The 115343-nt window shown below is 40.4% G+C and carries 88 protein-coding genes, 1 tRNA gene and 1 pseudogene; 49 read left to right on the forward strand and 41 right to left on the reverse strand.

What is annotated here, in order from left to right; genetic code table 11:
- Positions 1-63 precede the first annotated feature (63 nt).
- Positions 64-576 (forward strand): potassium channel family protein, encoded by a 513-nt coding sequence (locus SYJ56_RS01975; RefSeq protein ID WP_323831889.1) that lies wholly within the window; start codon positions 64-66, stop codon positions 574-576.
- A gap of 1 nt (position 577) precedes the next feature.
- Positions 578-1564 (forward strand): bestrophin family protein, encoded by a 987-nt coding sequence (locus tag SYJ56_RS01980; protein ID WP_323831891.1) that lies wholly within the window; start codon positions 578-580, stop codon positions 1562-1564.
- Between the two features lie 333 nt (positions 1565-1897).
- On the opposite strand, the gene SYJ56_RS01985 is transcribed toward SYJ56_RS01980, so the two are convergent.
- Positions 1898-2089 (reverse strand): helix-turn-helix transcriptional regulator, encoded by a 192-nt coding sequence (locus tag SYJ56_RS01985; protein ID WP_323831893.1) that lies wholly within the window; start codon positions 2087-2089, stop codon positions 1898-1900.
- A complete protein-coding gene (locus tag SYJ56_RS01990; protein WP_323831895.1) occupies positions 2086-2499 on the reverse strand; it encodes a hypothetical protein in 414 nt (137 codons plus the stop codon). Before SYJ56_RS01990 ends, SYJ56_RS01985 begins: the two co-directional genes overlap by 4 nt.
- 594 nt (positions 2500-3093) lie before the next feature.
- Between SYJ56_RS01990 and SYJ56_RS01995 the strand changes: the two genes are divergently transcribed.
- Positions 3094-4134 (forward strand): hypothetical protein, encoded by a 1041-nt coding sequence (locus SYJ56_RS01995; RefSeq protein ID WP_323831897.1) that lies wholly within the window; start codon positions 3094-3096, stop codon positions 4132-4134.
- Between the two features lie 26 nt (positions 4135-4160).
- Here the strand turns inward: SYJ56_RS01995 and SYJ56_RS02000 are convergent, their stop codons facing one another.
- From SYJ56_RS02000 to SYJ56_RS02010, 3 genes are read right to left on the reverse strand one after another with little or no spacing between them, the layout of a single operon-like run.
- Positions 4161-5249 carry a PKD domain-containing protein gene (locus SYJ56_RS02000; RefSeq protein ID WP_323831899.1) on the reverse strand — a complete coding sequence of 363 codons (1089 nt, stop codon included), beginning with the start codon at positions 5247-5249 and terminating at the stop codon, positions 4161-4163.
- Positions 5250-5282: 33 nt separating this feature from the next.
- On the reverse strand, positions 5283-6272 hold the full coding sequence (locus tag SYJ56_RS02005) for a hypothetical protein (RefSeq protein ID WP_323831900.1): 990 nt from the start codon (positions 6270-6272) through the stop codon (positions 5283-5285).
- Complete coding sequence (locus SYJ56_RS02010; protein ID WP_323831903.1) at positions 6269-7471, reverse strand: toll/interleukin-1 receptor domain-containing protein; 1203 nt, start codon at positions 7469-7471, stop codon at positions 6269-6271. The genes SYJ56_RS02005 and SYJ56_RS02010 overlap by 4 nt, the downstream gene beginning before the upstream one ends.
- Positions 7472-8126: 655 nt before the next feature.
- Here SYJ56_RS02010 and SYJ56_RS02015 point away from each other — a divergent pair.
- The 7 genes from SYJ56_RS02015 to SYJ56_RS02045 all read left to right on the forward strand — a co-directional run bounded on the left by SYJ56_RS02015 (position 8127) and on the right by SYJ56_RS02045 (position 20026).
- Positions 8127-9968, forward strand: coding sequence for a hypothetical protein (locus SYJ56_RS02015; protein WP_323831905.1), 1842 nt, complete (start codon positions 8127-8129; stop codon positions 9966-9968).
- Between the two features lie 320 nt (positions 9969-10288).
- Positions 10289-10780 carry a potassium channel family protein gene (locus SYJ56_RS02020; protein WP_323831907.1) on the forward strand — a complete coding sequence of 164 codons (492 nt, stop codon included), beginning with the start codon at positions 10289-10291 and terminating at the stop codon, positions 10778-10780.
- Between the two features lie 262 nt (positions 10781-11042).
- On the forward strand, positions 11043-11738 hold the full coding sequence (locus SYJ56_RS02025; protein WP_323831909.1) for an ABC transporter ATP-binding protein: 696 nt from the start codon (positions 11043-11045) through the stop codon (positions 11736-11738).
- A gap of 4 nt (positions 11739-11742) precedes the next feature.
- Positions 11743-14247 (forward strand): TonB-dependent receptor, encoded by a 2505-nt coding sequence (locus SYJ56_RS02030; protein ID WP_323831910.1) that lies wholly within the window; start codon positions 11743-11745, stop codon positions 14245-14247.
- Positions 14248-14255: 8 nt separating this feature from the next.
- Entirely contained in the window at positions 14256-15701 is a 1446-nt protein-coding gene (locus SYJ56_RS02035) for an ABC transporter permease (RefSeq protein WP_323831912.1), read from the forward strand.
- A gap of 3 nt (positions 15702-15704) precedes the next feature.
- Positions 15705-17051, forward strand: coding sequence for a DUF3526 domain-containing protein (locus SYJ56_RS02040; RefSeq protein ID WP_323831914.1), 1347 nt, complete (start codon positions 15705-15707; stop codon positions 17049-17051).
- Between the two features lie 608 nt (positions 17052-17659).
- Entirely contained in the window at positions 17660-20026 is a 2367-nt protein-coding gene (locus SYJ56_RS02045) for a GAF domain-containing protein (protein ID WP_323831916.1), read from the forward strand.
- On the opposite strand, the gene SYJ56_RS02050 is transcribed toward SYJ56_RS02045, so the two are convergent.
- The gene (locus SYJ56_RS02050) at positions 19994-23641 is read right to left on the reverse strand and encodes a BamA/TamA family outer membrane protein (protein WP_323831918.1); all 3648 of its coding nucleotides are present in this window, start codon (positions 23639-23641) and stop codon (positions 19994-19996) included. The genes SYJ56_RS02045 and SYJ56_RS02050 overlap by 33 nt on opposite strands.
- Positions 23642-23748: 107 nt before the next feature.
- The gene (locus SYJ56_RS02055) at positions 23749-24606 is read right to left on the reverse strand and encodes an SdiA-regulated domain-containing protein (RefSeq protein ID WP_323831920.1); all 858 of its coding nucleotides are present in this window, start codon (positions 24604-24606) and stop codon (positions 23749-23751) included.
- 59 nt (positions 24607-24665) lie between these two features.
- Between SYJ56_RS02055 and SYJ56_RS02060 the strand changes: the two genes are divergently transcribed.
- On the forward strand, positions 24666-25847 hold the full coding sequence (locus SYJ56_RS02060) for a Pycsar system effector family protein (RefSeq protein WP_323831922.1): 1182 nt from the start codon (positions 24666-24668) through the stop codon (positions 25845-25847).
- 188 nt (positions 25848-26035) lie between these two features.
- Here the strand turns inward: SYJ56_RS02060 and SYJ56_RS02065 are convergent, their stop codons facing one another.
- A complete protein-coding gene (locus SYJ56_RS02065; protein ID WP_323831924.1) occupies positions 26036-26944 on the reverse strand; it encodes a pirin family protein in 909 nt (302 codons plus the stop codon).
- 509 nt (positions 26945-27453) lie between these two features.
- Between SYJ56_RS02065 and SYJ56_RS02070 the strand changes: the two genes are divergently transcribed.
- From SYJ56_RS02070 to SYJ56_RS02120, 11 genes are all read left to right on the forward strand, one after another.
- Entirely contained in the window at positions 27454-28035 is a 582-nt protein-coding gene (locus SYJ56_RS02070) for a Crp/Fnr family transcriptional regulator (protein WP_323831925.1), read from the forward strand.
- A 102-nt stretch (positions 28036-28137) separates the two neighbouring features.
- A complete protein-coding gene (locus SYJ56_RS02075; RefSeq protein WP_323831927.1) occupies positions 28138-28719 on the forward strand; it encodes a Crp/Fnr family transcriptional regulator in 582 nt (193 codons plus the stop codon).
- 132 nt (positions 28720-28851) lie between these two features.
- On the forward strand, positions 28852-29283 hold the full coding sequence (locus tag SYJ56_RS02080; protein ID WP_323831929.1) for a nuclear transport factor 2 family protein: 432 nt from the start codon (positions 28852-28854) through the stop codon (positions 29281-29283).
- Positions 29284-29451: 168 nt separating this feature from the next.
- Positions 29452-29808 (forward strand): DoxX family protein, encoded by a 357-nt coding sequence (locus SYJ56_RS02085; RefSeq protein WP_323831930.1) that lies wholly within the window; start codon positions 29452-29454, stop codon positions 29806-29808.
- Between the two features lie 271 nt (positions 29809-30079).
- Positions 30080-30685 carry an FMN-dependent NADH-azoreductase gene (locus tag SYJ56_RS02090; protein ID WP_323831931.1) on the forward strand — a complete coding sequence of 202 codons (606 nt, stop codon included), beginning with the start codon at positions 30080-30082 and terminating at the stop codon, positions 30683-30685.
- Positions 30686-30728: 43 nt separating this feature from the next.
- Complete coding sequence (locus tag SYJ56_RS02095; protein WP_323831932.1) at positions 30729-32249, forward strand: GMC family oxidoreductase; 1521 nt, start codon at positions 30729-30731, stop codon at positions 32247-32249.
- Positions 32250-32394: 145 nt separating this feature from the next.
- On the forward strand, positions 32395-33519 hold the full coding sequence (locus SYJ56_RS02100) for an alpha/beta hydrolase (protein WP_323831933.1): 1125 nt from the start codon (positions 32395-32397) through the stop codon (positions 33517-33519).
- A gap of 265 nt (positions 33520-33784) precedes the next feature.
- On the forward strand, positions 33785-34531 hold the full coding sequence (locus SYJ56_RS02105; RefSeq protein ID WP_323831934.1) for an SDR family oxidoreductase: 747 nt from the start codon (positions 33785-33787) through the stop codon (positions 34529-34531).
- Positions 34532-34549: 18 nt separating this feature from the next.
- Complete coding sequence (locus SYJ56_RS02110; protein WP_323831935.1) at positions 34550-35563, forward strand: Atu2307/SP_0267 family LLM class monooxygenase; 1014 nt, start codon at positions 34550-34552, stop codon at positions 35561-35563.
- Positions 35564-35890: 327 nt separating this feature from the next.
- Positions 35891-36781, forward strand: coding sequence for an MBL fold metallo-hydrolase (locus tag SYJ56_RS02115; RefSeq protein WP_323831936.1), 891 nt, complete (start codon positions 35891-35893; stop codon positions 36779-36781).
- Between the two features lie 68 nt (positions 36782-36849).
- Positions 36850-37239 carry a nuclear transport factor 2 family protein gene (locus tag SYJ56_RS02120; protein ID WP_323831937.1) on the forward strand — a complete coding sequence of 130 codons (390 nt, stop codon included), beginning with the start codon at positions 36850-36852 and terminating at the stop codon, positions 37237-37239.
- Between the two features lie 328 nt (positions 37240-37567).
- Here SYJ56_RS02120 and SYJ56_RS02125 read toward each other — a convergent pair.
- Both SYJ56_RS02125 and sucC read right to left on the reverse strand, forming a co-directional pair.
- A tRNA-Arg gene (locus SYJ56_RS02125) sits at positions 37568-37641 on the reverse strand.
- Between the two features lie 41 nt (positions 37642-37682).
- Complete coding sequence (gene sucC, locus SYJ56_RS02130; protein WP_323831938.1) at positions 37683-38897, reverse strand: ADP-forming succinate--CoA ligase subunit beta; 1215 nt, start codon at positions 38895-38897, stop codon at positions 37683-37685.
- Positions 38898-39038: 141 nt separating this feature from the next.
- On the opposite strand from sucC, the gene SYJ56_RS02135 reads away from it, so the two are divergent.
- Positions 39039-39686, forward strand: a complete 648-nt coding sequence (locus tag SYJ56_RS02135) for an ABC transporter ATP-binding protein (protein ID WP_323831939.1) — start codon at positions 39039-39041, stop codon at positions 39684-39686.
- Between the two features lie 360 nt (positions 39687-40046).
- On the opposite strand, the gene SYJ56_RS02140 is transcribed toward SYJ56_RS02135, so the two are convergent.
- The gene (locus SYJ56_RS02140; RefSeq protein WP_323831940.1) at positions 40047-40496 is read right to left on the reverse strand and encodes a peroxiredoxin; all 450 of its coding nucleotides are present in this window, start codon (positions 40494-40496) and stop codon (positions 40047-40049) included.
- 144 nt (positions 40497-40640) lie between these two features.
- Here SYJ56_RS02140 and SYJ56_RS02145 point away from each other — a divergent pair, with 144 nt between their 5' ends.
- The 5 genes from SYJ56_RS02145 (at position 40641) to SYJ56_RS02165 (ending at position 45101) form a co-directional block, all read left to right on the forward strand.
- Positions 40641-41453: a DMT family transporter gene (locus SYJ56_RS02145; RefSeq protein ID WP_323832275.1), complete on the forward strand. Its 813-nt coding sequence runs from the start codon at positions 40641-40643 to the stop codon at positions 41451-41453.
- Positions 41454-41509: 56 nt separating this feature from the next.
- Positions 41510-43006 (forward strand): nicotinate phosphoribosyltransferase, encoded by a 1497-nt coding sequence (locus tag SYJ56_RS02150; protein WP_323831941.1) that lies wholly within the window; start codon positions 41510-41512, stop codon positions 43004-43006.
- Positions 42984-43619 carry a bifunctional nicotinamidase/pyrazinamidase gene (gene pncA / locus SYJ56_RS02155; RefSeq protein ID WP_323831942.1) on the forward strand — a complete coding sequence of 212 codons (636 nt, stop codon included), beginning with the start codon at positions 42984-42986 and terminating at the stop codon, positions 43617-43619. The genes SYJ56_RS02150 and pncA overlap by 23 nt, the downstream gene beginning before the upstream one ends.
- Positions 43620-43621: 2 nt before the next feature.
- Entirely contained in the window at positions 43622-44137 is a 516-nt protein-coding gene (locus SYJ56_RS02160; protein WP_323831943.1) for an acyl-CoA thioesterase, read from the forward strand.
- Positions 44138-44513: 376 nt separating this feature from the next.
- On the forward strand, positions 44514-45101 hold the full coding sequence (locus tag SYJ56_RS02165) for a hypothetical protein (protein ID WP_323831944.1): 588 nt from the start codon (positions 44514-44516) through the stop codon (positions 45099-45101).
- Between the two features lie 152 nt (positions 45102-45253).
- On the opposite strand, the gene SYJ56_RS02170 is transcribed toward SYJ56_RS02165, so the two are convergent.
- Together SYJ56_RS02170 and SYJ56_RS02175 are read right to left on the reverse strand one after the other, a co-directional pair.
- The gene (locus SYJ56_RS02170) at positions 45254-46498 is read right to left on the reverse strand and encodes an ADP-ribosylglycohydrolase family protein (RefSeq protein ID WP_323831945.1); all 1245 of its coding nucleotides are present in this window, start codon (positions 46496-46498) and stop codon (positions 45254-45256) included.
- Positions 46495-47460 (reverse strand): aminoglycoside phosphotransferase, encoded by a 966-nt coding sequence (locus tag SYJ56_RS02175; protein ID WP_323831946.1) that lies wholly within the window; start codon positions 47458-47460, stop codon positions 46495-46497. The genes SYJ56_RS02170 and SYJ56_RS02175 overlap by 4 nt, the downstream gene beginning before the upstream one ends.
- A 464-nt stretch (positions 47461-47924) precedes the next feature.
- Between SYJ56_RS02175 and SYJ56_RS02180 the strand changes: the two genes are divergently transcribed.
- Together SYJ56_RS02180 and SYJ56_RS02185 are read left to right on the forward strand one after the other, a co-directional pair.
- Positions 47925-49082 (forward strand): acyl-CoA dehydrogenase family protein, encoded by a 1158-nt coding sequence (locus SYJ56_RS02180; protein WP_323831948.1) that lies wholly within the window; start codon positions 47925-47927, stop codon positions 49080-49082.
- Positions 49083-49155: 73 nt separating this feature from the next.
- Entirely contained in the window at positions 49156-50838 is a 1683-nt protein-coding gene (locus SYJ56_RS02185; RefSeq protein WP_323831950.1) for an AMP-binding protein, read from the forward strand.
- 220 nt (positions 50839-51058) lie between these two features.
- Here the strand turns inward: SYJ56_RS02185 and SYJ56_RS02190 are convergent, their stop codons facing one another.
- The 5 genes from SYJ56_RS02190 to uxaC all read right to left on the reverse strand — a co-directional run bounded on the left by SYJ56_RS02190 (position 51059) and on the right by uxaC (position 56170).
- Positions 51059-51991, reverse strand: a complete 933-nt coding sequence (locus tag SYJ56_RS02190) for a UDP-glucuronic acid decarboxylase family protein (protein ID WP_323831952.1) — start codon at positions 51989-51991, stop codon at positions 51059-51061.
- 497 nt (positions 51992-52488) lie between these two features.
- Positions 52489-52635 (reverse strand): maltose acetyltransferase domain-containing protein, encoded by a 147-nt coding sequence (locus SYJ56_RS02195; RefSeq protein WP_323831954.1) that lies wholly within the window; start codon positions 52633-52635, stop codon positions 52489-52491.
- Positions 52632-53807, reverse strand: a complete 1176-nt coding sequence (uxuA, locus tag SYJ56_RS02200) for a mannonate dehydratase (protein WP_323831956.1) — start codon at positions 53805-53807, stop codon at positions 52632-52634. The genes SYJ56_RS02195 and uxuA overlap by 4 nt, the downstream gene beginning before the upstream one ends.
- A 102-nt stretch (positions 53808-53909) precedes the next feature.
- Complete coding sequence (locus tag SYJ56_RS02205; RefSeq protein ID WP_323831958.1) at positions 53910-54728, reverse strand: SDR family oxidoreductase; 819 nt, start codon at positions 54726-54728, stop codon at positions 53910-53912.
- Between the two features lie 2 nt (positions 54729-54730).
- The gene (gene uxaC / locus SYJ56_RS02210) at positions 54731-56170 is read right to left on the reverse strand and encodes a glucuronate isomerase (RefSeq protein ID WP_323831960.1); all 1440 of its coding nucleotides are present in this window, start codon (positions 56168-56170) and stop codon (positions 54731-54733) included.
- 175 nt (positions 56171-56345) lie between these two features.
- Here uxaC and SYJ56_RS02215 point away from each other — a divergent pair, with 175 nt between their 5' ends.
- Entirely contained in the window at positions 56346-57368 is a 1023-nt protein-coding gene (locus SYJ56_RS02215; RefSeq protein WP_323831962.1) for a LacI family DNA-binding transcriptional regulator, read from the forward strand.
- Positions 57369-57687: 319 nt separating this feature from the next.
- On the opposite strand, the gene SYJ56_RS02220 is transcribed toward SYJ56_RS02215, so the two are convergent.
- The 6 genes from SYJ56_RS02220 to SYJ56_RS02245 form a co-directional block, all read right to left on the reverse strand.
- Positions 57688-59523, reverse strand: coding sequence for a RagB/SusD family nutrient uptake outer membrane protein (locus SYJ56_RS02220; RefSeq protein WP_323831964.1), 1836 nt, complete (start codon positions 59521-59523; stop codon positions 57688-57690).
- A 17-nt stretch (positions 59524-59540) separates the two neighbouring features.
- A complete protein-coding gene (locus SYJ56_RS02225) occupies positions 59541-62612 on the reverse strand; it encodes a SusC/RagA family TonB-linked outer membrane protein (protein ID WP_323831966.1) in 3072 nt (1023 codons plus the stop codon).
- A gap of 370 nt (positions 62613-62982) precedes the next feature.
- On the reverse strand, positions 62983-64653 hold the full coding sequence (locus tag SYJ56_RS02230) for a RagB/SusD family nutrient uptake outer membrane protein (protein ID WP_323831968.1): 1671 nt from the start codon (positions 64651-64653) through the stop codon (positions 62983-62985).
- Between the two features lie 6 nt (positions 64654-64659).
- Positions 64660-67677, reverse strand: coding sequence for a SusC/RagA family TonB-linked outer membrane protein (locus SYJ56_RS02235; RefSeq protein ID WP_323831970.1), 3018 nt, complete (start codon positions 67675-67677; stop codon positions 64660-64662).
- A 351-nt stretch (positions 67678-68028) separates the two neighbouring features.
- Complete coding sequence (locus tag SYJ56_RS02240) at positions 68029-69378, reverse strand: Gfo/Idh/MocA family protein (RefSeq protein ID WP_323831972.1); 1350 nt, start codon at positions 69376-69378, stop codon at positions 68029-68031.
- 316 nt (positions 69379-69694) lie between these two features.
- Positions 69695-71077 (reverse strand): 3-keto-disaccharide hydrolase, encoded by a 1383-nt coding sequence (locus SYJ56_RS02245; protein ID WP_323831974.1) that lies wholly within the window; start codon positions 71075-71077, stop codon positions 69695-69697.
- Between the two features lie 170 nt (positions 71078-71247).
- On the opposite strand from SYJ56_RS02245, the gene SYJ56_RS02250 reads away from it, so the two are divergent.
- Positions 71248-72426, forward strand: coding sequence for a THUMP domain-containing class I SAM-dependent RNA methyltransferase (locus SYJ56_RS02250; RefSeq protein ID WP_323831976.1), 1179 nt, complete (start codon positions 71248-71250; stop codon positions 72424-72426).
- Positions 72427-72489: 63 nt separating this feature from the next.
- Here the strand turns inward: SYJ56_RS02250 and SYJ56_RS02255 are convergent, their stop codons facing one another.
- The 8 genes from SYJ56_RS02255 to SYJ56_RS02290 all read right to left on the reverse strand — a co-directional run bounded on the left by SYJ56_RS02255 (position 72490) and on the right by SYJ56_RS02290 (position 80505).
- On the reverse strand, positions 72490-74001 hold the full coding sequence (locus SYJ56_RS02255) for a DUF4301 family protein (RefSeq protein WP_323831978.1): 1512 nt from the start codon (positions 73999-74001) through the stop codon (positions 72490-72492).
- Positions 74002-74107: 106 nt separating this feature from the next.
- Positions 74108-74980, reverse strand: a complete 873-nt coding sequence (locus SYJ56_RS02260) for a 5-oxoprolinase subunit C family protein (protein WP_323831980.1) — start codon at positions 74978-74980, stop codon at positions 74108-74110.
- Positions 74977-75672: a 5-oxoprolinase subunit PxpB gene (gene pxpB / locus SYJ56_RS02265; RefSeq protein ID WP_323831982.1), complete on the reverse strand. Its 696-nt coding sequence runs from the start codon at positions 75670-75672 to the stop codon at positions 74977-74979. The genes SYJ56_RS02260 and pxpB overlap by 4 nt, the downstream gene beginning before the upstream one ends.
- Positions 75669-76388 carry a LamB/YcsF family protein gene (locus SYJ56_RS02270; protein ID WP_323831984.1) on the reverse strand — a complete coding sequence of 240 codons (720 nt, stop codon included), beginning with the start codon at positions 76386-76388 and terminating at the stop codon, positions 75669-75671. The genes pxpB and SYJ56_RS02270 overlap by 4 nt, the downstream gene beginning before the upstream one ends.
- A 60-nt stretch (positions 76389-76448) precedes the next feature.
- Positions 76449-76958 carry a YdeI/OmpD-associated family protein gene (locus SYJ56_RS02275; protein WP_323831986.1) on the reverse strand — a complete coding sequence of 170 codons (510 nt, stop codon included), beginning with the start codon at positions 76956-76958 and terminating at the stop codon, positions 76449-76451.
- 109 nt (positions 76959-77067) lie between these two features.
- Positions 77068-78513 (reverse strand): hybrid sensor histidine kinase/response regulator, encoded by a 1446-nt coding sequence (locus SYJ56_RS02280; RefSeq protein WP_323831988.1) that lies wholly within the window; start codon positions 78511-78513, stop codon positions 77068-77070.
- Between the two features lie 8 nt (positions 78514-78521).
- Entirely contained in the window at positions 78522-78965 is a 444-nt protein-coding gene (locus SYJ56_RS02285; protein WP_323831990.1) for a response regulator, read from the reverse strand.
- Between the two features lie 100 nt (positions 78966-79065).
- The gene (locus tag SYJ56_RS02290) at positions 79066-80505 is read right to left on the reverse strand and encodes a sensor histidine kinase (RefSeq protein WP_323831992.1); all 1440 of its coding nucleotides are present in this window, start codon (positions 80503-80505) and stop codon (positions 79066-79068) included.
- A gap of 190 nt (positions 80506-80695) precedes the next feature.
- Here SYJ56_RS02290 and SYJ56_RS02295 point away from each other — a divergent pair, with 190 nt between their 5' ends.
- From SYJ56_RS02295 to SYJ56_RS02315, 5 genes are all read left to right on the forward strand, one after another.
- On the forward strand, positions 80696-80848 hold the full coding sequence (locus SYJ56_RS02295; protein ID WP_323831993.1) for a lmo0937 family membrane protein: 153 nt from the start codon (positions 80696-80698) through the stop codon (positions 80846-80848).
- A 269-nt stretch (positions 80849-81117) separates the two neighbouring features.
- Positions 81118-81369 carry a hypothetical protein gene (locus tag SYJ56_RS02300; protein WP_323831995.1) on the forward strand — a complete coding sequence of 84 codons (252 nt, stop codon included), beginning with the start codon at positions 81118-81120 and terminating at the stop codon, positions 81367-81369.
- 109 nt (positions 81370-81478) lie between these two features.
- Entirely contained in the window at positions 81479-81877 is a 399-nt protein-coding gene (locus tag SYJ56_RS02305) for a response regulator (protein WP_323831998.1), read from the forward strand.
- 22 nt (positions 81878-81899) lie between these two features.
- A complete protein-coding gene (locus tag SYJ56_RS02310) occupies positions 81900-83312 on the forward strand; it encodes a sigma-54-dependent transcriptional regulator (RefSeq protein WP_323832000.1) in 1413 nt (470 codons plus the stop codon).
- A gap of 257 nt (positions 83313-83569) precedes the next feature.
- Positions 83570-84058 carry a Dps family protein gene (locus tag SYJ56_RS02315; protein WP_323832002.1) on the forward strand — a complete coding sequence of 163 codons (489 nt, stop codon included), beginning with the start codon at positions 83570-83572 and terminating at the stop codon, positions 84056-84058.
- An 82-nt stretch (positions 84059-84140) separates the two neighbouring features.
- On the opposite strand, the gene SYJ56_RS02320 is transcribed toward SYJ56_RS02315, so the two are convergent.
- Positions 84141-86939 (reverse strand): TonB-dependent receptor, encoded by a 2799-nt coding sequence (locus tag SYJ56_RS02320; RefSeq protein WP_323832004.1) that lies wholly within the window; start codon positions 86937-86939, stop codon positions 84141-84143.
- A 113-nt stretch (positions 86940-87052) separates the two neighbouring features.
- Here SYJ56_RS02320 and SYJ56_RS02325 point away from each other — a divergent pair, with 113 nt between their 5' ends.
- Together SYJ56_RS02325 and SYJ56_RS02330 are read left to right on the forward strand one after the other, a co-directional pair.
- Positions 87053-87961 (forward strand): sulfite exporter TauE/SafE family protein, encoded by a 909-nt coding sequence (locus SYJ56_RS02325; protein WP_323832006.1) that lies wholly within the window; start codon positions 87053-87055, stop codon positions 87959-87961.
- A gap of 54 nt (positions 87962-88015) precedes the next feature.
- Positions 88016-88438 carry an RrF2 family transcriptional regulator gene (locus SYJ56_RS02330; protein WP_323832008.1) on the forward strand — a complete coding sequence of 141 codons (423 nt, stop codon included), beginning with the start codon at positions 88016-88018 and terminating at the stop codon, positions 88436-88438.
- 147 nt (positions 88439-88585) lie between these two features.
- Here SYJ56_RS02330 and SYJ56_RS02335 read toward each other — a convergent pair whose 3' ends face one another.
- Positions 88586-89614: a sugar phosphate isomerase/epimerase family protein gene (locus tag SYJ56_RS02335; RefSeq protein WP_323832010.1), complete on the reverse strand. Its 1029-nt coding sequence runs from the start codon at positions 89612-89614 to the stop codon at positions 88586-88588.
- Between the two features lie 145 nt (positions 89615-89759).
- Between SYJ56_RS02335 and arfB the strand changes: the two genes are divergently transcribed.
- Positions 89760-90191 (forward strand): alternative ribosome rescue aminoacyl-tRNA hydrolase ArfB, encoded by a 432-nt coding sequence (arfB, locus tag SYJ56_RS02340; protein WP_323832011.1) that lies wholly within the window; start codon positions 89760-89762, stop codon positions 90189-90191.
- A 57-nt stretch (positions 90192-90248) separates the two neighbouring features.
- On the opposite strand, the gene SYJ56_RS02345 is transcribed toward arfB, so the two are convergent.
- The 4 genes from SYJ56_RS02345 to SYJ56_RS02360 all read right to left on the reverse strand — a co-directional run bounded on the left by SYJ56_RS02345 (position 90249) and on the right by SYJ56_RS02360 (position 92864).
- Complete coding sequence (locus SYJ56_RS02345) at positions 90249-90638, reverse strand: hypothetical protein (protein WP_323832013.1); 390 nt, start codon at positions 90636-90638, stop codon at positions 90249-90251.
- A 212-nt stretch (positions 90639-90850) separates the two neighbouring features.
- Positions 90851-91681 carry a PAS domain S-box protein gene (locus SYJ56_RS02350; RefSeq protein ID WP_323832014.1) on the reverse strand — a complete coding sequence of 277 codons (831 nt, stop codon included), beginning with the start codon at positions 91679-91681 and terminating at the stop codon, positions 90851-90853.
- Positions 91682-91787: 106 nt separating this feature from the next.
- Positions 91788-92492: a ribose-5-phosphate isomerase RpiA gene (rpiA, locus tag SYJ56_RS02355; RefSeq protein WP_323832016.1), complete on the reverse strand. Its 705-nt coding sequence runs from the start codon at positions 92490-92492 to the stop codon at positions 91788-91790.
- Positions 92493-92552: 60 nt separating this feature from the next.
- Entirely contained in the window at positions 92553-92864 is a 312-nt protein-coding gene (locus tag SYJ56_RS02360; RefSeq protein ID WP_323832018.1) for a hypothetical protein, read from the reverse strand.
- A 364-nt stretch (positions 92865-93228) separates the two neighbouring features.
- On the opposite strand from SYJ56_RS02360, the gene SYJ56_RS02365 reads away from it, so the two are divergent.
- Both SYJ56_RS02365 and SYJ56_RS02370 read left to right on the forward strand, forming a co-directional pair.
- Positions 93229-94488 carry a protoporphyrinogen/coproporphyrinogen oxidase gene (locus tag SYJ56_RS02365; protein ID WP_323832020.1) on the forward strand — a complete coding sequence of 420 codons (1260 nt, stop codon included), beginning with the start codon at positions 93229-93231 and terminating at the stop codon, positions 94486-94488.
- A gap of 86 nt (positions 94489-94574) precedes the next feature.
- Complete coding sequence (locus SYJ56_RS02370) at positions 94575-94916, forward strand: zinc ribbon domain-containing protein YjdM (RefSeq protein ID WP_323832022.1); 342 nt, start codon at positions 94575-94577, stop codon at positions 94914-94916.
- Between the two features lie 203 nt (positions 94917-95119).
- Here SYJ56_RS02370 and SYJ56_RS02375 read toward each other — a convergent pair whose 3' ends face one another.
- Positions 95120-95845: an NUDIX hydrolase gene (locus tag SYJ56_RS02375; RefSeq protein ID WP_323832024.1), complete on the reverse strand. Its 726-nt coding sequence runs from the start codon at positions 95843-95845 to the stop codon at positions 95120-95122.
- 172 nt (positions 95846-96017) lie between these two features.
- Between SYJ56_RS02375 and SYJ56_RS02380 the strand changes: the two are divergent.
- The 3 genes and pseudogenes from SYJ56_RS02380 to SYJ56_RS02390 form a co-directional block, all read left to right on the forward strand.
- Positions 96018-97560: pseudogene (locus SYJ56_RS02380) on the forward strand (ThuA domain-containing protein); the annotation flags it as partial.
- Positions 97561-98664: 1104 nt separating this feature from the next.
- On the forward strand, positions 98665-99669 hold the full coding sequence (locus tag SYJ56_RS02385) for a hypothetical protein (RefSeq protein ID WP_323832276.1): 1005 nt from the start codon (positions 98665-98667) through the stop codon (positions 99667-99669).
- A 161-nt stretch (positions 99670-99830) separates the two neighbouring features.
- Positions 99831-101954, forward strand: a complete 2124-nt coding sequence (locus SYJ56_RS02390) for a PKD domain-containing protein (RefSeq protein WP_323832025.1) — start codon at positions 99831-99833, stop codon at positions 101952-101954.
- Between the two features lie 42 nt (positions 101955-101996).
- On the opposite strand, the gene SYJ56_RS02395 is transcribed toward SYJ56_RS02390, so the two are convergent.
- Positions 101997-106061, reverse strand: coding sequence for a two-component regulator propeller domain-containing protein (locus SYJ56_RS02395; RefSeq protein WP_323832028.1), 4065 nt, complete (start codon positions 106059-106061; stop codon positions 101997-101999).
- 200 nt (positions 106062-106261) lie between these two features.
- On the opposite strand from SYJ56_RS02395, the gene SYJ56_RS02400 reads away from it, so the two are divergent.
- From SYJ56_RS02400 to SYJ56_RS02415, 4 genes are all read left to right on the forward strand, one after another.
- Positions 106262-109360, forward strand: a complete 3099-nt coding sequence (locus SYJ56_RS02400) for a SusC/RagA family TonB-linked outer membrane protein (protein ID WP_323832030.1) — start codon at positions 106262-106264, stop codon at positions 109358-109360.
- 11 nt (positions 109361-109371) lie between these two features.
- On the forward strand, positions 109372-111069 hold the full coding sequence (locus SYJ56_RS02405; protein ID WP_323832032.1) for a RagB/SusD family nutrient uptake outer membrane protein: 1698 nt from the start codon (positions 109372-109374) through the stop codon (positions 111067-111069).
- Between the two features lie 72 nt (positions 111070-111141).
- A complete protein-coding gene (locus SYJ56_RS02410; RefSeq protein WP_323832034.1) occupies positions 111142-112704 on the forward strand; it encodes a glycoside hydrolase in 1563 nt (520 codons plus the stop codon).
- A 159-nt stretch (positions 112705-112863) separates the two neighbouring features.
- Positions 112864-113454 carry a Crp/Fnr family transcriptional regulator gene (locus tag SYJ56_RS02415; RefSeq protein WP_323832036.1) on the forward strand — a complete coding sequence of 197 codons (591 nt, stop codon included), beginning with the start codon at positions 112864-112866 and terminating at the stop codon, positions 113452-113454.
- A 328-nt stretch (positions 113455-113782) separates the two neighbouring features.
- On the opposite strand, the gene SYJ56_RS02420 is transcribed toward SYJ56_RS02415, so the two are convergent.
- Positions 113783-115147 carry an alkaline phosphatase family protein gene (locus tag SYJ56_RS02420; protein ID WP_323832037.1) on the reverse strand — a complete coding sequence of 455 codons (1365 nt, stop codon included), beginning with the start codon at positions 115145-115147 and terminating at the stop codon, positions 113783-113785.
- Positions 115148-115343: the final 196 nt, after the last annotated feature.

Here is a 115343-nt window from a genome sequence, read left to right on the forward strand (position 1 = left end):
AAATTTGAGGGAAGGCTGAAGCTGGACATCAATACGGAAAATTAATTAATTAGTTCCCTTCCCTTGGGGCACCCCAAGGGAAGGGAAGGACAGAGTTTAGCTAACACTCCCACAATTATCGTCATTGCATTTCCGGTTTTACTTCCATTTTTCAAAAATGTGCCAGAATTTATGTTTCTGCTCAATGTGAGTTATGTTGTTTTCTTCTCATATATATTTTTAGAAGTTTTCAAATTTTTAATCAAGCCTAGTTACATCAATGCCGACATCATTTCGGCAGCTGCTTGTGGGTTGTTCCTACTTATAGAAACGTTTGTTTTTCTTTTTCAAATATGGGTTTACACCGATCAAAATTCATTTAAAGGCATTGACTATTCAAGTCCTGCACACACATTTATTGACTTGGTATACTACTGTTCCATCACTCTGACTACCATTGGTTATGGCGACATAACGCCAAATGCCCACTACACCAAATTAGCAGCGTCACTTATCGGAATTGCAGGTCAGTTTTATTCGGTCGTTTTAGTTGGGATATTAATCAGCAAGTTTACCAATCATTCAAATTCAAAGTAATATGCACACAGGAAGTCATTACAAACTATCCGAATTTTTACAATGGACTAGACGGGATATTTACATCTTAATATTATTAGCTACCATTCCAACGGCTTTATATCAATTATTCGATTTAAAATGGATAGCCATTCCTTGGGTACCGGTTGCTTTAGTCGGTACTGCAGCTGCTTTTATTGTAGGTTTTAAAAATACTCAATCCTATAATCGGCTTTGGGAAGCCAGACAAATCTGGGGTGCTATCGTCAACACGAGCCGGACATGGGGTATGATGAGCAAGGATTTTGTACATGCCGATAAAAATGAAATTGAAGCCCTTTTTTACAGGCATTGTGCTTGGCTTACAGCTTTGCGTTTTCAATTGCGCAAGCCACAATCTTGGGAAAACACCAACAAGAAACACAACATTGAGTATCGCAACTACTATAAAGTGCCAGAATGGGAAGGAAATCTGGATGATGAGCTGAAAAAGTATCTTTCAGAAGATGAGCAAAAATACGTATTGAGTAAGAAAAACAGAGCAACCCAACTAATTGCTTTACAATCTAAACATATTAAATCTTTAAGATCTGATGGAAGAATTGAACACTACGAATATGTAGAATTGGAAAGACGGTTGGCTGATTTATACGACCATCAAGGCAAAGCCGAACGCATCAAGAACTTTCCATATCCAAGACAATTTGCCAGCATAAATATGTTTTTTGTGTGGCTTTTGGTTTTGATGCTGCCCTTTGGCATGCTCAATGAATTTCAAAAATTAGGGGATATTTTTGTTTGGCTTACCATTCCTTTCTCGGTTATCGTTTCTTGGGTTTTTACATCAATGGAAAAAGTAGGTGAAGCTACTGAAAATCCATTTGAAGGTGGTGCAAACGACATTCCTATGGCTGCATTAAGCTGCACTATCGAAATTGACCTGAGAGATATGCTTGACGAAATTAATCTTCCCGAGCCGATTACATCTATAAACAACATCTTAATGTAAAATCATACTACTTTTGAAATGAAGAAAAGAGAGAAACTTGACATCATTCACAAGTGGTGTCCCATAGCGATAACCTCTATTTCAAGTGTTAATAACTTCATAGATTTTGTAGAATAAGTCTTGGACTTTTTTTGTTTTGGGGGACTTTTTAAAAAAAATAAGAAAGTCCTGTTCGCATCAAAGATGTTTAACTTTACTTGGTTTGTGAGCCCATTTTGACACAGTCTCAGAGCGAGAGAACTGGCGGTGAGTGATAGGGGTGCTTATGTCCCTACCTTTCAGCAAGCTCTTTGGCATATATTTCAAAACTCTTAAACCTGCATTCGTTTTTGGTTATTCATGGAGAAAAATATCCTCAATGGGCAATTCAAATAGCCTGGAAATCTTAAATGCAAGTGGTAAACTGGGATCGAATTTCTCTTTTTCAATAGCGTTTATTGTCTGTCGAGAGACCTGAACTTCAATCGCCAGCTCCTCTTGGGTCATGTTCCGTTCTGCACGAAGTACTTTAATCCGATTCTTCATTTGTATCTGATACTACCGACAATAGACGAGATAGAATAAGTTACCCCCATGAGTGCGACCAGGAGAGCTATTTCCGCATTGAAGGATATAACATTTGCTATGTCTAACATAGAATAACTCATGCCGCCAACCACGCCAACTCCTAATGCGATGGCCATTGCATCCATCATAATTTTTCTGTGCATTTCGTCTAATCCATTAATATATTTCCTGTTCATCATGATCATGCCTACGCCAACAAATGTATTGATCAATATAAATAAGAGGGAAATATTGGAATTGTAATCCCAAAGAAATTTCGGGCCAAAAGCTGGTAAGGCCATTGTTAATGCCCAGCCCCCTGTCCAATAAGCCAAGTGCCTCAAGTTCTGTCTTTCAGTAGTGTCGTACTTGTTTGATTTTGTTTCCATAAGTAAAGTTAATTTGATTTTATGTAAAGTTTTATTTACATAAATGTATAATAAATTTCTAAAATGTCAAGTTTCATTTACATTAAATTTATAAAGTATGACCAAGGTTTTCTGTGATTCTAATTGCTGGTATAAAAAATTGCAACGATGTATTTAATGGAAGGAGCGCAACCGGACCATAAAAAGTTGAACTGAACGGGAAAAAGCTACAAGTATCAAAGCCGAATGCAAATACCTGAGTTTGTTTTTTTCTATTAAGTTTTATGAAGTCAAAAAATAGATTTTATCTGACAGTTTTGTACCTCAAGTTCGCTAGGATCTTTTTAACTCCATTAGTACCATCAATTTCTTCACCGCATAAGCGGAGAAGAATAGGTGCAGAGAAGGTGGGAATTTCAACAGAGGAGGGGTAAGTGGTAAATATTCAATACTTGCAATTAATCCAATCAAACCTTTTTCTGCTAGACAATTTTTTAATGGAAGCATTATAATTTTCCTTTCTACTTTATATTTTATTTTTTAACTTAATGATTCTCAAGAGATTGAAAAGGATGTTTCGATAACAATTTAATGTGACTTGTTTTTTTATGTGTAATGAAAACTCGGATCCTGTTCCTTATTGCGGTTTTTATCCTACACCATGAACTTTTTGCTCAGAACGATTCTACGCTTCAAACCATTCAATTCGACCCCAAGCCTTCTCAAATACTTCTTAGCCCTATTCTGTCTGCCAACCTTATCGGAAGTAATCAATGGGAGATCAATATTTTCAATACGCTAACTACAAGGAATATTGAAAATATTCGGATACAAAAAAGGCCCTTTGTAGATCTCTATGATACCACTATCACTCAAAATAGATTTTCTTATATGGAAAATCTCATACAAATCCAGCATGGCATACCAGGTCTTTCACGTCTTAATTTTGGTGTGGACTTCTACTTTTCACACGTGCGTGGAGATAGTGACATAAATAGTTCCCCTTTTCGAGTGTTTGGAAATAACACAGAAACAGGAAGTACCTATAGGGATTTTTCTGCTATAGGACCGAGAATCCGTTGGATACCTTTTCGCAAACTTCCTGAACTTACAGTCCAGGGCTCTGTGGTATTTGGAGTAAATGATTCCATCCGCCAGACATTGTATGGACGGGACCGTACTCAAACACTGACCCAGTTTACTTTTTATCAGCGTTTTAGACCTTGGTTATATGCCTTTGCGCAAACAGATGTTTCAGTTTATCTTAAAAACGACAACTATCGCAATAACACCTTCAGCTTTCCGGTATTTCTGTTCGCCTCTGCAAATATTTGGGGATTACGTTCAAATGCCTACCCCAAGTTATATGCACTCGTGTCCTGGTCATATGCCAGTAGATATGATGATAATATTAGAGGGGAGGATTGGCTTGTCAAGCGATCTTCTGAATCACAGATTGGTGTGGGTTTACTTTCTCAGTGGAATCCTCAGTGGGGAGTTACTCTTTGGACCCAGAAACCCATCAAATACGAATTGGGAAGCGCTTCCAATACAGTTATTCCCAAAAGTTGGTACAGTCTAAGTCTGGGAATTCGATACGTTTGGAGTACAAAATCGAATAAGCAGAAGCAAATCCAACTTCAGAATGATAATTAGTCTATTTGCTATTAACAAAAACAAATTTAGTCGCATTCATCGCTGAAACTGAAACATAGTACCACAAACAAATACTGCCTACCTGTTTGATTGGACGTAAGCAACAAGAAGTTATCTGTAAATATTCCCTGAGTATACAAAAGTGCCTCTTCTGGGAAATCGAAATCCTCAATAGTGATAAATGTGCCCGAAAGCTCGTCATCTTTGAAAGGATGGCCTGTTGGATCGGATTGGGTTCTCTTAATTTCCATTTTTGGAACAGTGGGATCATCGCGGTCGGTAAAATCGTATAGTGGATCCCCATCAAAAGAAACCGGTGAAAGGTAAAATTCTCCATTTACAGTAATTGCTTCCCTAGAAGTTCTTTCAAAATCTTCTGGATCACTACTGTTTATACTAAACAGAAGTTCTACCGTATGTGTGGTGTCGTACACATTCATCACTTTAATAAAATCAAAGGTTGAGGTTGCAAAAGAAATGGGAGTAGTTATTCCACCTGAAGGTATCATTACATTGGGAGCACCCACTGGCAGATCTGTTGGGAAATTTCCAAGTACATCAAATGGTTGTTCCGCAAACTGGATGCTGTTATTCTCCACTCTTAAAGTAACTGTGGTAGCACCAAGTCCAGCGGGAACTTTAGTTGTCAATATAGTAGGTGTACGTTCTTCTATTGTGGCTTTTTGATTATTAAAAAATACTTCTGTTTTATCATTAAATCCTTCCCCTTCAATCAAAACAGGACCTCCAACCGGATTGCTGTTGGGAAAAATTCCTGCAATGGAGACAGGATCTGAAAGAATTAAGACGTTTTTGCTACTGTTGTCTCCTCCGACTGTACCTGTAACAGTCAGAACTACGGTATATTCCCCGCTCTCTAAATATTCATGGGTAGGATTCTGGTCCGTTGATGAGCTACCATCACCAAAGTCCCAGTCATACGAAATGGCATTACTAGATAAGTTGTTGAAAATCAAAGTGCATGGCGCTTGGCAGTTATCATTTTGTACGGAAAAATTGGCCGAAGGTAGGGTGTCATCATCTTTACAACTCCATAATAAATAGAGCATGCAGACCATCATCAGTATAAAAACAGGGATAGATGAAGTTTTCATAATAGTTATATTTAAAAGGGCCGGGAATTTTCATTATATACTTACTATTGATGTTTCTAATAGAGGAAGAACTTCATCTGCTTGATATCTCAGATCTTCTATTTCTTCATGGAGTTTCAGAAGCGCTAGGTTTGTGCTCTTTACCGCCTTTCGCTGTACAATGATCCTTGGTTTATTGCCGTTCCAAGAATCTTTAAGCTTAGATATAAGTTCCTCGTTAAGAGGAAGTATTACCTCTCCATATGTGTTTTCTAGAGCTTGTTTATAAAGCATACTGAGTCTTAGCGATGTATTTTTATCCCAATATTGCTCCACTACCTGCACATAAGAAAGGTGGTTTTCATGCATTTTATTCCGGGCATGATTAAGGATCTCAATCTGACGGTTCAAATTGCGCAGCTCACCTTCTTGAGTGAATGTATTAGAAACATATTTTAAGGTTTCCTCCATATCCAAAATAGCATTTAAAAACTGCAAGTAATTATTTGTTATTTCTGCATAAATGCCTTGCTTTTTATTGGTTATTTCCGAAAACAGAGAGTTGATTTTTAAGTTGATTGTTTCAAGCGAATCTTTAAAAGAAATTTGCTCAGCAAGCATTCTTTTATTTAGACTGTCTGCTAAAGTTTCAAGTTGTTTTTTTTCCTGACTTAGTTGCGCTATTTCAAGTGACAACATCCTGAAGGCAGAGGTTTTGACTAAAAATTCAATTGTTGGATTTTCAATTTCCGGTGAGGGAGCATGAGTCTCACCTCCTCTAGGATATTTGATTTCAATATCCGAGGATGTTAGGATCAAGGTGATGTTTCGGGTTGTTCGGGGAATGATAATAGAAGCAATTCCATTACCATCAGTGGTGCCTGCCCCAATTCCTTTGCCATTTTCAATAATGTTTATTCCCAGGTTTGGAACTTCTTTTTGGGTCTCCTCATCAATTATTCTAATGCTAACCCTATAAGTATCCTGAGCATAGCCAATGTGGATGGTGAATAATGTGATGATGAAAGCGAATATAAGTTTCATAAGGGATCAAGGGTTAGAAACAATTCATTCTTGCTCAACATAATCTCCCTTCGAAATCTCTCCTGACCATTATATATGATGCTTAAAACAGAGAACTCACCTTGTTTTTTTGGTAGAGTTAAATCAAATATTCCATCTACTCCAGTAGTATCTTTTGCCAGTCCGCTATCAAATTCCACGATTGCTCCGGCAATTCTTTTTCCGTTTTCATATACAATCCCACCAATTTGCAGATATTCCACTTCGGGTTGTATATTAAACTTTATTCTCCTGCTCTCCTTAGGTGTATATGCACTTTGTTGAATAATATGATATGATCCGGAAAGCATTTCAAGTTTGACGGTGTCATCAATATATTTTTGAGGAATATTTACAAAATTAACGACCCCATTATCTACTTCACTTATTGAGGAATGGTAATCACCAAGCTGTAACCTCACCTTACCGGGGTCTATCACATCACTGACTCCTTTAGGTCCATAGATTTCAACAGTAAGATAAAACTCTTCCATATTATCTGGTTTATCCGATGTATTCTCTGATCGGTATATACTTATGGCCACGATCAAAACAGTAGCAACTAGGGTAGCAAGCCAGAATTCCAATTTTTTATACCAGATATTTTTATCAGTTGTTCCTGTTGGGCTATTGATGGTTACGTTTCCACCGTGGATCTGATAAACATTGCCACCAACCTTCCAACCTTCTTGCTGGAACAATGCCTTTGCCTCAGCAGCAACCTTTTGGGATGATCCAGCAGGAATCTGACCCAATTTTTCTATGACTTTATTTTGTTGGTCAAGATCCGGTTCTGTGATTTTTGTGAGCTGTTCTTGTAAATAATCCGTGTTTAAAAAAGAAATATAAGAAACGGAATGTATTGCTTGTAAAGATGGAGGTAAAGGCGTTTCATCCAATTGAACGGGAATCAAAACTTTTCTGAGTGCCAAAGCAGTATTCCATTCAAATTCCACAAAATGTGAATTAGCTGCTTCCTTCGACCAAAGCAATACAAAAAGTGAGTGATTGGCTATACCTTCTCCAATAGCTTTTGGCCATTGCTGACCTCCATATATACTTTCCTGATCCCGCCATACAGCTATCCCTTTCTCCAGAAGCAACTGTTGGATTTGCTTTGCTTCGGCAACATTGTTTCTGCTGTAGCTTAGAAATACATTATGGTCAATAAATTCAGTCATATTATGATGAACTAACTAATTCAAAAAAATACAATTAGATACACTAATATTCTGATTATAAGGGTATAACCTTATCTAAATTTAAATATATCAGAAGTTAAATCAAATGAATTTAGATCATATTTATTCTTGCCCTATGATGCTAAAAAATTTCTTAAATGAGAGCATAACGAATAAAATGCTAAGCTCAGAGAAAAATATCATCAGGTTCAAAACAAAAAAATACTGTTCTAGGAAAGGTAATAGAGCGTATTCAGGAGTTAATTCTAGAGAAGAAACTAAAGGTCAGTTGTAGATTAAGAGTCTATGTCTGCCTCGGTACTTGCTTTGTCTTTCGGCTTTATAATGTCTTCGAGAAGCATAGAAATACTTCTTCTTATAAGAACCTATTCCACAGAATTGCGAGGAGTAACTATAAAAAATACCCTGTGCAGGGTATAGAATCTTCAACTATTTCTCTTTTCTTACAATAATCTTTTAAAAGACACCTTTCGTGACCCTGAAAGGATTGGGAACGACCTACCAACTTTTGTTTCATCTCTGGGCTTAAATCCAGGTTCTTTTTATTCAACCAACCATAAATGGTTTGAGCAGTATTTACATCCAAATTGTCTTAAATCACTCATACTGTTGAACTCATTTTATCAAATAAATCATGAAACTTCAGAAAATCTTGGATCGGCTTAGTTCCATAGAAAAGAACTCTTTTATCAAAATTATTGATGGCATAATATCCAAAAGTAAAGAGAAGAGTAGGGAAATAGAGAAAATCCTTGTCCCAGCCAATAAGGGGTTAAAAACTGTAGATAATGAAAACATTTCAAAGATATTTGACCTTACCTCTGATGAATTTACGGACTATATCCAATGTGAATTTCAAGAAGTAAACTCTCAACTCGACATTCTCATCGATATCATTATCCGTGATGGGAATTGTATTATGAGGCAAGATTGGTTTTCACGTCTATACGATGCTGAGATTAAAGCGCTAAATACAAAGATCAAAGCCTTGGCTGTGGATTTTGCAGATGATAAGTCAGAGCTTAGCGCTGAGCGCAAAAGAGATTATAGGATTTACCAAGCTTGCTTATCAACTGCTTTTTTTAATGATGTGGCTAATAACAGAGAGGCGAAAATCACTTCTGATGAACTTTCCATAATTATTACGCTCTCCAAAGAACTTGGGCTGTCTCAGGAGGAAATCAAACTGATTAATTACTCCATCCTTGGGGTAAAAAAAATAGAGATTCAAGAAGTCATTAATAGTCTAAAAAATATAGGAGTCATTTTTTACTCAAAAAAGGAAAACACACTTTTCGTTGCAGATGAAATGGTCCGCGTACTCAGAAAAGTCCGCAAAAAGGAAGTAGCCGACAAGTTTTACAGACGCACACTCAAACTCCTGAGAGAACCTGTCATTAATTCCATAGCCAAGAATCATAATATTGACAGGAAGCTGCCCTACCCAAAGAAAATTGAGGAAATTATAAATGCGGGGGTTTCCTTTACTGAATTACTTTTAAATGATATATATAAAGATGGGATTACACTTACAGAAAAGAAGAAGGTACTGAACGAGCTTTGTGAAAAAGGTCTCCAAATAACTTCTTTGAGAGGCAGTACACTTCAGGAAAAAATAGATAGCCTTATTCAGTACTTTGAGAATGTAGAGAAAGATGAGAAAGTTGGCATTTCCATAGATGGATATGATAAACTTCTGACTGACCTTAATCAATCACTTTCTTTAAATAAAACGCTGAAAGACCATTTTGAACTTCAGGATGAATATGTACTAGAAGCAGACTTTTTATTGGATTACAATATCAAACCACGTGATATCCTTGATTTGATCAATAAGGAGGAGCTCGACAAGTTTAAAAAGGAACATGGTGTCAAGCAACGCGGGGATGATATTCTCAACATTTTGGAGCATTATAAGGATGTGGAAAATCTCTATCTGGAGAATTATGAGAATGTAGGCTATAGAAATTATAATCAGCTGAAAGAAAACGGCATTCAGATACGTGAAAGTGAGCTTGGAGTAAAGTTTGAAGAGCTTACCAAAATCATTTTTCTAGGGTTGGGTTTCAATGTGGATGACAAGTACAGGCAGGAATTAAATACCCAAAAAGACCTTATGGATATCCTGATCAACCTTGGAAATCAGGAAGTCATTATCATAGAGTGCAAGACTAGCAAAGAAAGTGGCTACAATAAGTTCAGTACGGTATCACGGCAACTTAAATCTTATCAGAACATTGCACTGAAAAACAACCTCAGAATTGTCAAAATTCTGCTTGTGGCGCCGGAGTTCAGCGATGATTTTGTCACTGATTGCGAAATGGATGTAGATATGAATCTTTCTCTGTTAACAGCCTCCAGCTTATTGGCGATTTATGAGGCTTTTAAAAATTCCAAGTACATGGCATTTCCACATGTGCTTTTTAGGGATGTAGTCATCAATCAAGAACGGATAGTAAAAGCGCTAAGTAAATAAAATCACCTCCAAACTAAGTATTCAATATAAAAGCTACATCTGGTCACTGCTGATCCCAACTCACTTTCTGGGAAGTCATTGAAAGCAAGAGAAATTGGAGTTAAGGTAATTGCCGAACCCGTTTTTTGGACTATGATAGGCATTCAAATTGATTAAAATATGAACAATAATTTTAGTTTAAAGCTTTCCAATAGGGTTAGGTTTCTGGATGTCTTGGTGATTTTTTTATCCATCTATTTATTGGGAGCTCTTTTGATCGACGTATTTTATGAGCTTCCTTCAGAGACAACATCACTACTACAGATTTTTAACTTTGTAATTTGTTCAGAATTTTTCTTGATTTTTGCATACGTTTTTGCCAAGCTGAGAATAAGCTAAAATTTATGAAGTGGGGATGGATAGACTTAGTTGCCAGTATTCCTATGGTTGATTTTTTAAGGCTTGGTAGATTGGTTAGAGTGATCAGAATATTGAGAATTATCAAGGCCTTCAAAAGTATCAAAGCTTTTATGGATAGTTTCTTTGTGAATAAGGCAGAGGGGACAATGAATTCAGCGTTGATTATAGCTTGTATGATGATCATATTTTCCTCCATTCTCATATTACAGATGGAAAAAGATCCCACAAGCAATATCACTACCGCGGGGGACGCGCTTTGGTGGGCGTTTGTCACTATTACCACTGTGGGGTATGGTGACTTATATCCTGTTACGCTCGAAGGTAGATTGGTGGCAGTTATTTTAATGACTACAGGTGTGGGTTTGTTTGGGACTTTTATCGCATTTGTGGCAAGTTGGTTTGTAAAAGAATGAAGCCTGATAGACCAAATCGTACTATTGATTTCTTTCCCCAATATTTTACTACAAAAATGGAAAAGTATATTGGTCAGCTTGCAGGTGTTGTGCTATCTGGAGGAAGCTCGACATGAAACTGATGACAAATCAAATCACCTTTGATTGTGCCTAATAAATTAGAATATGGATAACATTAATTTTTTATTTGCCACACTGTTGCATTAAGTCTCGGATTATTTCATATTTGCAATCTTGTTGCAATATAACTTAATCATTCACGATGCTTGAAGCCATCAATCTAACCAAGAGCTATGGGACGTTCCAGGCGCTCAAGGGACTAAATCTTAAAATTGAAAAGGGGGAGGTATTTTGTTTACTGGGTCAGAACGGCGCCGGAAAGACAACTACCATAAATATTTTTCTAGGCCTGATCCCGTCGACTACTGGGAAGGCACTGATCAATGGCATTGAAATCAAACCCAACTCCTCTGATTTCAATAAACTGATAGCCTACATCCCGGAAATTGTACAACTCTATGGCAATCTATCTGGGGTAGAGAATTTGGATCTCTTTAGTAGAATGGCAGGGTTTAACTATTCCAGGCAGGAACTGGAGGGGTTTTTAGTCAAATCAGGTCTACAGCGGGAAGTGATTTCCCGACCTTTGTCCACTTACTCCAAAGGGATGCGTCAAAAAGTGGGTATTTCCATCGCACTGTCGAAGCATGCCGAGGTTATTTTTATGGATGAGCCTACTTCGGGACTTGATCCAAAAGCTACTGCGGAATTTACTACGATTTGCAAGGAATTGGCTTCGAATGGCACGTCGATTTTTATGGCCACTCACGATATTTTCAATGCTGTAAATGTGGGAACCAAAATAGGCATCATGAAAGAAGGAGAATTGGTTCACATGGCCACAGCCAAAGATGTCGAGGCCAAGGAATTACAGGAGTTGTATTTGAAAACTATCTAAACACATGAAATTGAAATTTATAGTTTTCTTATTTTTCCCGGCATTCTTATGCTTGCCTGTGACTGCTCAGGTTTTGATTAGCGGTACTGTTCGGACACCCGATAATTCCCTACTTCCCGGAGCTATGGTACAGATCCAACATGATCAGGGAAAAGCCCAGACAATAACGGATTTGAACGGTTACTTTGAACTCTCAGTAGAAGAAGAGAAGACTGTTCAGTTGGAAATAAGATTCCTGGGGTATAAAACTTACCGAACTTCTATAGCTATAGACGGTGGGAGCAGCAAGGATTTGGGAAATATAGTTCTGGCTGATGATGAGCAGCAGCTTCAGACCATTGAAGTGATCGGACGTGCGCAGCGCGATTATACCAGTGATTATTCATTTTCTGCTACCAAAATTGGGATCAAAAACAGGGATTTACCACAGTCTCTATCCGTAGTGACGAAGGAGCTTATTGACGATAGGCAGGCGTACCAGTTGTCAGACGCGGTCAAGATAGTGAGCGGAGTGAGTTCTACGGGATTTTACAATCATTACAACATTCGGGGTATTACCCAGAATGAAGAAGGGCAGATCCTCAATGGAATGCGTACGCATCAGTACTTTTTTCTTCAGCCCATTACGGCAAATATTGAACGGGTGGAAGTACTGAAAGGACCGGCATCAGTGACCTTCTCAAGCGTAGACCCGGGAGGAAGTATCAACATGGTCACCAAGAAACCATTGAAGGATGACAGAAAGGAGATCAGGATGAGTGTCGGGAGCTTTAGTACATTCCGTGGGACATTGGATTTCACAGGACCCGTAAATCAGGAAAAAACTTTGCTCTATCGCTTGAATGTAGGAATGCAGGAAGGAAAATCATTTCGGGATCAGGTCCAGAATGATGCCATCTTAGTCTCTCCCTCTTTTACCTATGTGCCCAATGATCGTACTGCAATAAATGTGGAGATGATCTATAGTGACAATAGAGGTACGCTGGACAGAGGGCAACCCATTTTCGGTGCGGAAGCGGGTGCCACAAATCTAAATAGTACGCCTATAAGCCGTAGTCTAAGTGCAAGCGATGATTTCTTTCGTTCTACTGAGCTGGTATTTATGTCTAATCTCAGCCAGAAGCTGACTGGTTTTGCCAATTTCAATATGGCTTATATGAAGCAAACCTGGACAGAAGATTTGGCTGAGCATCGCACGACAAATGCTTTTGCGGTGGATCTGGATAACAATTCGGTGCCGAGCATGGTAAGTATGCGCTATGTGGAGCGTCAGCAATTTTGGGATACTGATAACCTCAGTGCATATTTTGATGCGGATTTCAACACGGGGAAAGTAAGTCATAAAGTTTTGGTCGGATACGATCTGAGCCGTTGGCACAAGAAAAAAGGAGGAAAACAGAATTCTGCACGTGGATACTTGCGGGCGGATGGTACTGTCTCCAATGGATTTGATCCCACCGTAGCTCAGGATTACCTGACTTACCAGGTCAACGGTATCACGCTTCCGATGCCTAATGTGCCTCACTTTGACCTGAACAATCCTACCTATGAGACACTAAATACAGAGGATTATAACTTCAATTCAATTTTCACTGTCCCGCCTACCTTGACCACCACCAATGGCGCTTATGTACAGTACCAAGCGAAATTCGGTAAGTTTTCTTCCTTGCTTAGTCTAAGGCAGGAATGGTTTGAGGATATCACCAACTACGATATAGCGCAAGAGGCAGGTTTCAAAAATTCTGTGTTGATCCCTAGAATAGGACTCACCTATGGAATCACCAAAGACATCAACGTATATGCAACTTACCTGGAAGGATACCAGCCCCAGTCCAATACCGTATCGCTGATGCCGAGCACAGCCGCATTTTTCTGGGATCCAAATTCTCCCGCGCGATTCAAGCCCCTTACTAGTGATTTGAAGGAAATCGGTGCAAAAGGTGAGTTTCTTGACAGCAGACTTAGTGCTTCTGTTGCACTCTATGAGATCAACCAGGAAAATATTCTGATGAATGCCAATATCCCTGATCATCCTGACTCTTTGGTACAAAGGGGCGCGGATAGAAGCAGAGGGATAGAAGTGGAACTGAACGGCTATATCTCGTCAAACTGGCAAATGAATGCCACATATAGCTACATCAACGCGGAGATTGTCAGGGATGTCGACAATACCTTGAGTGGCAAGCGGAAAGAAAATACACCTACCAACAGTGCGAATATTTGGACCCGGTATAATTTTGCCAACGGATTTCTTAATGATATAGGAGTGGGATTGGGAGTACAATACAGTGGTGACAAGATCCCATGGTATACCAGAGAGTTTACTATACCGGAATACACACTGGTAGATATGGCAATCTACTATGCACCTGAGAAAAGTGATTTTCAGTTGACTTTGAAAGTGAATAACCTAATGGACAAAACCTACTGGGTGGGAGCACAAAACTACCTTAGGCTATTTCCCGGCGCGCCGAGGAATGTAATGTTGACTGCAGCTTACCAATTTTAAATCCAGCCATGAGAAAAGAAACAGTCTTATTGATAGCCAGACATTTTTGGGTGAATACCTTCAAAACTAAAGCTATTTATCCTTTGATGACGGTCATTTTTGGCTTGCTGTGTTTCAGCGCTTATTCGGGATGGACGAATTATGAAAAGCAATCTGAAATCCGAAGCCATTATCAGCATGAGGCACGGGAAAGCTGGGAGTCCAACCCTGACAAACATCCACATCGGATGGCGCATTTTGGCACCTTTGCTTTTAGACAAAAGTATCCGCTGAGCATGTTTGATTCCGGTATTGAGAGTTTTACCGGAAACGCGGTGTTTCTTGAAGCCCACAAGCAAAATTCCGTCAACTTCTCGGAAGCAAGTCTTTCTACAGGTCTTCTGCGGTTTGGAGAGCTTAGTATGGCGATGATACTCCAGACAGTCTTTCCATTGATTATATTTTTTCTGGGTTTTTCGGCTGTTTCCGCAGACAGGGAAAATGGGACGCTGAAGATAATTCTGACGCAGGGAGCTAGGTGGAAGGAAATATTGATGGGAAAAACGCTTGGATTAATGGCATTAGCCCTGCTATGCTTGGCACCGGTAGGACTATTAATGTTGTATTTTCTAATTGCAGAAGGAGGGGACGTGGCAGGCTTATGGCCTAGGTTCTTGGTATTGGGTATGGTTTATGCAATGTTTTTTATGCTTCTGAGCATGGTGACTATCGCAGTTTCCACCACTTCAGGCAAATCCAAAAATGCGCTTATCAAACTACTGGCAATTTGGCTTCTACTGGTCGTATTGCTACCCCGATCCTCGCAGGCGCTGGGAAGTTATTTCTTCCCGTCTCCTTCCAAAGTGGAATTTCAATCTGTCATAGAAGAGGAGGTTATCCAAAAAGGAGATAGCCATAATCCCAATGATCCCTATTTCAAACAGCTAAAGGATTCTGTGTTGAATGTCCATCAGGTATCCTCTGTAGAAGAGCTGCCTTTCAACTATGGGGGATTTGTAATGGCCCAGGGAGAGAAAAACAGTTCTATTATTTATAAAAACCATCTGAAAAAGCTGATGCAGATTTACAAAAAGCAAAACAGTATTTCAGAATTGACCGCGGTGATCAACCCATACATTGCGGTGAAAAACTTGTCGATGGCATTGTCAGGAACAGACTTTGACGCCTATGTAGATTTTCAGGATCAGGCAGAAAAGTATCGATATGAGCTGGCGCAAAAGATGAATAAACTTCAAATGGAGCATATCAGTCCGGCCAAAATCTCCGGTTCGGATGGCAAAGCCCATGTAGTAGGTAAGGAGAATTGGAGTGAAATGCCTGATTTTCACCACCGCTTTTTTTCATTTGGCAAAGCCGTGAAAAATGAGCTGTTATCCTTGATTTCCTTAGTGCTATGGTGCCTGGCCGCTGTACGGTACATCTCTTATCTTTCCAAAAAAGCTAAATCCGTTTAAGTTATGTATCGGTTAATGTTTAAGCAGTTTTTTAGATCAAATGTGGTCATCCTGTGTCTACTCTTGGTCTCGGTGCTGGGGATGACGGGAATTTTGATTGGCAAGCAGTTTCTGGATCGTCAGGAAAGGGCCACTGAGCAGGTCACGCTATACCAACAAGAACATATTGAAAGGAACGTCGGCTTCCACCAAGAGGAATTTGGGTTGTTGATGTATTATTTGAAGTTTGCGCTGATCAATAAGCCTGAAAAAATGGCAGGGCTGTCCATTGGCCAGAGTGATGTAAACCCAGCCATTCAGCATGTCACGATCCGGAATTTGGAAGGCCAGAAATACGATACGGATCTAGTAAACCCCTCAAGCCTGCAGTCCGGTAATCTGGATCTGGGCTTTGTGATCATCTACCTGCTTCCTCTGCTGATTATCGTCTTCACCTTCAACCTCCTTTCGGAAGAGAGAGAAGTGGGTACTTGGCAGCTTGTATCCATACAGTCTAGGTCCAAGCTGAAGTACCTACTGGCCAAGTTGTCCGTAAGACTGCTTGTGATTTTAGTGCTTTTCGTGCTTTTGCTCACAGCTGCAAAGTTGATCTTGGGAATTCCATTGGATGCTGCTCTATTTGCTTTTTTTCTGTTGGGGTTCTGCTACATCATCTTCTGGTTTACTGTTTGTTTTTTGGTGATTGCTTTCCAGAAAAACTCCAGTTTAAACGCATTGGCGATGCTGTCTCTTTGGCTGGTTTTGGCCATACTTCTGCCTGCAGGCATCAATAGCTATGTGAGCAATCAGTATCCCGTACCTGAAGCATTGGCTACCATGATCGAGCAGCGGGACGGTTATCATGAAAAGTGGGATTGTGATAAGCAGGAAACCATGACAGATTTTTATGCACATTATCCACAGTTTGAAGACTACGGTATGCCGGAAGAAAAGGAATTCTCTTGGCTTTGGTACTATGCCATGCAGCAAATGGGGGATGATGAGGCCAGAGAGGAAAGTGAAGCCATGAGAGACAAGCTTGAGCAGCGTGCACTAGTGAGTAGGCGTATTGCCTGGGCTATTCCCACAATGCATGTTCAGCTGGCTTTTAATAAGTTAGCAGGTACAGGTTCTACGAGTCACATGGAATTTTTGGAAAGGACAGATGAATTTCATGAAAAGATGAGGCTTTATTTCTATTCTAGAATTTTTGATAATACCTCAGTGCTTGAGGAGAACTGGGAGAAGTTTGAACCTGAATTTATAAAAAAGGAGAATTCGGTAGAGTGGCTTTGGCTTTTCTTACCGATAATTATCTGTTCAGGTTTGTTGCTTTTCCTTACGTTTTTGAAAGTAATAAAAATTAGATAGTAAAAAATACTTCCTTAATTATTTCAAATCAACTGTTTCTTCATGCAGTGTCCTGCTCTTCAACCCGCATTATGCATTAGCAAATCTACTACGGCTTCAAACCGCCTCAAAATCAGTCGCTATGCTTCACTTTTCGCTCTCACCGTAGCGGTGCTACGACTCGATCTCCAAAGTGACTGATTTCCTTGCAGTTTGAACCCTTCCCGAAAGAATCGGGACAGGCTGCTACGAAGCCTAATGCATAGTCCGGGTTCAATTATCATAGAATTAATAATTCAGATGATTTTTTTGGGGAAGCTTTCACTTTGGCCGTTTTAAGTCACTTCACTAAGTTATTAAAAGTTAGCTTTCTCAGCTAACGGGTGAAAGGAAACTCAACCTTTTACCCAGATTCATTCACTCTCTGCATGGCTGATTTTAAAACTGTCGCATCATAGATCCCCGTGATTCTGGCTGGTAGGCTTGCGATGAAAAGTCAGCGGTTATTTTTTAATATAAAAGTTGAATTTTAAAATGGTGCTGTATGTTTAAATAAAATTCTTAATCTATGTTTAGATAAAATTTCGTAAAACAACTTTCCGCTATTTTTTTAGTAATAATAAATACCTATGGACCTGACTAAAGAAAACCTTGTAAATTCCTTTCTTGATTTTAAACTACTATTTGAGAGATGGGAATCACTTGCAGACAATAATCATCCAAGTATCTGTCTTTACCATGATTATCTAAGCAGGATTAAAAAGTTTCCGGAGTTGTTGGAAAGCAATATTGACCCTTTGGTCTTGAAGACAGATCAGAATAAGTTGGGGTTTGGTTTGATCCTTAGTTCCTTAATACCCTTATCTGGTCAGGACGATAAGATTTTAGCTATATCCAAGCCATTTGACTACAATCCTATCTATGCAACTCCCGCATTTTCCGAACAGTTTTTACAGGAAAATGGATTGATAAAATTGCCTGAGAATCTTGACTATGAGCGTATTTCTTTTGATAAGATGATACACGTTTATGCCAAGATTTTAAGCCAGCTATATGGAATTCAGATGAATCAGTTCCCTCCTATGGTGTTTAAATTTAGAGGTGCTAACGGAGTCAATAGACATTATCAGATTCATTTCAATACGCAATTCGTACATGTTGTCCCAAAAGTGCCACTACCCCAGATACATGACCGCTCTGAATTCTGCAAAATAGATGAACCTTATCAATTCGAACTAGATAGATTGAAGAAATTGCTTCCTCTGGACCTATTTGAATTTCATGGTTTTGTAATAATGGAAGCCAATGATTTAACAGTAGCCCAGAGTGTAGCAACGCTTAATGAAGCTGTCTTAAAGCAAGATGAGGTCAGTTCTGAAGAATTCATGGGGATTGTTGAAGATTCTGTCAAAAGTCTCTTGGATAGAGGGGAATTAAAGGTAGGGCTGGCCGTTCTTCAGAATATTTCAGGAAGGATCATTATGTCCGAAAGCCGTCTTGCTTATAGTTATTTGATTCGTCAATTATTGATATCCGGCAGCGAGGAACCATACCATGCGATCATAGAATTTCTCTCGAAAGTGAATCACCCCGTCTTTTTAAAAGATATTCAGGATAATCCAGATGATTTGCCACTGATTAATCTGATCATTGGCATGGGGCTCCAGGAAATCATTCTTTATCCTCTGCGGCATAATGGGAATCTCGTAGGAGTACTGGAAATCTGTTCCTTTGAAAAAGAGACTTTTGATCCCCTGATGCTTCATACATTGGATCATTTGGCTCCGTCACTCTCGCTAGCGCTACATCGGCAGGCAGAGAATCTGGATTATAAAATTAAGGCAATCATTAGAAAGAATTTTACTGCGATTCATCCTGTAGTTGAATGGAAATTTGATGAAATCGCACTGGATTATGTATTGGATGAAGAATCAGGAAAGAAGCCTGAAATCAAGCCTATTTTGTTCAAGGAGGTATATCCATTGTATGCTGCCGTAGATATCAAAAATTCAAGTGTTGAACGGAATCAGGCAATTCATGATGACTTTGTCATCCAGTTAGATATGGGGAAAGCCATATTGGAACTAGCGGGGAGTTTGCATTACCTCCCTTTGCTTGAAAGTCTTATGGATCAAATCGAGGAATACAAGCGCAGGATAAATCTGATTCTGCTCAGTGAAGAAGAAGTTAGAATCACTGAATTCTTTTATCGTGAGTTAGAACCAACTTTTATACACCTGAGTGAAACATATCAGGATCTAAAACCTAAAGTACAAGCTTATTTTGATGCATTAGACCCTCAACTTCAAATCATAAACCATCACAGAAAGGCATTTGAAAGAAGCCTTCAGCTTATCAACCAGACAATTGGAGCTTTTTTGGATGAGGAAGAGATTAAGGTCCAAAAGATTTTCCCCCATTACTTTGAGAAATTCAAAACCGATGGCCTTGAATACAATATCTACATTGGTCAATCTCTGGTGAAAGATCAGAAGTTTGATATGATTTACCTGAAGAACCTAAGGCTTTGGCAGCTTCAGAGTTTGATAGCCATTGTTAATCTGATAGAGGACAAGAAGCCAGAATTGGAAAATCCGTTGGAAACCACACAGCTAATTCTCGCTCATAGTACGCCTATATCTATCAGTTTCCGCTTGGATGAGCGAAAATTTGATGTGGAGGGCGCCTACAACATCCGCTATGAAATCATGAAAAAGCGTATTGACAAAGCCTTGATATCAGGGACTCAGGAGCGCTTGGTCCAGCCGGGTAAAATAGCCATCGTCTATTCTCAGCAGCGGGAAGTCAAGGAATACCTGGACTTCATCACTTATTTACAGAATAAAGGGCAACTCCAAGATCAAGTCGAGGAACTTGAACTGGAGGAAATGCAGGGCGTTCACGGATTGAAAGCTATTCGGGTAACAGTGACTCCGAAAACCCTTCCTTCAATAGATAGCTCATCAAAATTGATATCCGAAGGTAAAAAAGGGTAAGAACTCTTCCTCATTGAAACCCATAGAGAAGGTTGCTACAAACTGATTTAATGGTGCCAACCAAATGCCACCTCCAAATGCATTGTGCCATTCATCTGATTTTTCATTTTTGACCCAAACTCGGCCAATATCATTGTATGCTAATATTCCTACTGTTGCCGGGAGTAAATAAGTGTTTAGATTGAAAAGGCGGACTCTTACTTCCGTATTATTGTACACCACCGCGTCACCATTAAATCTGTATCTTCTATAGCCCCGAAGATTGTCCAATCCTCCCAGGGTTTGGCCTTGGAAAAATTCATAATTGCCCCAGTTTTTGCCACCTCCAAACCTCGTCGCCCAGACTAACCTGGAAGGATATCGAAATGACCAATACAGTGCAAGTTCTCCATCCACTGTGGTGAAATTCTGGGAGTAATCATTCAATCCCCACATTCTTTTAGCCTGACCTTCAAAATGAAATCCTCTGGTAGGTAGTTCTTTATGGTCTCTTCTGTCAAAAACTAGTTGAGCCGAAAATCCACTGTAAAATTTAGCTTTGTCCAGAACTAGCTGGTTTAAGCCACTTTCCGGGGAAGTAATGAATTTGTTGGTATTATCATCTGGATCAAACCGGAACACCTGATAGTGCGGACCGACTGTCAAGCTTCCACTTTCACCCAATTTTGCTTGTAATCCTCCATATAACTCATACCAATTAAATCTTGCTCTATAGTAATCTATGTCATAAATATCAGTGTTGTACTCAGTATCATTTCCAATTCCAAAGAAGTTGAAAGCAAAGTCAGGCGCCTTTACATCAGCCTTCCAGACTAGATCAAGGTTTCCCAAGACATCCACTGCATGACCCCTGTATTCAATATTGAATGCATTTGATTTAATAGCGTAATTGCCCAAAATGGACTGACGAATAGAAAATGGTTCTTTTTTGAAGCCATGCTTTTCCCATAACACACCGGCTCCTAAGAATATGCCATCATCTTTGTTGATAGCCACTGAAGCCAGAGGCATAAGCTTGTCATACTTGAACTCTTTCCTGTTGTAGCTCAAATAGGAGAGGGAAGGTGCGTACTTGATTTTGGCACTTCCACCTAGTTCAAGCGAATGTTTATCCTTGGGATTTTGGTAAATGAGCGTATTTTTCTTCTTGGTATTCCCTTTATCTTCAAACGATTTCTCCCCATTGCCCGGAATTATCCTCACTTTGATTTTACCTGATCCTTCTCCCTTGAAGCGGAAGGTATCCTCACCTTTTAGTCCATAAAGCCTGACTTCTTCGGTTTCCTCCGGAAGGAAGGTTCGATGGTAAAGTTTCTGTTCCAAATTTCCTGACTTATCAATTTTTCTAACCTCTACTTCAACTTGCCCATCTTTGTGGTACTTTATTTCAAATTCCTCATTTTTATTGGAGCCTACCACATCTACGTTCTTGGAAAGGAATGCGTAATGTTTCAGCATTTCTTGCTTTAGCCAGGTTTTTCGCTGGCGAAGCTTTGCTTGAATTTCTGGAGCATCCTTTGCTGCGACGGTGTCTGGCCAGTCTTTAAATGCCTCAGAGATTGCATGCTCACTCAGTGAGGGAATGATCTTGTCCAACGTTTTTTCCCAATCTTTCCGGTTCAGTTCATTTAGGAAGCTGCGATCAAAATACCTGGGATTGAACATGAAACCAGACACAAAGCGGGGAGGAGCGTAATCAAATCCCTGAAATCGGGGATCAGCCCATTTTCGACTGGCAATTTTTGGAAATATCCCCTGATTTACGAAAAAAGCCTGATCTCTATCCCTAGGCATAGGAGTGAATTCCCATCCTTTTTTTCCTTTTTTCCCTATCCATCTCCACTGATCATCATGGCGATCCCAGTCTGCTATCCATAGGTCAAATATCCGGGCTCTCAGCACATCTTTTTGCATCACCTGGTGATCATTGTCACCATGGATTTTTTTGAGCATTTTGTCAGTGCTGAAAAACTCCACATCTTCAGGAGCGTCTTTTCCCGCAATTTCCCGCTCTTCAAAAAGGTACAAATCATTGCCATAGTCCTTTCTATAAATTCCCAGCAAGGGATCATCAGGCAAATAAACGATGGTGGGATTAGTATGCACTATCCCAACCTCTTCGGCCAGTCTGGCTACAGCCAATGCTGCATAGGGATGTGAGGAAGATATTTGATCCTCGATCACCTGTTTGGCGATTGTCTGACGGAGCTCTGGTGAAAGTGCTTTCTCAGGATATTTGTTAATTGAGCGCATCACATATTCCTTTCCATCTTTATCAGCAAGTCGTAAGGAATGGGTTTGAAGCCCTCCTCCTTTCTGAATGATGGTAAGCCCTGTTTTTGCCCTGGTGAGATCTATTGTTTCAAAAGTGGCAGGAATAGCCCAGGTTTCCCGATAGTTTTTTCCCAAGAAGCGGTAGTAACCTTTTCCGTGCAAGTATTGGGTGGAAATGGGGCGGGTGACCTCTTCCGGTAAGGTTCTATCAAATAATTTTAATTCCGAAATGTTGTCTGCATATGGTTTGACCAACTGCGTTTCGTACAACGGATCTTCCTCAAGCGGATCATAAAAAGTTAACCTTACTTCATGATTATCATAAAAGTCCAGTGCAGCGTAACCTTTCATTGGATAAGTGAACTCAGCTGTATTATGTTTTTTAATATAGGTGTTTTTAGCTCCAGCTCCACTGATAATATAATGTACATTACCCTCTTTTGTATAAGCCAATCCGTGCTCGTGCCCTGCAACTTGTATCACGTTGGGGTGGCTGTCAAATATCTGATCCAAAGCACGGGTCATCGCCTCGTATTTAGGATGGGGAAGATCCTGAATGTTACCAAACCAGCTTCTATATAAGGGATATATGGAACCGATCACCGGTAATGGAATATAAAGTTTAGGCGAGGCTACAGCGAGTGGAAATAGATGATCTTTCCAGCTATAGGCACCATTATGTGGGCCATAAGATCGGAGGGGGTGGTGCATGGCCACAAGAATGGTCTTATCCTGATTTTCCTCAAAGACATATTCCAAAGCAGCCAACACCTCTTCTTCTGATTTGTATTCGCAATCCGAATCAGCACCAGGCTTGTCTTTAAGATGAAGCAACCACTGGCTATCCAACGTGATTAAGATTGTTTCAGAATCCAGTTCGATTACATTCGGACCAGGGCAACCTCCGCTTGGAATCCACTCTACCTTATCTTCAGGGTAATTATCCAGCACATATTCTTCAGCCCGTAACACCGCATTTAGTCCTTCGGATTTCCCCCGGTTCCAGTCGTGGTTTCCTGGCACCATCCAGATTTTCCCAGTGAGGAATTGATATAGATCCAGCTGTGTTTTTAATATCACTTCAGCCTGCTCCCTATGTTCATCTTGATCGGCAGGCATTCCTTCCGGATAAATATTATCACCTAAGTATATGATATGGGTTGGGGTATCACCGTCAATTTGAAGTTTATTCCGAACGTCTTCGACTACTGGATGATGTTCATTTTCCATTTCTCCAGCATCACCTATCAAGTAAACACGAAATTTCCGGGAAGCTTCCTGTTGGGCGAGAAGAAAAGATGAAAGCGAACTGAAAACCAGAAGCAGAATAATTTTTTTCATGTGTTTATAATTGATTTTTATTGGTCACAACTGACTGCCGTCAGGCAGGTGGAATCTCGCATGATTGATAATCATCTCTCTGTGTGACACGTTCGTCATGCTCGATTTCATGGGGTATAGACGAATTTCAGAATATTGGCCTCACCATCTTGTGCTTCATTTGAAATATACATGTTACCATGAGGGTCAAAAGCAAGTCCCTCAGGTTGTTTAAAAAGCCTAGAGTCTAGTCTGAAAACATCTTTTGGAATGAAATCTGAGTCGGTTATCAACAGCCATTTACCGCTGGAAGAAAGAATATAAAACTGTTTCTCAATGGGATGAAACGCCGCTGCCGATGGCTGGATGTCCAAGAGTTCAGCTTTCTTATCTCTGAGTAAAGGCTGTATTTGATCTCTTTTCAAAGTCTTGAATGGAATGGAATCGTAACTTTTATTCATTAAATCAAAACGGAAAATAGAAGCCTGATCCGGACCTATATCCCACTTGCAAACTTTACAAAAAACGAACAAAAATGGTTCTGTTTCAGAAGCAACTATTGCCTCAATATCTCTTTTTTCTTTGATTGGGAAATGGTGCTCGGTGGTGTTTGCGTTTTTGCTGAGTGGAGAGGTGACCTCGTAAAGTGTACCGTTACTTTGTAGCACCCAAGCTACCTCATTCACTACCTCCAGATCTTCGATGTCTTTATTTTTAGAAAATTTCCTTTTCTTCAGAATTTTACCTGTCTCAGTATCAAGTTTATATATAATGGAAGATTCATCTTCTATTGCCCAGAGCTGATCTTCGCCTACCCATTCTATACCAGAAATTTCCTCCATATCATCGGTTAGAATGATTTTTTGGAAGTCCGCAAGGCTATATGCATCTGGAAATGGGATGGTTTTTAATTCTGAAACACTCGGGGCACATTGACTGCTTAGTAGGAGTAATATCAGAAAGACGAATATCTTTGAGAAATGCATCGTTATAAAATTGGAACTAGTTACCTTCAAATAAATTTGCTCAAAATAAGTGAATAGCCGTGGAAACACAACTTGAAAAATTTGAATCCTGGATTAGGAAATTGTTTGAAAACCGCCAAAAACCGGAGGTTTGCTACCATAATTTGGATCATACCTTACAGATAGTAAGCAAGGTTAAAGAGATTGGGGAATATTATAATTTGGGAAAGGATGAGCAGGAAGATTTATTTTTTGCAGGGTGGATGCATGATATCGGTTATTGGGAAGGAAAAGGAGAGGGGCATGAAGCCAGAGGAGCTACAATAGCGGAAGCTTATTTAATTGACTTGGGCATAAGTAAGGATCGGATAGAAAGGATAAAGTCTATTATTATGGCTACAAAGATTCCCCAGAATCCTCAAAATCTGCTGGAAGAGATTATTTGTGATGCCGATCTATTTCACCTGAGCTCTGACAAGTTTTTTGAGCTCACTATATTATTGAAAAAAGAAGTAGAATTTTCCGAATATGGGACTATCCCAACCCTAGATTGGTTAAGGAAGAGCCAACAGTTTATGGAGTCCCACAAATACCATACTTCGTATGCTCAGCAGTATTTACAGCCGGGCAAAGAGAAAAACCTGAAACTCATACAAATGAAAATCAAAGAGGCAGAAGAAAATCCAGATGCGTTCAAGAAAGAAAAGAAAAAGAACAAAAATAAATCGGAGAGAGGGATAGAAACGATGTTTCGGATTACTTCCACAAATCATTTGGAGCTTTCAGCCTTGGCTGATAATAAAGCCAACATCATGATATCGGTCAATTCCATTATCATTTCCATAGTCGTGACCATTCTTATCAGGAAACTTGAGGAGTATCCAAATTACATTATTCCTACTTTTATGCTGTTGGCTACCTGCCTTTCAGCCATGGTCTTTGCTATTCTGGCCACCCGCCCCAAAGTAACGTCTGGTGTGGTGACTAAGGAAGACATTCACAAAAAGCAGGGTAACTTGCTCTACTTTGGAAATTTTCACGAAATGTCGCTTCCCGATTACAAAACAGGCATGCATGCCATGATGGAAGACGGGAATTATCTTTACGATAGCATGATTACTGACATTTATTATTTGGGAAAAGTGCTCTCAAAGAAGTACCTAATGCTCCGAAAGAGTTACAATATTTTTATGTTCGGATTTGTATTATCCGTGATATCATTTCTGATAGCTACCCTTTTCTTTGATCCATTGCAATACTGAGACTGCCGGTGGCCGAAGTTTACAAACGTCAACCTGACTTTAGGGAGCCTCAAATACGTCATGCGGGTTAATTGGGTTTAGTTACAGAAATAAGGAAATATTCCTCTAAGCCCTTCTTTCGTGGATCTGGCAAAGTGGCAATGTGATTTAATCATCGTAAATTTCTCCCTTTTCTTCACATGTTGAAGTTAGGAAAGGGCATTTGGGGGAGGCCCACCGGCAGGTTTTGACTTGTCTTCAGGCAAAGGGACAAATTCTTTGTTATCCGAGGGAGGTAAAAGAATACGCCCCTGCTTCCAGTCTTCCTTAGCCTGCTCAATCCGCTCTTTACGACTGGATACAAAATTCCACCAGATATACCGGTCTCCAAGGTGTTCACCTCCCAGCATCATTAGCGTAGTGTTTTCCTTCGCAATAATCAAAGGATCTACTCCCATGGTAAATACCAGCAGTCTTCCTGCTGTATACGTGACCCCATTCACTTCCACACTGCCTTTCACGAGGTATACTCCTCTTTCGCTGTGTCCTGTAGGGAGTCCAAATCTGGCCCCCTCATTGAGTACGACATGTAAGTAAAACAAGGGAGAGCTTGTCTTGACATGACTGTTCAGTCCATACGCCTCTCCGGCTATTAAGCGCATCCAAACGCCATTGTCGGTAAAAACAGGTAATTCCTCCGCAGTATAATTTTTAAATGAGGGGTCAGTTTCTTCGTCTTTTTCAGGAAGCGCCACCCAAGTTTGAATCATTTCGAGTCCACCCGCAGCGAGTATTGCAGGATCTTCAAAACGTTCGCTATGTGCGATCCCTTTTCCTGCTGTCATCCAATTGACTTCTCCCGGTTTGATCAGTTGCTCCACGCCGAGACTATCTCTGTGCGTTACATTACCTTGAAGGAGATAACTCACCGTGGAAAGTCCGATATGAGGGTGAGGCAACACATCTAAATTGGTGGTGGTAGGAACGCTGACCGGGCCGCCATGATCCATGAAAATAAAAGGACCTACCATTCTCCTTAACTGGAATGGGAGAATGCGTTTCACGGAAAATCCGGGGCTTATGACCGCCTGTCGGGATTCTATTACAATATCAAGCATAATTTATTGATAATTAAAACCAAAGTTAAACACCCGAATTATACCTAAGCAATGATAAATGATAATTAATTTACTGCTTTTACCGATCACGCGTGGCAGTTTTTTCGGTTCTAATCTATCTTCTGAAAGACAAGTATAACTTTGATTGCGCTAGAGGAGACAACTTTCTGAACAAACTTGACAAGCAGCTCCACCACATCAGCCTCACTAATAGTCTATGAAGGAAGAAACGAGGAAAGACGTTGATGATTTTAGTGTTGCTTGCCTACTTTCCTTGTCCGTCTTGAGCCAGTAACATGCGGTGAGCAATACAGAGCCATCCCTGCTAGTGATGTCATTTGAAATTGCCCCAATAATAAGTAATTTAGTGTCGGGCGTTATAGGAATTTATATCTCTGGAAGTAGCGGTTCTGGCTTTTAATGGGTTACTTTTTGGAAGGTTCTCAATGAAAGTAAGGTTAATTCTCCAGTGCTGCGGATTTGGAGCTTAGTTTCTCAACTCATCTCAAATGACTCAACTGTTAAAGTATAATATAAGTAAACACATTACTCTCTCGGACAAAGAGATGGAAGATTTTTGCGGTTTGTTTCAACCAAAAGAAATCAAAAAAAAGGAATTCTTGTTGAGAGAAGGTGAAATGTGCAATTTTGAGGGTTTTGTCACCAAAGGACTTTTTCGGGTATATCATGTCGACCATAAGGGCTTTGAACACGTGCTCTACTTCGCTATTGAAAATTGGTGGATTACAGATATCGACAGCTTCACCAATCAAAAACCTTCCCAACTTTATATTGAAGCATTGGAAGACAGCGAACTCCTAGTGATTTCAAAATTGAATAAAGAACATGCCTACACTAAGTTACCGAACATAGAAAAGCTATTTCGGATAATGACCCAAAAAACACACGTTGCACTGCAAAGAAGAATGATAGATAGTTTGAGCAAAAGAGCTGACGACCGTTATGTGGATTTTATTGAAAAATATCCCCAACTATCACAACGGCTGACCAATCTTCAAATTGCGGCTTATCTAGGTATCAGTCATGAATTTGTGAGTAAAATAAGGAAGAAAATTTCTCTCAGAAATTAAGTTGTCCAATTAGCGTACAGTTTATTTGTAGTGAGTTAACCAAACAAGTAATTAAACAGAGTAATTTTTTCATTTCGATAGTATAATAAATGACTAATTCTAATGCACCAAAAGCTAATAACATATATAAACAAGCGTACTAATTCGGTACTTACAAGTGAAGATGAAGCTTTGATCGAGAAGGCTTTTCAACCCAAAAAACTTAGAAAAAAACAATACTTTTTACAAGTAGGGGATGTGTGTAAGCATACCGGGTTTATTGTAAAGGGAGCAATGCGGCAATATAACGTGGATGATAAGGGAGTAGAACATATTGTAAATCTTTACATTGAAAATTACTGGGCTACTGATCGTGAAAGTTCAATTATGCTTACCCCGTCTGACTATAATATTGATGCATGGGAGGATACCGAACTGCTTATAATTACCCGAGCAGAAATGTTGGATTTGATGACAAAAATTCCTGCTTTAGTAGATATGATTAGGTCTATGGATGAAAGAAATGCCATCGCTTCACAAAGAAGATTAAGCTCTACCATTGGCAGCACGGCAGACAAACGATACCAAGATTTTGCCGACAACCACCCTCAGTTTATCCAGCGGTTTCCGCAACATATTATTGCTTCTTATTTAGGTATTACTAAAGAAACATTAAGCCGGGTAAGAAAACAATTGATGAAATAGCAAAGCTTCAAGAATTATGATAAAAAAAAGTGTTGATAAATATCAACACTTTTTTTTATCATATATCATCGAAGTGAGGAGTCCGTTTGTTACAATTTTGCCTTATCAAATTTATTCGAAAATAAACAGTATATGGAAAATTCAAAAAACACTACGGCCTCTCAACTTCTTCGTCACAGTTTGGATACTTTTCTTGCCAAAGACATGAAAGGCTGGTCAGAATTATGCGCTGAGGATGTAGTTGCCGAATTCCCTTTTGCACCAGAAGGTTCTCAGGCAAGATTTGAGGGCCGGGAGGCGCTCTATGAATATTTGCGTAACTACCCGAGCTTTATAAATGTAAAATCTCTCCCAACTTTGAAAATCTATGGAACGGATGATGCAAATGTTGCCATCGCAGAGTGGAGTGCATCCGGTGTGGTAGTCGCTAGCGGCAATCCATATGAAATGAGCTACGCAACTTTCGTTACTTTCCGTGACGGTCTAATAGTCAACTATCGTGAATATTGGAACCCTCAGGCTTTTCAAAAAGCAATGAGTGGTGGAAGTTTTGCCAGCGAATAATATACACCTATAAGAGCTGTCCAGTGCTGCGTCAAAGTAGCAAACTCAAAAACCGTTGATAAATATCAACGGTTTTTTTTATCATATCTCATCGTTTTCGGGCTGCTCTTAGATGCAATTTTACATCATGAATCAAGGCAAAATCAAATTTTATAACATCCGAAAAAAATGAAAACAAGCAAAATTATTTATTGGATTACAACGGTTATTATCGCAGGGATAATGCTATTCAGTGCTTTCGGATATTTTACCAATCCTGATATGAAAGCAACTTTTGTCCATCTGGGTTTTCCAAATTATTTCAGAATTGAATTAGCGATTCTTAAAGTTTTGGGAGCACTGGTTTTACTGCTTACTATGATTTCAACTAAAATTAAATCATTAGCTTATTTTGGATTTACCCTAACATTTATATCTGCATTTATCGCTCATTTATCCAGTGGAGACCAAATTTCTGTTGCTATAATGCCTCTTGTGTTTTTAGTGATTTTGGGAATATCATATTACTCCCAAGATAAAGAGTAGCCACTTGAAATTGCTATTACAGATACTTTTTACAGGCATGAACTAAATAAACAAGGTGCTTCTTAACATTGGAAACATACTATAGTAGCCTTTAAGGAACGATTTTAACCTAGGAGTAAGGAAATATTCTATTCCAAAAAGAGAAAGAAAACCAACTTATGGTCTATAAATATCCATCGAAGATTTCCTACCAGCCACGGATATAGAAAAGTTATAGGCAACGAAAAAGGCTATACAGATTACCCTAGTTTATAACAATCATTTATTTAAAATGAAAATATTACATATCATATCAAGTCCAAGAGAAGAAGCATCTCAAACTATACAGCTGGGCAAGGCTATCATCAAAAAACTATTGGTCAGACACAAGGAAGCATTCGTAACCGTTCGAAATCTTACTACAGACCCGCTTCCTTATCTTATTGACACCCATATTCAGTCATTCAACACAGTGCCGGGAAACCGTTCATCCACACAATTGGAAGCAATTCGACTTTCAGATAGGTTGCTTGAGGAATTGATAGAATCAGACGTCATTGTCATAGGTGCACCCATGTATAATTTCGGAGTACCTGCCGTCTTAAAAAGTTGGATAGACCATTTAGCGAGAGCAGGGGTAGCATTTAGATACACTGCTGATGGGCCTGTGGGTTTAATCCGGGATAAAAAAATATTTCTTGCTATCGCAACGGGAGGTGTTTACAGCGTAGGCGATTATAAGGCATTGGATTTCATTGAACCTTATTTGCGGACATCTCTTGGATTTTTCGGAATGACAGATATTACCACATTCAGGATCGAAGGAGTTTCGGTTTCTACTCTTAAGGATAACGCCATGGAAGTGGCTCTGGAACAGTTAAGTGTTTTAGATAAATAAGGTCAGTTCACTAATTAGTGTAGTCAATAAAAAACCAAATACTATGGGAAATTCACAAATCCCAACTACTAATTATGATTTTATCATAGTGGGAGGCGGTTCGGCCGGAGCTGTAATGGCATCCCGTCTGAGTGAAAAAAGCAATCAGAATGTCTTATTGGTGGAAGGTGGAAACGCTTACCCCGCATGGGATTACCCCAGTGCTATTTCAAGTGCCAATAATCCCGGTGGAGATGCGGAGCACAACTGGGGATTCCAATCTGAACCGACTGTTTTTGGAAATAAGATAGATCTTCCAAGAGGAAAAGTTTTAGGCGGAAGCTCAGCTATTAACGGTGCAGTTGCTTTGCGTGCCCGTCCGGAAGATTTCAAAAACTGGAATCTTCCGGGTTGGTCCTTTGAAGAAATGCTTCCTTACTTCAAGAAATTGGAGAAAAGTGATTCCGGTGATAAGGAACTTCACGGGTTTGAGGGGCCGCTGCCTGTACGTCAACTCTTGCGATCTGACTTAACATCAGTTCAAAGAGCATTTGTTGATGCAACAGTCAATGTGGGCTACAAGCTCATTGATGATTTTGACGGTGTAGAAGCTAATGGTGTCGGACCTTACCGGATGAATGTGGTAAATGGCGTGCGTGTAAATACAGGAATGGCATATCTCTCAAATTCCGTACGTGAACGCAAAAACCTAACTATCCTATCACAAGCTTTGGTAGACCGTGTATTGTTCAAGGGACAAAAAGCTGTAGGTATTGTGTTGGCTAGTGGAGAAGAATATTTCGCTGAGGAAACGATTCTTTCAGGAGGTACTTATGGAAGTGCGGCTATATTGCTGAGATCGGGAATAGGTCCTAAGGCTGACTTAGAGCAATTGACTATACCGGTGATCGCAGACCTTCCGGTAGGAAAGAATGTGAAAGACCACCCATTTCATTACGCTGCTTATGCATTGCATAAAGAAATGGTGGAAAGCAAGTCACCGCCCATTGCGGCGAAACTATGGACTTCAGCATTCAATAAAGAGGAAGGCGAACTGGATATTCACATCACGGCTACACATCTTTTCCCGGATGAATATAGCCCAACTCTAATGGGATTTGTTCTTGGAGTGGCCGTAACCACACCGCGCTCAAAAGGGAAAATATGGATTGAAACAACGGATCCAAATATCAATCCAAAAGTGGATTTAAATTTTCTTGATGATCAGGAAGATACCGTTAGGATGATTGAAGGAGCAAAACTTGCGAGACGTATCGCAGCAACGTCTCCGTTTTCAGAATTTATCCATTCAGAAATCGCACCGGGTTCATCCGTGGTGACAGACGGGGACTTAGAAGAAGCTATCAAAAAAAATATAGCCAGCTATGCCCATCCGACAAGCAGTGCGCCAATGGGGGCTATAAACTCAAAAGAGGCAGTAGTTGATTTGGAAGGAAGAGTTCATCATGTAGAATCCCTTCGGGTAGTAGATGCTTCCATTTTCCCTGATATTATTTCTGCAGCTACCAATGTGACAACAATCGCTGTTGCAGAACGAATAGCCGATATACTGTTAAAATCTTAAAACTGCCAACTTTCTATATAAACACTTATTATTCAGGTTTTTATAGAGAAAGTAGATATATGGCCTTTACTAATTGAGTTATTAAATTATATGTATATCCGCATTTCTGCCAGTAAAGCAATAAATGATACGGTAGACCCTAGCATTGAGATTACTTCGGTCTCCCGATAGCCATCGGGACGTCATCGGTCTTCCTGCCAGCAAGCCAGAGAAAATGAGGCTACAAGCATCATCCGATAGCTATCGGATGCGGATAATTTTAAATTTTATGAATATGGGACACACTGCATCAAATAAGACAAACGAAGATAGAGTAACTATGGGGTATAACTTAGATCCTGAAATAGGAAAAGCAATGTCTGATTTTCTCGATCAGAACTCTCCGGGACAAATTCCTGAAAAGGGTGATTGGCGAATGCTAAGGGAAAATGTCAATAAATTCTATGCAAACCTTAACCAGTATTTGCCGGCTCATCCAGAGGTCAGCACGAAAGACTTCAGCATCCGCACAACTATTGGAACAGAGATTAATTTACGCTGGTATAGCCCACCGGGAAAAGTGGTTTCAGGTTCAGCATTCGTGTACCTGCACGGTGGCGGTAGAGTGGCAGGCTCATTGGAGTTATACGATCGAATCGTTTCTGATTTCGCCTATCAATCGGGCGTTCCTTTTCTTTCTGTGGATTATAGTCTTTCACCGGAAGTAGACGGAGAGGCTCAAGCTGAAGAGGCATTTAGTGCATTGACTTGGCTGAAAAAACAAGCAGTTGATCTTGAGATTGATGAACACCGTATTGGTATCATGGGAGACAGTGCGGGTGGTGGGATAGCCGCTGCAGTAGCTATTCTTGCGCGTGACCGTGGAATTCAGCTTTCACGTCAATTACTGATTTATCCCATGCTCGATGATCGTAATCTCATTCCTGATGAGCGGTTGATGCCTTTTGCAGTGTGGACTTATGACAACAATTACACGGGATGGAGTGCCTCACTGGGTGATGATAGGGATGCACATGGGGTCTCAGCTGTAGCTGTACCTACCCGCCTGCTTCAATTTGAGGGTTTGGCACCGGCTTTTATTTCAGTAGGAGACTTGGATATTTTCCGCAATGAGAATTTAGCTTATGCAGGTAAGCTGGCAAAAGCAGGTGTCCCGGTTGAGTTTCATTTACATCCGGGAGCTCCACATGGATTTGAATTTATTGCACCTGATGCAGCTGTATCCAAAAGAGCCATGGCTGATTACATACGAGTGATACAAGCTATATAAAGAGAGATATCCAGTAAACATTCAGAATAGTTTCAATAAACAAGTATGAAATAGAGCATGATCCCGTACGTACGGGAGCACACTGGGATGATTATAGTGCATGTGAGATTCCTCCCGATAGCTCCCGATAATTATCGGGACGGGATGACCTTTGAAAAGCAAATTATAAACACATGAAATCGAGCATGACTCAAGAGTCACACACTGGGATGATTATAAGCCTTGCGAGATTCCATGTGACCAAATAAAAACAAATTATAAACACATGAAAGCATCATCAAAAAAAGTGGCATTGGTCACCGGAGCGGCAACAGGAATTGGGCGAGCCATAGCGATACGCTTGGCTCAAGACGGAATCGCAGTAGCCGTAAATTATGTCGGAGACTCAATGCAAGCCGATGAAGTAGTCAATGAAATCAGAGCAGCAGGTGGCACAGCAACCGGATTTCCAGCAGATGTAAGCCAAGTGGTAGCGATAGTCGGACTTTTCAATGACGTAAGCCAAGAATTTGGAGGGATCGATATAGTCGTAGCAAATGCCGGAATAGCAATGATTGGTATTCCTGTTGTTGAAGTTACGGAAGCTGAGTTTGACCGGATTAATGGGGTAAATTATAAAGGAACCTATTTTGTGCTGCAGCAGGCAGCCAAGCACGTCAGAAATGGAGGCCGTATTATTCAAATATCTTCCACAAGTTCACTTTATCCGGCAGCAGGTCTTGGTATTTATGCCCCCAGCAAAGCATCCGGTAGAGTAATTACCGAAATCCTGGCGCAGGAACTCGGTTCCCGTCAAATATCTGTGAATAGTGTTTTCCCCGGCCCTACCAAGACACCTTTAATGGAAAAAGAGGTTTCAAAGGAAGAATTGGAAAGAATCGGCCAAGCAATGAATCTGGGTCGAATGGGGGAACCGGAAGACATTGCGGGGGTAGTGGTATTCCTTGCAGGCCCAGAAGGAGGGTGGATAAACGGACAGCAAATCATTGTAAATGGAGGCGGGAGAATATAACTTTCAATTAAGAAAATAATGGAAATAGGAATAGACAGTTTTGCATCAGGATCCATTCAAAAGGCTGCGGATGGAGCTGATATACTTGAGAAATTGCTGAAAAGGATAGAATATGCTGATCAAGCCGGACTTTCAAGTTTTGGTATTGGGGAGCATCATAGGAGTGAGTTTTTTGATTCGGCACCTGCGGTTATTTTGGCAGCCGCTGCTGCCCGAACCAAGCAGATAAGACTGACTAGTGCAGTTACAGTCTTGAGTGCTGCAGATCCGGTACGGGTTTTTCAGGAATTTGCGACACTTGACCTCATCTCAAAAGGAAGAATAGATTTAGTGGTGGGACGTGGTTCATTTATAGAATCATTCCCTTTGTTCGGATTTGATCTCAATGATTACGATGCACTTTTTATGGAGAAGTTGGAGCTATTAATCCAAATTCAAACCAGTGAAAAGGTAACCTGGTCGGGAAAATTCAGACCTCCTTTAAAGAATCAGGCTATATACCCCAGACTATTTCAGGACCCAATGCCTTTATGGATTGGTGTGGGAGGCACTCCGGCATCATTTGTAAGAGCCGGTAGGTTAGGAATACCTCTGATGATTGCAATAATTGGCGGTGAGCCAAGACGTTTTAGAGGATTGATAGATATGTATAAAGATGCAGGGATAAAGGCAGGGCACGCTCCTGAAAAATTGAAAGTAGGCATACATTGTCTAGGCTATGTAGCTTCCAGCAGAAGTAAGGCATTGGCTGATTATTATCCAGGCTATGCCGAGACGTTTACGCGGATGGGTAGAGAGCGGGGCTGGCCACCGATTACGCCTGCTCATTTCAATTCTCAAGTTGATAAAAATGGAGCACTGATTGTCGGTGAGGCGGAAGAGGTGGCTGAGAAAATCCTGAGATTCAGTGAAGATTTGGGAGGGATTTCCAGATTGACCTTCCAGATGGATAATGCAGGTCTTTCGCATGCACAATTAATGGACTCCATAGAGCTGATAGGAAGTAAGGTAATTACAAGGGTAACTAACTAAAATGAAAAGTAACTTAGAGAAAGTGTCTTAATAGTTGAATTGCTTTAAGATTATCCGCTTTCTTTCCATCACCCAAAAAAGTTGTGGAAGAGAAATACAAGAGCTTGAGTTGAAGTATGGGTTAAGGGAAATAAGAGAATCGAAATACATCGTGTTATGGTGGTCTTCTGAATAGTAACGAAAGAATTTAGCTAGATACTCAGCGCATGTTCGTGGCATGTTTAATTTTTTTGAGCTGTATGTCTGAATTCATTTATTGAACTAGTTCAATGTTTTAGGGCAGTGCGCGGTTCCATCTTTGTATTATCAATTTTAAACAACACGAGAATGAAAAATCTTATTTCAGTATTACTAGTTATAACCTTAAGTTTAGTTTATATGGAGACACAAGCTCAGAGTTTTAAAACTATCGAAGCCGATAAGTTAGAACTGAAAATTTACAACGCATCAGAAAACAGTTTTGGAGTTGCATCGGTCATCGTTTCGGGTAAAACTGATGCGGTTCTGATTGATGCACAATTCACATTGGAAGATGCCGAAAAAGTAGCCCGGGAAATCAAAGAAAGTGGTAAAAAGTTGACCTCCATTTTTGTTTCTCACGGTGATCCTGATTTTTATTTTGGGTTGCAGGTGTTCAAAAACTACTTCCCTGAAGTTACTGCTTATGCATCACCTGCCACAGTGGAGCACATTAAAGCAACAGCGCAGAAAAAATTGGAAGTTTGGGGCGAACGATTGGGTACAAAAATAACTTCCAATGCTATTCTACCCCAAGTGTTAAAAGGAACAAGTATTGATTTGGAAGGCCAGAAATTGGAAATCATGGGTCTGGAAGAATTTCTAAATAAGACATTCGTTTGGATACCTTCTATCAAAGCAGTTGTGGGTGGGATCAATGTGTTCGGAACGACATTCAATCTTTGGATGGCAGATGCCCAAAGTGCTGAAGCCCGTAAAAGTTGGATTATGGTTTTGGACAAAATTGTAGCGTTGAATCCTGAAATCGTGATTCCGGCTCATGCTAACTCAAATTCTCCATTCGATATATCAGCTGTAGCGCATACCAAAAATTACATCCAATTCTACGAAGAAGCATTGAAAACCAATACCACTTCGGAAGCATTGATAGCTGCTTTGAAGGCAGAATATCCAAACCTGACTTTTGAGACCGCCTTGCAGATTGGGGCAAAAGTAAACACGGGAGAAATGAAATGGTAAAATTATCACTACTATGCAGCTTGGCGATGCTTCTTGCATTGTCAAGTTGTATTTCAAACGAAGGAAAAATGACAAATCTTGAAATTATAAAAAGCACTTACGAAGGCAAAACTTCGGAAGAAAATGGCAAGAACTTGGCAAAATATGTGGCGGAAAATATCAGTTGGACTGAAGCCAAAGGTTTTCCTTATGGAGGAACATACATTGGACTGGAAAGTATATCCAACAACGTATTCAGCAGATTAGGCAGCGAATGGATAGATTACAAATTTACACCAGAAGACTATGTGGCAAGTGAGGATAAAGTAGTTGCTTATGGGACCTACACAGGTGCTTATAAAAAAAGCAACAAACCTTTTACGGCCAGAGTTGCTCATATTTGGAAACTCAAACAGGGGAAAATAATCAGCTTTGAGCAATTTGTGGACAGCAAAATGGTAGTTGATGCTACCCAATAAAGACTGATTTTTATTAATTGAGTTTTGACACTAATAGTTTGCCTTTCTTCAGGGAGGATGTATACCCACTTCAAGTGGAGATGGGAGGCAATCCATATGTAAGAGATTTATTAGGGCTAGGCCTTGAGCTGATTTCACCCGATACTAAAAAATAGGTTTTTGCCTAAAAATCAAGATGTTCAATTATAAAACATGTTCACATTTAGGTGTTTATGAAATTATCAATAAGTCTTTTGACCCATTTAAAATAACACAATGTAAAAAGAAGCATTTTTTTTGATCTTTTTTGAAAAAATAAAAGGCTTAAACTATTGTCTAAGCCTTTATGTGCGCTCGGAAGGATTCGAACCCTCAACCCTCAGAGCCGAAATCTGATATTCTATCCAGTTGAACTACGAGCGCAGAAAGTAATGAGAATTGCTCCTCATTACTATAGTTTATTTTTATGCTTCGAGTACAGCCTGTACTTTTTCAGCAGCTTCTTTCAGCGTAATTGCAGATGAAACTTTCAATCCTGATTCGTCAATGATTTTTGCACCTTCAGCAGCATTTGTTCCCTGTAGTCTTACGATGATAGGAACTCTGATGTCTCCGATTGATTTGTAAGCTTCTACTACACCACTTGCGATTCTGTCGCATCTTACGATACCACCGAACACATTGATAAGAATAGCTTTTACATTTGGATCCTGAAGAATGATTCTGAAACCAGCCTCTACAGTAGTAGCATTTGCCCCTCCCCCTACATCTAGGAAGTTAGCAGGTTCGCCACCTACCAATTTGATCATGTCCATAGTTGCCATCGCAAGACCGGCTCCATTCACCATGCAACCTACGTTTCCGTCAAGTTTCACATAGTTCAAGCCTGATTCACCAGCTTCTACTTCCAATGGATCTTCCTCTGCCACATCTCTCAATGCTGCCAATCCTTTTTGTCTATATAGAGCATTGTCATCGATGTTCACTTTAGCATCTACTGCCAAGATCTTATCATCGGACGTTTTCAATACCGGGTTGATTTCAAATTGAGAAGAATCAGTTCCTTCGTAAGCATTGTAAAGGGCAGTGATAAATTTCACCATTTCTTTATGTGCATTACCAGAAAGACCTAATCCAAATGCTACTTTTCTAGCTTGGAAAGGCTGAAGACCAACTTTAGGGTCGATCCACTCTTTCATGATTTTCTCAGGAGAGTTTTCTGCAACTTCCTCGATGTCCATTCCACCTTCGGTAGAGGCCATGATTACATTGCTTCCTGTAGCTCTATCCAATAGAATAGACAGGTAATATTCCTTTGGCTCAGAGGCGCCTGGATAATACACATCCTCAGCGATCAAAACCTTATTTACTACTTTTCCTTCTGGACCAGTCTGGTGAGTTACCAAGGTACCTCCAAGGATATTTTTAGCCTTTTCAGAGACATCTTCCAATTTCTTGGCAAGTACTACTCCGTTAGAACCTGTTTCATTGACTTTGCCTTTTCCACGGCCACCTGCGTGAATCTGAGCTTTGATCACAAACCAGCTAGTACCAGTTTGCTCTTTCAACTTAACGGCTGCTTCATGAGCTGCTTCAGGTGTGTCGGCGACTATACCTTCCTGAATACGAACTCCGTAACCTTTTAATACTTCTTTAGCCTGATATTCGTGAATATTCATCCTTTGGAAATTTTTGCTCGAAGTTAAGCCCTAAGACTCGATAAATCAAACCTGAGTTTTTCCTTTTTCAGGAAAAAAAGCCGTTAATTTCCAATTGAGATAGGCATTTGGCCTATTTTTGAAAGAATAACAAATGTTAGCATGCTGAAAGCCAATGGAATCCATAAATCATATGGAAGCCTACAAGTATTAAAAGGTGTAGATCTAGAAATTTTAACTTCTGAAATTGTTTCCATAGTCGGTTCCTCTGGAGCTGGGAAAAGTACATTACTCCATATTCTCGGGACTTTGGATCAACCGGATCAGGGTACTTTGGAGATGGATGGGAAAAAGCTCCTCAATCTAAAAGGAGATGAGTTGGCCAAATTCCGAAATGAACGGATTGGCTTTATTTTTCAATTTCATAATCTACTTCCTGAATTCACCGCTCAGGAAAATATCATGATTCCAGGATTGATCGGTCAGGCGTCTACCGATTCATTACTCAAGAAATCAGGTGAACTGGCGGAATTGCTTGGCATTTCGCATCGTTTAGATCACAAACCTTCCACACTTTCAGGCGGAGAGCAGCAGAGAGTGGCTGTGGCACGTGCACTGATCAATAGCCCGGCAGTTGTATTTGCTGATGAACCTAGCGGTAATCTGGACACTCAAAATGCTAAAGGTCTCCATGAATTGTTTTTCACACTTCGAAAAGAATTGGGACAAGCTTTCGTCATCGTCACGCATAATGAAGAGCTTGCCGAAATGGCCGACCGGAAAGTAGTGATGCAGGATGGGATGATTTAATAAGATTTTAGACGCTAGTCGCTAGAAATAAGATACTAGACGCTAGACTCAATGATTGTTGAAGGGAAATTGGAGTGAGACAGAAAAATTATTGGGGCAAGTAACCTTCAGACGAGCCAAAACCAAAGATTTTAGAATAGACCTTTTTAGCGCAAGTCTTCAGACTTGTGCCTAGACTTAATGCAGTCTTCAGACTGCTGTTTTGTAAAAAGTAATTGGAAGAAGTCAGGAGACTGCATTTTTAAAAGTCCAAGTCTGAAGACTTGAACTAATTGGTAGTAGGAAAGTTGTCGCGAGAAATAAATAGCGCCTTCGCGCCTCCCGATAGCTATCGGGAGCGGGAGATTTTTCTGGTTTAGCTTACTTCTGCAGCCCCTTCAACATCGCCTCAATATGTCCTTTCGACTCAAACATCTCTGAGAAAACGGCCGCTATCTTGTGGTCTTTATCTATGAGATAAGTAATTCTTTTGGGCATTTTGATAAGGGGTATGAGCGCATCGTAGGACTTGCATACCTCACCAGTGGGATCAGAAAGCAAATCAAATGGAAGCCTATACTCCTTTTTGAACCTTTCGTGCGTCTCTATATCATCCTTGCTGATACCCAATACAGGGATTTCCAGATTGCGGAAAGCTGCAAATTGATCTCTGAATTCACAGGCCTCTGCGGTACATCCTTTGGTGAAATCTTTTGGATAAAAGTAAAGAATGAAGGCTTTGCCTTTCAAATCAGTAGACAAATCGATTGATTTAGCTCCGGTGGATTTGAGATTGAATTCCGGTGCGGTACTTCCTGTTTTTAATGCCATAAACACTAAAACCCAAGTTGCAGATAATGGTTCGCGCAGTAGATGAGATTTTGTAAACTTTTATTGAACTATTAAGCTTACAAATTCCTTAAAAAAACATCACTCTGAAAAGCTACGATTTTGAAGATTAACAGTGTCCAGTCCATGCTTTTGGCTGGAATATTTTTCGCTCTGATGAATGTTTCTGTCAAGTACATTCCGCACATTCCTGCCATAGAAATCATCGTTTTCAGATCTGTATTCTCCTTGATATTTAGCTATTTGGTATTAAAAAAACAAAAGGTAAATGTCTTTGGCAATAATAAGAAATGGCTGATTATCCGTGGTGTAGTTGGATCTATTGGTTTGATTTCCTTCTTCTATACACTTCAAAATATTCCACTGGCAAGTGCTGTTATTATTCAATACCTGTCGCCGATCTTTACCACGATTTTCGGGATATTTCTACTGAGAGAAAAAGTGAAGCCTATACAATTTCTTTTTTTTGCCATTTCTTTTGTAGGCGTGATCGTAATTCAGGGAGTTGACGCAAGGGTAGATACGTTCTGGGCCGTAGTGGGAATTATCTCTGCAATATTCTCTGGCTTGGCGTATAATGTCATTCGCAAACTGAAGAACACGGAGCATCCTCTGGTGATCATATTCTATTTTCCACTGGTGACTTTGCCTTTTGTCCTGATCGTCTCAGCTTTTGGCTGGGTGAATCCTGTAGGCTGGGATTGGGTGATATTGCTTTTTATTGGCATTTGTACCCAGACGGCTCAGTATTTCTTGACGATTGCTTATCAAAATGCAAATGTGTCCAAAGTGGCCAGTCTTACTTACATAGGGATAGTTTACGCATTGATATTTGGTTTTTTCTTTTTCGGAGAAATGTTCAATGCCCTTGCTTATGTGGGAATGGGGCTTGTTTTACTGGGCATTCTACTGAATATGCGGGTGAAGCAAGTTTCGTGAATGAATTGGACAGGAATCTAAAGCAGGTTATTTTTGAATTTAGGTAACTACGAAAAATGAAAATCACCAAAGACTTATACAAGGGATCGTTGGCCCTTCTTACAGATTTTTATCAGCTGACTATGGCTTATGCTTACTGGAAGTCGGGCAAGGCTGAGCAGGAAGCTGTGTTCAATCTTTTCTTTCGCAAGCATCCGTTTCAGGGTGGATTTACAATCGCTGCTGGTTTGGATTATGTAGTGGATTACTGCAAAAATTTCAAATTCAGTGAAGAAGACCTGAGTTATCTAGCTACCATGAAAGGCAAGAATGATCAGGTGTTGTTTGAAAGTGGTTTTTTGGACTACCTCAGAGAAATGAAGTTCAGCTGCGATATCGATGCAGTGGAAGAAGGCACAGTGGTTTTTCCCAATACTCCATTGGTTCGTGTGAAAGGTCCCTTGATCCAATGTCAATTATTGGAGACACCGCTTTTAAATATCATTAATTTCCAAAGCCTGATTGCGACCAAAGCAGCTCGGATCAATTTGTCCGCTCAGGGTGAGCCTATATTGGAATTTGGCCTACGGCGTGCTCAGGGAATTGATGGGGGATTAGCCGCTTCTAGAGCAGCTTATATTGGAGGATGTGCTTCTACAAGCAATGTGATGGCTGGCAAACTGTTTGGAATTCCTGTCTCGGGTACACATGCACATAGCTGGATCATGTCCTTCGAGACAGAGATGGAAGCCTTTGAAGCCTATGCTGATGCTTTTCCTGATCAATCCATTTTCCTGGTTGATACCTATGATACAGTCAATGGAATTAAAAATGCCATCAAAGTTGGCAACGCTTTGCGAAGCAAGGGCAAAGAAATGGTGGGTATCCGAATAGACTCTGGTGACTTGGCCTATTTCAGTAATATCGCCAGAGAGATGCTCGATGAAGCAGGTTTCCCAGACGCTAAAATAGTCGCCTCGAATGATTTGGATGAAAATATAATTACGTCCTTAAAAGGTCAGGAGTCATCTATCAATGTATGGGGAGTCGGCACAAAACTGGTGACGGCTTTTGATCAGCCTGCCCTGGGCGGAGTATATAAGTTATCAGCTATCCGAGATAAAAATGGTGCTTGGGTTCCCAAAATCAAACTTTCTCAGCAGTCCCTGAAAATCAATATCCCAGGCTTGCATACTGTCAAGCGTTTCTTTTCTAAGGGAATGGCAGTTGCAGATATGATTTATCTTGATTCTCAGGAATTAAACCCCAAGGCTGCCTTAATCATAGATCCGAATGATCAAACCAGAAGAAAGCGAATGATGCCAGCTTTTTACCAAGAGGAAATATTGCTGAAGCCAGTCTTCGAGCATGGTAAACTGATTTATAAGCTTCCTACAATTAGTCAGATCAGAGACAGAGTACAAAGTCAACTAAACTCGCTGGATAAAACGCACAAGAGACTGGTGAATCCCCATTTATATCCAATCGGTTTGGAAGAAAATCTACATAATTTGAGAATGGAATTGGTACTGAAAGCTAAACAACTTGACAATGGCAATGAACCTGAAAAATAGTGCATTACTGATTGTGGATGTACAAAATGATTTTCTTCCTGGTGGCGCTTTGGCAGTTAGTAATGGTGATGAGGTCGTACCTGTCATCAATGCCTTGCAGGAGAAATTCAATTTTATTGTTGCCACCCAAGATTTTCACCCTGCGGATCATGGAAGCTTTGCAGCAAGTCATAAGGGAAAAAGTGCGGGAGAGGAAATTAAATTGAATGGTTTACAGCAAAAGCTATGGCCTATCCACTGTGTCCAAGGATCAGAAGGAGCGGAGTTTCATGAGGAGTTGAATCCTATCAAGTGGAAGGCAATTTTTCAAAAAGGCAAAAACCCTGAAGTGGATTCCTATTCTGGTTTCTTTGACAATGCACGCAGGGAAGATACCGGTCTTGGAGATTTTCTTCAAAACGAAGGGATAATGAACGTATATGTCACTGGGCTGGCACAGGACTATTGTATCAAATTCACTGCGTTGGATTCAGTTAGTCTAGGGTTCAAAACTTACCTGATCACCGATGCCACCAAAGCCGTGAACCTTGAGCCTAGAGATGGTGATGAAGCGTTAGAAGAAATGAAAAAAGCAGGAGTGATCCTTATTGAAAGTACAGCTATACTAGATTAATCATGTTTGAATACAATTCAGAAAAGCATTACCCTAAGGAGACCGAAAGCAGGGTCCTGATTAGATTTCAGGATTGTGACCCACTTCGTCACTTGAACAACGCAAAGTATTTCGATTACTTTTTCAATGCCCGGGAAGATCAGGTACCCAAGCTTTACGGGGTAGAAATGATGGATTTTATCAAAAAGTACCAAGCTGCCTGGGTGATATACAATCATAATATTTCCTATGTGAAGCCAGCGATGGTGGGCGAATGGGTTCGCATTAAGAGCCGTATTATCTGGCATAATCACAATACAGTGGTTTTGGAATATTACATGACTGATGATAGTGAGATGCAATTGAAAACTCTCCTGTGGACTACCATGCGCTATGTGACACTGGCAGAAGGGAAATCTACCGATCACACCGGGGCAGTCAATGAATTCCTAACAGCGACTTCGCTGAACTTGGATATTTCTGGTATTCAGATTAAAGATCGCGTAAAATCACTTTCACAAGAGCTTAAAAAGAATTGATATAAATCAAATATTTGTATCTAAGCGAACAAGACCTGTGCATTAGCGTACAGGTTTTTATTTTTTAAAATATTTATTTTCAGGCACTTATAAATTTTTCAAAAATTAATTTTTACTATCATTTGCAATAAAGTGTAACCTGCACTTTTACCGAATTAGTCCGGAACTGTTCGGGTTTAATACAATTTCATAGCAAATCGATCGCTTTCCATACAGACAGGAACAGGTTATTAGTATGATAACCAAATTTTATTTTGTTTGATTGTTAATATTTGCAAATAAGGTAAGGGCCCAAAATGGCATTGAAAGGCCCTTCTGGGACAGTTGGTATATGGTTCGCAACTGGGACAAGCATAACTCTAAACCAACAAATGTTATGAAAACCTTATTCACATTCGCACTAGCAGGACTTTTAGCTACCAGTACATTTGCCTCCAATGATCTAGAAGATTTGAAAGCAAATTCATCCGTTCACACCAGTTTCAAGAGAATCTCAGTACTTCTAAATGGGGGTGTAGGCAAAGCAAAAATTGCCATTTACGATATGAACGGGAAAAAACTTCACTCCCGAATAGTAAAAGCAAGTGAGGACCTACGTGTTCCTTACGATTTGAACAGCCTTCCTTGTGCAGAGTACAAAGTAAAGATTTCCACCGATGAGGAAGAAGTGATCTACACTGTAGAGACAGTTGAGAAAGAGGAGCCAACCCCTGCTATGTTGCCACTGATGGCTTATGGTAAAAAGATTGATAGATATACCGTTAATCTTTTGGTGATAGGATTGGAAGAACCAGGAGTAGACGTCAAAATTAAAAAAGTATCTGATGACAAGGTAATTCATCAAGAAACGGTAGATCAACCAGAAGGCTTCCGAAAAAATTACAGATTGAATGGAGTGCAACCCGAGGATGTTTATTTCGAAGTAACTGACGTAAAAGGTAGAACCCGTATAATATATATTTGAATTCTAAACCAGCCTCTTGTGCAAAGGCCCTAAATTGAATGATTTGGGGCTTTTTTGTTTGCCAAGTTTTTTTTACCACATAGGAGCCACATAGGAAAACATAGATTGATGTATTGGTTTTAATGCTTGAACTCTCTTGAGCATAAAAGCCACTATTTTCTTAGCATGTGCGCTGTTAAGTCATTAGCGATTTGCTCCAGGTCGGTACCAAGTAGCTCTTTATTGACCCGCAGAACTTTCTCTCTTTCCAGTTTTGGCAATTGCTCGAAACCATAAAATGCCCCCAAAATCCCACCTGCTACTGCTGATGTGGTGTCATTATCCCTTCCGAAATTGACTAGGAAAGTAAGCGTACCCATAAATTCAAAGTCTGCATAAATCATGGCCGTTAGTGTTTGAAGCCAAATTTCACCAGAATGGAATGGCATGTCCTGAAGTCGCTGATCCAGCTGGGTAAAAGCAAATTGTAATGCTTTGCTATTTTCTTTAAGTTGATTACCTAAGCTGTCTTGCTTAGCTGCTTCTGCGGAGATCCAGAGTGCATTTTTCAGAATAGAATGGGCTGTTCGACCTACCAATCGACTTTGAAAGTAATGGGCAGGATCCAATCTTAGGGAAGCGAGTAAATCTTCTTTTGTAGCACCTAGTTTCATTCCAGCCGCTGTCATTGCAGCGGATTGGGCGGTTATATCCTTCGCATACCCTAGATCATACAATGAAAGTTTATAAGCCTCCTGATACGCCTTTTCCGGATTTCCTGGAAAATATGAACCAATTGATGGGGCATAGAGTAATCCCGCACAAACCATTTCACCTCCATAGAATTTCCCCAAAGAATCAGCATAGCCTATCAGATTATCTTCAATAAAGGGTTGACTTACTTTAGCCCACTCTTGTAGCCATCCTAACTTTAAGTAAGCCGACTCAAAAGGTTCAGGATCAACTGTTTTTATTTCTTTAAATTCCTTTGTGTAAAGCTCATAAGTAGTGAGAATATGCTTTACAAAATCTTTAGCATTCAATTCATTGCTTTTTTGAGTCAACAAGTAAGTTGAAGCCAACACTTTCCAGCGTGTATCATCTGTGGTGCCACCCGCAGGAAGATTAGCTATCCAAACCCCTTCTGGAGAAACTTCACGAATCATAGAATCCAGGCTTTCTACAAAACCATATTCAAGCTTGATCGCATCCCGTGCCCACATCTCCGTGGGAGCGCCCATCGCGTCACCAATTGCAGATCCCACTAGCATGCCTAAGATTTTGTCATGCAGTTGCTTTTCGGACATACCCAACTCAGGCACTTCCTGATCGGAAAATTGGATAGGAGATGAGGATTCCTTTTTGTTACATGCAGTAATTAGCAGTAGGAAAAGAACAAAAAGACTACAGTTTTTCATTGTGACAAAATAAGTTTTCTGGCTTTTTTAAGAAGTGATTTCTTCTCTTCTAAGGAAAGTGACAAGGGGAGCTGAGCTATGCCTATGAGCCTACGCATGATTTCCATACCTCGATAAGCATTCACCAGGTTAACAGCGTAGCTATGTTTATAAAGTTTCAAAAAGTCCAATTGGCAACTATAATTCATCCTTGCCAAATCAAAATGAGCGAAAAGAACCCCAAGATCAAATTCGTTATCACCCATATAAGAAAACTCGGTGTCGATGATTTTGACTCCATTGTCAGTCTTAAGCCAGGAAGCTGGATAAAAATCTCCGTGCAATAAAGTGGTTCCCTGTGATAAATACCGTTGGCCTAGTAAATCTAGGGCAGATTTTAATTTATTGTCCCTTTTATACTTCAAGCTTATTTCCTGCAAACCTGGCTGAATTAAATCCAAGTCAAATCCATTATCTTCTTTAAATGGAAAGTGGAAAAGGTGCTCATGATTCAGCTTTTTCATTTTTAGGTTGTCAGGGAAATTACTCACTTCTACATTATGCAAAGCATTTAAATACCTGCTAATGGAATGAAAATCACTCATTTCCCATTTATAATCTTTTCCATAAATGTCATTGAAGTCTTTTCCAGCTCCAAGATCATCCATCAGTAGAATGTAATGTTCAGGATTGTAAAGAATCACTCCTGGACTATAGCTGCTGAGTACTTCATCAACTTCTATGAGCTGGTAGTAGCATAGTTCAATCTCAATTCTTTCTATGGGAGCTGGAATTTGTGGGAATTTCCGTACGAATGGTTTGGATTGCTTCAGGATAACTGATCTTAAGTTTGTTTTTATTCTTAATACCAGATTCATATTACTTTCTCCCGCAGGTTCCACTGAAAGAAGCTTTTCATCATCTTTCCAAAGTGGGAGAGCGTGTAGCTTTTTCAGGCTGGAATGTTCGTTTAGATCGATCATAATGTTGTGTTAGGGTATTAATTATCGAAACTATAAATAAGTTTAAACACTAAGGCACCTTTTATAAAAGTTCCAAAATGAGATGGAAAAGGTCTTTTCGAAGACAATTGAAATCGAGCATAACTCGATAATCACTCACCGGGATGACAATAATAATGCGAGATTCCATCTGACCATTGAAAAACAAAAAATAAACAGATGAAATCGAGCATGACGCAAGCGACACACAGAGGGATGATTTTCCACGGTCCGAGATTCCATATGACCTATAAAAATCAAATTATAAACATATGAAATCGAGCATGACTCAAGAGTCACACGGAGGAATGATTATCTATGATGCGAGATTCCATCCCGATTTTCGGGACAGGTAATGGCCTTTAAGAGACAAATTATAATCATATGAAATGGCGGGAATTAAAATCCCTATTTTTGATATGAATTAAACCCATAATATAGACACCATGTTTGGACTACCCCGAACTCTTTACACGGAAGAGCATGATCTCTTCAGAGCCAGTGTAAGAGATTTTATAGCAAAAGAAATAACCCCATATAACGCACAATGGGAAAAAAATAAGATGGTTTCACGGGAAAGTTGGCGTAAACTTGGTGAAAGTGGATTTTTAGGAATACAGGCACCAGAGCGTCTTGGAGGAATGAATATTCAGGATTTTAGGTACAACGCTATTTTTATAGAAGAACTTGGGTTGAGTGGATGCTCAGCTCCGGCAATAGGTTACCCCCTTCACAACGATATTGTAATACCTTATATTTTGCACTTTGGAACTGAACAAGCCCTTGAAAAGTATATTCCCAAGATGGTTTCAGGAGAATACATAGGAGCTGTAGCTATGACAGAACCGGGAGCTGGAAGTGACCTACAGGGCATGCGTACTAGTGCTATTGATCAGGGAGATCATTACTTAGTAAATGGAAGTAAAACTTTCATTACTAATGGGTATTTATCTGATGTAGTAGTGGTTGCAGTGAAAACTGATCCTAAGAAGGGAGCAAAAGGAATTAGCCTCATCTTACTGGATAATTCTATGGTGGGATATACCAAAGGTCTTCCATTTGATAAGGTTGGTCTACACGCGCAAGATACCTGCGAGTTATTTTTTGAAGATGTAAAAGTCCCAAAAGAGAACTTGTTGGGTTTGGAAGGTGAGGGCTTCAAATACCTGATGACCGAGCTGGCTCAGGAGCGCTTGGTAGTGGCACTGGCGGCTGTTGCTTTGGGCGAATATATGCTTGAGGAAACCATTAAATATGTAAAGGAACGAAGGGCATTTAATCAGGCGATATCTGACTTTCAAAATACCCGTTTTAAATTGGCAGAAATGTGTGCGGCACTAGAGCAGGGTAGAATTTATTGCGACCATCTTGTTCTGCTTCACAATGATGGGAATCTGGATTCAGCCATGGCTTCAGCAGCTAAATACAATATGACCGAGTTGCAGTGTAAAGTTGCTGATGAATGTGTGCAGCTACATGGTGGCTATGGATATATGTGGGACTATGGGGTGGCAAGAGCCTATGCGGATGCTAGAGTTCAGCGTATTTATGCAGGTACAAATGAGATTATGAAAGAACTCATCGCAAGAAAAATTTTGAAATAGGAAAGAAAACTTTTGACCTAAGCCAAGATTTTGATTAATTCAACAAATAGTTGCACCCACAATAACTCTTATTATGAAGGATTTTCCCTGGTTTAAGCATTACCCTGATTCTGTACCAAAGGAAGTAGATTGTACCGCCTATGCTAGTGTTGCAGAACTTTTTGAAGAAAGCGTAAAGAAGTATGGTGATTCTGTGGCTTATGAATGCATGGGAAAAACCATGACATTCAATGAGTTAAATAAGTTAAGTAAAAATTTTGCATGCTACTTGACACAGGTTCTGCGCTTGGAAAGGGGAACCCGAGTGGCTATCCAGATGCCCAACACCCTACAATATCCTGTTGCTATGTTTGGGGCGCTTCGGGCTGGAATGATCGTGGTGAATACCAACCCGCTATATACTTCCTCAGAGATGAAGCATCAGTTCAAAGATTCCGGAGCTGAATTAATCATTATAGTAGCCAATTTTGCAGATAACCTAGAGAAAATACTTTCTGAAATTCCAGCTAAACATGTAATTGTGACCGAGTTGGGGGATTTACTCGGTGGACTCAAAGGGACCATAGTCAATCTGGTCGTGAAATACATCAAGAATATGGTACCGGCTTTTTCTATTCCACAGGCTGTTTCCTTTAAATCAGCCTTGGCACAAGGGGCGAATCATACATTTAAATCTGTTAAACTCACTTTGGAGGATACTGCCTTTCTCCAGTATACTGGTGGTACGACAGGTGTATCCAAAGGTGCTGAATTAACACACGGGAATATTGTGGCAAACATGCAGCAGATCTCCGCTTGGATGAAGCCAAAATTGAAAGAACGTGAAGAGATAGTCATTACGGCTTTGCCTCTGTATCACATTTTTGCGCTGACGGTTAATTGTCTTGCTATGCTTAAAATCGGTGCTCACAACCTGTTGATTACCAATCCACGTGACATGCCTGCTTTTTGCAAGGATCTATCCAAAAAGAAATTTACTGTCTTTACTGGGGTCAATACGTTATTTAATGGTTTGCTAAATCAAGAAACATTTAAGTCTCTTGATTTCAGTAAATTAAAAATAGCAGTAGGGGGAGGGATGGCAGTGCAAAAAGCAACTGCTGAAAAATGGATGGCGGTGACAGGAACTCCGTTGGCCGAAGGCTATGGCCTTACCGAAACTTCGCCAGTAGCTTCCTGCAATCCAATCGATGGAACTGAAAGAATTGGTACGATTGGGATTCCACTTCCGAATACCGAGTTTATGGTCATAGATGATGAGGGAAATATTCTTCCAGTCGGTGAGCGTGGAGAAATATGCATCAAAGGTCCGCAAGTAATGAAGGGATATTGGAATAAGCCAAAGGAAACAGCCGAGGTGATGATGGGAGACTGGTTCAAAAGCGGCGATATCGGAGTGATGGACAATGATGGCTTTACAAAGATCGTGGATAGAAAGAAGGAGATGATCCTTGTTTCCGGATTCAATGTATATCCTAATGAAGTGGAAAATGTGATCGCTTCCTATCCAGGAGTACTGGAGGTAGGGGTGATTGGTATATCAGATCCAAAGTCCACTGAGCGTGTTGTGGCTTATTTGGTGGTGAAAGATAAGTCAATCACTAAGGAACAAATCATTGCGCATTGCCATGAATCTCTTACGAATTATAAATGCCCGAAGGAGGTTTATTTCGTAGATGAACTACCTAAGTCAAATGTGGGCAAGATTCTGAGAAGAAAAATCAAGGAAGCACATATGGAGAAGGTGGGGAAATAAAGTTCAGCGTATTCTATTTCTAGTAATCGGACGCAGTTAATGATGGGCGATTTAATCCTCGGGCAGGGTTGATGGGTATTACGGTCTGTGCTATCATACACCTAGTTAATAACTTTTCCTAAGGCTGCTTAAACTTTTGATAAATAGTAGTTTATGTGAGGTGTTTAAATCAAAAAAGCCATCCTGAGATGGCTTTTGTAATGATGATAAAAGGTATGAATCAGATCACCGATTCGAAGTATGCGATAGTTTTAACCAATCCTTCTCTAAGCTGTACAGTAGGCTCCCAGTCCAGTTCTTTTTTTGCCAGGTCAATTAGAGGTTTCCTCTGCATAGGATCATCCTGAGGCAATGGCAAAAAGACCATTTCACTTTTACTGTTTGTCAATTCAATGATTTGCTGGGCAAGTTCAAGCATAGTGAATTCGCCTGGATTTCCGATGTTTACTGGTCCGGTAAATCCATCTCGACTATTCATAAGCCTGTACATTCCCTCTATGTTATCATCTACATAGCAGAAAGACCGGGTTTGCATTCCATCTCCATACATAGTGATATCCTTTCCTTGCAGCGCTTGTACGATGAAATTACTAACTACACGGCCATCATTAGGATGCATTCTTGGTCCAAAGGTATTGAAAATCCTCATGACTTTAATCGCAACTTTATGCTGACGGTAATAATCGAAAAAGAGAGTTTCAGCACATCTCTTTCCTTCATCGTAGCAAGCCCGTGGGCCAAGTGTGTTTACACTTCCTTTGTAGCTTTCTGGTTGAGGATGAACTTCCGGATCTCCGTAAATCTCAGAAGTACTGGCTTGAAGGATTTTGATTTTCAAGCGCTTTGCCAAGCCCAACATATTCATTGCACCGATCACAGACGTTTTAGTGGTCTGCACCGGATCAAACTGATAATGAATAGGAGAAGCAGGACAAGCTAGGTTATAAATTTCATCCACCTCTACATAAAGTGGATGCGTGACATCGTGGCGGAGTAATTCAAAATTCTTATTGTCGAGCAGGTGGTGAATATTTCTTCTATTACCTGTGAAAAAATTATCTACGCAAAGAACTTCATTTCCTTCGTTTAGAAGGCGATCACAAAGGTGGCTACCAAGAAATCCGCCGCCACCACTTACTAATACTCGTTTCATTCACTTTAAACAAAAGGGTTAAAAACACTGGTGGCCAAAAATAAGCAAATGTTTATCAAAATAAAGGAAAAGAAATCAGGGAATGGGATTTGGATGCTAGTTATACTAGATGCTTAATTACTTTGGCAGGATTTCCGAGAATCACCACATCGGTTGAAAAGCTCTTTGTGACAACTGATCCCGCAACAATTACCGTACGCTCACCAATGCATGCTGACATCATGGCAAATCACCGTAGATCTATACATCATCTTCAATAGTGATAGGCTTGCTACATTGTCACAGTTCACCTCGTGTTTTGTGATCTAAAAGGTAGGTCCCGGCATAAAATTGAACATAGAGAGTGACCAGCACCCGATTTCCTAAAGTTACTTTGCAGATGTCAAGAACTACACAATTGAAGTTGAAGAATACATCATCTCCAACTTCAATATTTGATCCGTAGTCGCAGTAAAAGGAGGTTCTATCCAGAATTTTAACCGGTTTTCCTGAAGACTTCAATCTAGAGAAACTCTCGATTCAGTATCCTCTTGATCTGAATTATTGATTTTTACCAGCTTTCGAGCTTTCAAGCGCTCTGATACTAATTGTGCATCGCTGGCTTGGTAGAGGTCGTCGGCAAGCACTTTTCCCTTTTCTGTCATTTCTTTTGACTATAAAGCAGCGCTGCTTCTACACCTCGGATTTCTGCAAGGCCTTTTAATCTGCCAATGGCTGAGTAGCCTGGGTTAGTTTTTTTGCTCAAATCATCCAACATCAGATGACCATGATCCGGCCGCATTGGAAGACTTTTGCCTCGCTTCTGCTGAACTTGAATGAGCTCATCAATCACTGCAACCATTGGTACATTTCCATCCAAATGATTGTCTTCAAAGAAATTACCTTTTTCATCTCTTCTGGTACTACGCAAATGGATGAAGTGAATGTGACTACCAAACTCCTTGACCATAGCTGGAAGATCATTGTCCGCTCTCACTCCAAAAGAACCTGTGCAGAACGTTAAACCATTGTAAGGACTTGGCTGATCTCTTAGAATTCTTCTGGCATCATCTGCTGTACTCATGATGCGAGGAAGTCCGAATAATGAAAATGGAGGGTCATCAGGATGGATAGCGACGCTCACGCCATTTTCTTCAGCCACTGGAACTATTGCATCGAGAAATAGCCTTAAATGATCCGCGAGTTTGGCAGCGTCGATTCCATTATAAGTTGTCAGCATGGTTTTGAATTCTTTCAGGGTATATCCAATCTCTGAACCCGGAAGCCCTTTCAGGATATTATCGAAAATCATTTGATACTTGGTAGGGCTAAGACCTTCGTAGTAAGTTTTGACTTCATCATATTCTTCTTTAGAGTATTCTGATTCTGCGCCAGGTCTTTTTAATATAAATAAATCAAATGCCTGAACAGCTTTCTTCTCATACAGTAATGCTTTGGCACCGTTTGGAAGCTCATACTCTAAATCTGTGCGGGTCCAATCCAGAATAGGCATAAAGTTATAGCATACCGTATATATACCTTCTGCGGCTAGATTCCGAATGGTTTCTTTATAGTTTTCGATTACTTCTAGGTAGTTCCCCGAGCGTGTTTTGATCACTTCATGCACAGGAACAGATTCTACAACTGACCAGGTCAGACCAGCTGCTTCAATGATGTTTTTGCGTTTCTTAATTTCTTCCCTTGACCAAGTTTCTCCATTCGGAATATGGTGAAGGGCTGTTACGATTCCTGTTGCTCCTGACTGGAGTATATCTCTTAGACTAACTGGGTCATTTGGGCCATACCAGCGCATGGTTTGTTCCATTTTATAGGTCATAGTATTGGGATTAATAGTCAATAATCAAAATCAACGTTCAATTTTCAAAAGTCACCCTGAGTGCCCGCCTCCCGGAGGGCAGGTAGTCGAAGGGTAAATTTTTTACACTCCTGAATAGGCTCCAAACCCACCATCTACAGCGACAATAGTTCCTGTCACAAATTCTGATGCATCAGCACAAAGCCAATGTAACGCGCCATTTAAATCTTCAGGTTTACCAAATCTATCCATTGGAGTGTGGCTCATTATCTGATTTCCTCTTTGGGTAAGGCTTCCGTCAGATTCGGTGAGAAGTGCTCTGTTTTGCTCGGTAAGGAAAAATCCTGGAGCAATGGCGTTGACTCTAAAGCCTGGCCCATGTTTGGAGCAAAGCTCAATAGCTAAGAATTTGGTGAGATTGTCAATTGCCGCTTTGGCAGAAGCATATCCTATTACCCGAGTCATTGGTCTAGATGCTGCCATGGAGCTAATGTTTATGATATTTCCTTTTCCATTTTTTAGCATAAGCGGAAAAAGAATCTTGGAAGGAATAGCTGTACCCAAGTAGTTCAGATCCATTACTTTTCGCAAGGCATCCAATTCCAAGTCCTTTAAAGTTTTGTCAGGAGTAATTACCGCTCCTGGCATATTTCCACCCGCCGCATTAATCAGAATATCGATGTAGCCATGCTCATTTTCTATTTCTGAATAGGCTCCTTGAATGCTAGCTTCATCAGTGACATCGCAGATATAACCAAACGCTTTGCCTCCGGCATTTTTTATCTGCTCTACCAAATCTTCCACCTTCGCGGGTGTACGCCCCAAGATCAAGACTTCTGCACCTTCATTAGCTAGGTATAAACTCATAGAACTACCAAGTACTCCAGTGGCTCCGGAAAAGGCTATTTTTTTCCCTTCGAGAGAGAATAGTGAATTACTCATAATTAAACCTGAATGTTTTTTGGACTAAAGTCAAAATATTGTTTTGCATTATTGTAGCAGATATCAGAGATGATACCACCCAGCCATTTTTCATCCCAAGGAAGTTCGCCATTGGCAACATCTTGTCCAAATAGATTGCAAAGCACACGACGGAAATATTCATGGCGTGGAAAGGAAAGGAAGCTACGGGAATCCGTAAGCATTCCTATAAAACAGCTAACCAGACCCATATTTGAAAGTGTATTGATCTGTTTCTCCATACCATCTTTTTGATCCAAATACCACCAGCCTGAACCAAATTGGATTTTGCCTTTTACAGATCCGTCATTGTAGTTGCCTATCATCGTGGCAAAAACCTCATTGTCACAGGGATTGAGGTTGTAGATCACTGTTTTGGTAAGCTGATCATCTGAGTTTAACTCATTGAAAAAGCCAGACATAGCTTTTGCCTGATCAAAATCACCTATAGAGTCATAGCCAGTATCTGGTCCTAGAATTCTAAGGGAGCGTTCATTGGTATTTCGAAGAGCTCCCAGGTGAAATTGCTGTACCCATCCTTTGGCATGGTACATTTTGCAAAGTGCCAGGATAGTGGTGTACTTGAAGAAATTTACTTCTTGTGTGGAAAGTGTTTTTCCTGCCAGCACTTGTGAGAAAATGGAAGCTATAGAATACTCATTTTCGCCAAAAAAGTACAATTGCTCCAGGCCATGATCAGATAGTCTACAGCCACGCTCATGGAAGTATTCTATTCTTTTACTCAATGCCTCCAAAAGTTTCTCGTATGAGGTGATCTCAAATCCAGTAGTTTCTCCCAGATTTGAGACGTAGGCTTTATAGGCAGAAGGGTTTTCTACTGCATAGGATTTATCAGGTCGGAATGCAGGATACATGCCCAAATCATTGCCTTTTTTGTGAAAAGAAATATGCTGATCCAAGGAATCAATCGGGTCATCAGTAGAGCATACAACTTCCACTTTCATTTGTGATAAAAGTCCCTGAGTAGAGTAGGAGTCTTGCTTCAAGACAGTATTGCAGTGCTTGTAAACTTCAGCGGCATTTGATTCGGAAAGTAACTCATCAAATCCAAAGTATCTTTTCAACTCAAGGTGGGACCAGTGGTAAAGGGGATTTCTAAGTGTGTAAGGCAATGTTTTCGCCCAGCTGTTAAATTTCTCCTCGTCTGAGCCATCTCCGGTTATAAATTTCTCATTGATGCCAAAGGTTCGCATTGCCCTCCATTTATAGTGGTCACCTGCAAGCCAGATTTTGGAGATATTTTCAAATTTTTTATTTGCATTGATTTCAGCAGGCGGAAGGTGATTATGATAATCTATAATGGGTAAGTCCTTGGCATACTGATGATAAAGCGTTTTAGCAAAATCATTCTGCAAAAGAAAATCGTCAGATAGGAAGGACGCCTTCGTGGTTGAATAGGGCATTGGTTATTTCGGGTAAAATTCTACAACTTTTTATTAACCTAAAAATACCCTGAATCAGCTTCATTTGAGGAATAAAATGCGGAAACGATTTCGAAATTATGCAAGCGGTATAGACCTATTACGCACAATGATTTGTAAATTGTTCGCAACAATTAACCCAGTTTACCCTATTATCATGGCTTCAGGAATTAGTTTAAAAGAATTGGCAGCTGAATTGAAACTCGCGCCGTCTACTGTGTCAAGAGCTTTAAACGATAGTTACGAAATCTCAGAAGCGACTAAGAAAAAGGTGATTAGCATGGCTGAGAAGCTAAATTATCATGCCAATCCTTTTGCACGGAGTTTACGGGAAAATAAGAGCAAAACTATCGCTGTTATTATCCCAGAACGCATAAACAGCTTTTTTGCGCAGGTAATGGATGGGATCGAAGAAGTTGCACAAGAGCATGGGTATCATTTGTTGATTTATAATACCCATGAGGATGTGGAAAGGGAAAAAAAGATTGTGAATTTACTCTTAAATGGTAGGGCTGATGCGATTGTCATGTCGGTTACCAGTCAAACAAGCGATATTTCACATTTGCAGAAATTACATGATAGGGGACTCCCTGTTGTATTTTTTGATAGAATAAGGTCGGAAATCCCAACAACCAAATTCATCACGAATGATTACGAAAGTGCTTATGAAGGCATTAAGCATCTGATACAACAAGGATGTAAAAAAATAGCTTTGATTACCTTGTGTAAAGATCTATCCATCAGTCAAGAAAGGGAACGTGGCTTTAAGGATGCCATCTTAGATCAGGGTTGGGAACTAGATCCGGCTATGACGGTTTATGGCAGTCATGATGAAGAAAGTAATGTGAATATAATAGAGGAATTACTTAAATCTTCAAATAGACCCGATGGGATTTTGGCATCCGTTGAGAAGCTGGCATTTGCTACCTATCATGCTTTAAAAAGGACAAAACTGAGGATTCCTTCAGACTTGAAATTGATTAGTTTTTCCAATACTTCGATTGCAGGCTTGATGAACCCATCTCTTACTACGATCACTCAGCCAGCTTTTGCTATTGGAAATGAATGCGCACAATTACTGATCAAGAAATTAACCAAGCCAGCCCATTATCATCTGATAGATCAAGTGATTACTATTCCATCTAAGATTACGATTAGGGAAACTACACGGGGAGAATAGTAGAGAAATAAAGTGAGTTTAGAATACTGCTTCGATTCTCTAAGCAGTATTTTTTTGTAAAATGGATTTTTGTTTCCCGCTGATATCCAGAACATAAAGACCGCTGTGAATTACTAATTTAGGACTGTTTTGTCTATCCTTTACAATTCACTTCAGAAAGCTACACTCTCTTAGTTTAGGAAAGTTGTATTCACAATTACCCTCAAAAAGTGGAATTAAAAAACGGAGGCCAGTAGTTAAAACTGGCCTCCGTTGATTGTTTTTCCCTTATGCTAAGTTCCAAATTGCTTCGTCATTCAACAAAGGAGTTGGACCTTGATTATTCCTCTGTTTCGATAGTCGTCAGAGGAGGAATGTTTGTTTCAAACCCATAGTAACCTTCATTTTGGTTAAGATGACCCTTGGTATTTGAATTGATCGCATTCTGAGGAATTGGCCATAACACATGGTAAGGGCTTAGTGTATAGGTATCACCATGTCTGGTAAATACGCCCTTGTTGTAGTAGTCAGTTACTTCCATAATTCTATCGTAGTAGAAATTATTTTGTGAGAAGTCAGCTTCACTATAACTCTTGCCATTGTAAGCGGCTTTTCCAGTCATAGCAAAGATTCTTGCTATTCTAGTCAATTCAGTTTTTCGTGGCTCTTCATAGTATAGCTCTCTTGCTCTTTCGTCCAGAACAGTGCCAATATTGATATCTGCAGCAGTGTAAGGAGCAGCACCTGCTCTTGTTCTTACTGTATTGATATCCTCAGCTGCACCAGCAAGGTCTCCTAGCCAAACTTTAGCTTCAGCCCTTAACAAGTAGGATTCTGCTAGTCTAAAAATGTACCAGTCTGTATTTCCCCCTTGTGGTTGATTTCGGTTTGGATCAGGCACGTACAGTTTGTAATGCGGCCAAGAGAACCAGCTTCTAATCGTATCCACTACAATTACTACTCCATTGGCATTTTTGAATTCAAGATTTTCGCCATAATAAGAGTCATTACCATTGATACCTGGATTGTTATACACAAGATCAGTCATATTCATCCAGTTTCCAGGAGCATGTCTCAAATCATTTTCATCATCCCATATCATACTCTGATGATACCAAGTTCCTCTTAACCTACCGATTCCCCGGCCAAATTCTGTTACTTGATCGATTGCTATCCCGGCTTGATCCGAGGTGCCTTTGTTTCCGGCTGGAGTGTTGATATTCGATCCCCAAAAAGGAACAGCATTTCGCATGGTGATTATACCACCTGAGTTTCCGTCAGTGTCAATCCTATCCATTACTAGAAGAATTGCCTCAGTGTTCGAAACAGGAGACTTATTTTCTGGTCTGTGCAGATCCCAAACCACATTTTTACTAGCGTCGCCCGCATCTACACCAAACCTTTCAGTCATAAGTGCATAGGGTCCATTATCGATTAATCTATTTGCTACATCAAGTGCATCTTGGAATTCACCAAGGGCAAGGTTGATTTTGATCAAAAGATGCTGAAGTGCTCCTTTAGGTACTCTTCCTCGATCCATTACTTCAGGTATCCATTCTTCTCCCCACTCCAGATCTTCTTTCATCTTTTTAAGAATCACAGTACGTTCTGTAGAGTAGAAATCGAGTTTTGGTTCGGTGATTTCTTCCAAAATCAATGGAATATCACCGAATTGCTGTGTTAGTCTGTAATAGCGTAGCGATCTATGGAAATAGGCCGTAGCTAGGAGGTGGTTTCTTTCTGCATCAGATTCATAATCTTGTGGTTCATCAATTCTAGACACTACGGTGTTTGCGTATTTTACACCTTTGTAGCCTTCATACCAGTACCATCCGATTCTGTTAGTATTGACAGAGTTTAGGTTTGCATCTGGTGTGATCAACAGGTTCATATCCTGTGCAGGACCAGATTTATCCGTAGTTCCTTCTATGGCTACTTCTGAGAAAATGTGTTCAGTAAGAATAGGAGAACCATCACCTGTGTATTCATGTCGCATATTACGTTCACAGGCAACCAAAGCGGCCCATAATCCATTAGCTTCGTTATAGGTATTTTCTGGAGAATAGAATGATAGAGGTTGTGGCTCTAACCAATCTTCATTACATCCAGAAGTGACTGCTATAATCAATCCTGTCAAAAGGACCTTTATTGTGTTTATGTTACTTCTTAAGTTCATGTTAATTTTTTTTAGGCTTACAAAGTGACGTCAATTCCAAGTGTGAAATATCTTGGGATAGGGCCAGAGTTTTCGGGATCCCAGAAGTCCCACTGAGGAGCATAGTATCCAACGTTTCTAATGTTGCCGTACACACGTAGGTTGGTGATTTTGGCTTTTTCAACCAACTGCTTAGGGAAATTATATCCCATAGAGATATTCTCTAGCCGGATAAAAGATCTTTTTCGGTAAATATTATAACCACCTGCACTGCCCTCACTTGAATACAGTCTAGCCCATTCATTGTTTGGGTTTTCTTCAGTCCAGTAAGGCGTCTTATAAGAGCTTGTTCTATCTAAGAAGCCGTCTCTGTTTTTCATTTGGTTAAAAGAACTCTCATGTCCCCAGTAAGAGTACAGCATGAAAGAGACGTCTAAGTTATTGAAGAGTGTAAACTCATTTCTTAGGCTCCAACGGAAACGTGGTTCAGTGTAGCCTTGAAACTGTCTATCTGCATTAGTGAATTGACCATCGCCATCTACGTCTTCGATTTTGTAATCACCTGGCTTTACACCATATTCTTCAGCGGCATCAGCTTCATTAGATTGCCAAATACCCTGGGTCTTGTAATTCCATATTTGATCGATTGCATGACCGATAAACCATCCATTACTTGGATCGTCAAGTTCTACACCATTTTCGTCTAAATCTCCATAAAGGCTAACTATTTCATTTCTGTTTAATTGGAAATTAGCAGTTGTTCTCCAGATGAAATTACTTCTTTCGAAGTTGGTTGAATTCAAAGTTAACTCAAAGCCCTTGTTATCAACTTGGCCTAAGTTGTCATATACAAAGTTGAATCCAAGGAAATCGGGTAAACTTCTCTCTACCAGCAAATCAGTAGTAGACATTTTATACATTTCAATAGTACCAGTCAATCTGGTTTTGAGAATTGAGAAGTCAACCCCCAAGTTGAATGATTCAGTTCTTTCCCACTTGAGGTTATTGTTTTGCATTCTGTTTACATAGAGCTGATTTACCAGATATAGCTCACCACTAGGCCTTTCATAGAAATATTTACCTGTATTCAAATCGGATAGAGCTACATATCTACCTATATCTCTGTTACCGTTGCTTCCCCATGAGAATCTCATTTTACCGAAGTCAAGCCAGTCAATATTGATAAAGTTCTCATCTGAAAATACCCATCCTACCGCCGCTGAATAGAAAAGAGCCCTAGGATTACTCTGGCCAAATGCTGAATAACCATCTCTTCTCAGGGAGACTGTGGTAGAGTATTTTCCATCATAAGAATAGATCAATCGACCCATTAGAGCATCACCTGTGCTGTATTCATCATTGCTTGAGATGATTGGGTTGATACCACCGCCGATGTTATGATAACCCAAACGGTCATGTGGTTCAAAACCGTTGTTGGTCATGGTATTATCCCATGACTGGAATTTTTCAGCATTCACCAAGAATGTGGCATTGAAATCATGCTTTTCGGCGAAAGTCTTCTGCCATGTCAAGATATTGTCAATTTGCCAATAGTATTCTTTGCGCTGTCTTCTAGAAGCTATGCCTCCTTGGGCTCCCCAAACTTCATGACCTGCAGATTGGTGATTAAAGTATTCATAATATTCGAATCTAGGAGTGAAATTGGTTCTGAAATTGAAGCCGAATGGAAGTTTAATGGCAGCATAAATTGTTGAGTTGATATTCACATCTCTATCAATTCTATCTATATAAGTTCTGTCATAAAAAGGATGTGTTCCACCGCTTTGCTCGTCATTAGGTCTCCATTTGTAAGTTCCGTCCTCATTATACTCGGATCCCCAAGGAGACAGCGTTCTGTAAAGATTCCAGTTCACAGCTACTTTACTCTCATCTTGCGTTGCAAATTGGACGTTCATTCCGACAGTTAGCCACTTGTTGACTTTTCCCTCAAGGTTGATTCTAGTACGGATGGTCTCGTACTCATCACCAATGATAATACCTTCATTATTCAGGTAGCCTACAGACCAATAGTAATTAAAGTTTTCATTTCTACCGGATAGACTTACTGTGTAATCTTGTCTAAATCCTGTCTGGAAAATCTTATCCCTCCAGTCTACAGAATTACCATCTTTATAATTTTCAATTTCTGCAGGCTGCATGTTCAATCTTTGGAGCCAAACTGTCACTGGGTCTCCTGATGATCCATCATAAGCCATCCAGTCCTCAAGCGAAATATCACTTGGCAAAGTTCTAGGATCCGAGAATTCATAAGGATCGTATCCACCTGCATTGATACTTTTGAATACATCTTCTCTCCAGGTAACAAATTCATCCGGGCCATACACCTCAGGGAAAGTTGCCATTGTTGCTAGCCCTGAATTCATGTTAAACTTGATCGTTGGCTTACCAATTGTGCCTTTTTTAGTAGTGATAAGAATTACCCCGTTGGCAGCCTTTGCGCCGAATACAGCTGCAGCACTAGCATCCTTAAGTACTTCTAAGTTCTCGATATCATTTGGGTTGATATCTGCCAGTTCACCGTAATAGATAGCTCCATCCAAAACCAATAATGGGGAGTTTCCTGCATTTAGCGAAGTCTGGCCTCTTACTTGAAGTGATCCACCACCTTTAGCAGAGGTACTAATTCCTACATTCAGTCCAGCTGCGTTACCTCTAAGGATATCCTGAACAGAATTAGGATTTTCATTTTCTAATTTAGTTGGATCGACAGAAGATACAGCCCCAGTAATATCTCTCTTTTTAGCTGTACCGTATCCGATTACGACTACTTCTTCTAAATCAGAAGTATTAGGGTTCATTCGAATATCTATGACAGACTGATTTCCTATTTCCAGTTCGATCGGATCATAGCCGATAAATGAAAATACCAACACTCCATCTCGTGGCGCACTTATCGTGTATTTTCCATCGAGATCGGTTGTAGTGCCGGTGGCTGTGCCTTTCAATAGGACTGTTACTCCTGGCAGAGCCATGTCTGTTTCGTCTAAAACAGTTCCAGTGATTTGTACTTCCTGTGCATGCGATATTGTGAAGCTTATGCATAGGAGAAATACAATCAACCAGAGGTTTTTGTAAAATTTGTACCGCATTAGGTAGTGGGTTAATTGTTATTGAAGAAGTTTATTTAAGTGCTAAATAATCCGTTTTAAGAATCATTAACATTCTAATGTAAAAGGAAATGAAACCTATGCACTAATTCTGCCTCCATAATTTGCGCAATCGATTTCGGGAACTGCAATGGGAATTTTCAATTTTTCTAGATTCAATATTCTATGTTTAATTCCTTCGTTAATGATCGTAATTAGGTAGATGTTAGCTAGTTAAAACTATGTTTAAGATTAATATAGACATATAATTGGATACCTGATATTTTGTATTTAAAGTGAAGTAGACAAAATAAAAAAGAGCTGTTCCGATAATCGGAACAGCTCTTTTTTATTGTTTAGTTCAGTAAATAACTTAGTATCCTGGGTTTTGAGGAAAGGCACTGGCATTGCCCTCAGCCCGGTCAATCTGATTTTGAGGAATTGGTCTCAGCGTATGAAAATCTTGAATATTCGGAGCTCCCTGAGGATTGTGAGCTTTCACTCGTTCTACCAAAATACCCCATCGTTTCAGATCCAGCCATCTGGTTTGCTCACCGATTAACTCTCTAGCTCTTTCTTCTGTAATGTATTCGAAAGTCAACTCAGATTCAGAGATTTCCATTTCAGCTTCCTGTCCTGGAAAAGCAGCTCTTCTTCTCACCACATTGATGTTTTCAGTCGCATCGGCGATTTTTCCCTGACGAAACTGAGATTCAGCAAGTAGGAGATAGGTATCTGCCAATCTCATCGCTATATAATTCCGTCCTCCTTCAAACTGTGTCCGGTCAACTCGCCCTGGATCCTTATGTTTTTTCATTGGGGGAAATACTCTTTCTGTGTAAAGCTCTGGTGTAAGTACCTGATACGGATATTTAGCTCTTTCTGCCTCAGACATATTATAGCCGGGCAGCCAGATAGTTGTGTCTCCCTGGGCAAAGGTCACGGTCTCTTTAGACTTGTCAAAAGTCGTATTATAGGTGCCAGGTTTATTGGATAGAAAGTGATCCACATAGGTATTTTTATATCTTGAATCATTGACTCTATCAGCAAAAATAGTGTTCAGCGTATAGTCCGTGGATTTATAACGTTTGAACGGACGTCCGTTTTCTGTATCCCGCTGCATGCCAGGCTGCACATCATACTCCATTAAGAAGAATACGTGGGAATTATTTCCTCCTGCATTAGTAAGTGGACTGCGGGTGTATTGAATAGACCAGATTACTTCGTCATTTATTTCATTTCCGAAAGCATGCACATCTGCGAAATCTGGCAATAAAACGAGACCATAATTATCAATTACACTTTGCAATAATGGCTCAGCATTGGCATAATCTGATGCTTCACCAGCTTCTGAAGTGGCCTTGGTAATAAACACTCTCCCTAAAAGATGCTCTGCTGCAGGCCGGGTTGCTCTACCATAATCATCAGACTTAGCCTTAGCTTCCAGATTAGGAATTGCTTCTTTCAAATCCTGAATAATAGCTGAATAGACTGCTGCTACTGATGCACGTGACACTTCCTTGGTAGGAATAGCAGTCTCAGCCAACTGTAAATCTACTCCGCCAAAAAGCTGCACCATAATAAAATAATGATGTGCCCTAATGAATTTGGCTTCCGCAACTCTCTGTTGAATCAGTTCTTCTGATACACCGGTAAGGTTGACTGATCTGTCTATCACTGCATTGCAGGTATTAATTCCACGGTAGAACTCATCCCAAAGTTCACGTACATGGCCATTTTGAGAATCAAATTGATTGGTATAGAAATTCATGAATTTCCACGAACCATCTGCACCATTGGTGAAGATATCAGTTCCGAAAATCGTCAAATTATTTCCACGCTCAGTGCCGTACCATGCTCTCATAGAACTGTACGCAGCATTGATTCCGTCATTTAGACCTTTTGGAGTGTTTAGGTAATCATTACCTATAGGAGAGACAACATCTTCTTGGAGAAACCCATCGCAGGAAATCATCACCGACAGTCCAAGTATTAGGGCCGTAGATTTAGCCCAGTAGTTTATATTTATTGCTATTTTTTTCATAGTTGATTAGAATTTAGCATTAATACCAAATGTGTAAGAAGTGACGGCAGGGGCGACATTTGCATTGACTGCACCTGCACCTATACCTTGTTCTCCATCCAGGAATACTTCAGGATCAATCCCTTTATGCTCAGAACGATAATTGGCAAAAATGAATGGCTGCTGGATACTGGTGTATATTCTCAAACTAGTCATGCCGATTCTTTTGGCAGCTTCAGGAGTGAAGTTGTAACCGAAATTTATGTTTCTCACCTTGATGAAGGTACCATCAAAGTATTCCATGGAGCTGGCATATTTTGCGCTTTCCTGATTTACGTTTGGTCTAGGATAGTCATTAGACGGATTGTTTGGGGTCCAATAGTTCACATCCAAGTTGTTATATCTTCCAGCCAGGGTGTTATTGCCAGTGTGAAATTGAGATCTTAGCATAGAACCAAATCTTCCGTAGATAAAGAAGGATAAATCGAAGCCCTTGAAATTAAATCTATTGGTCATACCCATAGCAAAGTCGGCTACTGCAGATCCCAGAAACTGTCTATCTTCTGAGTTGATCACGCCGTCACCATTGCGGTCTTCGATTTTGATCTCACCCGGCACACTGCCGTATGAGGTAGCTTCATCTAATTCGTCCAGCTGCCAGATTCCTATTTTCTTCAAATCATAGAAAATTGTCAGTGGCTGACCTATGAATCTACCTGCTGAGATATCATCCCCATTAGGCAAGGATATTATCTCCTCTGTATTTTTTGTGAAAATAAGGTCAGTGGACCACATAAAATCTCCCTTTTCCATATTAAGTGTGGATAGGGTTAATTCGATTCCACGGTTTTGAGTCTCACCTATGTTGGTGATAAAACCACCAAAACCTATGGAATTTGGTAATGGCTGTGGAGCAAGTAAATCAGATGTATTAGTTATATAGTATTCAATAGAGCCGAATACTCTACTTTTCCAAAGGGCGAAATCCAATCCGGCATTGAAGGTGGTTGAAGTTTCCCATCTCAAGTCAGGATTGCCTATGGAGCTTGGTCTATAGCCAAATGCAGCAGTGTTATCGAAGGCATAGCTCGTTCTGCCAAGCAAAGCCTGTGTCTGGTAGGGATCAATAGCCTGGTTTCCTATTGACCCATATGATACTCTAAACTTCAACTGGTCGATAGTTGAGGAATTTTGTAAGAAACTTTCTGAATGAAGATTCCATCCTACTGCGACGGATGGGAAGTAACCGAATCTATTGTTTGATCCAAATCTCGAACTACCATCTGCTCTCAGGGTTGCAGTAAAGAGTAATTTATTCTTGTAATCATAGTTTAAACGACCCATAAATGACATCAAAGCCCATTCTCTTAAATTGGTATTGGCACCAGTAATTTGAGAAGCATCGCCCAATCTATGGTAGAACTGGGATTCTGCAGGGATTCCCAGAACACTGACAGTAGTTTGCTCATACCGGTCTTTTTGTATGGATTGAAGGGCTGTGAAGTTCAGATTATGTACTTCATTAAATGACTTGTTATAAGTCAGAATATTTTCCAGCGTATAATTAAAGGTGAATTCATCATTCACACTTCCAGTTGCATCACCCCCACGTCGGGCATTTGTCTGTGATCCGGTGAATCTACCATTTCTACTAATGGTTAGATCCGGACCAAATACTAATCTATAGGTCAAGCCAGGGATGATATCATAATTGATAAAAATGCTGTTAAAAATTCTATAGTTTTTGGTCAGGTCCTGCTGTGCCCCAGGAACGATTTCAGCAAACGGGTTGGTTCTCAAGCCATCAGAAGTAGGTAGAAAAATCAAATTGCCATCCTCATCGTAAGGTTTGCCAAGTGGATTTTCAGCCAGTGCTCCTCCAAGTGGATTGAAATTTTCTCCATTTCTCTCACTGTATGATACTAAAGTTGAAGTTCCAAATTTGATCTTCTTATTGATTCGATGATCAATATTGGCACGGAAAGTATAACGGGTATAATCCTGATTGATGATCACTCCTTTATCCTTAAAGAAGTTGCCGGATACAAAGAAGGTAGTCTTATCACTACCACCGCTTATACCGATTTGATGACTTTGAATAGCCCCGTTTCTCAATAGGCCGCCTACATAATCTGTGCTTCTTCCGGTAGCAAGACCGTCTAATTCAATCGGCTCGAAAAGTGATTCATCACTTGCCGGCGTCGCAGGACCTTCCGGATATTCTCCACTAGCCCGGCGTGATTCTCTTTTATATTCTGCGAATTCAGGTCCATTAAACACGTCAATTTTCCCTAACTCTTTATTGACACCATAGTATGAATCAAAAGAGACCACGGTTTTGCCCACATTTCCTCTTTTCGTAGTGATCAATACCACCCCGTTTGAGCCCCTAGAACCATAAATTGCAGTAGCAGAGGCATCTTTTAATACTTCCATAGAAGTAATATCCTGCGGGTTGATATCATTCATTCCCCCCGTAACAGGGATTCCATCAATTACATAAAGAGGTTCGTTTGAAGCATTAAATGACCTTCTACCCCTGATCCTTACTTGGGGTGCTGAACCTGGTTTTGAGCCGGGCTGGGTTACATCCACACCAGCTGCACGTCCCTGCAATGCTTGTCTTGCATCAGTGATGGGCAACTCCTGGATCTCTTTGGAGCCCACAGATGAAATAGCTCCGGTGAGTTGACTCTTTTTGGCAGTACCGTATCCGACTACGACTATCTCTTCAAGGTCCGCTAGATCAGGAATTAAATTCACATCAAGTACGGTTTGGTTGCCTACAACCTTTTCTGTTGGATTGTACCCAATAAAGGAGAAAACCAGAGTGCCATCGGCTGGACAAGAAATACTGTACTTTCCATCCAGATCAGATGTTGTTCCCGTGGTGGTGCCTTTGACTAGAACAGTAGCTCCGGGTAAGGGTTGGCCTGTCTCGTCATAGATTGTTCCTGTTACCTGAACTTCCTGAGCCCAGCTGTATGAGACAGAAAGCAGCAGAAAGAACACCACCCGGAGGTAAGTGTAAAATTTTGAGTGCATAGTAAAATGGGTTTGTTGTTAATAATAAATTAGCTTCAAAGCGGGGAGAAAGCTTAACATTTCAGTGTTAACAGGCAGACCCCTACGCTATGATGAAGTCAAGTTAGGTTGTTTAAACCCTATTTTCAAGAGGATAAGCGGTTGAGTTACGCAATCGATTGCGTTAATTTTGCACAAGTGAACATTCTTGCTACAATTACTAATAATACTTCTTAGCTTAGTTCGTAGTGGAGCTATTACACAGCTTAATAGAAGGCGTTGAAAAATATTTCTTTTGACATATGACTAAAAAAAAACACCTGCTCAATTTGTAAGCAGGTGTTGTATAGTGGTGGATGGTTTTTATAAAAGTTATAGTTTTGGCGGTTCCCAGCCTTTTTCATATGATCTAGTCCAGAGAGCAGAAGCTTTCTTGGAATTTTTGATATGACCATTGCTTGGATTGCAGATCAAACTTTCGCCAGTCCTATAGCTGATATTGGCCAAATGACATAGTAGGGTACTTACAGCGCCTTCTTCAATATTGGAATTTTGCTTTTCCAATCCTCGTATTGCATTAAAGAAGTTAACCACATGGGTAGTACTCATATCACCTCCGCCTCCAAGTGCAGTACCGGCTTCATTACTTGATGACATACTATTTTTAACTTCTTTTCCAGCTCTGTCAAATTGCTTGTAGCCACCGCGATCTACATAAACAGAACCTTCAGTTCCGTAAATAATAGTTCCACGGTCTGAAGCATAGGTTTTATAGCTATTTCTGCTCTTGCCATCCCATTGAATTACGGAACCGTTTCCGAATTTGAATGTAGCATCCATCGTATCATACATCACCCAGCCGTCATCTTCAAAATGTCTCTTGTCCGCGGTTACCTGTACCTCACTTGGATAGTCCACCTGAAGGGCCCAACGTGCTACATCCAACTCATGAGTTGCGTTATTGCCAGTTTCTGCCGTACCATATTCCCATCCATACCAGTGCCAGTTGTAATCCCAGGTATCATGGGTATAGGCTCTTCTTGGTGCTGGTCCTTGAAACATTTCCCAATCTAGTCCTTCCGGGGCAGGAGCTACGGTAGGATTGGGCACCGCTCCACGGTTATTGCTGTAAAAGGCTTTGGCCATAAATGCCTTGCCTATTGCACCATTATGTATGGCTGAAATGATTTCACGGCTTTCAGGAGCAGAGCGCTGCTGATTCCCCATTTGAACTACTTTGTTGTATTTCTTTTGCAAAGCAATCAGCAGCTCACCTTCGTGTGGATTATGAGAACATGGTTTTTCTACATAGACATGTTTACCTCTATCTAATGCCAACCAAGTGCCTGGAGCGTGCCAGTGATCAGGAGTTGCGATGATGATGGTGTCAAGATCTTTGTCATCCATCACTTTCATCACATTCTGCTCTAATTTGGGAGCATAGTCTATGTACTTCTCAAAATTCTTGGCAGCCTTTGGCATTTGAGACTCCATGGCATCACAGAGATACATGAGGTGTACATTGCTGGATTTCAGGCCAATTGGCTCGTAATAAGCCCCAAGCCGTCTTCCTAATCCTGCAATGGCGACATTTAATCGTTCATTTGCTCCTATAATTCTACCATAAGATCTAGCCGAAAAAGCAGCAGAACCCAAAGCCGACAAGCCCATAGTAGCAGCAGCAGATTTTTTAATAAAGTCTCTTCTGTTGTTAATTTTCATCTGATTATAATTTTCTTTCAAAGGCCATACGGAATCTCGCAGGTCTTATAATCATTCCTCCGTGTGACGTCTGCGTCATGCTCGATTTCATCTGATTATAATTGTTTTCCAATGGTCATAACCTGTCCCGTGACGAAGGAAGCGGGATGGAATCTCGCATGCATGATAATCATTCCTCTGTGTGTCGCGTGCGTCATGCTCGATTTCATGTGTTTACAATTGATTTTTATTGCCCACATGGAATCTCGCATTTTTTATAATCATCCATCTGTGTGACGTGTTCGTCATGCTCGATTTCACTTCTGATTTTGGGTTTTTACTTTAACGTCTTGATTTTGATGTTTTTGAAACTTACCTCATTGCCATGATCCTGAAGAAGAATATGGCCTTCTGGAGCCTCACCGAAATTCTCCCATTTCTCATACTTACTGACAGCAACCAAATCACGGAATGCCTGAGATCCTCTTTCATATTCTACTACTTTCACTCCATTTAAGTAATGTGTTACCATGTTGTCTGGTGTTACCACTACTCTGCCTTTGTTCCATTCTCCTATTGGCTTGATGAATCTAGCGTTTTTATCAGCCTTGATCAGATCATAAAGGGAAGCGAGTGTACGGTTTCCTTCTATTCCCATTTTGGCATCTGGATGCTTTTCGTCGTCTAGTATCTGATATTCCAAACCTATTGCCGAACCTTCATTGCCTTCAGACAGGGTAACGAAATACTTCAGTCCGCTATTTGCGCCTTCTGTAAGTTTGAACTCGAAGGCCAGGTCAAATGCTGAATAAAGCTCTTTGGTCACGATATCACCTGCATTGGTAGATTCGCCCCCGTCAGAAGCTGCAATAGTCAAAATGCCATCATTGACAGACCAACCTGACTCCGGGAATGTTTCCTTGTAAGCGCCTTTCCATCCGTCTGAATTCTGACCATTGAAGAGTAGTTTCCAGCCATTGTTTTTTTCGTATTCAGTCAGTGTGTTCAGACTATTATTTACTACGAAAACATCTTTGTTAAAGGGTTTAGGTTCAAGGTTTTCTGTTTGGACCTTTACATTTTTAAATGAAGTCTTTCTTCCTGCGTCTTCTGGCTTCTGAATGCTGTGTACCTGCAAGCCGATGAACCCTGTTTTATCCATATCATCGACCACATAGGCCACTTCCTGACCGTTTACCCATGTTTTGATTTCATTGCCGATTGCTTCTATTCTGTAATGATTAAATTCGCCCATCTTAAAAGCAGATCCTGCTTCAGGATTAAGGTCGAGTGGATATAACCAGCCTCTTCTTGCTTCATCGTACAGTCCGCCCGACCAAGCTCTTTCGGAAGGATCTGCTTCGATTTGATAGCCATATACCAAGCCTTTGCCATCTCTGGCAGCCGGGTCAAACTGCCCGCGTACCATTACACCTGAATTGCTGGAAAGATGTTCGATTTTTAGATCAAGCTCCATAATATAATCCCCGTAAGTTTCCTCAGTGATCAAGAATGTATTTGGTGATCCTGCTACAGCTGATCCTACTATAGTGCCATCGACAACTTCAAATGTGGCTGTACCTGCTACAGGTTTCCATCCACTGAGGTCTTTTCCATTAAATAAATTTGTCCAGCCATCTTCTGCCTTTTGCTGTGATGAACAGCTAAATAATGTGATCGAAGTGATCAGAACCGCGAATAGATTACGGGTGTATTTCATAATTTTTAGGTATTGTTTTTCAATATAAAATTCAAGATTTAGCGCCATTGCAGCAAACGCAATTCTCTTAAGTTACGCAATCGTTTGCGAGTTTCTTCTGGGATTCTTATGTATTTGAAAGCCTTTGACCGTGCTGGAAAAGAATCCGTCGATCTTTATTACTTTTACGCATGCTTGATTTTAACCTCAAAGGAAAAGTTTTTATTACCTGTAAGGATCGCTCTATTTCTTACTTGGAAAAGGAAGTTCGTGAACTTGGTTTCGTGCCTGAGTCTGTCTCCCGGACGGGGATTGAATTGAGAGCCACAATGGAAGAGTGCATGGATCTTAACCTCTATTTACGCACTGCATCTCAAGTGCTCTACGAAATCAAGTCCTTCTACCTTAGAAATGCAGATGATATTTACCGAAGATTCAAAGCGATCCCTTGGGAAGATTACTTGGATGTAGATGGGTATTTCTCGGTCAACTCGGTGGCAGAGAATGAAAGTATCACCACGCCACTGATCGTAAATGTGAAAGTCAAAGATGCTATAGTAGATCGTTTTCGGGAGCTGAAAGGAAGAAGACCTGATTCTGGATCTGATTTTAACGGCTTGGTTTTTCAGGTGTACTGGAAAGAAACCCAATGCTCGGTTTACATAAATACTTCTGGTGATACGCTTGCAAAGCATGGCTATCGTAAGATTCCAGGCAAAGCTCCAATGATGGAGGCTCTGGCAGCAGCGACTATTTATGCTACGGAGTGGAATACCCGAGTTCCTTTTATCAACCCTATGTGTGGTTCAGGTACGCTAGCAATTGAAGCGGCCTTAATGGCAACCAAACGTTATCCTGGACTTTATAGAGATCATTATTCCTTCCAGCATATTTTGGGGTATGATGAGGAGGCCTTTTTTGCGAAGAAAAAGAAACTAGAGAGCAAAATCATGGAGCTGCCTGATTTAAAGATTATCGCTTCTGACATTTCTCTTCAGGCGATTTCCTTCGCTCAAGAGAATGCGATTACGGCTGGAGTGGATCATATGATCGAATTTCAAGTCTGTGATTTTGCTGAAACAGAAATCCCGCAAAAGCCCCGTGGCGTGATCATGTTCAATCCTGAATATGGCGAAAGGCTAGGGGAGAATGATGAATTGGAGATTACCTACAAGAGAATGGGAGACTTTCTGAAGCAGAAATGTGCAGGATATAGAGGATATATTTTTACTGGAAATCTTGAATTAGCTAAAAAGATCGGGTTAAAAGCGAATCGAAGAATAGAGTTTTGGAATGGTACTATTGACTGCCGTCTGCTGAAGTACGACTTATATGAAGGGAAAAAAGAGGAGTTTTCCGATTTGGGATAGGTGACTTCGGATTTCAGATTTGGTTACCCACACAATCTGAAATCCGAAATCAGCAATCTGGTATTATTGATGTTCATCTCGCAAGAGATCATTTACAGTTTTCACTGGATTGAAGGTTATTAATGGCACCTCTACAAATATTGCATTCCAACCTGCCATAGAGCCGTTCCAAAGTCCAGGCAATTCCAGCGCTTTGAGGTTTTTGCCACTTTTTGATTTCTCGGTGATAAATCCTGTCTTCATATCCCGGTACTTGAGTAGATCAAATGCTTCACCTTTAAAGTTTCTGGTAGCACAAACCAAATCAACTGGGTTGAAGTGGGTGGATTCGTTGAAATGTTCTTTTGATGCAGGATTATTCAAATCTATCTGGGCGGTTTCCAAGATCTGAAGCGATTGTGAACCATCATCTTCTTGTACCCAAAAAGGTCCACCGCCAGGTTCTCCAGTATTTTTCACCATTCCACAAACTCTTAGTGGGCGGTTGAGTTTCATTTTTAGAAAAGCTCCTTTTGCTTCTATTGACAGCGAAGAGAAATTCTCTGGGAGTTTTGCTCCTAAATCATTTGTTGCTACTTCCTCAGCCCTAGCCACTGTGGTTTCATTCTCCTCCTTTTCCAAACCTCTTAAGGCCTCAAATACTTTTTGCTGTATTTCTAAAAGTAAACCTCCTATCGCCATTTTGTAATTCGTGGTATCAGGCTTCAAGCGATCAGGAACTACATTGTCAATGTTTTTGATGAAGATCAGTTCCGCAGATACATCATTCAGATTTTCAAGCAAAGCACCATGGCCTGCAGGTCGGAAAAGGATGCTTCCGTCTTCTTCGGTAAATGGGGTATTATCAGTATTTACTGCTATAGTATCTGTAGATTTTTTCTGCTGAGAATAGCTAATCTCAAAGTTAACCCCGAATTCTTTTTCTATTCCAGGAAGGATTTTTTCTATTTCCTTTTGGAATTTGGCGGTATGTTCAGGGGAAACGGTGAAATGTATTTTCACTAAAGATCCTGTGCCAATTGCATATTGAACGCCTTCGATCAGGTGCTCATAAGCTGGAGTTCTGCGCCCGTCTTTATAGCGGTGAAATTTCAGCAATCCCTTTGGCAAGTTGCCGTAGCCAAGTCCTTCATCCAAAAGCAAAGCTGCCAAAATACTTTTGTAATCTTTGGTGTCCAACGCCTGGTAAATACTGCTTCCTTGACTTTCCAAAACTTCATCAAGATCCTCGTAGAATGCGAATTTCTCAATGTTGTCCATGAACTTCTGGACAAAAGTTGATTTGCTGATATCTCCATCGCCTTCCAGAAAAGCAAAAAGATCTTTGAACATCCGAGAGGCCGCCCCACTAGCAGGCACAAATTTCAATACATCTACTTTAGAGGCCTTATCAGGATAAGTCGTTATGAAATGACGTAATTCATCATCGCTCAAAACCTTAATCCCATTTCCTGGAGTTGCAGGAGCTGTTATTTTCAGAAAAGGAAAGCCATTCTCAAAATGATGAATTTGTTGTTCTACAGTTTCAGGGTGCATTCCCTGTTCCAAAATTTGGTCTTTTAAGCTAGTATCCATGGGGTTGGGTTTAATGTAAAAGTGTAAGATAATAGGCTTTATGTCTTTACTCAAGATAGAAAGTGGATTTTTTTTAATTGTTTTATAAATGAATGGAAATCCTGATTTAGTAGGATTTCTGTAATTGGAAGCTGATTTTTTGTAGCGGTTTCTTCTGTGCCAAAATGGAATGCCATTCCTGGGAGATTTGAAGAATTCTCGGATAGCCTCCGGTGACTTGAGCATCTTTCATAAGTATAATTAATTTACCTCCTGATGTCAATTGAACTGTACCTAGAAAAACTGGTGCAGTTGCCATTTCGGAAATGGAATTTGGAAGTAACTCAGCCAATTGGATAGCCATTCTGTTTTTTAGATCAGAGATGGTAAACTCCATTGATTCAATTCGTTCTTGACTTACCTCATCTAATAATTCCCATTCAGGCCCGGGATAGACTTCTATGGCATTTTTCTCAGTCCAGTTGAATTCCCATTTCACTTTAGAAGCAGTGTTTTCAGGAAGTTCTTGCGTCGTAAAATAAGGGACTTGGTCTCCTTTTTTAACAGATTCAGAAGTGGTAATTCCCGCATACCAACTTCTGGAATCCATGATTTTTTCAGATTGGAATCCATCTTTGATACCCAAATAGAGCACCGAACCTTGGTGAAAAGCACCGATCTCCAACTGATCATTTTCTCGGATTTCTAGAATGCCGTAGCTGGAAATCACCTCTCCATTGAATTTAATGGCTGCTATAGCTCCTGCTAGGCAAATCAGTGTGGGTGAATTAAATATGATGCTTAATCCAGGTTGACAGACCTCCAAGACTGCATCAGAATCTTTGTTTTTCAATAAGTGATTTGCCCACATAAATGATCTTACATCTATAGCACCAGAAAGTGGAACTCCATACTGAGCAAAACCGATTCTTCCTCCATCTTGAATAGAAGTTCCCGGTCCTGATTTTAAGATTTTTAAATAGCCAATATCCCGAATCATCTGAATTTTGGATTTTGTGGATGCTTTTTCAGATACTCAAACTCTTGAATGGTAATCGGGGTAAATTCTATTCGCTCTCCAGCTTCTGCAAAAACTGGAATGGCTTGTCTTGGATCAAAAAGTGAAATGGGAGTTTGCCCAATCAAATGCCAGCCACCAGGACTGGAAGATGGATAAATGCCGGTTTGTGATCCACCAATGGCAACTGAACCAGGTGGAACCACACGATCGGGCACATTTTTTCTGGCGGCATGTAATTCTTCCTTAAGCCCATTCAAATACATAAAACCCGGCAAAAAACCGTAGAAATGAATCCGGTAAAGAGGTTGTGAATGCATTGAGATAAGTTCTTTTTGGCTGATGTTTTTATGTCTTGCCAAAGCTTCCAGATCGCGTCCCGTTTCTGGAGAGTAGCAAACCGGGATTTGCCAGATTTTTTCAGGAAGAGGTTTACAGTATTCTTCTGGATGTATGGTTTTCAACCAATTCTCTATTTCTGATGATGTAGAGATATTTGAAAGTATAAGTGCAAGGGTTTTGAACCCCATACGAAGTTCAATAATCTCTGAGTTAAAATCCTTCTGTAGAGTAGTTTGGAAGCGTAATTGTTGCTGTAGGAGCTCATCAGAGATTGCGCAATCCCATTCAAATTCACAAATCATAGGGGAGACTTGCTTGAATTCAGGGTTCATGTCCAGAATCTGTTTCGGATTATTGGTAAAAAGTGACAGATGCCTAGGTTATCGCCATGGAAGCAAATGGTATCTGCTTTTATTTGAAGTTTTTTTCCGGAATCAGAAAGTAAATATCCATTCTCCAGCAATGTTTTGAGGTGAGGAGAAATCTCACTTTCTGAAATCATATGTGATCCAAAGACCGACCGAGGTACCAGTTGGTAATTGTCCAAATACCTTCGATCACCAAAAACTTCTATTCGATTTTTCAATCCTTTCTGGAGAATAAACTTTTCCAATTCAGAGTGCGGAGGGGCAAATATGGGGGTATTGTGAAAGTGGCTTGCAATAAAGTCCGTGAGGATGTCAGCTAATTCTGCATTTGCCACAGCATCATTATAAAGTGCGCCATGGAATTTGATATGATCCATAGGAAGTCCAGATTTTTCTGCCAGTAGCTCAAACTTCAGTATTTGGATTAAAATGGACTTTTTCAAATCCTTGTCCGAAATCTTCATTGTTTTCCTGCCAAAATTCTTTTGATCTGGATAGGAGGGGTGAGCACCGGCTTTTTTCTTGTATTTCAAAGCAAGGTCTAAGCTTTCGCTTATCGAGTTTTCGTCCCCAAAGTGACCTCCGCATGCGATGCTGGCCGTATCGATGTGAGGAAAGATTTGTATTTCGTTTGGCATGCCTTCACCTAAATCACAGTTTATTTCTGGCAGTTTCTTCATTAGAGGGGAATAGGATAATCTCTAAAATACAAAATGTCATTTAAGGCATCGAATATTTGTCTATAACTTATTGTAATACTTGATCAACTCATTGAGTTGTTTGTAGTCCAATTTTCCCTTGACGAGCTTGAGATGATGAATAACAGCCAGCGCTTTCTTCATTCTGCTTTCTGGATTTTTAACTTTGGTCACGGTATAAACCATCATACGCTGCTTGCCAGGAGTCAGCTTTTTAAAATAGTAAGCACCTTGCTCATCTTGATCCATCAATACTTGAAGTTCCTCAGGCATCTCATGACCATATTCGCTATGATCACGATCAATTTTTACTGGAAATGCACTTTTCTCGTCTAAATGAAAACGAGTTCGAAGTTCTTGATTGACAAGGATATACCAATATTCCTTGGATTTCATCAGCGCCATGTGAAATGGCCCTCCATCTTTTATCCAAACCAAAACCCTACGATGTTTATCATCCATCATCTGAGCTGAGATTTTGTCTGAAATTGGAATGTGATATTGCCAGTGATTAAACTCGAATGCAGCCAATTTTCCTTGAAACTCAATCATTTGATACAGATGCTGTGATGATTATGATATATTCTAGTAGTTGGTCTAAAGTAAAAAATCCCTTCAAATTTAGCATTTGAAGGGATCAGAAATTAGTCAAATAAGACTTTTAACTGGGAAGAGTGAAGGTGATTAAGAATGAGGTTCCTTTTCCTACTTCACTTTTTACCCGAATGGATCCCCCGTGACTTAAGATGATATTTTGCGTGTTGGTAAGGCCTAATCCGGAGCCTGTAGCTTTGCTGGTAAAGAAAGGTTCAAATAATCGCTCTACATTTTCTTTAGGAATTCCTTCTCCATTATCTCTAATTTCAATTCTACATTGGTTGTTTTTTATATTTGTTCTCAGAATTAGCTTTCCAGTCTTGTCGGTCATTGCTTCTATAGCGTTCACTATCAGATTGATCAAGGCAATTTTCACCTTTTCACCATCCACTTGAATATCACAAATATCAGCTTGGTAATTTTTTACAATACTAATACCTTTCAATTCAATTCTGTCTTGGACATGCTCCAAGGCATCATCCAGTAGCGTATTTATTGAGTGACTTTTAGCGTCCAATTCAGTGAATCTGGTACTGTCTAGCAGCTGGGTCACCAGATGGTTGATTCGGTCACAATTTCTGCGGATTACGTCTATCAAATCGCCACTTTCGACAAGTACTGACTCTGGGAGTTCCATGTGCAACTGATCAGCAGATAGCAGAATAGTGGTAAGAGGATTTTTGACTTCATGCGCCAAAAGTCTAGCGATTCTACCTGTAGAAGAGAATTTCTTTAGGTTCAGTTCTTCTTCTTCCTTGGCTTTGATCGCACTGAGATCTTTGATCAAAACCTGAAAAATGTTTACATCTTGCTTTACTATACTTATTAGACTGTTGATAGAGTGTCCTTGATCTATAGTCAAGAGAGCTTCCATATCATAGAGCTCTTGACTATTGAAAAATAAGTTTTGCAGTTCTTGGCGTGAGGACTCTTCAGGCAGTAACTCTTTGAAGTAAAAGCTTTCTTCTGAATTGGGATCGTAGGCTTTACTTCCAAATTTTTTGAGAAATGCCGGATTAGCTTCCATAATCTCACCTTCACCATTCATCAATAGGAATGGATCACTGGCAAGCTCAAAGATTGAACGGAACTTTCGCGCAGCGTCGGCCAACGATTCTATCAAGTGCGCATCACGAATAGCATACCTGAGGATTCTATCCAGAGTATTTGCATCAAATTCGCCTTTGACAAGGTAGTCAGAAGCTCCAAGTGAGAGTGCTTCTCTATCGATGTCTCCGGTACTCATACCTGTGAGCATGATCACAGGAGCATGTTTTCTACGGAATTTGATTTCCCGAATTAGCTCCAATCCAGTGTCTTTTCCCAGTCTGTAATCAACGAGGAAGACATCGAAGCCTTGATCCAGTTTAGAAATAGCCTCGTCTAGGCTAGTTGCACTTTCTAATTCATAGATAGTATCGGTGATTCTTTTTAGTAAAGTAGAAACCAGAAAGAAATCATCCGGATCATCATCTACATATAGTATTCTTATTTTCTCTGCTGTAATCATGCTTTGCTTTATGCCGGCAACTGAACTGTTTTCGACCAGTAATTTTCTATTTCTTCGGTGATTTTGACTAGTTCTTCAAAAGATCCTGGCTTGGTGATATAGCTACTCGATCCCATTTTATAGGTGATTTTAATATCATCTATACTTTTAGAAGTGGTAAAAATAATTACCGGAATGGATTTTAGATTATCGCAGCCTTTAATTTCAGCCAGTGCTGCTATTCCATCTTTGCGTGGCATATTAAGGTCCAATAAAATAATATCTGGCTTAGGATATTTTGCTACATCATCGTAAGGCGGAGCATGCCTCAAATATTTTAGAAGAGCCTCACCATCCTCTACGCAGGTGACTTTCTCCTTTGGTAAAGTCCTTTCAAAGGCTTTCAATATTAATAATTTATCGTCTTCATCGTCTTCTGCGACTAGAATATGTATAGGTTTCTCGAAGGACATGAGCATAGAATCTTTGACGAACAGGGGTTGAATTCGGATGAAAAGATAAGCACGATTTTGCGAATAAAATACTGCACTAACTATTTCAGATAAACAGCATTCATATCTTGGCTACTGGCAAGATAATATTAAATGTTGCTCCTTTTCCAGGGATACTTTCCGCAAATATGAACCCTCCGTTTTTCTCAATGATTTTACGGGTGATAGATAGTCCTATTCCCGTACCTTCATATTCTTTCTTTGCATGCAATCTCTGGAAAATCGAAAAAATCTTATCCGTATGTTCTTTTTCGAACCCTATTCCATTGTCGCTAACCTTGATCAAGTGGTAGTTTAAACTCTTATCTAAAGAAGGATAGTTACCAATGAGCTCTTGACTTGCCTCATCAGAAGTGATGGTGATTTCTGGATTTTCATTTGGTTTAGAGAATTTGAGTGAATTGGAAATTAGGTTTTGAAATACCTGTCGATATTCTGTATCGGAACCTTTAACCTTAGGTAATTTCCCCAGAGTTATTTTAGCGGATTTATCTTGGATTGCTACTTCGAAGTCTTCGAGTGTCTCAGAGATGACTTCGGAAAGTTTTATGGTTTTTATTTTTTCACTATCAATTTTACCAGCTCTGCTATATTCCAAGAGGTCAGTGATCAATCGTCTCATTCGTACCGCAGCAGCAGTAATTCTGCTAAGATATAGGTCACCGTCTCCTTCTAATTTGTCTGCATATTGCTCATTCAATAGGTCGGAAAATGCTGTGATTTTACGAAGCGGTTCCTGTAAATCATGAGAAGCTACATAAGCAAATTGCTCTAACTCTTTGTTTGAGTTATCAAGTAGTTTGATTTGGTCTTTGAGTTTTTGCTGGAAAAGCGCTTTCTCTGTATTTGCCGTGAGTTGGGATTTGTTGTATTGGTAGATAGAGAAAAAAGTCACCAAACCAATGGTGATGGAAAAGACAGAAATAAGCCCCACAATAAAAGGTAGGGCGTTGATATTATTAATCAAGCTTTGATTTTTTTCTCTAGAAAGAGTTTTTTCTACCTCCTTAATACGAAGTACTACATTTTTGATCATCTTGTAGCCAATCAGCGCATTATTAGCTTTCGTAGGGTCTAGGAAGCCGACTAAATCGCCATTCTCTTTCATATATTCAATAGTCTTTTCAAAAGTCCTTACCCTGGTGTTGATCAGACCTCTGAGTTCTTCTATATTATTCTGCTGTATTCCATTGTCCATGGTCAATCCCTGCAACTGCGCCAAAAGCAACTCAGCATTCACATTTGATTGCTGATAATGGGTTAGAAATTCTTCATTCCTGGTCAGAACATATCCTCGAATATTGGTCTCTCTTTCAAGAATGCTGGAGTATAATTCATCCGCCCGCAGTATTACCGATGAGGTGTGCATGACACCATTCGTGTAGTATTCTATTCTGCCGGCAGTCCAATAGGATATGGCACTTCCTACAATTATTAATATTAGAGTGACTATCGAATAGATTTTAACTTGGCGAATAGATGGGTTTTGTTCGTTTTTCATTTTTTATTTCCCCAAACAGGGCAATTTATTACTCAGTAAGCCTAAGGCTATATTTTTATGATTGTCCTGAAAATTCTATTTAATGAGCTATTTAGCGCTTTTGGCCTTGATTTCATGATTTTAATTTAATTGAGGCATGCCAGTTGAATCGACTGATATAAATAAATCTACCAATCTAAACATCAAAACTATGAGTTCTTTATTGTATTTCATCGCTGTAATTCTCCTGATCGGCTGGTTAGTCGGAGTATTTGCTTATAGTGCCACAGGATTGATCCACGTGCTTCTAGTATTAGCAATTGTTGCAGTACTATTTAGATTGATTTCTGGAAGATCCGTGTAGCGCTCAGAGCGGCCCACCTGCTGAATGTTTTGATCAAAATTTGAAACATGATACCAATGAAATCACAAATTTTGTAGAAATTAAAGGTATCACGAATGTTTTCAAAGGTATACTGAAACAGCAATAGGGTGATCTTACTGAGGGGGATTTAATATTTTCTGAAGGAAGAGTACTTTAGGGATCGATTGTTTAATACATCGGTGAGACCAAAGATAAAATTTTGGTCTAGATCAAAAATCTAAAAATCAACAACATTAACTAAAAACATTATGAACAAATCAACATTAAATAAAACACTTTGGTTTAGCGGACTTTTAACAGGCGCTTTTGTAGGAGCATATCTTTACAAAAACAAAGACGAATTTGGTCCTCAAAAAGAAAAATTAAATAGTCTCATTGGTGATTTTCAATCAATTCTCGGCGATTTGAAGTCAAAAATTTTGGAGGCAAAAACAGAAGGTCTCGAAGCAACTAAATCAGCTATCCAATCAGCAAAAGATAAAGTAGAAAAAGTGAAGTGAAATAGGTTTAGAATACGAAAAGGTGTGGCCAATAGCTGCACCTTTTCTCTAGCGTTTCCTTAATGGAGAGATACTGAAATGTAGAGATACTACCTAACTAACAAAATGAATGTACCCAAGGTTGAATAGCGTAGAAGATTATGTGATGAAGAATAAACTTATACTAGTAATAGATGATGAGCCGGAAATTAGATCGCTTTTATCAAGATTCTTGGCTAGGAAGGGGTTTTCTGTCATAGCTGCGGGTACACTTCTAGAAGGAAGAAAGTTGTTTATAAAATTAAAGCCTGAATTAGTTTTCTTGGACGTCAACCTTCCTGATGGAAATGGTTTAAACGAACTAAAGTACATCAATTCAGGTAAATTTCAGTCCAAAGTAATTATGATGAGCGCATTTGATCATAATGAAGTGAAAATGGAAGCAATTCACTATGGTGCCTTAGACTTCCTCAGTAAACCTTTCAACATTGCGCGATTGGACCAGGTAGTTCAGAGCCAGTTAAATTAACACATTCAACACCAAATAAATCATGGCTAAGATTCTCGTAATTGACGATAATATAGATATATGTCAGCTTTTGGAGCGATTTCTCACTAAAAAGGGCTACGAGGTTGAAACTACCATTTCGGGAAAAACTGGTCTGGATATGGTCAAAAAGACCTTTTACGATCTTATTTTCTGTGATTTCAAATTAAGAGACATGGAAGGAAGAGATGTTCTGTTGAAGGTTAGAGAAATTTCTCCAGGCACTCAAGTGGCGATTATCACAGGCTATGCCGATGTGAAAATTGCTGTAGAAGTGATCAAAAATGGAGCATTTGACTATGTGACCAAACCCTTGATCCCCGATGAAATTATTAATTTGATAGAGCGGGCACTAGCTGCATCCAAATCAAATAAATCAACTGTCCAAACCTTCTCAAAAGCCACTCAATTAAAAAAGGAATCTGAATCTAAAACTCAGAAATCTGACTCTAAATATTTAAGAGGAACTGGTGCAGAATCAAGGAAATTATACAAAGAAGTAGCATTGGTAGCCCCAACTAGTCTCAGTGTGGTTATCTATGGAGAAAGTGGAGCTGGTAAGGAAAATATTGCTCGTACTATTCACGATCAAAGTGAGCGCGCAGGGAAGCCTTTCATAGCTGTGGATTGTGGTGCACTTACCAAGGAACTCGCTGGTAGTGAGCTTTGGGGTCATGAGAAAGGATCTTTTACAGGAGCAGTTGGAGAGAAACCGGGACAGTTTGAATTAGCTGATGGCGGTACGATCTTTTTGGATGAGATTACCAATTTATCTTATGAAACTCAAGTTGGTCTTCTTAGATTGGTTCAGGAGAGAAAGCTCAGAAGAATAGGGGGGACCAAGGACAAATCCATCGATGTCCGGATTTTGGTCGCTTCCAATGAAGATCTTAGAAAGGCCGTTTCGGAAGGGAAATTCAGAGAGGATTTGTATTTTCGATTCAATGAATTCAGTATTACTGTACCACCTTTGCGACATAGAAAAGCAGATATAGAAGCATTTGCGTACCATTTCCTAGAGCTGTCAAATGCTGAACTCAACAAAAAAGTCTTTGGATTTGAAGAACAGGTTATGGACGTCTTTAAAGAGTATCTATGGCCAGGTAACCTTCGGGAAATGCTGAATGTGATCCGTCGGGCTACCCTACTTACAGACGGAGGTAAAATGTCTCTTGCAGCACTACCACCTGAGATCGTTTACTCTCAGAAATTCAACTTTACAGAATCGGATTCAAACAGGTCAGAAAATAGGGTACACAGAATGCCCTTAAATCTAAAGGATGCCGCAGCTGAAGCCGAAGCCGAAGTTTTGAAGAAAGTCCTTGAAGAGGTCAAGTACAATAGAACTCAAGCTGCTAAACAATTGGGAATAGATCGGAAAACACTATTTAACAAAATGAAGCAATACGATTTATAGGCAATACCTTTCCCGGACAAAGTTCCGGGTTTTTTTAGTCCCAATTTTTCAACGAATTGGGGATTTTTTTTCATGAATTTCTTAGGTCCAAAAGTCACTAAAATAAGCTTTCCAATTTTAATTCTCTTTTAATAGGCATATCCAAAATAGTATTGGTGTAAGATTTTGGTTACCAATAGTTGATTTTGAAACCAGTAGGATGGCATGCACCTTGGAGTTATAAGAGTATAATTTTAAATCTTAAAATAAATCTACATATGTCAACTACTAAAGCAACTATCGGAAATCATTTGAAATTGGACACAAAAGCCATGAAAAATGTATCGGATAAGCTCAATGACTTGCTTTCTGATTACCATATATTTTATCAAAATGTAAGAGGGTTTCACTGGAATGTAAAGGGAGAAAATTTCTTCGATCTTCATGTGAAATTCGAGGAGCTGTATACTCAGCTGTATGAAAATATAGACGAAATGGCTGAGAGAATTGTAACCATAGGTTTCAATCCTTTGCATGCGTATTCAGATTATTTAAAAAACACAATTCATAAGGAGATTACGGATGTGTCCGATGGCGATGAATGTGTAAAGCATGTGATTGATGGATTGGGAAGTTTGGCCCAGTCCCATAGAAAAGCAGCAAAGATTGCTGAAGAAGCTGATGATATTGCCACTGCAGATATGCTCACCAGATTTGTCGGAGATATAGAGAAGAGAATGTGGATGTTTACCATGTTTACTAAGTAATTTTGAAAAGAATTAAACTTAAAAAAACCGCAGTTAGAGCTGCGGTTTTTTTCGGTTTAGGTAAATGTTTATGTGGAAATGATTACTGTTCCTGAGTAAACAGACCGTCTAAAGTAACTGCCAAATAATAGAAGCCGCTTATTTCTGGACCTCCTATGTATTGAATGTAAGGCTTATTGAGGAGATTGGTTCCACCAAGTTTGAAAGTCGTTTTGACAGCGGGTACTTTATAGCTTAACTGCGCGTCAATAGTTTGGTAGGAAGGCACGATTCCGTTGGCAAGTGGTGCATTCCAGTCAAAACTACTTTCCCATCTGTAGGCTATGCTATATCCGAGGTTTTTCAATAATTCCCGATCAGTAAGATTTAGATTGAGGATATGCTTCGGAGTATTGAAGGGGGTTTCCAGCCCGCTGTCTCTACTGTCAATTTTGCTGAGCTGGGCATGGCTGTAGTTTCCTGAAAGAACCATTTTCTTAAAGAAATTATACGATAGCCCAAGTGAGAAGCCGAAGTTTTGATAGATACTTTTGGAATTGGTCCACATGCGATAGCGTGTGTGTAAAGAATTGTTTTCCATTTCAAACCAGGTGGGATCCACCTCTCCATCTACTATCCCTATTGTGCCAAAATTTGGTACTGCTATTTCTATCTGGTCAATAAAATTTTTGTATTGATTATAATAAAAGTCAGCATCAAGAAATAGCCTATTACCTAAAAGACTGGCCTTATAACCAAAATCTATTGCTTTGATTTCTTCAGGTACTAAATAGGTGTAATCATTTCTTACCAAGGTAGATGAATTTTCGATCAAAGCTTCTCTGGTTGTTTTGCCGTTGTTGATAGTAGTTGTATTAGCTTGCTGAAAAGCATCCACGGAAGTTCTAAGATAGGAGTTTTCAAAAAGCTGCTGATCCTTGGACATCAGCTCTAGACCACCATATCTGATCACGCCTCCATTATTTACAGTGCTGAATGCTTCGAAAAGAGTAGGGAATCTGAAACCATTCTGTATGGAAGCACGAATATGATGCTGTTCATTTGGTGAAAAAACGGCAGCCAGTCTTGGATTGAATTTGGCATCAAAATATTGGGTTTTATCCAATCTTCCGGAGGCTAGAATTTTTAGCTTTTCATCCCAAAATCGCTTGCTAAGTTGTACAAATCCACCAACTTTTTTGTAATGAAGTGTCGCAAAGGGATCTTCTCCAATAGGATTAGTGAAGCTATTTCCTTCAGGATGAATAGTGAAGTCTCTAAAATCTATACCTGCCAAAATATCCACTTTTTGTATTAGATTTTTAAAATCATATTGACCTTCGAAATGGTAAAAACTATGCTCCATGATCAGCTGGGCACCTATATCCCAATTATTGATATGCGCAAGGTCATTAAGTTTCTGATTAAATTCAGGAGTCCCGGGTTGGAATCTCCCCACATCCGCCTCATTCCTCGCTTGGGCATGTGCATTTGCTGGATTCTGTCCGTCGGCAAAAACTTGATTATAATCGGATGAATATTCTGCATACCAGACTTCATCTGATTTAAATGCCCTATCCATATTTTCTCCGATAGGACGGAGGTTGTAGGAATCCAGCGTGTGCTCTCGGGTAAGATACCCTTGAACAAAATAGCTATCTCCCTTAATTGCCAGTTTATGTTGCTGGATTTGATAGTTGTCTAGCCTGATCCGATTACCTCTTTGATAGATTGCATCAGTTGTTCCAATTCTGTATACGTAGGAGGCCTCTGTCTTTTCATTGGGTTTGAAATGAACTGCTGCATCAGCTTTCAGATTACTTACCTGATAATCATTATTGACAAGATCTTTTTCATAATATCCTGTTCTGCGTACCTCATAGCGCTTTCCATCTGCAAGTGTAAGATTTTTGCGGTTTTGATTTTCGTTTCCGTAGGAATTGAGCGGATTTGAACCTGGATTTTCTGCACCAAATAAACCTGTGGATTGATTTGAGTTTGGACTCAGCTCCTCAGAGCTATTTGCTACCCAGTCAGTTCCTTTCATCCAGCCCACATTCACTTTGAACGCCCATTTTTCATTGATTTTGTAGGCATAGCGTAGGGCAGACTGATTAAATATTTGTGGAGCAAATTGAGTACTGTTCACATGGTTCAGACCTAATTGCTGATAAAAACTGAAACCAGTATATAGAAATGGAGATTTGGTGATCATGTTCGATGTGCCATTTAGTGCATTCAGTCCATACAATGCGGAAGAAGCTCCTGGGATGATCTCTATACTTTCCACATCCAATTCTGTTGGCCCCACGGTATTTGCTATAGAAACCCCCAATCCAGGAGCTTGCGTGTCGGCACCATCTACCATCGAGAGAAACCGAGCGTTTGTAGTGTTAGCAAAACCGCGCGTATTTGGGACTTTGAAACCCATACTCAGAGTAGTCATCTGGACTCCTTTGACAGATTCCATTGCATCGAAAAGAGAAGGGGCAGGGGTCTCGCGCAAATCGCGAATAGTTAGCTTTTCTATAGCAACAGGTGATTGCATGACCGATTCTTCCACCCTAGAAGCTGTGATTACTACTTCATCGGTATTCAGCACAGATGGGCGCAACATAACTTGTATCTCTTTACTGATTTCTGTTATCGAAAATTCTTGACGAATATATCCTAAGCCTGAAATCACTAATGTAAAAGGGACCGATTGACTGGAGTTTAAAATGAAGTTTCCTTCCAAATCAGTTGCTATTCCCTGTTGTGTTCCTTTGATAAGAACTGCTATTCCGATAAGGGGTTCCTGGGTTTCTTTGTCTATGATTTTCCCCTTGATTTCAAGCTGTTGTGCAATCAGCTTATTTGAGATTAGTGCCAATAGGACTGTGGTGTAAAACAGATATTTCATTTTATATCATATTAAGTTGGTAGGAAAAGAATGATACAAATAAAAGTGGCAGATATGATAAAACCTACAAATCCTATAAAAATGGTAGGAAATAAAAATAGTATGAATTAATTTTGAAACTCATTCTTGAATTTTCATTACTTACTACGATGCAGCGAATTCTCCTAAGACTTAAGACCGAGCCTTTCTGGGCCATGTTTTTTGGTTTTGCTTTAATGATGTTTGGGCTGGTAGTCACACAGACATTTTCACAAGCTATTGATAGTTGGGAACTGGATGTGGAATCTTTTCTTTGGTTTTTGCTAGTTGGATTTGTAGCACAGAGTATCGATGGCGCATTAGGGATGGCTTATGGGGTCAGTTGCAATTCAATTTTGCTTGGTATTGGAATTCCTCCGGCTGCAGCTTCGGCCTGGGTTCATTTTGCGCAGGTTTTCACGAGTTTGGCCTCAGGGATTTCTCACTGGAAAATGGGGAACGTAGATTGGAAGCTGGCTAAGAAACTATTGATACCAGGAGTCTTAGGTTCCATAGCTGGTGCTTTTTTGCTTTCGAATATTGATGGAGATCTTGTGAAGCCAGTCATCGCGATTTACCTTTTTGTGATGGGCATTGTGATATTGAGCAAGGTGTTTAAGAAGAAAAAACAAAAGTTCGATCCTAACAGTAGAAGTTTACCTATTCTGGCAACCACCGGAGGTTTTGCTGATGCAGTAGGTGGGGGAGGATGGGGACCTATTGTAAATAGTTCGTTGCTCAGTAAAGGTAAAATCCCGAGATATGCCATTGGTACGGGTAATTTTGTAGAGTTTTTTGTGTCGCTAGCGAGTGCAAGTACATTCCTATATTTTGTTAAGGAATTGAGTTTGGCCCCAGTGCTGGGACTAATTGTAGGAGGCGTCGTAGCCGCTCCCTTTGCTGCCTATATTTGCAAATTGATCAAGCCTAAATATGTTATGATAATGGTGGGGCTTTTGATCATTTTCCTAAGTATTCGGACTATGTATATCACACTTGCTTAAAGAAACCTGAGCTTAAGAAGTATTTTTGTATGTTTAGGTAACAAAATCCCTCAAATGCTTTCTAAACGTGCCAAGTACGCAATCAAGACTATTCTTTATCTTCAAGATCACGTGGAAGACAAACCTCTTTCGGCTAAGTTGATCTCGGTCAATGAAAATATTCCGTATAAGTTTTTGGAGAATATCCTTCGCGATCTAAAAACCCATCAGCTGGTAAAAAGTGTGCGCGGAGCAGAGGGAGGTTATATTCTTGCAAAGGATCCCAGTGAAATTACTATTGCCCAGATTATGCGCGTGGTGGACGGGCCGATAGCTTTAATACCATGTGTTTCAGAGAGGTTTTATGAGTCTTGTGGCGAATGTACCGATGAAAAAACCTGTAGAATTCGAAAACTCTTTTCTGAACTTCGAAATGAAATGCTGCCAATTCTGGAGCGGCCCATCACTACACTCGCTAAGGATGGCAGTTTTTCCTAAATTATCTCAATCGGATTTTTATCAATTTTGTGAGCAGAGTTATTTTATTGTTGCTTAACCAAAGAGCAGCTAAATACAAAAAGCGACAGTGCTAACTGCCGCTTCGAAATAATTTGATAAGCTTTTATGGTAATCAGAATTGCAATATTAGGCTAAAGCTTTTTCGCAAAACTCAACACACTTCCGAACCTCTTTTACAGCATCCGATCCTTCTGGCACTTGATATTCTAACTCAATGGTGGCAGGGAACTTATATTTGTTTTTGGATATCAAATTCAGAAGTTCGGGGATAGGTGTATCTCCAGTTCCCCAAGGTAAATTACCTTTTCCATTGGCAGGGGTTTGGCGATCTTTGGTATGCATACTTAGGATTCTGCTGTGCTGTTTTTCTATCAATGGAATCAAATCAGTATTACCTGCAGCGATGTAATGACCAGCATCTAGGTTTAATGCATTTCTCTTACTTTGCTCCAGTGCAGTATCCCAAAAAGTAAAAGTCTCTTGTTCGTGGCCATGATAACCCACGTACATTTTATGCTTTTCACCCAACTTGCCTAATCTAAGCGTATGGGCATCATTTGATGGATGCTCTAGTGTGACATGAGTGGCGCCAAGTGCCTTTGCGGCATTCATTCCATAGGCGATTTCTTCATCTGTAGCATTCATTCCAAATGCGTTCGGCTTGAAAGCATAAATAGATACTCCTGCGTCGTTGTACATTTTGCGCATTTTCTCAAAAGGCGCAGTTCCTACTTTATTTCTCCATTCTGCGGCCACTTTAGCATAGGATTCAGCCTGAGCGCTCATATCAGCTAGTTTTGCTTTTTCATCCGAACTGAGTTCTTCACCTTTTCTTTGCTTTGAGAGGAGTGGGTACATTTCCCGCATATTGACAGGGTTTGCAGGTTTTCCAGCGAAAGACTCTGCCGGATCACCCATGAGTTCGATTGCCGAGAGACCTGAGTCGAGCACATATTGAAGTGTTGCTTCGGCGCTTTGATCAGGCATGGATCGGAATGAGTAGGTAATGCACCCAATTTGTACGCCATTGATCAGTGAGTTTGGTTTATTGAGAGACTTGATTATTGCCGGAGCACCTTGCAGCCAAGAAGGTGTCAAAGCAAGTCCGCCCACACCAAGGGCGGATTTTATGAGGAATTCTCTTCTATTTTGCATGTTCTTTTGGGTTTGAGTGTTGAGTTTGACATCAAATTAGTATTTACTTTCTCTTTTTTGCTGAAAAGTTTACTCATAATTTTATTTTAGGGCTGATTGGTTATATACTCGTTTGAAGTATTGCGATTAATTAAGATTACACAAAATGGAGAATACGGAGAAAAATATAGAAGTAAGGCTGAGGCGGGGAGACTTTCTCGGAGAGCTCCAGTTTATAACTTCTAGAAGTGGCGGGGCTGGCGGACAAAACGTTAATAAAGTGGAAACCAAGGTTCAGCTGAAGTTTGATATTCCAAATTCCCGTCAATTGAGTGAAGAGGAAAAGACTTTGTTACTGGATAAGCTGCAAACAAAAACCGATCAGGAAGGCGTATTGCAACTTCAGTCTCAGGAAAAGCGCTCACAGATTCAAAATAAAGAACTGGTTATTCGCAAGTTTGAGGATTTGATGCGGAAAGCTTTTCATAAAAAACGAATCCGAAAAGCTACTAAGCCAAAAAAAGGAGCAATTGAAAAGCGGCTCAAAGCAAAGAAGAATCAGGCTGAAAAGAAGGCGAACCGAAGCTGGAAGGAATAGCGTTTTAGAAAACAGTTTCAGTTTTCAGTCGCAGTAATCAGATTCTGTGTTCAGAAATTAAAAATCTTTTATAAGAAGGGTGTACTTTTTTGTAGAGTCAGGTTTATAAATCTGAATGGGATAATTGCTACTTGGCTTCATTATACGTAGGGAATAAACCGTTTCTGGATTTGGGATAAACTGAACATTATCCTGGTTTTGAAAAAGATTGGTTTCTCCCAAATTAAGATCTAGAAACTCATCAGGATTATCGAATTTTTTAAAGTAAATCGTGTCATTCTGAAGCCCTTTCATTGAGAAGCTGTCTTGAAACATATTAAGCTCTTGACTGCTGTCATAGGAGGGGAGACGCAAGTTAAAGTCATACTTTTTGGAACTTATATCCTGAGAAAATACAGATAAGCAAGTTGCAATATTGATTAGATAAAGGAAAAACAGAGCTTTCATATGATTATAATTTGTTTTTAAAAGGTCATCCCGATAGCTATCGGGAGGAATCTCGCACGCACTATAATCATCCCAGTGTGTGACTTTTGAGTCATGCTCGATTTCATCTCGAATGATTAGTGGTAAAAATTAATCTTATTATTTGATTTTAAGAGCTTTGTGATAGGTTACGGAAAACTTTATTACTAGGTTTTTATTATAGCTTACTTGAACTAATTGTACGCTCTGTTGCTCATCTTATGAGAAATATCTCTTAGTGCTTCGTCAAGTTCTTCTCCAGAGGTTTTAAGATGCGTGATCAATTCGACCTTTTCTGAAGATTCCAGATCTACACCTTGCATTAATTCAATGATCCCAAGAATCCTTGCTAATGGAGCTCTGACCAAGTGAGACTGGTCTGTTGCCAGTTCCCGAAGTTGCCTGTTTTTAGCTTCCAAAGAGTTTAAAAATGTTTCTTGATCTGTGATATTTTGAAACGCAGCTAAATAGCCAATCACTTCACCTTCTTTATTTTTAAGAGCGATTCCATACAACTTAACAATGATTGTATTTCCTTGTTTATCCTGTAGATATTTATTGAAGATGAATCCTTTTTTTGCACCGTTTTCTGATATTTTTTCAAATTTTTCTCGATCCTGAACTACAAATTCTTGAGGGGTGAGGTCGATGATTTTTTTACCTATAATCTCTTTATCAGTATAGCCTATAATCTCTAAAATATTCGGACTGGTATAAGTGAAATGACCATTTTTATCAATTTTAAGAATTCCCAAATTAGGATTCGTAAATAGCAGCTCCAGTTCTTGTTTTCCTCCGTTGACCTTGTCATATAGCCTCTTGATCAAAAAGTATAGCAACAAACCTGTGACTAACACATAGAGGCAGCCTTTGATCATCTGGAAACGGGACATCTCACTGATATCGTCACTGAAAATGCTCGAGAGTAGTATATCACTGAAAAATATCCAGTTGATCCCCACTATTAGGTATATGACTGTGATCGCCCATGGTCGATTAATGGAGAAGCTTTTGGGTTTGTTCATGCTATTTGCTTAAAGGCCATCCCTTTAAAAAAAAGATTGTCGCTTTTTTTTACTAAGATTTATTAAGTTAAAAATTAATCCCTGTTAGTCAGTGTTTTTACAGAAGTCAACTGACTTTTTCATCAAGAATAGTTTGCGTGGTGTCACCTTCTCCAACTATAATAACATCAGCTAAGCCTATGAATAAACCGTGACAAACAATTCCGACTAGTTCATTTAGAGATTTCGAGAGGGAGTGAGGATCTTGTATGTGACCAAAGTCTGCATCGAGAATCCAATTGCCCTGATCAGTTACAAAAGCTTTGCCTTCTTTCTTGCGAATACTGCAAATTCCTCCCAACTCCTTGATCTGATTGCTCACAGAATTAGATGCAAATGGGATTACTTCTATTGGTAATTTGAACGCTAATCCAAGCTGTGTCACCTGTTTGTCCGAATCAGCGATAATTATCAGCCTTCGGCTCATGGAAGCAACTATCTTTTCCCGAAGCAACGCACCTCCGCCACCTTTAATCAGCACCATATCTGAATTGAACTCATCCGCACCATCTATGGTGACGTCGATGTAATCAACGCTATTACTGTCAATAATTGGGATATTGAGTGACTCAGCGAGTAGTTGCGTTTTAGTGGATGTTGGGATTGCTTTTATCTGTAAACCACTCTGTACAAGCTTGCCGATTTCATGGATAGCATAGTTAGCCGTGGAGCCGGTACCAAGTCCAATCACTTGCTGATCTTGGATATAGGAAACTGCTGCTAATGCGGCCAGTTCCTTTTCTTTTTCTACTATCAATTCGACAGGCGACATAATGGGTTTAAGATAGTTGTTGGTTCGCAATTTTGATCTTTTAATATATTACTTCAAACTCTACAGTACCAACCTCACCAACTCATTTTTGTCTCCACCGGGAATCCATCGAGCGACGATTACCACCTCATTTTCCTGATCCACATAGATCATATTGGTGCCGGCCCCGATATGGGAGTAGGCTGTAATTGGTGCAGCAGGAATGTCCTTTTGATCACAGTTCAAGAAGTAATTCATAAAGCCATAACCTGGATTGGCAGAGGTTTTGGACTTTTCTATCCAGGAAGTAGGGATAAGTTGTTCGCCGTTCCACATGCCACTATTCATCGTCAGATAGCCAAATGTCGCCTGATCATAAGCAGATAGCATCATTCCTCCTCCCCAGTGTGAACTGCCGCTGACGGATAATGACCATCCCTTTGTGTGTCACCATTGACATGCTCGATTTCATAGTTTGATTTTAGTAAAAAAAATTGATTTAGTTGCCATGTATAAAATTGTCTAATAGAAGTCCGCTATATGTTGAAAATGGATTTTCTATTATTCTCACAAATTTTAATTCAATTTGACCCATTAGGTTTGTGGCAAAGTCCTGATACTGTGATAATGAAATATATCTCGCTAGTATTTGTCTTCATCAGTTTGCGAAAAATCCAAACAATGCATTCAAGAATGGGTTAGCTTTCTAAACGCCGTAAAAAGGCATTCTTTTAGGCTTTTTAATAATAGAATCTCTATGCATAAGATGAAAGAGCAAAATATATATATTATCGGTGCTGGTGTGGCGGGTTTAGTAGCAGCTTTGGAACTAGAAAAAGCTGGCTTTTCTCCGGTGATATTGGAATCTAGTGATGGGATTGGGGGCCGAATTAAAACCGATGAAGTGGAAGGCTTTTTAATGGACCATGGTTTTCAAGTGCTATTGACGGCTTATCCTGAAGTGAAAAAATACCTGGATTTGAGTGCATTGAATCTAAAATATTTCGAACCAGGAGCGGTAATATTTGGAGCAAAGGAGACTTTTATTATCTCTGATCCTCTTCGTAATCCACTCAAAGTAGTGAGTATGGCATTTTCCCATGTAGGGAGTTTTTTGGATAAGGTCAAAATGTTTAACCTTACTCAAATGCTAAGGAATAAGACGATAGATGACATCTTCAATGAGGCTTCCATTCCTACACATGCGTATTTGAATGAGTATGGATTTTCAGATCAGATTATCTCAAACTTTTTCAAACCGTTTTTCCGTGGAATATTTTTAGAAAAAGAGCTGAATACATCCTCCAGAATGTTTGAATTTGTGTTTAAAATGTTTTCACAAGGATTGGGAGCCATACCTGAGAAAGGAATGATCGAGGTTCCGAATATGCTCAGACGACAATTGAGTAAAACACAGTTTTTATTCAATACTAAGGTAGCTGAAGTACAGGGAAAGGAGATTGTTTTAAATAATGGGGAGACTTTACAAGCTGACCGTATCATTATAGCGACTCAGCCAGATAAGTTCATGAAGCAGTTACAGGGACAATTTGCGCCTTCCAGATCAGTGATTACCCTATATTTTTCCCTTCACAAATCATTTATGAGCAGGGCCATGCTGGGTTTGATTCCAGGAGAAAATCACCTGATAAACAACTTGGTCTTTATGACTGATGTGTCATCAGCCTATTCTAAAAATGGAAGGGCATTACTATGCGTTTCAATACTAGATACTGACCTAAAAGAGAAAGAGTTGATTAAAGCTGTACAAAGTGAATTGGAATCAATATCGCGTATCAATTCAGAGTATTTCAAGTTTGTGAAGTCCTATTATATTAACTATGCTATCCCTACTGTAGAAGATATGAAAGGGACCATTCCATTTACTGAGAGTAAGATTTATGATCATGTATTTCTGGCCGGAGATTACCTGTTAAATGGTTCTATCAATGCTGCCATGGCGTCAGGGCGAATAGCTGCCGAAGCAGTAGTCCATAGCTATATGCCTGTGCACTGAGAATTTTGAATAGCCAAGATGAAATTTGGGGTAAAATGCCTATAGTCATTTCTGAGGCTATTGAGATTTTCCATTAACTTCGCGACATGGAAAATATACCTCCTTGCCCTGCATGCAACTCGCCTTATGGCTACGAATTGGACGATAAATTAATCTGTCCTGAGTGTAGTTTTGAGTGGAAACTTAATGAAATTCAAGAGGAAATAGTCGAAGGATTGGTAGTCAAAGATGCTAACGGAACTGTGTTGGCTGATGGTGACGCTGTGACAATCATAAAGGATTTGCCAGTGAAAGGAGCACCTAAACCAATTAAGGCGGGGACTAAAGTAAAGAGTATTCGTCTGGTAGAAGGAGATCACAACATCGACTGTAAGATCGATGGCTTTGGATCAATGGCGCTGAAAAGTGAATTTGTGAAGAAAGCGTAGTGACTGCGGAGGTAATTGTGGTGGATTTCAAATAGATGAAATCAGTCAGCTTAAATTCAAGTCCATCAATATTTATGATACAACCCTGTTTTCAATGAAATCAGGGGAATTGAAGTTTGTTACCGGAAAGGAAAAGTCTGTAGGCCAGAAGGCAAGGCAGCTTGAAGCAATTAGTAAGCAAAATTGGATAGAAGCCCGCTTGTTTAGGACTTAAATCGGTATAGGTATGGCGCTTTATTCGCTGCACCTGTGAACTTCTTTTCCAATCGTTCCAAGACATTTAAGTCCAGCATTTTTTTCTGGAAATTATTGCTACGAAAGGGTTTATCATAGACTGTCTCGTAAAGTTGTTGCAATTCTTTCATGGTGAATTTTTCCGGTAATAGGTTGAAACCAATCAGCTTATTGTCAAAATTGATCCGTAAGGCTTCCAATGCTTTGGCGACTATATCATTATGGTCCAAAACCATAGTTGGTAAACTATCGACATCATACCAATCTGCCGATTCATCGAAAAAAGTCGTGTGTGGAATCACCTCATCTGCATTCACCAACGCGTAATACCCGATAGAAATGAATCGTTGCTTGAGCCAGTCAAAAAAAGGCTCACCTATTTCCTGGAAATCAGTCCTACCTTGATTCAGCTCAAAAATCCGATCGATCACATCCTTATTGGTGCGGGGAACTTCTCCAAAAACCCGAAACTGATCCAAGTACACATTTCTGATTCCAGTTCTTTCCTCAAGAACTCTGAGTGCTGCCTGATCAATGCTTTCTTCCTGTTTGATAAATCCGCTTGGTAAGGTCCAGAGATCACCTTTAAGAACGAGTTTGGGAATCAAAACCTTGAGATTATTCTCCTGATACCCAAATATGACACAGTCAATCGATACTTGATTGATGAAATTAAGAAAGTCATTCACTTGCATGGCTTTTGGCGATTGTAGCAATAAAAGAACATATTCTTCTACTGAAATGCCATAAAGTTAGGGATAAAACTTTTATTGTCTTTAAAAAAGAAAATAATCAAAAAATTTTAATATCTATTTTTTAGATAATAAAAAAATAGTATACATTTGGCTGATTAACAAAAAATTAGCAATGAATTCAAGAACCCTAATCTTCATCTTTTTGGTTGCTTTATGTGCCTTTACAGCCTGTTCTGAGCCGCCAAAGAATAATTTATTGGTCTTCAGTAAGACTGCTGCCTTCCGACATGCATCTATAAGTGCTGGTATAAATGCATTGGAGAAGATGTCCAAAGAGAAAGGCTTTGATGTGACTTTTACAGAAGACGCGGATATGTTCAACGAAAAAGAGTTGAGGGAATATTCCGCTGTATTATTTCTCAATACTACTGGAGATGTCCTGGATCAGGGGCAGCAAGATGCCTTTGAGCGATACATTCAGGCGGGCGGAGGATATGTAGGTGTGCATGCAGCTACTGATACAGAGTATGACTGGACATGGTATGGAGGCTTGGCTGGAGCCTATTTTTTGCTTCATCCTTCAGAACCCAGCAATGTGCAAAATGGGAAATTTACAGTGACACAAAGACCATTGGGCTACTCAGGGCATGCCGGAAGAGTTTGAGCGTGAGGATGAGTTTTATAGTTTTAAGAATATTTCTCCTAACATCAACGTCGTTTTGACCTTGGATGATAATTCGTATCAAGGAGGAGCAAATCCAGATTACCACCCAATGAGTTGGTATCAGGAATACGATGGAGGTAGAGCTTTTTATACCGCCATGGGTCATACAGATGAGACCTATTTGGAGCCACTTTTTTTGAATCACCTATGGGCTGGTATCCATTACGCCATGGGAGGAGATTCTCCGAAACCATTGGATTATACCAAAGCCAAACCTGAGGAAAACAGGTTTACCAAAGTGGTTTTAGCTGAGAAGCTAGATGAACCGATGGAACTAGCAATTTTAGACGAAAACAGGGTTTTGTTTATCCAGCGTAAAGGTGAAGTGAGAATATATGATCTCAATACCAAGGAGTTAAAAACCATTGCCAAACTTCCTGTCAGTCTTAAATATGTCAATAAAGATGGTCAGGAATCAATGGCTGAAGATGGATTGTTGGGGCTGAATATTGATCCGAATTTCAAAGAAAACAATTGGATTTACCTGTATTATTCAGCACTGGGAGATGCCAGAAATGTGCTCTCCAGATTTGAATTGATCGGTGATGAACTGAAGATGGATTCTGAGAAGATACTGTTGGAGATCCCTACCCAAAGACAGGAATGCTGCCATACAGGAGGTTCCATTGCATGGGATAAAGACGGTAATCTCTACTTGTCCACGGGTGATAATACCAATCCTCATGCATCTGATGGCTACAGTCCATCAGATGAGCGTGCAGGAAGAAGTCCTTGGGATGCGCAGAAATCCTCTGCCAATACAAATGATCTTCGCGGTAAAATCATACGCATCAAGCCTGAGGCAGATGGCACGTATACGATTCCCGAAGGAAACTTATTTCCTCCAGGAAATTCAAAAGCAAGGCCTGAAATCTATACCATGGGACATAGAAATCCATTCCGGATTGCTGTTGACCAGCATACTGGCTATCTCTATTGGGGAGAAGTTGGGCCGGATGCATCAAATCCAGACTCTCTCCGTGGACCTGCAGGTCAGGATGAAATAGGACAGGCTCGTCAGGCTGGTAATTTTGGATGGCCTCACTTTATAGGAGATAACAAGCCATATTTCAAGTATGATTTTCAAAACAATAAATCACTAAAAAAGTGGGATCCAGAAACTCCGGTGAACACTTCGCCAAACAATACGGGCCTTGAGAAATTGCCTCCTGCACAAGATGCATTTGTCTGGTATGCCTATACAGAGTCAGAGGAATTTCCGAAGGTAGGGGCAGGAGGAAGAAGCGCAATGGCCGGACCGGTATACTATTCCGAGGATTTCAAAAATGCAGAAAGACCTTTTCCTGATTACTATAACGGCAAATTTTTCGCCTACGAATGGATGCGTGGATGGATTATGGCTATTACCATGGACGAAGAAGGAAATTACCTGTCTATGGATCGTTTTATGCCCAACTATCGATTCAGTAATCCCATGGATATGGAATTCGCTGCCAACGGGGACTTGTATATCCTTGAGTATGGTTCCGGCTGGTTTACTGCCAATGACGATGCGAGATTGGTGAGAATAGAGTACAACAGTGGAAACCGAAAGCCAAAGCTTCAAATGTCCGCAGCAAAGATGGGTGGAGCAGTTCCATTTAAGTTGGAACTTTCAGCTGACGGAACTACTGATGCTGATTATGACGACCTGACCTATACATGGGAGATCAATTCTGCGGCAGGTTTTAAGGAAAAGCTGAACAACAAAGAAGCAAATATCACGCTTGAGGAAGCTGGTGTTTATACTGTAATGCTTACCGTCGATGATGGTCAGGGAGGGGAAATCTCCCAAAGTATGGAAGTCACTGCCGGCAACGAACCACCCGTGCTAAGTCTGGAACTGCCCGGAAGCAACAAGACATTCTATGTGCCAAATACTGCCATAGACTATGAGATAAAAGTTAGTGACAAAGAAGATGGTAGTTTGGATAATGGGATAGATCCAAATGAAGTAGCTGTGAGTATCGACTATTTGCAGGAGGGTTTTGACCAGATTCAGATTGCGCAGGGCCACCGTGCTGCCGATGCCGATGCTTTGAGTTCTTCAGGTAAAAGACTCATCGATGGAAGTGATTGTATGGCTTGCCATAAAATGACTGAAAAGTCCATTGGGCCATCCTATCAAGAAGTGGCTCAGAAATACAAGGGCGATGACTCCGCACTGGAAATGTTAGCCAAGAAAGTGATTTCTGGAGGAAGTGGGGTATGGGGTGAGACGGCCATGGCTGGTCATCCACAGCTATCTGCAGACGAAGCCGCAGAGATGGTGAAGTATATCCTCAGCACTACTAATGAAAAAGCGAAAGAGAAAACTTTGCCTACAAAGGGATCTTTTGTAGCAAGTGTACCTGCGGGAGATGCAGGAAAAGGGGTCTACATACTTCGCGCAGCCTATCAGGACAAAGGTGCCGCTAACCTGCCGTCTTTATTTGCCGAGCAAACGTTTGTATTGAGATCAGCCAAGGTAGATGTGCATGGTTTCGATGAATTTGCGGATGTGAATAAAATGGCCTTTGGTGGAAGTAATTTAATTATTCCTGCTCTATCAGGAGCCTATATCTCTCTTAAGCAAATTGATGTCACCGGGCTGGCAGCATTGGAATTGGGAGCCTCAGCACCAAAAACTCAACTAAATGCTGTGGGTGGATTTGTTGAACTTCATATTGGAAGCCCAACAGGGCCATTACTGGGCAAATCTAAGTTTTTGGAAGCCAGTGACGAAGCAGGATTTGCTCCCGGTCAGCTCCATATTCCGATTACTCTTCCTTCAGGTTTCGACGGCAAAAAGCAGGATTTATATATCGTTTTTAAAAATGAAGATATTCCTCAGGGAGCAATGATGGTGGTAATGTCTGCAGAGTTTAAGATGATCAACGAAAGGCCGATAGTTGAAGCCAGCAATTCTTCTGCGACCGTCTCTGGAGAAAATTATTATGTGGGAAAATGGAATTTAACCGTGAAAGGCACTCCTAACGGTGATACCAAGTTGATTATGGATTTGGAGCGCGAAGGAGGGAAGTTGGTGGGAAATCTAACTGATCCTACTGGAGCTAATCCAGCTATTCCAATTTCAAACATCGAGGAATCTGTAGGCTAGATCACTGTCTTATTTAGTACGCAAGGGTTTGATGTCAACCTTGAGCTAAGTAAAGCGGATCAAAGTACCATGAATGGCAAGATGATGGGAATGTTTGATGCTAGTGCTGTGAGGCAATAACTAGATAGTATTGTAAGGGTTAACTATTAAGTAAGATAAATATGTCTAAGTTGTTCAATTTCACTGCTAGAATTCTATTTCTAGGTTCAGTTTTGACTTTCGGTCATGCAGCAGCTAGTAGTCTTGAAAGACGTAGTACTATTGAGGATGCATCTATTGAAGTTATTCAGGATTCTTTATTCAATAAACCTTATGTGGATATCGAAGAATGGAGAGAGGAGCCTATCAGACATTTATACATACATGGAGGATTTGAAGGAAGTGACACTAGATTTTCCCTTTATTTCCCAGAAAAAGCAGCCTACACCGGAAGATTTTTTCAATACATCACTCCTGTTCCTGACAATGAATTTCTTTCGCAGAACAACGATGGAGGAGAATCGGACAAAATAAGTTTTGCGGTTTCTCATGGCGGCTATTTCATAGAATCCAACGGGGGAGGAACTGATGCTGGTGTAATGGCACCTGATCCAACCATAGGAGCGTACAGGGCAAATGCGGCAGTAGCTCAATTTTCTAAGCAAAAAGCAACCGAAATCTATGGTGAGCATAGAACCTATGGATATGCATTTGGGGGAAGTGGGGGAGCATATCGGACCATTGGTGGTGCAGAAAATACGAGTGGAGTTTGGGATGGAACAGTTCCTTTTGTAGCTGGTTCACCTATGGCAATTCCTAATGTCTTTACCGTTCGTATGCATGCGATGCGAGTCTTACAACATAAGTTGCCTCAAATAGCAGATGCACTGGAGCCTGGCGGTAGCGGAGATATGTATGCGGGGTTAAATGAGAGAGAAAGTTCTGCCTTGAAAGAGGCAACAGAAATGGGCTTTCCTGTGCAAGCCTGGTTCAATTACGAGCATCTTGGGATTCATGCTTTTCCAGCTATTTATGGTGGTATGCGAATGGCTGATGCGACCTATTTTAATGATTTCTGGACTAAGTCTGGTTACTTAGGGGCTGATTTTCCTGAATCCCTGGTGAAAGATCGCCTACAAGAGAAGTCAACTATTAAGAAGATAATTTCCAAAAAGGCAGCCTACGAAATGGGAATTGAGACTGGAAATGGTCCGGGGACAGCTAGGGGCAGTGCAGACCTTGCCTGGCAAAATTTGGATACAAAAGCTGACACTATTCCTGTAGCTTTCCAATTAACGTCATTGCTCCCAGAGGTTCAGTTCCTTGGAGGCGAATTGAATATACTGTCGGGAACTCAGCAGGGCAAAGAACTGGCTATAAAATCAATTTATGAGGATATTGTTGTTTTAGGACAGGTTGACCCAAGTGTATCCAGTCAACTCAAAACTGGGGATGAAATTCAGATTGACAATTCTAATTACCTGGCAGCACAAACCTATCACCGTCACCAAGTTCCAGGTGATCAATACACCACTTGGGATCAATTTAAGGATAGTGATGGCAAACCGTTGTATCCCCAGCGACCCATGCTTATCGGTCCGCTTTTCACCAGGTCAACAGTTGGATCAATACCCAATGGTAAATTCAATGGAAAAATGATCCTGTTAGGCTCACTGTGGGATACTGAAGCCTATCCTTGGCAATCTGATTGGTATGGCGCAAGGGTGAAGGAGCAGCTTGGAGATCAATTGGATGAGAATTTTAGGTTGTATTTTACAGACCATGCCAATCACGCAGATTCAAAGAACCCAGGTGATCCAACTCATCTGGTAAGTTATCTTGGTGTTATACAGCAGGCCTTATTGGATTTAAGTGATTGGGTGGAGAAAGGCATTTCACCTCCCCAAGGTACAGTCTATGAAGTGGTGGATGGACAAGTGCAGGTTCCAAGTTTAGCTTCTGAGCGGAAGGGACTACAGCCTACAATAGTATTGAAGGCAAATGGAGGTGAAAAAGCCGTTATTCAGGTGGGTCAAGAAGTTAAATTCGGCGCTTTCATTGAAATCCCGGTAGGAACAGGATCACTGGTATCAGCGGAATGGGACTTTGAAGGAGAGGGAAGTTTTGACGAGAAGTTGTCACTTAATGAAGGAAAAGGGACCACTCAATTGAATACTACCCATACCTATACCAAGCAGGGAACTTATTTTGTTACCCTCAGAATAGCTTCTCAACGGAATGGAGATTCAATAACTCCATACACATTGATTCGAAATTTAGAAAGAGTACGGGTGGTTGTTGAATGAATTGAAAATCTTACCGTCATACCATTTAAGCACTTGTGCTTTTCAATTCACTTCAGAGGGCAGGTAGCCAAATTGTTCTTTAAACAACTTTCTGAAATGCTTGGTGCTGGTAAAACCTACTTCATAGGCAGTCTGAGCCACACCTAATTTCTCATCCTTAATCAGAGCTGCAGCTTTCGCAACTTTGACCGTGCGAATGTATTGGTTGATGTTTTGTCCGGTAAGGGCTTTTAATTTTCGAAATAGTGAGGTTCTGCTCATTCCCATGGCTTGGGAGATTGTATCCACATCAGTTGTCTGCTGGGAGATGCCCGCCAGTATATGTCCTTCCAATTCCTTCAAGAATGATTTTTCCTTGTTGATGGCACTCTTTTGGGAGGAGGTCAGTTCGGCGGTTTGAGTGCTTTTGCCAAGATAATAAGTACGCATCCGGATTCTTGCCTCCAGTAGATTTCTTATCCGGGATTTTAAAATCGGTCCTTTAAAGGGCTTGATGATGTAATCGTCTGCACCTTTTCCAAAACCCGAAGTTATACTGTCGGTGCTGTCTTTGGCAGAAAGCAAAATCACAGGAATGTGGGTGGTGCTGTGATTTTCTTTCAAAATCCCACATAAATCAATGCCGTTTTTCTCGGGCATCATAACGTCTGAAATGATCAAATCCGGTATAAACTGAATTGCTTTTTCAAGTCCTTCCTGACCATTCTTGGCAAAGATCAGGTCATATTCCTCCGAAAGAGAATTATTCAGGTATTCCAGAATCTGGGGATTATCATCTATAATCAAAAGAACCTCCTTGTTTTCATTAAGATCAAAGTTGACAGTGGACTCCAACTGTACGGGATCAAACTCTGGCATCCATTCTTTACTGTTGGAATTCTCTGGCAAAAATACCTTTATGACACTGGCTTTTTTGGGGATTACAATAGTAAAAGTACTTCCATTTCCAGGGGTGCTGATCACATGGATGTGGCCTTGGTGATCTTCTACCAGTCTTTTGGTCAACGCCAAGCCAATCCCCGCACCCTGTTCTTTTGATGTTGCTTCACTCTGATAGTACCAGTTGAAAATTCGGCTTTGATCTTCAAAGGGAATTCCTGGGCCATTGTCGCTTACCAGTAGTTCAAATTCATCCTGTTTTTCTTCTAACGAAACTGTGATTTGATCTTTAGCCCGGCAATATTTTAGTGCGTTTGACAGAAGATTATTGAAAATAATATGAAGCTTCTGGAGATCAACCTCAGCGGAGAAGTCCGTCTTTGGTAATTGACTTTTGAGCTTAATCCCTTTATGTTTTGCCAGAGGCTGATATTGCTCCACCCATTGCTTGATAGGTTTGACGATTGACTGAGACTTTAAATGAAGCTGGTTGACATTCAGCTCAGCATTTCTAAATTCCAATAAATTAGAAATCATCTCGTGTAGGTATTTCGCATTCCTTTGAACCAGCTTCAATCCTTTGAGATGCTTTGAGTCTTTAATGTCTATCAATAGGTCATCCAGAGGAGCCATGATCAATGTAAGGGGCGTTTTCAGCTCATGAGAAAACCCGGTGAAAAACTGGACACGTTCTTCATTGAGCTCATGCTCCAATACTCGTTGTTTTTTCTCGAAAAGGAGGGAGTTTTTTAGCTTCAGCCTTTCTGCATAATACCTCATTCCCGCACTAGTCACTGACACGATCAGGATAAAGTAGAGTAGATAAGCAGGCCAGGTTTTCCAGAAAGGCGGAGCAATGATAAGGGCTAGTTGGTTTTCTGAAATAGCTGTGGCCCCAGAGCTGGCTTTGACTTTCAGTGTGTAGTTTCCCGGAGGGATATTGCTGAGATTTGCAGTTCCGGTTTGATTGGTTTCAATCCACTGACTATGAAAAGGCTCAAGTTTGTAGGCATAGTTTACATCCTTTCCCAATGGGAATTTCAGTGCTACAAAGTCCAGGGAAATCAAGCTCTGATCATGGGTAAGGTTGAGCTGATTAAGGTAGGGAAGACTGCGCTCCAGATGATAGTCCTCAGTACCGGGTTTTACAGAGACCTTTTTGTTCATTAGCCTTAAATCGGTAAAAACAAGTGGGTAATTGTCAGCTTGGCTTTCTAAAGTTTCTGGATTAAACACATTGATTCCTTTATTTCCTCCCAGGTACACCTCCCCTGAGGCAGTAACTAACGAGGCGCCAATATTGAATTCGCCGAGTTGTATATTATTGATCGAGTTGAGGTTGCCGACTTCATTGGTATTGGAGTCGAAATAACTGATACCTCTATAGGTACCCATCCAGATTTTCCCGTCTTTCCCCTCTGCCAGACTGTTGATGGAATTATTGCTCAGCCCATTTTCATCAGTAAATAGGGTGAACTTTTTATTTTGGGGGTTCAATCTGATCAGTCCCTCATACCTGCTTCCTGCCAATAGATCCCCGTTTTCAAGAATTTCTAAAGCAAATACTACTTCAACAGGGAAGCCCGGAATAGTTTTGTCATTGAAGAGTTCCTGCTCTCCGGTAAGGTAATTATACCTGATTATCCCATCACCAAAGGTTGCCAACCATAAATTACCCAAATCGTCTTCGGCGATGTCACGGATGTCTATTTTGCCGAGCAGTTTGACATAATCAAGATTATCTATGGGTGGATGGTAACGATACAATCCACCACGGTTAGTGCCTACCCAAATCTGCCCATTTTTACCTTCGAATATCACTCGGACATCATTTCCTTTCTCCTGGCTTTCCTGTAAATAATGTCTGCTGTTACCGGTGGAGGGATTCATCAGGTTCAGCCCTCCCTGATAGGTCCCTACCCAGAGATTGTTTTGGCTATCATGTAAAAGGGAAATGATGTAATTATTGGAAAGACTTTGGGGATTGGAAGGGTCATGTTCAAAATGATGGATGGTCTCTGTTTGGGGAAAGTAATGATCCAGGCCACCACCATCGGTTCCTATCCAAATGCTTCCGTTTTCACCTTCGGCCAATGCACCGATGCGGTCATGGGAGATCGTGTGATTCTTTGATAGGTTTCTGGCGATTAGTTTTACCGGATCACCTGAAGGATTCACAAAATTTAGCCCGGTGCTGGTTCCTATCCACATATACCCATCATCAGCCAGTTTAAGAGCCGATACAGTTCTGTTGAAGACACTTGATCCGTCTAACTGCGGGAGAAACCACTTGAGTTGTAAGGTTTGATTTCTCAGGTATCGAGTTGAATTCAGAATGTTAAGGCCACCATTTCTGGTGCCAATCCATAGATTTCCCTCGGGTCCTTTTTCAAAGCAAAGCACATTTCCATCGCTTAACCCAAATTGTGGTAATTCAGCCGATTTGATTTGGAGTGTGTCAGCAGTTGTAGTAATGACGCGGATTCCATCATTAGAACCTATCCAGAGGTTTCCTGTTTCATCGGTATAGAGGGTGTTTATGGTTTCCGGGAAATTCGGATTAGCAGGAGCTATAGTAGTAACTGTTTTTTTCTGCAAGTCGATTTTATCCAATCCTTTGTCAAAATGTCCAACCCAAAGCACTGTATCACCTTGAAGTGCCAGAGAGGAAATTCGGATAGAGGAAAGTGAATTAGACTGGCCGGGGGAATGGGAGAAAGATGAGGTTATGCTATCGACAGCTAGTATATGCACTCCTCCTTCATAATTAGCAATGATTTTTTGCCCTGTTGGCCCATTGAGTATATAACTAATAGCGTTTTGGGTGGGACCCTGGATATTTTCAAAATGGTAAAACAAGTCCGACTTCGGTTCATATCCGCTTAGTCCTTTATTGGTGGCCAATAAAAGTTGCTGGTCTTGGCCGATCTGTAAATGCTCAATGTAATTAGCAGCTGGTCCTGAGTAAGGATTGAGATTGCTTTTCCTATAAACTTGAAAGTCGTGGCCGTCGTAACGGTTAAGCCCATCGATTGTGGCTATCCAGATGAATCCCAGGGAATCTTGCTCAATATGATTTATGTAGTTATTGGATAGTCCATTTTCTACGTCCAGCAGGTAAAATGTAAGGTGATTCTGATCAGAAAATACTGATCTGGAATCAAGTCTTTGGGCATTTCCAATAGCAGAAATGCAGAAAAACAAGAAGGCTATTGCTAGGGGTCTCATCAGCTCACAATCACGAAAAATGTAATGAATAAAACCAGTAATTTTCTAAATGGAGCCCTTTTGCTCATTTTATGCCCCATAATTTGCTGATTTGTGTCCCTTACTTCATTCGTATTTTTTTGAACATTGTTGCAGTGACTGAGCGATTTTTTCATTTGGTCTCTAGACTTATCAATAGTTAACAATAAACCTAAAAAAACATGCTAACACAATTACCAGCCAAGGCATGGCTGTATTGTATATCATTTATGCTTGTAATGATGTGCAGTGTGCCCAATGTATTTGGTCAACAAAAAATCTCTGGTCAAGTACTTGACGAAACCGGAACGGGTCTCCCAGGAGCTTCCGTTTTATTGAAGGGCACTACTACTGGTGCCGTGACAGATTTAGATGGCAATTTCACCTTGTCATTTGCCCCAACAGAAAATGCTACGTTAAGTATCTCCTTTATTGGATATGTGACAATGGAGCGGGTAATTCAAAGTGGAGAAAGTTCTATAACGGTTCAACTTGTGCCGGACGAACAATCCCTCAATGAGGTAGTGGTGGTAGGATATGGTGAGCAGAAGAAAGCAACACTTACAGGTTCTGTCTCCCAAGTAGAGGGTAAAGACCTTCAGAACAGTCCTCAGCCAAATATTTCAAACTCTCTCTCAGGAAGATTTTCGGGACTTATTGCCAATAACAGAGGCGGTGAACCGGGATACGATGGGTCTAGCATCAGCATCCGAGGTCTTGCTACCACAGGAAATAACGATGTGTTAGTGGTCGTGGATGGAGTGCCAGGCCAAATTGGAGGACTGGAGCGTCTCAATCCCAATGACATTGAAAGCATCTCTGTCTTAAAAGATGCTTCCGCTGCAATCTATGGTTCCAGAGCTGCAAATGGGGTCATCTTGGTGACTACCAAGCGTGGGAAATCCGGTAAGCCAGTGATTTCGTATAGCTTCAATCAAGGATTCTCTTCCCCGACAAGATTACCGGAAATGGCAGATGCATCCACCTATGGACAGATCAGAAATGAAATAGCGTATTACAACAATCCTCAGGGAGGAATGAACCAGGTGTATGGAGAGGATGAGCTTAACCTGTTCCAAAATGGAACTGATCTGGTAAACTATCCAAATACAGATTGGGCAGCAGCAGCGCTTAATAATACAGCATTGCAAAGCCAACATGATCTGAGTATTAGAGGTGGTTCGGACAATGTGACTTATTTCTTGTCTTTGGGTAAAACGGGTCAGGACGGATTGTATAGAGATGGTGCAACCCGCTATGATCAATATAGCTTCAGATCCAATGTGGATGCTGACATTACCGAGCGATTGACCGTAGGGCTGTCTCTGGCAGGCAGAAAAGAAGATAGGCAATATCCAACATCTGGTGCAGGAGCGATTTTCCGTTCAATATACAGGGCTTATCCAACTGTGGCAGCTGTCTATCCAAACGGCCTTCCATCTTCAGGAATAGAGAATTCCAACCCAGTGGTTATGGCTACAGAACAAGGTGGGTTGAATCAAAATCCCCGCTATGTATTCAATGGTATTCTTAGAGGTAAATATGAGTTTGGCTTCTTGGAAGGTCTTTCAGCAGAAGGTTTTTTCTCGATAGATGAAAGCTCGGATAGATCAAGAAACTTCAGCAAGCCTTATACCTTGTATAACTATGATCGTAACGCCGATTCTTACAATCCAGTCGTAGTAGGAGGCGGACCAGATCAGCAACCTACACTTTCTGAGTCCCACTATTCTCAGTCTATGATGGTGTCCAACATCAGATTGAACTTCAAGCATTATTTTGGAGACCACTTCATTGATGCTTTTGCAGGATACGAACAAAGTGAAAACAGATCCCATACGCTGGGAGCTTCCAGACTTCATTTTCCTACGGCAGAAACTCCTGAACTTTCTCAGGGTGGTGCCGCTGCATCGGATTATGACAACTGGGGAAGTAGCTACAACTACACCAGAAAAAGTTACTTAAGCCGAATTGCTTATAACTATAATGAGAAATACCTCGCTGAGGTACAAATGAGGGTAGACGGCTCATCTAACTTCCCTGAGAATAGCAGATATGGATTTTTCCCTTCTTTATCTCTAGGGTACAGAATTTCCGAAGAAGGCTGGTTTAGAGATAATGTAGGCTTTTTAGATGATTTGAAGTTTAGAGCATCCTATGGTAAGCTTGGTAATGATAATGTAGGTCAGTTCCAGTATTTTGATAATTATTCCTTCAACAACCGTTATGTACTGGGAGATGTGGTAAGAACAGGAATTGACCTTACCCGTCTAGCCAACCCAAATATCACTTGGGAAGTGGCAACCAAAACCGATATAGGGTTTAATGCAATTTGGTTGAAGAAATTCACAACTGAATTTATCTACTTCCAACAGGACAGAAGTAAAATTCTGACGATACGAAATGCCTCTATTCCCGGTTCTTCTGGAATCGTAAACCCATACGATGGAGGATCTTTGGTTCCTGCCGAAAATATCGGCGAGGTGAAAAGCCATGGATTTGAGTCCACAGTAGGGTATCAGCATGAAGGAACTGTCAGCTTTGGTGTATCGGGGAACTTTACTTATGCTAAAAATGAAATCGTCTATATAGATGAGGCACCTGGTGTCTTAGATTATCAGCGTCAGACAGGTAATTCCCTAAACACCTATTTGCTATACAACGCTATCGGTATTTACAGAAGCCAAGAAGAGCTGGATAATACGCCACATGTGCCAGGCGCAATGGTTGGAGATTTGATTTATGAGGACTTCAACGGTGACGGTGAGATTAATGCAGACGATATGACCCGAACAAAATATGGTAATATCCCACAGATCACCTTTGGTATGACCCTAAATGCAGCCTGGAAAAACTGGGATTTCGCAGCAGTTATTTCCGGACAATCCCAGGTTAATCAATATGTGTTGCCTGAGTCAGGTACTGTAGGCAACTTTTACAGTAGTTGGGCAGACAACAGGTATTCTCCTACGAATCCAGAGGGCACCTTCCCACGAGTAAGTGAGCGGTCTTCTTCCGCAGTGAGCGGAGGTTTATATAGAAATAATTTCTGGTTGAACGATGCCACTTTTGCCCGATTGAAAAATGTGCAGATTGGTTACAATGTACCACAGCCTGTTTTGGATAAACTATCAATCAGCAGCTTGAAGATTTATGCAAATGCTTTCAATTTATTTACTGTTACAGGGGTGAAAGATTATGATCCTGAAGGATCCAGTGAAAGCGGACAATTCTACCCGCAGCAGAAGATCATCAACCTAGGTGTAAATATTCAATTCTAAACCCGACCAAAATGACTAATAAAAATATATTCAAACCCTTTATGGGGCTTGTGCTGATCGGATTTTTGCTGGTTGGCTGTCAAGAAGATTTTCTAGATGTAGTGCCCACGGATCGAGTGTCAGATGCGTCTATACTTTCAGATTCTACCCTCTTTGAGGCTTATGTAATCAATAGGTACCTGGGAGTGAGGCTGACCAACAAAGAGGGGGATGCCTACCAGCCAGGTTTTGGACGTGGTTTTGAATACGCCATGTGGAGCTCACTTACAGATGAGTCAATTTATAATAACGATGATAATACCTGGTTTATCCAGCAAGGTCAGCTTTCACCTCAAAATACAGGGATTGCGGGTACGTTCTGGGGTAGATCTTACAGGAGTATCAGAGAATGCAACTATGCCTTGGCAAATATCGCTGAGCTGGAAATGAGCCAGTCTGGTAAGGAATTGCTGATTGCTGAGCTAAAGTTTATCCGTGCTTTCCGCTACTTTGACCTGATCAAAAATTATGGTGATGTGGTCTTTATGGGAGATAATGTGGCTCAATTGGGAGAGGATTTTACGGATCCTTCTTTCTATGAGAGAATTCCAAAGGAAGAAGCTATAGCTTACACCATCCAACAATTGGATGACGCAGCATCAGTTTTGCCACAGACCAACAGTGGCGCATGGCTAGAAGGCAGAGCGACAAAAGGTGCTGCTATGGCATTGAAATCACGACTTTTGCTTTATGCGGCCAGCCCACTTTACAATGACGGAGGCAGTGATACCCAGAAGTGGCAGGAAGCTGCACAAGCAGCACAGGAAGTGATGGATTTAGGCCAATACAGCCTGTACCAAAATGGCTATGGTGAGTTGTTCCTGACCCCTCAGAGTAATTCTGAAATCATTTTTGCCAGATATTATAATATCAATGCAAGACATACGGCCTTAGAGATCGCAAACGGTCCAAATGGCTATGATGGCTGGGGAGGAAATGTGCCACTTCAGAATCTGATTGATGATTATGAAATGATGGATGGTACACCGTTCAGCTGGGATAATGAAGAGCAGGCAAGTGCCCCGTATGAAAATAGAGATCCGAGATTTTATGAAAGTATTCTCTTCAATGGGGCCCCATACAGAGATAGAGAGGTTGAGACTTTTCTTCCAAACGGAAGAGATAGCCAAGGTGGACCTTCTAACTGGAATACCAGTAAGACAGGGTATTATTTGAGGAAATTCATCGATGAAGATCTTCCGATCAGAAATCCTTGGGAAGTGGCTGGAACCCAAAATTGGATTTATTTCCGCTACGCGGAGATTCTGTTAAACTATGCTGAGGCACAAAATGAGGCAGTAGGTCCAGATGCATCTGTTTATGATGCGATCAATACCATCAGAAATAGATCAGGAGTAGAAATGCCTGCTTTGCCAGCTGGTTTAAGCCGGGATGAAATGAGAGAAAAAATACGACATGAGCGCAGAATTGAACTTGCTTTTGAAGAGCATCGCTACTATGATGTGAGAAGATGGATGACCGCGGAGGAAGTGGAAAATACGCCTGCCTATGGGATTGAAATTGTGAAAGACAGCAATGGTTCACTTACCTATACCAGGAAGGTGTCTTTGAACGGTAAAATGTTCCAAACTCAAAATTACTGGTTGCCTATTCCTAGATCTGAAATATTGGCTTCCAATAATCAACTGGAACAAAATCCAGGTTATTGATGAATTATAAGGGAAACTTTTAAGTTTCCCTTTTTTTAGAAACCTTAGCTAGTGAGAAGCAAAATAATCAACATGCAAAAGCCCCTTTACAAATCAATTCTTTTTGCACTGAGCGGATTGCTCATTGCCTGCCAGAGCTCAGGACAGGAAAAACAAATAGATCAACCAGCAACCGAGATAATAAAAGTAAATGCCCTCAGCAATGAACCCCAACAGGTTATCGCACATTTTGGAGCATCCGACGCATGGGCAGCACAATTTGTGGGAGGTTGGCCGGATCAAAAGAAAAATGCAATAGCAGAGTTGCTTTTTAGCAGTGAAGCTAACGAAGACGGAAACCCTAAAGGAATAGGATTGTCTCTATGGCGATTTAATGTGGGTGCGGGAAGTGCTGAGCAAGGTGATGGGAGTGGTATTCGGGATGAGTGGAGAAGGGCTGAGTCATTTTTATCTCCTGATGGAACCTATGACTGGAGCAAGCAGGCCGGACAGGTATGGTTTGCCAAAGCTGCACAGGAATTCGGAGTGGAAAAACTGTTGATTTTCCCAAATAGCCCTCCGGTTTCCATGACCAAAACCGGAAAGGCATACGCCGCTGATGGGAAGTCAAATCTCGCTGAAAATAATTTTGACGCATTTGGAGGATACCTCGCTGAAGTTATTAAAGGACTTGAAGTAAAGGGACTTAAAGTAGACTATGTCAGTCCTGTAAATGAACCTCAGTGGGACTGGTCAGATGGTGGACAGGAGGGAACGCCTTTTTGGAATGATGAAATTGCCGGCATAACAAAAGCGGTGGACCAAGCATTGGACAAGAATAACCTGACTACTCAGATAGATGTTGCTGAAGCAGGTAAGATCAATTACCTCTATGAGCAGGCAGATAAGCAGGAAAGGGGGAGACAGATTAATGAATTCTTCAATCCTGAATCTTCAAACTTCATAGGGGATCTACCGCATGTCAGCCCTACCATTTCTGCACATAGTTATTTTACAACTTCTCCTTTTGAATCAGCTGTACAACAGCGGGCAAGTCTTTTTACAGAAATTAAGTCTGTGGAAGGCTTAAGTTATTGGATGAGTGAATATTGTATATTGGGTGATAACGGTGGTGAAATCAATGGAAATGGTAGAGACTTGGGAATTGATCCGGCACTTTACATGGCGCGAGTGATTCACAATGACCTTACCGTATCCAATGCAAGTGCATGGCATTGGTGGTTGGCTATTTCTCCATATGATTACAAGGACGGCCTTATTTATATTGATAAGAACAAGGAAGACGGTAATCTATACGAAAGCAAAATGCTTTGGGCTTTGGGCAACTACAGCAGATTTATCCGACCGGGTTACCAGCGGGTTGCCGTAGAGATTGACAAACAAAGACAACAGACACCGGATTTTTTGGTTTCTGCTTACCAATCAATTGACAAGGAAGAACTAGTATATGTCCTTGTCAATTCAGGAATCAAAGAGATGAAGGTGAGCTTGAGTGATAATGATCTTCTTAACGCTATCCGGGGAGTTTATACCACATCCAAGGATGCGAATCTGGAATCTGATGAAGTTGAATCTACTGATTCTACGATCCAGGTTCCAGCAAGGTCGATTGTCACTGTTGTGACCAAACGCTAAAGGTCAAGTATACCTATATTAACTCAAAAAGTCATTTCGTTGGAAATTGTGAGTAAAAATTGAACTGAATATGTTCTGGATGTTACCTTGATGTTACCTTTTTTCTGAGGGTTTTTACTAAGCTTACATTCAATTAATTTGATAGCAAATTGCAGTCAAATGGAATTTAGCCCTTATAATTTTCTTAGCAGCAGTAATCCAGAAGCATTAAGCCGGTTTGTCACAACCCTTGAGGTTGATAAAAATTATATCTTCTACAAGCCCCCTCAACGGGTGACACCCATATATGAAATTGTGAAAGGTGCAGTCAGAATCGGGACTTATTCTTCAAGTGGAAATGAAGTCTGTTATGATATTCTAAGGCCTGGAGAATTCTTTGGAAATCTACGTTACCTAAACGGTCAGTTTTCGGAGTTTTCAAAATCCTTGACTTCTGTGTTGGTGAGAGAGTATGACGCTGATTTTTTTAAAAGGATAATTGTTTATGATCCACCAGTTTCTGAATGGTTCAACATACAACTGGTGAAAAGATGGTGTAGGACTGAGGATCGCCTATCGGCGGTGAGAAGTCAAAATGCAGTGGATAAGGTTAAAAAGACTATTGCTGATTTTGACCAAGTACTTGAAGATGGTTCTGGTAAAAGCTTCAATCTAAAGAAAATAGTAACCCTTCAGGATATAGCAGATCTGACCGGACTTACCAGACAGACCGTTTCCAAAACGATCAAAGAGGATGTGCTTGCGGTTTAAATACTAAAAATTAAAATTATCCGCAATGATATCTGTATCCTCATTTTCTTTGACTTGCTTGTAGGAAGAGCGAAGACGTCCCGATGGCTATCGGGAGACCGAAGTAACCTCAATGCTAGGATTTACCGTATCCTTTATTGCTTTTATTCCTTTCCTCCCGATATAATACTGAATTCGGTAACCGGGCGATGGTTGGTGAGCGAAGTCTAACCAAATCGAAGTCATTTTGTCTAATAGATCTTAGCAGAAATGAGGATATACATAAAATAAATTTACCATATGAGCCCCTGAATTTTCAGGGGCTCATATGGTAAATTTATACTTTTAATTACTTTTTGATCCCCGGATATAGGGTGCTTTGCGGCAATTCGATGGATAAGTCTAGCAGATATTTTACTACCGCTGCTACATCTACCAAACCCATTTCCTGAATTTCTACATTTTCTTTTATACCTGCTCCCCAGGCAATGAAACCTGTTTCGATTTCATCAAAGTCAGGATAATAGCCATGGGTTCCTCCTTTGGCAGGTTTGAGCTCTGCACCGCTTGTAGCTGAAGAAAATGAGATCCCCTGAATAGGAGCCAAGGCCAAAACTGCATTGGGATCAGCTCCGATTTGATCCAATTCCTCACGATTGACCACCCGGAAAAGCTTTTTGATGTTTTCGGGTAGGTTTTCCAAAAGCTCTTCCACTTTCTGAATTGACTCCTGGTCATTTTTGTCTTTTACATGTAAGAATGCAGAAGCACCACTGGTATGAAATGCTGCTTTCCAATTTCCTCTTGAAGGCTTATCTTCCATTAAACCAGCCTCAACTAACCAAACATTAGGAGAGAGTGAGCTATGGATGTTTACAAATCCATGATCTCCGGTTACGATGAATGTAGTTTTGTCCAATATCCCGGCTCTTTCAGCAGCTTCGATTATTTTTCCGATAGCTCTATCCGTTCCGGCAATAGACTTCCTTACCATCGGTCCATCTCTGCCTTCGCTGTGTTGAAAATGGTCTGTAGCAATCAGGTGAAGTGTAATTAGATTTGGTTGATAGGTCTCCAGAACATATCCGGCCATTTCGCCGATTCTATCCTCTCGGTTAAGGTAATCCCCATTAAAGGTTGTTTCATTCATTTTACCTAAAACATTCAGTTCCATTTCAGCCAAAAGACCTTTTGGCGTTTCCATCTGACGCATAGGCTCAATTCTGCCACCATCTTCCAGACTCCAGAATTCAGGAATGTTATAATCGATGGGCGCATTTACCGACACTGGCCATATAAAGCTGGCACTTTTAAGACCTGCTTCCCGTACTGAAGACCATAATGTCGGTACTTGAATCAATTCACTCTCCCAATACCATCGTCCTGTTTGACCATCCGGTTCAAATGGCGCATTATAATAGATCCCATGTTTGGCAGGAGTCTGTCCCGTAATGACAGTAGTGTGGGACGGGTAGGTGACTGAAGGGAATACGCCGGTGACACCAAGAGATCTTGCTCCTTCTTCGGCCATGATCTGAAGGTTAGGAGCTGGCCACTTTGTGTCTAAGTAAAAATCGGGTCTAAATCCGTCAATGGAAATCAAGACCACATGCTCTGCAGGTCTGGCGGTATTGGTTTGGGCATGCGAAATGGAAAAGGTCAATACAAGCATCAGTAGGAAGATGCCTTTTTTGAATATTACTGGATATTTCATATGATTATAATTTGTCTCTTAAAGGCCATATGGAATCTCGCATCATAGATAATCATTCCTCCGTGTGACTCTTGAGTCATGCTCGATTTCATATGTTTATAATTGATTTTTAGAGGTGATCCCGATAGCTATCGGGAGGAATCTCGCAGGCTTGATAATCATCTCGCTGTGTGTCGCTTTCGACATGCTCGATTTC

This window comes from Algoriphagus aurantiacus (genome assembly GCF_035156405.1).
GTDB classification, from domain to species: domain Bacteria; phylum Bacteroidota; class Bacteroidia; order Cytophagales; family Cyclobacteriaceae; genus Algoriphagus; species Algoriphagus aurantiacus.

Bases quoted from the DNA above. Each gene is read 5' to 3' on its own strand.
- SYJ56_RS02055 (WP_323831920.1), bottom strand. From the start codon at position 24,606: ATGCATTTCTCAAAGATATTCGTCTTTCTGATATTACTCCTACTAAGC.
- SYJ56_RS02415 (WP_323832036.1), top strand. From the start codon at position 112,864: ATGGAATTTAGCCCTTATAATTTTCTTAGCAGCAGTAATCCAGAAGCA.
- SYJ56_RS02090 (WP_323831931.1), top strand. From the start codon at position 30,080: ATGAAAATATTACATATCATATCAAGTCCAAGAGAAGAAGCATCTCAA.
- SYJ56_RS02390 (WP_323832025.1), top strand. From the start codon at position 99,831: ATGTCTAAGTTGTTCAATTTCACTGCTAGAATTCTATTTCTAGGTTCA.
- SYJ56_RS02375 (WP_323832024.1), bottom strand. From the start codon at position 95,845: ATGCAAGTGAATGACTTTCTTAATTTCATCAATCAAGTATCGATTGAC.
- SYJ56_RS02235 (WP_323831970.1), bottom strand. From the start codon at position 67,677: ATGCACTCAAAATTTTACACTTACCTCCGGGTGGTGTTCTTTCTGCTG.
- pxpB (WP_323831982.1), bottom strand. From the start codon at position 75,672: ATGAACCCTGAATTCAAGCAAGTCTCCCCTATGATTTGTGAATTTGAA.
- SYJ56_RS02420 (WP_323832037.1), bottom strand. From the start codon at position 115,147: ATGAAATATCCAGTAATATTCAAAAAAGGCATCTTCCTACTGATGCTT.
- SYJ56_RS02110 (WP_323831935.1), top strand. From the start codon at position 34,550: ATGGAAATAGGAATAGACAGTTTTGCATCAGGATCCATTCAAAAGGCT.
- SYJ56_RS02305 (WP_323831998.1), top strand. From the start codon at position 81,479: ATGTACCCAAGGTTGAATAGCGTAGAAGATTATGTGATGAAGAATAAA.
- pncA (WP_323831942.1), top strand. From the start codon at position 42,984: ATGGCAATGAACCTGAAAAATAGTGCATTACTGATTGTGGATGTACAA.
- SYJ56_RS02220 (WP_323831964.1), bottom strand. From the start codon at position 59,523: ATGAACTTAAGAAGTAACATAAACACAATAAAGGTCCTTTTGACAGGA.
- SYJ56_RS02140 (WP_323831940.1), bottom strand. From the start codon at position 40,496: ATGGCATTAAAAACAGGAAGTACCGCACCGGAATTCAATCTCAAATCC.
- SYJ56_RS02035 (WP_323831912.1), top strand. From the start codon at position 14,256: ATGAGAAAAGAAACAGTCTTATTGATAGCCAGACATTTTTGGGTGAAT.
- SYJ56_RS02335 (WP_323832010.1), bottom strand. From the start codon at position 89,614: ATGCAAAATAGAAGAGAATTCCTCATAAAATCCGCCCTTGGTGTGGGC.
- SYJ56_RS02230 (WP_323831968.1), bottom strand. From the start codon at position 64,653: ATGAAAAAAATAGCAATAAATATAAACTACTGGGCTAAATCTACGGCC.
- SYJ56_RS02285 (WP_323831990.1), bottom strand. From the start codon at position 78,965: ATGTCCTTCGAGAAACCTATACATATTCTAGTCGCAGAAGACGATGAA.
- SYJ56_RS01980 (WP_323831891.1), top strand. From the start codon at position 578: ATGCACACAGGAAGTCATTACAAACTATCCGAATTTTTACAATGGACT.
- SYJ56_RS02165 (WP_323831944.1), top strand. From the start codon at position 44,514: ATGAAAACCTTATTCACATTCGCACTAGCAGGACTTTTAGCTACCAGT.
- SYJ56_RS02250 (WP_323831976.1), top strand. From the start codon at position 71,248: ATGCTTGATTTTAACCTCAAAGGAAAAGTTTTTATTACCTGTAAGGAT.
- SYJ56_RS02205 (WP_323831958.1), bottom strand. From the start codon at position 54,728: ATGAGTAATTCACTATTCTCTCTCGAAGGGAAAAAAATAGCCTTTTCC.
- SYJ56_RS02275 (WP_323831986.1), bottom strand. From the start codon at position 76,958: ATGATTGAGTTTCAAGGAAAATTGGCTGCATTCGAGTTTAATCACTGG.
- SYJ56_RS01990 (WP_323831895.1), bottom strand. From the start codon at position 2,499: ATGGAAACAAAATCAAACAAGTACGACACTACTGAAAGACAGAACTTG.
- SYJ56_RS01985 (WP_323831893.1), bottom strand. From the start codon at position 2,089: ATGAAGAATCGGATTAAAGTACTTCGTGCAGAACGGAACATGACCCAA.
- SYJ56_RS02070 (WP_323831925.1), top strand. From the start codon at position 27,454: ATGACTCAACTGTTAAAGTATAATATAAGTAAACACATTACTCTCTCG.
- SYJ56_RS02015 (WP_323831905.1), top strand. From the start codon at position 8,127: ATGAAACTTCAGAAAATCTTGGATCGGCTTAGTTCCATAGAAAAGAAC.
- SYJ56_RS02095 (WP_323831932.1), top strand. From the start codon at position 30,729: ATGGGAAATTCACAAATCCCAACTACTAATTATGATTTTATCATAGTG.
- SYJ56_RS02320 (WP_323832004.1), bottom strand. From the start codon at position 86,939: ATGAAATATCTGTTTTACACCACAGTCCTATTGGCACTAATCTCAAAT.
- SYJ56_RS02215 (WP_323831962.1), top strand. From the start codon at position 56,346: ATGGCTTCAGGAATTAGTTTAAAAGAATTGGCAGCTGAATTGAAACTC.
- SYJ56_RS02075 (WP_323831927.1), top strand. From the start codon at position 28,138: ATGCACCAAAAGCTAATAACATATATAAACAAGCGTACTAATTCGGTA.
- SYJ56_RS02345 (WP_323832013.1), bottom strand. From the start codon at position 90,638: ATGAAAGCTCTGTTTTTCCTTTATCTAATCAATATTGCAACTTGCTTA.
- SYJ56_RS02105 (WP_323831934.1), top strand. From the start codon at position 33,785: ATGAAAGCATCATCAAAAAAAGTGGCATTGGTCACCGGAGCGGCAACA.
- SYJ56_RS02330 (WP_323832008.1), top strand. From the start codon at position 88,016: ATGCTTTCTAAACGTGCCAAGTACGCAATCAAGACTATTCTTTATCTT.
- SYJ56_RS02040 (WP_323831914.1), top strand. From the start codon at position 15,705: ATGTATCGGTTAATGTTTAAGCAGTTTTTTAGATCAAATGTGGTCATC.
- SYJ56_RS02025 (WP_323831909.1), top strand. From the start codon at position 11,043: ATGCTTGAAGCCATCAATCTAACCAAGAGCTATGGGACGTTCCAGGCG.
- SYJ56_RS02365 (WP_323832020.1), top strand. From the start codon at position 93,229: ATGCATAAGATGAAAGAGCAAAATATATATATTATCGGTGCTGGTGTG.
- SYJ56_RS02370 (WP_323832022.1), top strand. From the start codon at position 94,575: ATGGAAAATATACCTCCTTGCCCTGCATGCAACTCGCCTTATGGCTAC.
- SYJ56_RS02300 (WP_323831995.1), top strand. From the start codon at position 81,118: ATGAACAAATCAACATTAAATAAAACACTTTGGTTTAGCGGACTTTTA.
- SYJ56_RS02410 (WP_323832034.1), top strand. From the start codon at position 111,142: ATGCAAAAGCCCCTTTACAAATCAATTCTTTTTGCACTGAGCGGATTG.
- SYJ56_RS02175 (WP_323831946.1), bottom strand. From the start codon at position 47,460: ATGATCGATCTAAACGAACATTCCAGCCTGAAAAAGCTACACGCTCTC.
- SYJ56_RS02360 (WP_323832018.1), bottom strand. From the start codon at position 92,864: ATGATGCTATCTGCTTATGATCAGGCGACATTTGGCTATCTGACGATG.
- SYJ56_RS02225 (WP_323831966.1), bottom strand. From the start codon at position 62,612: ATGCGGTACAAATTTTACAAAAACCTCTGGTTGATTGTATTTCTCCTA.
- SYJ56_RS02000 (WP_323831899.1), bottom strand. From the start codon at position 5,249: ATGAAAACTTCATCTATCCCTGTTTTTATACTGATGATGGTCTGCATG.
- SYJ56_RS02385 (WP_323832276.1), top strand. From the start codon at position 98,665: ATGACTGAAAAGTCCATTGGGCCATCCTATCAAGAAGTGGCTCAGAAA.
- SYJ56_RS02170 (WP_323831945.1), bottom strand. From the start codon at position 46,498: ATGAAAAACTGTAGTCTTTTTGTTCTTTTCCTACTGCTAATTACTGCA.
- SYJ56_RS02395 (WP_323832028.1), bottom strand. From the start codon at position 106,061: ATGAGACCCCTAGCAATAGCCTTCTTGTTTTTCTGCATTTCTGCTATT.
- SYJ56_RS02005 (WP_323831900.1), bottom strand. From the start codon at position 6,272: ATGAAACTTATATTCGCTTTCATCATCACATTATTCACCATCCACATT.
- SYJ56_RS02030 (WP_323831910.1), top strand. From the start codon at position 11,743: ATGAAATTGAAATTTATAGTTTTCTTATTTTTCCCGGCATTCTTATGC.
- SYJ56_RS02045 (WP_323831916.1), top strand. From the start codon at position 17,660: ATGGACCTGACTAAAGAAAACCTTGTAAATTCCTTTCTTGATTTTAAA.
- SYJ56_RS02240 (WP_323831972.1), bottom strand. From the start codon at position 69,378: ATGAAAATTAACAACAGAAGAGACTTTATTAAAAAATCTGCTGCTGCT.
- SYJ56_RS02400 (WP_323832030.1), top strand. From the start codon at position 106,262: ATGCTAACACAATTACCAGCCAAGGCATGGCTGTATTGTATATCATTT.
- sucC (WP_323831938.1), bottom strand. From the start codon at position 38,897: ATGAATATTCACGAATATCAGGCTAAAGAAGTATTAAAAGGTTACGGA.
- arfB (WP_323832011.1), top strand. From the start codon at position 89,760: ATGGAGAATACGGAGAAAAATATAGAAGTAAGGCTGAGGCGGGGAGAC.
- SYJ56_RS02290 (WP_323831992.1), bottom strand. From the start codon at position 80,505: ATGAAAAACGAACAAAACCCATCTATTCGCCAAGTTAAAATCTATTCG.
- SYJ56_RS02310 (WP_323832000.1), top strand. From the start codon at position 81,900: ATGGCTAAGATTCTCGTAATTGACGATAATATAGATATATGTCAGCTT.
- SYJ56_RS02270 (WP_323831984.1), bottom strand. From the start codon at position 76,388: ATGAAGAAACTGCCAGAAATAAACTGTGATTTAGGTGAAGGCATGCCA.
- rpiA (WP_323832016.1), bottom strand. From the start codon at position 92,492: ATGTCGCCTGTCGAATTGATAGTAGAAAAAGAAAAGGAACTGGCCGCA.
- SYJ56_RS02185 (WP_323831950.1), top strand. From the start codon at position 49,156: ATGAAGGATTTTCCCTGGTTTAAGCATTACCCTGATTCTGTACCAAAG.
- SYJ56_RS02145 (WP_323832275.1), top strand. From the start codon at position 40,641: ATGCTTTTGGCTGGAATATTTTTCGCTCTGATGAATGTTTCTGTCAAG.
- SYJ56_RS02115 (WP_323831936.1), top strand. From the start codon at position 35,891: ATGAAAAATCTTATTTCAGTATTACTAGTTATAACCTTAAGTTTAGTT.
- SYJ56_RS02160 (WP_323831943.1), top strand. From the start codon at position 43,622: ATGTTTGAATACAATTCAGAAAAGCATTACCCTAAGGAGACCGAAAGC.
- SYJ56_RS02180 (WP_323831948.1), top strand. From the start codon at position 47,925: ATGTTTGGACTACCCCGAACTCTTTACACGGAAGAGCATGATCTCTTC.
- SYJ56_RS02255 (WP_323831978.1), bottom strand. From the start codon at position 74,001: ATGGATACTAGCTTAAAAGACCAAATTTTGGAACAGGGAATGCACCCT.
- uxuA (WP_323831956.1), bottom strand. From the start codon at position 53,807: ATGACCTATAAAATGGAACAAACCATGCGCTGGTATGGCCCAAATGAC.
- SYJ56_RS02350 (WP_323832014.1), bottom strand. From the start codon at position 91,681: ATGAACAAACCCAAAAGCTTCTCCATTAATCGACCATGGGCGATCACA.
- SYJ56_RS02150 (WP_323831941.1), top strand. From the start codon at position 41,510: ATGAAAATCACCAAAGACTTATACAAGGGATCGTTGGCCCTTCTTACA.
- SYJ56_RS02190 (WP_323831952.1), bottom strand. From the start codon at position 51,991: ATGAAACGAGTATTAGTAAGTGGTGGCGGCGGATTTCTTGGTAGCCAC.
- uxaC (WP_323831960.1), bottom strand. From the start codon at position 56,170: ATGCCCTATTCAACCACGAAGGCGTCCTTCCTATCTGACGATTTTCTT.
- SYJ56_RS02050 (WP_323831918.1), bottom strand. From the start codon at position 23,641: ATGAAAAAAATTATTCTGCTTCTGGTTTTCAGTTCGCTTTCATCTTTT.
- SYJ56_RS02280 (WP_323831988.1), bottom strand. From the start codon at position 78,513: ATGATTACAGCAGAGAAAATAAGAATACTATATGTAGATGATGATCCG.
- SYJ56_RS02010 (WP_323831903.1), bottom strand. From the start codon at position 7,471: ATGACTGAATTTATTGACCATAATGTATTTCTAAGCTACAGCAGAAAC.
- SYJ56_RS02405 (WP_323832032.1), top strand. From the start codon at position 109,372: ATGACTAATAAAAATATATTCAAACCCTTTATGGGGCTTGTGCTGATC.
- SYJ56_RS02120 (WP_323831937.1), top strand. From the start codon at position 36,850: ATGACAAATCTTGAAATTATAAAAAGCACTTACGAAGGCAAAACTTCG.
- SYJ56_RS02315 (WP_323832002.1), top strand. From the start codon at position 83,570: ATGTCAACTACTAAAGCAACTATCGGAAATCATTTGAAATTGGACACA.
- SYJ56_RS02080 (WP_323831929.1), top strand. From the start codon at position 28,852: ATGGAAAATTCAAAAAACACTACGGCCTCTCAACTTCTTCGTCACAGT.
- SYJ56_RS02085 (WP_323831930.1), top strand. From the start codon at position 29,452: ATGAAAACAAGCAAAATTATTTATTGGATTACAACGGTTATTATCGCA.
- SYJ56_RS01995 (WP_323831897.1), top strand. From the start codon at position 3,094: ATGAAAACTCGGATCCTGTTCCTTATTGCGGTTTTTATCCTACACCAT.
- SYJ56_RS02135 (WP_323831939.1), top strand. From the start codon at position 39,039: ATGCTGAAAGCCAATGGAATCCATAAATCATATGGAAGCCTACAAGTA.
- SYJ56_RS02260 (WP_323831980.1), bottom strand. From the start codon at position 74,980: ATGATTCGGGATATTGGCTATTTAAAAATCTTAAAATCAGGACCGGGA.
- SYJ56_RS02065 (WP_323831924.1), bottom strand. From the start codon at position 26,944: ATGCTTGATATTGTAATAGAATCCCGACAGGCGGTCATAAGCCCCGGA.
- SYJ56_RS02295 (WP_323831993.1), top strand. From the start codon at position 80,696: ATGAGTTCTTTATTGTATTTCATCGCTGTAATTCTCCTGATCGGCTGG.
- SYJ56_RS02195 (WP_323831954.1), bottom strand. From the start codon at position 52,635: ATGACAGAAAAGGGAAAAGTGCTTGCCGACGACCTCTACCAAGCCAGC.
- SYJ56_RS02245 (WP_323831974.1), bottom strand. From the start codon at position 71,077: ATGAAATACACCCGTAATCTATTCGCGGTTCTGATCACTTCGATCACA.